The sequence below is a fragment of the Thermoactinomyces sp. CICC 23799 genome, from assembly GCF_016055145.1.
Taxonomy (GTDB): domain Bacteria; phylum Bacillota; class Bacilli; order Thermoactinomycetales; family Thermoactinomycetaceae; genus Thermoactinomyces; species Thermoactinomyces intermedius.
Map to the genome: position 1 here is coordinate 1 of NZ_JAECVV010000010.1, position 115,343 is coordinate 115,343.

General features: G+C 47.7%; 102 protein-coding genes, 1 pseudogene and 1 riboswitch (1 of these 104 running past the window's edge). Of the genes and pseudogenes, 35 read left to right on the forward strand and 68 right to left on the reverse strand.

Features of this window, described 5'->3' with window-relative positions:
* Positions 1–393: 393 nt before the first annotated feature.
* From pstB (I8U21_RS12965) to citZ, 11 genes are all read right to left on the reverse strand, one after another.
* Positions 394–1,149 (reverse strand): phosphate ABC transporter ATP-binding protein PstB, encoded by a 756-nt coding sequence (pstB, locus tag I8U21_RS12965; protein WP_181732456.1) that lies wholly within the window; start codon positions 1,147–1,149, stop codon positions 394–396.
* 15 nt (positions 1,150–1,164) lie between these two features.
* The gene (gene pstB, locus I8U21_RS12970; RefSeq protein ID WP_181732457.1) at positions 1,165–1,986 is read right to left on the reverse strand and encodes a phosphate ABC transporter ATP-binding protein PstB; all 822 of its coding nucleotides are present in this window, start codon (positions 1,984–1,986) and stop codon (positions 1,165–1,167) included.
* Positions 1,987–1,999: 13 nt separating this feature from the next.
* On the reverse strand, positions 2,000–2,890 hold the full coding sequence (pstA, locus tag I8U21_RS12975; RefSeq protein ID WP_181732458.1) for a phosphate ABC transporter permease PstA: 891 nt from the start codon (positions 2,888–2,890) through the stop codon (positions 2,000–2,002).
* A 1-nt stretch (position 2,891) separates the two neighbouring features.
* Positions 2,892–3,830: a phosphate ABC transporter permease subunit PstC gene (pstC, locus tag I8U21_RS12980; RefSeq protein WP_181732459.1), complete on the reverse strand. Its 939-nt coding sequence runs from the start codon at positions 3,828–3,830 to the stop codon at positions 2,892–2,894.
* A 71-nt stretch (positions 3,831–3,901) separates the two neighbouring features.
* On the reverse strand, positions 3,902–4,804 hold the full coding sequence (locus I8U21_RS12985) for a phosphate ABC transporter substrate-binding protein PstS family protein (RefSeq protein WP_198054045.1): 903 nt from the start codon (positions 4,802–4,804) through the stop codon (positions 3,902–3,904).
* A 121-nt stretch (positions 4,805–4,925) separates the two neighbouring features.
* Entirely contained in the window at positions 4,926–6,677 is a 1,752-nt protein-coding gene (pnpS, locus tag I8U21_RS12990; protein WP_181732461.1) for a two-component system histidine kinase PnpS, read from the reverse strand.
* Positions 6,674–7,387 (reverse strand): response regulator transcription factor, encoded by a 714-nt coding sequence (locus tag I8U21_RS12995; RefSeq protein ID WP_181732462.1) that lies wholly within the window; start codon positions 7,385–7,387, stop codon positions 6,674–6,676. Before I8U21_RS12995 ends, pnpS begins: the two co-directional genes overlap by 4 nt.
* 138 nt (positions 7,388–7,525) lie before the next feature.
* Positions 7,526–7,999 carry an FAS1-like dehydratase domain-containing protein gene (locus I8U21_RS13000; RefSeq protein WP_181732463.1) on the reverse strand — a complete coding sequence of 158 codons (474 nt, stop codon included), beginning with the start codon at positions 7,997–7,999 and terminating at the stop codon, positions 7,526–7,528.
* 223 nt (positions 8,000–8,222) lie between these two features.
* A complete protein-coding gene (gene mdh, locus I8U21_RS13005) occupies positions 8,223–9,164 on the reverse strand; it encodes a malate dehydrogenase (RefSeq protein ID WP_181732464.1) in 942 nt (313 codons plus the stop codon).
* Positions 9,165–9,183: 19 nt separating this feature from the next.
* The gene (icd, locus tag I8U21_RS13010; RefSeq protein ID WP_181732465.1) at positions 9,184–10,479 is read right to left on the reverse strand and encodes an NADP-dependent isocitrate dehydrogenase; all 1,296 of its coding nucleotides are present in this window, start codon (positions 10,477–10,479) and stop codon (positions 9,184–9,186) included.
* A 239-nt stretch (positions 10,480–10,718) separates the two neighbouring features.
* Positions 10,719–11,831 (reverse strand): citrate synthase, encoded by a 1,113-nt coding sequence (gene citZ, locus I8U21_RS13015; RefSeq protein WP_181732466.1) that lies wholly within the window; start codon positions 11,829–11,831, stop codon positions 10,719–10,721.
* A 437-nt stretch (positions 11,832–12,268) separates the two neighbouring features.
* Between citZ and ytvI the strand changes: the two genes are divergently transcribed.
* The gene (gene ytvI, locus I8U21_RS13020; protein ID WP_181732467.1) at positions 12,269–13,417 is read left to right on the forward strand and encodes a sporulation integral membrane protein YtvI; all 1,149 of its coding nucleotides are present in this window, start codon (positions 12,269–12,271) and stop codon (positions 13,415–13,417) included.
* 51 nt (positions 13,418–13,468) lie between these two features.
* Here ytvI and I8U21_RS13025 read toward each other — a convergent pair whose 3' ends face one another.
* From I8U21_RS13025 to I8U21_RS13080, 12 genes are all read right to left on the reverse strand, one after another.
* Complete coding sequence (locus I8U21_RS13025) at positions 13,469–13,873, reverse strand: FxsA family protein (protein ID WP_232333883.1); 405 nt, start codon at positions 13,871–13,873, stop codon at positions 13,469–13,471.
* Positions 13,870–14,301, reverse strand: a complete 432-nt coding sequence (locus tag I8U21_RS13030) for an acyl-CoA thioesterase (protein WP_198054046.1) — start codon at positions 14,299–14,301, stop codon at positions 13,870–13,872. The genes I8U21_RS13025 and I8U21_RS13030 overlap by 4 nt, the downstream gene beginning before the upstream one ends.
* A gap of 321 nt (positions 14,302–14,622) precedes the next feature.
* On the reverse strand, positions 14,623–16,377 hold the full coding sequence (gene pyk / locus I8U21_RS13035) for a pyruvate kinase (RefSeq protein WP_198054047.1): 1,755 nt from the start codon (positions 16,375–16,377) through the stop codon (positions 14,623–14,625).
* 21 nt (positions 16,378–16,398) lie between these two features.
* Complete coding sequence (gene pfkA, locus I8U21_RS13040) at positions 16,399–17,358, reverse strand: 6-phosphofructokinase (RefSeq protein WP_181732469.1); 960 nt, start codon at positions 17,356–17,358, stop codon at positions 16,399–16,401.
* A 93-nt stretch (positions 17,359–17,451) separates the two neighbouring features.
* Positions 17,452–18,417 (reverse strand): acetyl-CoA carboxylase carboxyltransferase subunit alpha, encoded by a 966-nt coding sequence (locus I8U21_RS13045; RefSeq protein ID WP_181732470.1) that lies wholly within the window; start codon positions 18,415–18,417, stop codon positions 17,452–17,454.
* Positions 18,417–19,274, reverse strand: a complete 858-nt coding sequence (accD, locus tag I8U21_RS13050) for an acetyl-CoA carboxylase, carboxyltransferase subunit beta (protein WP_198054048.1) — start codon at positions 19,272–19,274, stop codon at positions 18,417–18,419. The genes I8U21_RS13045 and accD overlap by 1 nt, the downstream gene beginning before the upstream one ends.
* A gap of 28 nt (positions 19,275–19,302) precedes the next feature.
* Complete coding sequence (locus tag I8U21_RS13055) at positions 19,303–20,025, reverse strand: FadR/GntR family transcriptional regulator (RefSeq protein WP_232333884.1); 723 nt, start codon at positions 20,023–20,025, stop codon at positions 19,303–19,305.
* A 28-nt stretch (positions 20,026–20,053) separates the two neighbouring features.
* Positions 20,054–21,292 (reverse strand): NADP-dependent malic enzyme, encoded by a 1,239-nt coding sequence (gene ystJ, locus I8U21_RS13060; protein ID WP_304650714.1) that lies wholly within the window; start codon positions 21,290–21,292, stop codon positions 20,054–20,056.
* Between the two features lie 204 nt (positions 21,293–21,496).
* A complete protein-coding gene (locus tag I8U21_RS13065; protein WP_181732473.1) occupies positions 21,497–21,886 on the reverse strand; it encodes a hypothetical protein in 390 nt (129 codons plus the stop codon).
* 159 nt (positions 21,887–22,045) lie between these two features.
* Complete coding sequence (locus I8U21_RS13070) at positions 22,046–22,504, reverse strand: hypothetical protein (RefSeq protein WP_181732474.1); 459 nt, start codon at positions 22,502–22,504, stop codon at positions 22,046–22,048.
* Positions 22,505–22,687: 183 nt separating this feature from the next.
* Complete coding sequence (locus tag I8U21_RS13075; protein WP_181732475.1) at positions 22,688–23,182, reverse strand: phosphatidylglycerophosphatase A family protein; 495 nt, start codon at positions 23,180–23,182, stop codon at positions 22,688–22,690.
* 4 nt (positions 23,183–23,186) lie between these two features.
* Positions 23,187–26,660 (reverse strand): DNA polymerase III subunit alpha, encoded by a 3,474-nt coding sequence (locus I8U21_RS13080; RefSeq protein ID WP_198054049.1) that lies wholly within the window; start codon positions 26,658–26,660, stop codon positions 23,187–23,189.
* Between the two features lie 104 nt (positions 26,661–26,764).
* Between I8U21_RS13080 and I8U21_RS13085 the strand changes: the two genes are divergently transcribed.
* The 3 genes from I8U21_RS13085 to I8U21_RS13095 all read left to right on the forward strand — a co-directional run bounded on the left by I8U21_RS13085 (position 26,765) and on the right by I8U21_RS13095 (position 28,072).
* Positions 26,765–27,094, forward strand: coding sequence for a YtrH family sporulation protein (locus I8U21_RS13085; protein ID WP_037997636.1), 330 nt, complete (start codon positions 26,765–26,767; stop codon positions 27,092–27,094).
* Positions 27,095–27,631 (forward strand): sporulation membrane protein YtrI, encoded by a 537-nt coding sequence (locus I8U21_RS13090; protein ID WP_198054050.1) that lies wholly within the window; start codon positions 27,095–27,097, stop codon positions 27,629–27,631. It abuts the gene before it with no gap.
* 126 nt (positions 27,632–27,757) lie between these two features.
* On the forward strand, positions 27,758–28,072 hold the full coding sequence (locus tag I8U21_RS13095) for a YtpI family protein (RefSeq protein ID WP_181732478.1): 315 nt from the start codon (positions 27,758–27,760) through the stop codon (positions 28,070–28,072).
* Positions 28,073–28,144: 72 nt separating this feature from the next.
* Here the strand turns inward: I8U21_RS13095 and I8U21_RS13100 are convergent, their stop codons facing one another.
* From I8U21_RS13100 to I8U21_RS13110, 3 genes are all read right to left on the reverse strand, one after another.
* Complete coding sequence (locus I8U21_RS13100) at positions 28,145–29,455, reverse strand: DRTGG domain-containing protein (protein ID WP_181732479.1); 1,311 nt, start codon at positions 29,453–29,455, stop codon at positions 28,145–28,147.
* A gap of 139 nt (positions 29,456–29,594) precedes the next feature.
* Positions 29,595–29,861: a hypothetical protein gene (locus tag I8U21_RS13105; RefSeq protein WP_181732480.1), complete on the reverse strand. Its 267-nt coding sequence runs from the start codon at positions 29,859–29,861 to the stop codon at positions 29,595–29,597.
* A gap of 184 nt (positions 29,862–30,045) precedes the next feature.
* A complete protein-coding gene (locus I8U21_RS13110) occupies positions 30,046–30,735 on the reverse strand; it encodes a metal-dependent hydrolase (protein ID WP_198054051.1) in 690 nt (229 codons plus the stop codon).
* Positions 30,736–30,972: 237 nt separating this feature from the next.
* Here I8U21_RS13110 and I8U21_RS13115 point away from each other — a divergent pair, with 237 nt between their 5' ends.
* From I8U21_RS13115 to I8U21_RS13135, 5 genes are read left to right on the forward strand one after another with little or no spacing between them, the layout of a single operon-like run.
* Positions 30,973–32,397 carry a YheC/YheD family endospore coat-associated protein gene (locus tag I8U21_RS13115; RefSeq protein WP_181732482.1) on the forward strand — a complete coding sequence of 475 codons (1,425 nt, stop codon included), beginning with the start codon at positions 30,973–30,975 and terminating at the stop codon, positions 32,395–32,397.
* Positions 32,394–33,494 (forward strand): YheC/YheD family endospore coat-associated protein, encoded by a 1,101-nt coding sequence (locus I8U21_RS13120; protein WP_181732483.1) that lies wholly within the window; start codon positions 32,394–32,396, stop codon positions 33,492–33,494. Before I8U21_RS13115 ends, I8U21_RS13120 begins: the two co-directional genes overlap by 4 nt.
* A 10-nt stretch (positions 33,495–33,504) precedes the next feature.
* Positions 33,505–34,872: a YheC/YheD family endospore coat-associated protein gene (locus tag I8U21_RS13125; protein ID WP_181732484.1), complete on the forward strand. Its 1,368-nt coding sequence runs from the start codon at positions 33,505–33,507 to the stop codon at positions 34,870–34,872.
* A 20-nt stretch (positions 34,873–34,892) separates the two neighbouring features.
* On the forward strand, positions 34,893–36,212 hold the full coding sequence (locus I8U21_RS13130) for a YheC/YheD family endospore coat-associated protein (protein WP_198054052.1): 1,320 nt from the start codon (positions 34,893–34,895) through the stop codon (positions 36,210–36,212).
* Positions 36,209–36,709: a GNAT family N-acetyltransferase gene (locus tag I8U21_RS13135; protein ID WP_198054053.1), complete on the forward strand. Its 501-nt coding sequence runs from the start codon at positions 36,209–36,211 to the stop codon at positions 36,707–36,709. Before I8U21_RS13130 ends, I8U21_RS13135 begins: the two co-directional genes overlap by 4 nt.
* A gap of 109 nt (positions 36,710–36,818) precedes the next feature.
* On the opposite strand, the gene I8U21_RS13140 is transcribed toward I8U21_RS13135, so the two are convergent.
* On the reverse strand, positions 36,819–37,493 hold the full coding sequence (locus tag I8U21_RS13140) for a C40 family peptidase (RefSeq protein ID WP_198054054.1): 675 nt from the start codon (positions 37,491–37,493) through the stop codon (positions 36,819–36,821).
* Between the two features lie 210 nt (positions 37,494–37,703).
* Here I8U21_RS13140 and I8U21_RS13145 point away from each other — a divergent pair, with 210 nt between their 5' ends.
* Positions 37,704–41,372 carry a WIAG-tail domain gene (locus tag I8U21_RS13145; protein ID WP_198054055.1) on the forward strand — a complete coding sequence of 1,223 codons (3,669 nt, stop codon included), beginning with the start codon at positions 37,704–37,706 and terminating at the stop codon, positions 41,370–41,372.
* 42 nt (positions 41,373–41,414) lie between these two features.
* Here the strand turns inward: I8U21_RS13145 and I8U21_RS13150 are convergent, their stop codons facing one another.
* On the reverse strand, positions 41,415–42,821 hold the full coding sequence (locus tag I8U21_RS13150; RefSeq protein ID WP_198054056.1) for a SpoVR family protein: 1,407 nt from the start codon (positions 42,819–42,821) through the stop codon (positions 41,415–41,417).
* A gap of 293 nt (positions 42,822–43,114) precedes the next feature.
* Positions 43,115–43,281: riboswitch (M-box (ykoK) riboswitch) on the forward strand.
* Positions 43,282–43,372: 91 nt separating this feature from the next.
* On the opposite strand from I8U21_RS13150, the gene mgtE reads away from it, so the two are divergent.
* From mgtE to I8U21_RS13180, 6 genes are all read left to right on the forward strand, one after another.
* Entirely contained in the window at positions 43,373–44,725 is a 1,353-nt protein-coding gene (mgtE, locus tag I8U21_RS13155; RefSeq protein WP_037994408.1) for a magnesium transporter, read from the forward strand.
* Positions 44,726–45,000: 275 nt separating this feature from the next.
* Positions 45,001–46,302, forward strand: a complete 1,302-nt coding sequence (locus I8U21_RS13160) for a M14 family metallopeptidase (RefSeq protein ID WP_198054057.1) — start codon at positions 45,001–45,003, stop codon at positions 46,300–46,302.
* Between the two features lie 242 nt (positions 46,303–46,544).
* On the forward strand, positions 46,545–48,098 hold the full coding sequence (locus I8U21_RS13165; protein WP_198054058.1) for a spore germination protein: 1,554 nt from the start codon (positions 46,545–46,547) through the stop codon (positions 48,096–48,098).
* Positions 48,099–48,111: 13 nt separating this feature from the next.
* Positions 48,112–49,215 carry a GerAB/ArcD/ProY family transporter gene (locus tag I8U21_RS13170; protein ID WP_037994401.1) on the forward strand — a complete coding sequence of 368 codons (1,104 nt, stop codon included), beginning with the start codon at positions 48,112–48,114 and terminating at the stop codon, positions 49,213–49,215.
* Between the two features lie 11 nt (positions 49,216–49,226).
* On the forward strand, positions 49,227–50,402 hold the full coding sequence (locus I8U21_RS13175) for a Ger(x)C family spore germination protein (RefSeq protein WP_198054059.1): 1,176 nt from the start codon (positions 49,227–49,229) through the stop codon (positions 50,400–50,402).
* Between the two features lie 62 nt (positions 50,403–50,464).
* Complete coding sequence (locus I8U21_RS13180) at positions 50,465–51,469, forward strand: zinc-dependent alcohol dehydrogenase family protein (protein ID WP_121873937.1); 1,005 nt, start codon at positions 50,465–50,467, stop codon at positions 51,467–51,469.
* 37 nt (positions 51,470–51,506) lie between these two features.
* On the opposite strand, the gene kynB is transcribed toward I8U21_RS13180, so the two are convergent.
* From kynB to I8U21_RS13200, 4 genes are read right to left on the reverse strand one after another with little or no spacing between them, the layout of a single operon-like run.
* Entirely contained in the window at positions 51,507–52,139 is a 633-nt protein-coding gene (kynB, locus tag I8U21_RS13185; protein WP_037994396.1) for an arylformamidase, read from the reverse strand.
* Complete coding sequence (kynU, locus tag I8U21_RS13190) at positions 52,139–53,422, reverse strand: kynureninase (RefSeq protein ID WP_198054060.1); 1,284 nt, start codon at positions 53,420–53,422, stop codon at positions 52,139–52,141. The genes kynB and kynU overlap by 1 nt, the downstream gene beginning before the upstream one ends.
* 5 nt (positions 53,423–53,427) lie before the next feature.
* On the reverse strand, positions 53,428–54,258 hold the full coding sequence (gene kynA / locus I8U21_RS13195) for a tryptophan 2,3-dioxygenase (RefSeq protein WP_198054061.1): 831 nt from the start codon (positions 54,256–54,258) through the stop codon (positions 53,428–53,430).
* A gap of 52 nt (positions 54,259–54,310) precedes the next feature.
* Positions 54,311–54,802, reverse strand: a complete 492-nt coding sequence (locus I8U21_RS13200; RefSeq protein WP_181732496.1) for a hypothetical protein — start codon at positions 54,800–54,802, stop codon at positions 54,311–54,313.
* 168 nt (positions 54,803–54,970) lie between these two features.
* Between I8U21_RS13200 and I8U21_RS13205 the strand changes: the two genes are divergently transcribed.
* The 3 genes from I8U21_RS13205 to I8U21_RS13215 all read left to right on the forward strand — a co-directional run bounded on the left by I8U21_RS13205 (position 54,971) and on the right by I8U21_RS13215 (position 57,716).
* A complete protein-coding gene (locus I8U21_RS13205) occupies positions 54,971–55,270 on the forward strand; it encodes a hypothetical protein (protein ID WP_131470844.1) in 300 nt (99 codons plus the stop codon).
* 86 nt (positions 55,271–55,356) lie between these two features.
* Complete coding sequence (locus I8U21_RS13210) at positions 55,357–57,060, forward strand: pyruvate oxidase (protein ID WP_198054062.1); 1,704 nt, start codon at positions 55,357–55,359, stop codon at positions 57,058–57,060.
* A gap of 104 nt (positions 57,061–57,164) precedes the next feature.
* A complete protein-coding gene (locus I8U21_RS13215) occupies positions 57,165–57,716 on the forward strand; it encodes a flavodoxin family protein (RefSeq protein WP_181732498.1) in 552 nt (183 codons plus the stop codon).
* 340 nt (positions 57,717–58,056) lie between these two features.
* On the opposite strand, the gene I8U21_RS13220 is transcribed toward I8U21_RS13215, so the two are convergent.
* The 9 genes from I8U21_RS13220 to ald all read right to left on the reverse strand — a co-directional run bounded on the left by I8U21_RS13220 (position 58,057) and on the right by ald (position 69,894).
* On the reverse strand, positions 58,057–58,650 hold the full coding sequence (locus I8U21_RS13220; RefSeq protein ID WP_198054063.1) for a GrpB family protein: 594 nt from the start codon (positions 58,648–58,650) through the stop codon (positions 58,057–58,059).
* A 197-nt stretch (positions 58,651–58,847) separates the two neighbouring features.
* Positions 58,848–60,629: an IucA/IucC family protein gene (locus tag I8U21_RS13225; protein WP_198054064.1), complete on the reverse strand. Its 1,782-nt coding sequence runs from the start codon at positions 60,627–60,629 to the stop codon at positions 58,848–58,850.
* 15 nt (positions 60,630–60,644) lie between these two features.
* Positions 60,645–62,015 carry a lysine N(6)-hydroxylase/L-ornithine N(5)-oxygenase family protein gene (locus tag I8U21_RS13230; protein ID WP_198054065.1) on the reverse strand — a complete coding sequence of 457 codons (1,371 nt, stop codon included), beginning with the start codon at positions 62,013–62,015 and terminating at the stop codon, positions 60,645–60,647.
* The gene (locus I8U21_RS13235; protein ID WP_181732500.1) at positions 62,002–62,589 is read right to left on the reverse strand and encodes a GNAT family N-acetyltransferase; all 588 of its coding nucleotides are present in this window, start codon (positions 62,587–62,589) and stop codon (positions 62,002–62,004) included. Before I8U21_RS13235 ends, I8U21_RS13230 begins: the two co-directional genes overlap by 14 nt.
* A complete protein-coding gene (locus tag I8U21_RS13240; protein WP_181732501.1) occupies positions 62,567–64,402 on the reverse strand; it encodes an IucA/IucC family protein in 1,836 nt (611 codons plus the stop codon). The genes I8U21_RS13235 and I8U21_RS13240 overlap by 23 nt, the downstream gene beginning before the upstream one ends.
* Entirely contained in the window at positions 64,392–65,918 is a 1,527-nt protein-coding gene (locus I8U21_RS13245; RefSeq protein ID WP_198054066.1) for a pyridoxal phosphate-dependent decarboxylase family protein, read from the reverse strand. Before I8U21_RS13245 ends, I8U21_RS13240 begins: the two co-directional genes overlap by 11 nt.
* A 12-nt stretch (positions 65,919–65,930) precedes the next feature.
* On the reverse strand, positions 65,931–67,292 hold the full coding sequence (locus I8U21_RS13250) for an aspartate aminotransferase family protein (protein ID WP_198054067.1): 1,362 nt from the start codon (positions 67,290–67,292) through the stop codon (positions 65,931–65,933).
* Positions 67,293–67,405: 113 nt separating this feature from the next.
* Positions 67,406–68,614, reverse strand: coding sequence for an MFS transporter (locus I8U21_RS13255; protein WP_198054068.1), 1,209 nt, complete (start codon positions 68,612–68,614; stop codon positions 67,406–67,408).
* Between the two features lie 164 nt (positions 68,615–68,778).
* A complete protein-coding gene (gene ald / locus I8U21_RS13260; protein ID WP_181732505.1) occupies positions 68,779–69,894 on the reverse strand; it encodes an alanine dehydrogenase in 1,116 nt (371 codons plus the stop codon).
* A 134-nt stretch (positions 69,895–70,028) separates the two neighbouring features.
* On the opposite strand from ald, the gene I8U21_RS13265 reads away from it, so the two are divergent.
* Positions 70,029–71,687, forward strand: coding sequence for a PucR family transcriptional regulator (locus tag I8U21_RS13265; RefSeq protein ID WP_198054069.1), 1,659 nt, complete (start codon positions 70,029–70,031; stop codon positions 71,685–71,687).
* Positions 71,688–71,782: 95 nt separating this feature from the next.
* On the opposite strand, the gene holB is transcribed toward I8U21_RS13265, so the two are convergent.
* Positions 71,783–72,811, reverse strand: coding sequence for a DNA polymerase III subunit delta' (gene holB, locus I8U21_RS13270; protein ID WP_181732507.1), 1,029 nt, complete (start codon positions 72,809–72,811; stop codon positions 71,783–71,785).
* A 425-nt stretch (positions 72,812–73,236) separates the two neighbouring features.
* On the opposite strand from holB, the gene I8U21_RS13275 reads away from it, so the two are divergent.
* Complete coding sequence (locus tag I8U21_RS13275; RefSeq protein ID WP_181732508.1) at positions 73,237–73,584, forward strand: DUF1904 family protein; 348 nt, start codon at positions 73,237–73,239, stop codon at positions 73,582–73,584.
* A 157-nt stretch (positions 73,585–73,741) separates the two neighbouring features.
* A complete protein-coding gene (locus I8U21_RS13280; RefSeq protein ID WP_198054070.1) occupies positions 73,742–74,584 on the forward strand; it encodes a DegV family protein in 843 nt (280 codons plus the stop codon).
* Positions 74,585–74,654: 70 nt separating this feature from the next.
* On the opposite strand, the gene I8U21_RS13285 is transcribed toward I8U21_RS13280, so the two are convergent.
* The gene (locus I8U21_RS13285; RefSeq protein WP_198054071.1) at positions 74,655–76,547 is read right to left on the reverse strand and encodes a terpene cyclase/mutase family protein; all 1,893 of its coding nucleotides are present in this window, start codon (positions 76,545–76,547) and stop codon (positions 74,655–74,657) included.
* A 175-nt stretch (positions 76,548–76,722) separates the two neighbouring features.
* Here I8U21_RS13285 and dnaI point away from each other — a divergent pair, with 175 nt between their 5' ends.
* On the forward strand, positions 76,723–77,646 hold the full coding sequence (gene dnaI / locus I8U21_RS13290) for a primosomal protein DnaI (protein WP_181732511.1): 924 nt from the start codon (positions 76,723–76,725) through the stop codon (positions 77,644–77,646).
* 53 nt (positions 77,647–77,699) lie between these two features.
* On the opposite strand, the gene I8U21_RS13295 is transcribed toward dnaI, so the two are convergent.
* The 3 genes from I8U21_RS13295 to I8U21_RS13305 all read right to left on the reverse strand — a co-directional run bounded on the left by I8U21_RS13295 (position 77,700) and on the right by I8U21_RS13305 (position 80,482).
* Positions 77,700–79,301 carry an asparagine synthase-related protein gene (locus I8U21_RS13295; protein ID WP_181732512.1) on the reverse strand — a complete coding sequence of 534 codons (1,602 nt, stop codon included), beginning with the start codon at positions 79,299–79,301 and terminating at the stop codon, positions 77,700–77,702.
* A complete protein-coding gene (locus I8U21_RS13300; RefSeq protein ID WP_181732513.1) occupies positions 79,298–79,783 on the reverse strand; it encodes a transglutaminase-like domain-containing protein in 486 nt (161 codons plus the stop codon). The genes I8U21_RS13295 and I8U21_RS13300 overlap by 4 nt, the downstream gene beginning before the upstream one ends.
* Before the next feature lie 405 nt (positions 79,784–80,188).
* Positions 80,189–80,482 (reverse strand): hypothetical protein, encoded by a 294-nt coding sequence (locus I8U21_RS13305; protein WP_181732514.1) that lies wholly within the window; start codon positions 80,480–80,482, stop codon positions 80,189–80,191.
* A 267-nt stretch (positions 80,483–80,749) separates the two neighbouring features.
* On the opposite strand from I8U21_RS13305, the gene I8U21_RS13310 reads away from it, so the two are divergent.
* Both I8U21_RS13310 and I8U21_RS13315 read left to right on the forward strand, forming a co-directional pair.
* On the forward strand, positions 80,750–82,069 hold the full coding sequence (locus I8U21_RS13310; protein ID WP_198054072.1) for a helix-turn-helix domain-containing protein: 1,320 nt from the start codon (positions 80,750–80,752) through the stop codon (positions 82,067–82,069).
* A 473-nt stretch (positions 82,070–82,542) separates the two neighbouring features.
* Entirely contained in the window at positions 82,543–83,199 is a 657-nt protein-coding gene (locus tag I8U21_RS13315; RefSeq protein ID WP_198054073.1) for a hypothetical protein, read from the forward strand.
* Between the two features lie 164 nt (positions 83,200–83,363).
* On the opposite strand, the gene I8U21_RS13320 is transcribed toward I8U21_RS13315, so the two are convergent.
* From I8U21_RS13320 to I8U21_RS13335, 5 genes are all read right to left on the reverse strand, one after another.
* On the reverse strand, positions 83,364–84,389 hold the full coding sequence (locus tag I8U21_RS13320) for an NADP-dependent oxidoreductase (protein ID WP_198054074.1): 1,026 nt from the start codon (positions 84,387–84,389) through the stop codon (positions 83,364–83,366).
* A 239-nt stretch (positions 84,390–84,628) separates the two neighbouring features.
* Positions 84,629–85,402 (reverse strand): ABC transporter permease, encoded by a 774-nt coding sequence (locus I8U21_RS13325; RefSeq protein ID WP_198054075.1) that lies wholly within the window; start codon positions 85,400–85,402, stop codon positions 84,629–84,631.
* A complete protein-coding gene (locus I8U21_RS15035) occupies positions 85,374–85,610 on the reverse strand; it encodes a hypothetical protein (RefSeq protein ID WP_232337664.1) in 237 nt (78 codons plus the stop codon). Before I8U21_RS15035 ends, I8U21_RS13325 begins: the two co-directional genes overlap by 29 nt.
* Before the next feature lie 10 nt (positions 85,611–85,620).
* Positions 85,621–86,295, reverse strand: coding sequence for an ABC transporter ATP-binding protein (locus I8U21_RS13330; protein WP_232337666.1), 675 nt, complete (start codon positions 86,293–86,295; stop codon positions 85,621–85,623).
* A 141-nt stretch (positions 86,296–86,436) separates the two neighbouring features.
* Entirely contained in the window at positions 86,437–87,732 is a 1,296-nt protein-coding gene (locus I8U21_RS13335) for a homoserine dehydrogenase (RefSeq protein WP_181732520.1), read from the reverse strand.
* Between the two features lie 284 nt (positions 87,733–88,016).
* On the opposite strand from I8U21_RS13335, the gene I8U21_RS13340 reads away from it, so the two are divergent.
* Positions 88,017–88,847 carry a sporulation protein gene (locus I8U21_RS13340; protein ID WP_181732521.1) on the forward strand — a complete coding sequence of 277 codons (831 nt, stop codon included), beginning with the start codon at positions 88,017–88,019 and terminating at the stop codon, positions 88,845–88,847.
* A gap of 28 nt (positions 88,848–88,875) precedes the next feature.
* Here the strand turns inward: I8U21_RS13340 and I8U21_RS13345 are convergent, their stop codons facing one another.
* From I8U21_RS13345 to I8U21_RS13370, 6 genes are all read right to left on the reverse strand, one after another.
* Positions 88,876–90,204, reverse strand: coding sequence for a hemolysin family protein (locus tag I8U21_RS13345; protein WP_309544816.1), 1,329 nt, complete (start codon positions 90,202–90,204; stop codon positions 88,876–88,878).
* 100 nt (positions 90,205–90,304) lie between these two features.
* On the reverse strand, positions 90,305–91,096 hold the full coding sequence (locus tag I8U21_RS13350) for a M56 family metallopeptidase (RefSeq protein WP_198054076.1): 792 nt from the start codon (positions 91,094–91,096) through the stop codon (positions 90,305–90,307).
* Positions 91,093–91,500: a BlaI/MecI/CopY family transcriptional regulator gene (locus I8U21_RS13355; protein ID WP_232333888.1), complete on the reverse strand. Its 408-nt coding sequence runs from the start codon at positions 91,498–91,500 to the stop codon at positions 91,093–91,095. The genes I8U21_RS13350 and I8U21_RS13355 overlap by 4 nt, the downstream gene beginning before the upstream one ends.
* A 114-nt stretch (positions 91,501–91,614) precedes the next feature.
* Entirely contained in the window at positions 91,615–92,823 is a 1,209-nt protein-coding gene (locus I8U21_RS13360; protein ID WP_232337668.1) for a cell wall-binding repeat-containing protein, read from the reverse strand.
* A 118-nt stretch (positions 92,824–92,941) separates the two neighbouring features.
* The gene (locus I8U21_RS13365) at positions 92,942–93,751 is read right to left on the reverse strand and encodes a serine/threonine-protein kinase (protein WP_198054078.1); all 810 of its coding nucleotides are present in this window, start codon (positions 93,749–93,751) and stop codon (positions 92,942–92,944) included.
* 114 nt (positions 93,752–93,865) lie between these two features.
* The gene (locus tag I8U21_RS13370) at positions 93,866–94,354 is read right to left on the reverse strand and encodes an SRPBCC family protein (protein WP_181732526.1); all 489 of its coding nucleotides are present in this window, start codon (positions 94,352–94,354) and stop codon (positions 93,866–93,868) included.
* 256 nt (positions 94,355–94,610) lie between these two features.
* Between I8U21_RS13370 and I8U21_RS13375 the strand changes: the two genes are divergently transcribed.
* Positions 94,611–95,801, forward strand: a complete 1,191-nt coding sequence (locus I8U21_RS13375; RefSeq protein ID WP_198054079.1) for a glycine C-acetyltransferase — start codon at positions 94,611–94,613, stop codon at positions 95,799–95,801.
* 33 nt (positions 95,802–95,834) lie between these two features.
* Positions 95,835–96,791 carry an L-threonine 3-dehydrogenase gene (locus I8U21_RS13380; protein ID WP_198054080.1) on the forward strand — a complete coding sequence of 319 codons (957 nt, stop codon included), beginning with the start codon at positions 95,835–95,837 and terminating at the stop codon, positions 96,789–96,791.
* A gap of 42 nt (positions 96,792–96,833) precedes the next feature.
* Here the strand turns inward: I8U21_RS13380 and I8U21_RS13385 are convergent, their stop codons facing one another.
* The 3 genes from I8U21_RS13385 to cls form a co-directional block, all read right to left on the reverse strand.
* A complete protein-coding gene (locus I8U21_RS13385; protein WP_198054081.1) occupies positions 96,834–98,189 on the reverse strand; it encodes an alanine/glycine:cation symporter family protein in 1,356 nt (451 codons plus the stop codon).
* Positions 98,190–98,356: 167 nt separating this feature from the next.
* Positions 98,357–99,187, reverse strand: coding sequence for an undecaprenyl-diphosphate phosphatase (locus tag I8U21_RS13390; protein WP_304650715.1), 831 nt, complete (start codon positions 99,185–99,187; stop codon positions 98,357–98,359).
* A gap of 144 nt (positions 99,188–99,331) precedes the next feature.
* Entirely contained in the window at positions 99,332–100,789 is a 1,458-nt protein-coding gene (cls, locus tag I8U21_RS13395; RefSeq protein WP_198054082.1) for a cardiolipin synthase, read from the reverse strand.
* A 214-nt stretch (positions 100,790–101,003) separates the two neighbouring features.
* Here cls and yunB point away from each other — a divergent pair, with 214 nt between their 5' ends.
* From yunB to I8U21_RS15210, 3 genes and pseudogenes are all read left to right on the forward strand, one after another.
* Positions 101,004–101,618: a sporulation protein YunB gene (yunB, locus tag I8U21_RS13400; RefSeq protein WP_198054083.1), complete on the forward strand. Its 615-nt coding sequence runs from the start codon at positions 101,004–101,006 to the stop codon at positions 101,616–101,618.
* Between the two features lie 44 nt (positions 101,619–101,662).
* Positions 101,663–102,587 (forward strand): annotated as a pseudogene (locus I8U21_RS13405) (cation diffusion facilitator family transporter).
* Positions 102,588–102,614: 27 nt separating this feature from the next.
* Complete coding sequence (locus I8U21_RS15210; RefSeq protein ID WP_255516978.1) at positions 102,615–102,737, forward strand: hypothetical protein; 123 nt, start codon at positions 102,615–102,617, stop codon at positions 102,735–102,737.
* Between the two features lie 77 nt (positions 102,738–102,814).
* Here I8U21_RS15210 and I8U21_RS13410 read toward each other — a convergent pair whose 3' ends face one another.
* Positions 102,815–103,192 carry a hypothetical protein gene (locus I8U21_RS13410; protein WP_198054084.1) on the reverse strand — a complete coding sequence of 126 codons (378 nt, stop codon included), beginning with the start codon at positions 103,190–103,192 and terminating at the stop codon, positions 102,815–102,817.
* A gap of 19 nt (positions 103,193–103,211) precedes the next feature.
* Complete coding sequence (locus I8U21_RS13415; RefSeq protein ID WP_198054085.1) at positions 103,212–106,265, reverse strand: DEAD/DEAH box helicase; 3,054 nt, start codon at positions 106,263–106,265, stop codon at positions 103,212–103,214.
* Positions 106,266–106,478: 213 nt separating this feature from the next.
* On the opposite strand from I8U21_RS13415, the gene I8U21_RS13420 reads away from it, so the two are divergent.
* A complete protein-coding gene (locus I8U21_RS13420) occupies positions 106,479–107,432 on the forward strand; it encodes a class I SAM-dependent methyltransferase (protein ID WP_198054086.1) in 954 nt (317 codons plus the stop codon).
* Between the two features lie 51 nt (positions 107,433–107,483).
* Here the strand turns inward: I8U21_RS13420 and I8U21_RS13425 are convergent, their stop codons facing one another.
* The 4 genes from I8U21_RS13425 to I8U21_RS13440 all read right to left on the reverse strand — a co-directional run bounded on the left by I8U21_RS13425 (position 107,484) and on the right by I8U21_RS13440 (position 111,830).
* Complete coding sequence (locus I8U21_RS13425) at positions 107,484–108,284, reverse strand: polysaccharide deacetylase family protein (protein WP_181732534.1); 801 nt, start codon at positions 108,282–108,284, stop codon at positions 107,484–107,486.
* 163 nt (positions 108,285–108,447) lie between these two features.
* Entirely contained in the window at positions 108,448–109,194 is a 747-nt protein-coding gene (locus tag I8U21_RS13430; RefSeq protein ID WP_181732535.1) for a M15 family metallopeptidase, read from the reverse strand.
* 199 nt (positions 109,195–109,393) lie between these two features.
* Positions 109,394–110,209 (reverse strand): hypothetical protein, encoded by an 816-nt coding sequence (locus tag I8U21_RS13435; protein WP_198054087.1) that lies wholly within the window; start codon positions 110,207–110,209, stop codon positions 109,394–109,396.
* A gap of 151 nt (positions 110,210–110,360) precedes the next feature.
* Positions 110,361–111,830, reverse strand: coding sequence for a catalase (locus I8U21_RS13440; protein ID WP_198054088.1), 1,470 nt, complete (start codon positions 111,828–111,830; stop codon positions 110,361–110,363).
* A gap of 330 nt (positions 111,831–112,160) precedes the next feature.
* Here I8U21_RS13440 and I8U21_RS13445 point away from each other — a divergent pair, with 330 nt between their 5' ends.
* Complete coding sequence (locus tag I8U21_RS13445) at positions 112,161–112,769, forward strand: DedA family protein (RefSeq protein ID WP_181732538.1); 609 nt, start codon at positions 112,161–112,163, stop codon at positions 112,767–112,769.
* Between the two features lie 30 nt (positions 112,770–112,799).
* Here the strand turns inward: I8U21_RS13445 and I8U21_RS13450 are convergent, their stop codons facing one another.
* On the reverse strand, positions 112,800–113,660 hold the full coding sequence (locus tag I8U21_RS13450) for a tyrosine-type recombinase/integrase (RefSeq protein ID WP_198054089.1): 861 nt from the start codon (positions 113,658–113,660) through the stop codon (positions 112,800–112,802).
* 111 nt (positions 113,661–113,771) lie between these two features.
* Between I8U21_RS13450 and I8U21_RS13455 the strand changes: the two genes are divergently transcribed.
* A complete protein-coding gene (locus I8U21_RS13455; RefSeq protein ID WP_181732540.1) occupies positions 113,772–114,374 on the forward strand; it encodes a YczE/YyaS/YitT family protein in 603 nt (200 codons plus the stop codon).
* Here I8U21_RS13455 and I8U21_RS13460 read toward each other — a convergent pair.
* Positions 114,309–114,845 carry a hypothetical protein gene (locus I8U21_RS13460; RefSeq protein WP_181732541.1) on the reverse strand — a complete coding sequence of 179 codons (537 nt, stop codon included), beginning with the start codon at positions 114,843–114,845 and terminating at the stop codon, positions 114,309–114,311. The genes I8U21_RS13455 and I8U21_RS13460 overlap by 66 nt on opposite strands.
* 250 nt (positions 114,846–115,095) lie before the next feature.
* On the opposite strand from I8U21_RS13460, the gene I8U21_RS13465 reads away from it, so the two are divergent.
* Positions 115,096–115,343, forward strand: the 5' end (the start) of a protein-coding gene (locus tag I8U21_RS13465; protein WP_198054090.1) for a 6-phospho-beta-glucosidase. Its footprint extends 1,078 nt past the window's final position; 248 of the gene's 1,326 nt are visible here — the first part of the coding sequence; it begins with the start codon at positions 115,096–115,098; its stop codon lies beyond the right edge, outside the window.

The following is a 115,343-nucleotide window of genomic DNA, read 5'->3' on the forward strand; positions in this document are numbered from 1 at the left end:
ATGATCATAAACAAAAGGAGAAACCGAACAAAATGTTTTCCCATACATTCGACGGGTACGAAAATCCGTAACCCCGTTTCCTCCTTTCTTATTTCTTTAGATATATTGTACAAGAAACAATTATTAATTTTAAAAAATATCCGGCTCCTAGACAATTGAATTTCTAACTAATCTTTAACAAATTGCATTTACATTTTTAATTAAAAAAAATAAACCTGCTCTTTTGCAGGTCAAGCAATGTGCTTCAGTTTTTGTGTATATTGAATTTTCAGGTGTTCGAGTTTTTCAAGATCCATATAATCCCAGAAGGAATTAAAGTTAGGTTGGGCACAAGCTTTACTGAAGTGGAATTCTTGATCCAACGGGCGGGCCAAGAAGGACCCTCTCCTTTCCTCAGCCAAACCGGCCTTGAATATATTCTTCCGTCCGGCGATCCCGGGGCCGGGTAAGCAGTTGCCGGGTGTCATTTGCTTCCAACACTTCTCCGTTTAAGAAAAACACGGTTTGATCCGACACCCGGGCGGCTTGTTGCATATTGTGAGTGACCATCACAACGGTGTAATTTTCCTTTAACTGGACAACCAACTCTTCCAAGCGTTCGGTGGAAACCGGATCCAAGGCGGAAGCCGGTTCATCCATCAAAATGATATCCGGCTCCACCGCCAACACGCGGGCAATCACCAAACGCTGTTGCTGTCCTCCCGACAACCCCATGGCCGACCGGTGAAGCCGGTCCTTCACTTCCTCCCATAAATGGGCTTGCGTCAATGTCCGTTCCACAATCTCATCCAGCTTCTTTTTTTCTTTCACCCCGTGAACACGGGGCCCGTACGCCACATTATCGTAAATGGAAACGGGGAAAGGGTTGGGTTGTTGAAAAACCATCCCCACTTTTTTCCGGAGTTGCACCAAGTCCACTTCCGGTTCATAAATGTTTTTCCCGTCGATCAAAATCCGGCCGGAAGTCTTCACCCCCGGAATCATGTCGTTCATCCGGTTGATGCTCCGGAGCAAGGTGGACTTCCCGCACCCGGAGGGACCGATCAATGCTGTGACTTTGTTTTTCCTGATATTGAATTGAATGTTTTTCAACGCCTGCTTCTCCCCATAAAAGAGATTGAATTGTTTAATGGAGATTTTGTCCGCCATTTGACTCCCCTTCCTTCAACCAAATCGTCCGGTCAAATAATCCCCGGTCTCTTTCTTCCCGGGCCGGGTAAACAGCTCTCGGGTCTCATTCCATTCAATCAAACGCCCCATATAAAAATAAGCCGTATAATCGGAAACCCGGACAGCCTGCTGCATGTTGTGGGTCACCATGACAATGGTGAACTCTTCTTTTAATTCCCGGACCAACTCCTCGATTTTGGCCGTGGATACCGGATCCAGCGCGGAAGTGGGCTCATCCAGCAAAAGGATTTTCGGTTTCATGGCAATGGCTCTGGCAATGCACAACCGTTGTTGCTGTCCGCCGGAAAGCGTCAAGGCAGACTGATGCAAACGATCCTTGACTTCCTCCCACAACCCGACTTTCTTCAAGCTGTCCTCAACGAGTCCGTCCAGCTCTTTTTTCTTGGCTCCGTAAATCCGGGGAGCAAAAGCAATGTTTTCATAAATCGATTTGTGAAACGGGTTGGGGCGTTGAAACACCATCCCGATCCGGCGCCGCAAGGCATTGGCATGGATCCCCGAGTCGTTGATGTCAATGCCCTCCACCAAAATTTTTCCTTCCACACGGGCGCCCGGAATCGTGTCATTCATCCGGTTTAAGCATCGCAAAAAGGTGGACTTCCCGCATCCTGAAGGGCCGATCAATGCCGTGACATGATGTTGATGGAAAGGGAGATTCACATCTTTCACCGCATGATTTTCGCCGTAATAAACGTTCAAACCGACGGTTTCCAACTGAACCACCCGGTTTTTCGTTTCCGGTTGCCGGCCCTGTTTTTTCTTTTCCTTCACAGGCAACCCGACCGTTTGTAACATCCCGCATTCCCCCTTATCGACTGGATGTAAGGCGTGCATGAATCCACCGCCCCAACCAACGGGCAAGCAGATTGAAAATCAAAACAGCGATCACCAGCAAAGCAGAAGCCCCGGCAGCCACTTCCTTGGCATCAGGAATGATCCCTTCGGCATTGACTTTCCAAATATGAACCGCCAGCGTTGATGCCGGACGGAACGGATTGATCGGTGAAGCCGGTGAGGTGACATCCCAATGGGTAAAATCCAGCGGAGGCGAAGTCATTCCCGCGGTAAACAACAAAGCGGCGGCTTCCCCAAACACACGGCCCGAGGCCAAAATGGTCCCGGTGATGATCCCCGGCAATGCAGCAGGAAGCAACACTCTGCAAATCGTTTGCCAATGCGTCACTCCGAGAGCCAGACTGGCTTCCTTCTGCTCCCGGGGAACCGAGGCCAAAGACTGTTCCACAATCCGCACCATCAAAGGCAGGTTAAAGACGGACAAAGCCAGCGCCCCCGCCAGAAGCGAATATCCCCATCCGGTGTATTGGACAAACACCAACAAGCCGAAAAGACCGACCACAATCGAAGGAAGGGAAGACAACACTTCGATACTCAGGCGTATGAAACCGGTCAGTTTGCCGGGTTTGGCATACTCCGCCATGTAAATGCCGCCACCCAGCCCCAACGGGATGGTGATCAACATCGTCAACACCAGAAGATAAAAGGAATTGAACAACTGCGGCCCGACACCTCCGCCACCGGTCAAAACCGAACCCGGCGCTTCGGTGATAAACGCCCAATCCACCACTTTCAAACCGCGCATCAATATAAAACCGATCAGTCCGAGCAACATTCCGACGATCAAAACGGCGATCGCATAAAAGATCGCGGTTGCGATCCGGTCGGTAACTTTTGCGTTCATGTCAATCTTCTCTCCTTCGGGAAATAAAACGGATCAAAAAAATAAAAATCAGGGTCATGAGAAGCAAAATCAGTGCCATCGACCACAGCACATCATGTTCGGTTGTTCCTTGGACGGTATTTCCCATGTTTAAAGTGATCACACTGGTCAGGGTGCTGATGGGGGTGGTGAAGCTGACCGGCAAATTGGGGGCATTTCCGATCACCATTTGGACCGCCAAGGCTTCCCCGAACGCCCGGGCCATTCCCAAAACCACTCCGGTCATCAATCCGGGCATCGCCGAACGAACCACCAGCCGGGAAATGGTTTGCCAGCGGGTGGCCCCCAGTGCATAAGAGCCTTCCCGAACCATTTTGGGGACGGCTTGAATGGCATCTGCCCCGACACTGATGATGGTGGGCAAAATCATCACGGCCAAAACCAGCATTCCGGATAACAAGCCGAATCCCAAACCGCCGGCCACGCTGCGTATCCATGGAACAATGACCGTCAGGCCGATGAATCCGTAAACGACAGACGGAATTCCCACCAACATTTCAGTGACCGGCTGCAAAATTTTCCTCCCCCAACCCGGCGCAATTTCCGTCATAAAGATGGCTGCACCGATCCCGAGCGGGGCACTGATGATCACCGCACCCGCGGCAACCGCCAGCGAACCGGCCACAAAAGTAAGCACTCCGTAAAAAGGGCCGCCTTGCTCCGGTGAAATGGCGGGACCCCATTGCAATGAAAAAAATTCAGACAAGGTGATTTCGTTTCGGAAAAACGGGGCAATTCCTTTGGAAGCAATAAACCAGATGAGCGAAAATAAGGTCACGATTAAAATCCACGCACAAAGAAGCGTGATGATTTTTCCTCGTTTTTCAATTCTCAACATTTTCCGTTCGGGCTGAATCAGTTCTTCTTTCAGCGAACGGTTTGCGGAAGCAACTTGTTCCATCTTCCATCTCCTTCCTGTCCAATGAAAGGGACAGAGTTTGCAAACCCCTGTCCCGTCAGGATGCCGGAAATTTATGATTGGATCGGTGTCACCTTGCCTTCAACGTCCCGCTCCACCTTCATTTCGCTGATGGGGATATACCCCAGTTTTTTCACCAATCCGTTTTGCACTTCATCGGACTGGATATATTGGATGAAAGCTTCTTCCAACTCTTTGTTTTTGCCGTTTTTATGGGTGTACATGTGTTCATACGCCCAGATTTTCCATTGATTGGTGTACACATTTTCATTGGTTGGCTCGACACCATCCACTTTCAATGCCCGCACCGAATCATCCACGTAAGAGAAGGCGAGATATCCGATGGCTCCGGGCGTTTCCGAGACGATTTTGCGAACCGTTCCGGATGATTCTTCCTCAATGCCGCCTTCACCGCGGAATTCCTGATTTTCGTTTAATCCGTATTTGGTGAAGGCCGCCCGTGTCCCGGAGCTGGCCGGACGGTTCACCAGGACAATCGGCTGATCTTTTCCGCCAAGCTCTTTCCAGTTTTTGATTTTGCCTGTGAAAATATCAATCAGTTGTTGCCGGGTCACATCACCGACCCCGATATCCGGATGGACAACCGGTGCAATCCCGACAACGAACACTTTATGATCAACGACTTGATTGGGATCGATTTTTTCTTTTTCTTCAGCGAAGACATCGGAATTTCCGATATCGGCCGTATCATTCATGACCGCACTGAATCCCGCTCCGCTTCCACCGCCCTGAACATTGACTTGCACGCCGGGATTCTTGGCGGTAAAGGCATTGCCCGCTTCATCGACGAGCGGTTGCATGGCGGTGGAACCCACCACGGTCAACGTGCCGGACAACTGTCCGTTGCCCTCGCCTTGGCTGTTGCCTCCACAACCGGTCAAAGTTCCGAGGGCGAAAAGCAAAACACCTGCAAGTAAAAATCCTTTTTTCAGCATGGTAAAAGTCCCCCTACCGTCAGGAATGATTCCGTTTAACACTTTGAACTTTAATCTTTTTCTTTTATATACAAATAAAACAGCTGTTAAGATTCTGTTAATCTCTCACAGCTGTTTTGATTCACACGATTTCGTCCTCCTTCAGGTGCAGGGGAAAAGTCAACCGGAATGTCGTGCCTTGTCCCACCTGGCTTTCCACATCAATCTTCCCTTGGTGCACTTCCACCAAATGTTTCACAATGGCCAATCCCAGCCCGGTGCCTCCCGAATCGCGGGATCTGGCTTTGTCCACCCGGTAAAAGCGTTCAAAAATGCGCGGCAAATCTTCGGCCGGAATGCCGATTCCCGTATCGCGAACCACAAGCGTCCATTCTTTGTCATCGCCGGTGGCCCGGACGGTGATGCACCCGCCTCGTGGAGTGTAGTTCATGGCATTGGAAAGCAGATTCAACAAAATTTGCCTGAACCGGTCCTGATCCACTTCCACCTCAAAAGGTTTCGGAATTTCCATGGAAAAGGAAAGCCCTTTGCTGAAGATCCGGTCTTTGACCGTCTTGCTCACATTTTCAAGCAGGTTTTTAACCGGAACCTGCTCCAATTTCAAAATCATCCTTTTTGATTCGATTTGCGTCAATTCCAGCAAATCGCCAATCAGCCGTTCCAACCGCAAACTCTCTCCATGAATAATCCCAAGAAATTCCCGGCATGTTTCCTGATCGGACATCGCTCCATCCAACAATGTTTCGGCAAATCCCCGGATGGAAGTGATCGGTGTTTTCAATTCATGGGACACATTGGCCACAAAATCTTTGCGCAATTGTTCCAGACGCCGGATGGCGGTCAAATCATGAAAAACCACTACCACGCCGACTCCGTTTTTTTCCACCCACATCGGTGCCAGGTTGGCTTCCAGCATCTTTTCTTCCGGATAGTACAAATGGATTTCTTTACGGATTCGCATGTTTTTTTCGGCACATTCGGTAATGAGCGAGCGAATGTCATAAGGATAAGTTAATTGCTTAAAAGAACGGCCGATCAAATCACTTTCGGGAATCCCGAACATCCGCTCAAACGCCCGGTTGGCCAGACTTACTTTGCCGGTAGCATCAATCATGATCAAGCCGCTTTCCATCGATTCGATGATGCTGTTTAACCGGCGTTCGTTTTTCCGGATCATTTCCATCTGTTTTTGCAAACTGTGGGACATCCGGTTGATCGCTTGCCCCAAATGCGCCATCTCATCCCCGCTTTCATGCCGGACCCGGCGATGAAAATTTTTGCGGGCAATGTCGACCGCCACTTGGGTGATTTCTTCCAACGGACGGGTGACTCCGCTGGCAATGCGGGAACTGAAAAAAGCGGCCAAAGCATAAGCAATCAAAAGTCCCAACACCAGGGAAACCCACACTTGGTGCAGTGACTGATTCACAACTTTGATATCCAAAGACAGCCGGATTGCCCCGACCACTTCTTTTCCTTTTTGAACCGGAACGGCAGCATGCAAATAATCATCCCGGATCGCGGTTCGCACACCCCCGTCTTTCCCGCTTGCCAATGCATTTTTCACTTCGGGAAATTGCGGCCCTGTTTTTGAATCCAATGACGCTTTGCCAAGCGGCCTGCCATGGACGTCAAAGAAATCGACGTGCACTCCCAACGTCCGCTCATACAACTCTTTTTGCTTCTTCAATGCTTGCTGATCCGTCCATTGCACGGTTTCAGCCAGCACTTTGCTTTCTTTTTCCAAGCGGTCGGTTAATGAATCCAAATAGGAAGATCGGAGCAGCAAAGCCACAAAAACCCCGGTTCCCAGCACGGAGCACCCGATCAAAATCAAAAAAGACCATGTGATTTTCGCTCTCAGTGATCTCATTTTTCTTTGGGCCCTTCAAATTTATATCCGATTCCGCGAACGGTTTTGATATAGACGGGGTTGCGCGAATCCGCCTCGATCTTGTCGCGCAAATGGCTGACATGAACATCCACGATCCGGGAATCGCCGACATAATCATAATTCCACACCGCATTGAGCAATTGATCCCTTGACAGCACTTTTCCACGGTGGCAGGCCAGGTATAAGAGCAACTCAAATTCTTTCGGGGTTAAATCAATTTCCTGGTTATCCCTTAACACCACATATCCTTCCGGATCGATTTGCAAATTCCCGATCCGCATCACCGACGGGTTCCCGCGTTCCTGCGCTTCCTTTCTCAACACCTCAATCCGGCGGAAAATGGCTTTGACACGTGCCAAAAGCTCCCGCGGGCTGAATGGTTTGGTCATATAATCGTCGGCACCGAGCTCAAGCCCCAGCACTTTATCCAGTTCATCCGTTTTGGCCGTCAGCATCAAAATGGGAATATGCCTTTTCTCCTGCCTGAGCCTGCGGCAGACTTCCAACCCGTCCATTTTGGGCAACATCAAGTCCAACACCACCAGATCCGGATGAAATTGATCCGCCATCTCCAACGCCATTTCCCCGTCATACGCCACCTCAACCTGATACCCTTCTTTCTTCAGATTGAATTGCACCAACTTCACAATGGACGGTTCATCATCCACCACCAGGATTTTTTTGCTCATTACCGTTCACCCCTTTTATTCTCGTCATGAATTATTCCAAATTATTTCATCTTTTATTTACAAAGCAAATCATAACATAACAAAGTTAAGAAAAAGTAAAAAAAGCACCTTCCCATAAGAAGGTGCTTTCGTCCTTTATCAAAAATTATCCAACAGATTGTCCATCATGGGATTTAAGGGTTGCGGCGGCAATACATCGATTTCTCCTTCCGCAATGGTGCGCTCATCGCCGGTGACCCGAACCTGTAAAGTAATGTTCCGGTCCGCCGGATTCTTGTCCTTCACCGTCAGTGAAAAAGAAATTTCATTTTCCGGGTGAAAGGTTTCAGGAAAAGACAAACGCATCTCTTTCACAACGCTTCCGGGACCCGGCAGCTCTGAAGAAATCAATGCGGATATCCAACTGACAATGAGTCCGGACGGAACGATCACCTGGCGGTATCTTATCTGAGCCGCATAACTTTCTTTCAGGTAAATGGGATTGCAGTCGTCTGCCGCTCCCAGATATGCAAAAATATCACGCAAAATCACCTTTTTCTTGACTTGAATCCCGTCGCCCACTTGTATTTCGTTCCAACCTTTTCCTGTGGTCACTAATTTTCCAAAGTCCAAGCGAACCCCTCCCTATGTATCCGCTTTCATTTTAGCATACTTGAATGAAAATTCATAGAAAAGCAAAAAGACTTCAAAAAAGACCTATCCATGCCGGCGGGCAGCTTGATGATCTTGTTTATGCCTAGTTTTCCCTGCCGCACCGTTTTTTCATGCATCCCACCGCCGTTTTTTGGTAAAGAAAATGCCCGGAGCATCGTCCGACTCCGGGCAAAGGCGCTTGTTATTGCTGTAAAACTTTCATCACGCTTTTCACCGATTCCGCCGATTTGTCCAAGGCTTTCTTTTCCTCTTCCGTCAAATCGAGAACGATCACTTTTTCCAAACCGTTTCCGCCCAAAATGGTCGGCACCCCGAGATACAAATCGTTGTAACCGTACTCGCCTTCTAGATAAGCAACCGCCGGCAAAATGCGTTTTTTGTCTTTCAAAATCGCTTCGGCCATTTGGACCAGCGAAGCGGCCGGCGCATAATACGCGCTTCCGTTCCCCAGCAAGTTGACGATTTCCCCGCCGCCTTTGCGTGTCCGTTCCACAATGGCATCCAGACGGTCTTTGGGAATCAGTTTCTCCAACGGGATGCCGCCTGCATAGGAGTAACGCACCAAAGGCACCATGTCGTCCCCGTGGCCTCCCAAAACAAATCCGCTGACGTCTTCCACCGACACGTTCAATTCCCGGGCAACAAAAGTGCGGAAACGTGCCGTGTCCAACACGCCGGATTGTCCGATCACACGATGTTTCGGGAAACCGGAGGTACGGTAAACCTCATAGGTCATTGCATCCACCGGGTTAGTCAACACAATGATGATGCAATCCGGGGAATATTTGACCACTTGTTCCGTCACGGAACGGACGACTCCGGCGTTGATGTTGACCAGGTCATCCCGGCTCATTCCCGGTTTGCGCGCCACTCCGGCCGTGATGATCACCAAGTCCGAATCTTTGGTGTCTTCATAGTTGCTGGTTCCGATGATGTTGGCGTCAAATCCTTGGACAGGACTGGCTTCCAACATGTCCAACGCTTTTCCCTTCGTGGGGTTTTCCGCTTTTGGGATATCCACAAGTACAACGTCACCCAATTCTTTTTGTGCAAGCATTAATGCTGTTGTACTGCCAGTAAATCCCGCACCGATGACAGAAATTTTTCTGCGTCGTATGGCCATTTGGCATCCTCCTCAAATCTTACAAGTTTTGAATCAGGTGGTCTGCAAACTCAGAACATTTGACTTCCGTTGCTCCATCCATTAAGCGGGCAAAGTCATACGTAACGGTTTTGTTGCTGATGGTTTTGCTCATGGATTGGTAAATGAGATCCGCTGCTTCTTGCCATCCCAGATGTTCCAGCATCAAGACGCCGGACAAGATCACCGAACCCGGGTTGACTTTATCCATTCCGGCATATTTGGGAGCCGTGCCGTGTGTCGCTTCGAAAATGGCGTGCCCGGTTTTGTAGTTGATGTTGGCTCCCGGCGCAATTCCGATTCCGCCAACTTGTGCCGCCAATGCGTCGGAAATGTAATCCCCGTTCAGGTTTAAGGTGGCGATGACATCATATTCGGCAGGACGTGTCAGGATTTGTTGCAAGAAGGCATCTGCAATCACATCTTTTACGATGATTTTTCCTTCCGCTTCGGCTTTGGCTTGCGCTTCGTTGGCCGCTTCCGTTCCTTTCTCTTCTTTGATGCGGTCATACTCGGCCCAAGTGAACACCTGATCTTTGTAGTCACGCTCGGCTACTTCATAACCCCAGTTTTTAAAGGCCCCTTCGGTAAACTTCATGATATTTCCTTTATGTACCAAAGTGACACTTTTCCGTCCATGTTCAATGGCATAATCGATGGCCGCTTTCACCAAGCGCTCGGTTCCTTCCGAAGAAACCGGTTTGACCCCGATTCCGGCCGTTTCCGGGAAGCGGATTTTTTTCACGCCCATTTCTTCTTGTAAAAATTGGATGACTTTTTTCACTTCTTCGCTTCCGGCTTCCCACTCGATTCCGGCATAAATATCCTCGGAATTTTCCCGGAAGATGACCATATCCACATCTTGCGGTTTTTTCACGGGAGAAGGAACGCCTTCAAAATAACGAACCGGACGCAAGCATACATACAAATCCAATTCTTGTCGCAAAGCCACGTTCAATGAACGGATTCCGCCACCCACGGGTGTGGTCAACGGGCCTTTAATGGCAACCAAATATTCACGAATGGCCGTCAACGTGTCTTCCGGCAACCACTCTCCCCATTGGTTGTAAGCTTTTTCGCCGGCATACACTTCATACCAGGCAATTTCTTTTTTTCCTTGATATGCTTTTTCAACCGCGGCATCCAAAACCCGTTTGGCCGCCGCCCAGATATCGGGACCGGTTCCGTCACCTTCAATGAAAGGAATAATCGGATTGTCGGGGACTTGAAGCTTTCCGTTTTGTACTTTAATGGGTTCACCTTTCGTTGGCGCTTCTAACTGTTTAAACAATGCCATCTTTCACACTCCTTTACAATAATCCGAAAAGGGACAGGAGAAAATGGCCCGTCCTGCCCGAACATCCCACTGAACAGGTGCTGGCAAGCATCGATTCAGAGAAAAACCGGCCACCCGTCCGCCTTCACCATTTTATTTTAACAAAATTCAGTGGATCTTGCGAGGTGGGGAGGTCCTGCCCCATCCCGCCATCCGCATTCACGGGATGGGGATGATGCCGGAATGAATAGAAATGCCTTTTACCGTTTTTCAACCGGAACATAACGTTGGTTGGTCAGCCCCACATACTCCGCACGGGGACGGATGAGACGGTTATCCCGATATTGCTCCAAGATGTGAGCGGTCCATCCGGTCACGCGGCTCATGGCAAAAATTGGCGTGAAAAGATCCCGCGGAATGCCCAGATAAGTGTAAACCGAAGCGGAATAGAAATCGACATTGGGCTTGAGTCCCTTCTTCTCCGTCACCAGTTTCTCGATGGAGGTGGACATGTCATACCATTTGCTGTCCCCGTGTTGACTGGACAATTGACGGGACATTTCCCGCAAATGTTTGGCGCGCGGATCCCCGTTTTTGTAGACACGATGACCGAAGCCCATGATTTTTTCTTTGCGGTCCAATTTGTCTTGGATCACCGTTTCGATGCGATCCGGACTTCCGATTTCTTCCAACATGGCCATAACCCGTTCATTGGCACCGCCATGCAACGGTCCTTTTAAGGTTCCGATCGCTGTGGTCACCGCCGAATAGATATCAGAAAGCGTTCCCGTGGTCACCCGGGCGGCAAACGTGGAAGCATTCAGCTCATGGTCGGCGTGGAGCACAAGCGCTTTATCAAACGCTTTCACCGATACGTCAGAAGGTTCTTCGCCCGTTAACATATACAGGAAGTTTGCCGCAAAGCTTAATCCTTTTTTGGGAGTAACCGGTTCCAGTCCTTGGCGGATTCTGGCAAAGGCTGTAATAATGGTCGGGATTTTAGCTGTTAATTTGATCGCTTTTCTTTGATTTGCTTCCAGACTATTATCATCGGCTTCCTCATCATACAGGGCCAATGTGGAAACAGCCGTGCGCAACACTCCCATGGGGTGGACATCTTTCGGATACGCTTTCAATTGTTCATAAATGACATCCGGGATCTCTGCATAATCCTCAAAATTTTTCTTTAACTCGTCCAACTCCGACCGTGTCGGAAGATGGCCTTTCCACAATAAGAAAGCCACTTCTTCAAACGTTGCGTTATCGGCCAGGTCATCAATGTTATATCCACGGTATGTTAAAACCCCATCAATAATCGAACTGATCTCGGAAGAACACGCCACGATACCTTCAAGACCTTTTGCAACCGTCATATGATCGCTCCTTTACTCAAAGATCTATGCCATGTGGGACACTACCTTTATTGAAAACGGTTAAAATTTTTTAATGAATGAACCATCATTCTCTTTACTGATTATAAAACATCTTTTTCAATAAAACATCATTTGTTCGTATTTACACAAATTTTGGACTTTTCTATTATCCTTATTTATTAAATAATAATATTTAGCAGAATCATAATAAATATTATTATTTAAATTTATACATTTTATAATTTTGGTAGTGCCCAGCTTTTTATATCGATTTTCATTTTATCATAAATTGAACAATTTATCACATCAGTTATTCACTATTGTTTATAATTGAACAAATTAAACGAATATTTTGCTTTGATTTTCTCCTTGGTTTGTCTTTTTCCATGGTATAATAAAAATGGCAAAGAACGTTGTAACTGGGAGGTCCCCGTCAGATGGTTTATCCTAAATGGATGGGAATCATTCTCCGGTCCCTTCTGGTGGCCGGCATCCTGCTGGGTACATATTTATTGGTTTCGGTCACCATGCCGCTGGTGTATCCCTTTGTGATCGGCTGGTTGATCGCCATGTTCATCGAGCCGATGGTCCGCTGGCTGAACAAAAGGGCCAAAATCCCCCGTTGGGCGGGAGTGACATTGATCCTGCTGTTGCTTCTGAGCCTGTTGTTGACGCTGATTATTTTTTTGGTTGCCGAAATCGTGGTTGAATTAACGAAGTTGGCGGACTTCCTGCCGGTGATTTTCAATAAGATCGGGCAAACTTTTGTTCAGACATTCACGAAAGAAAACACTGATTTTCGCCGGATCATTGATACCGTGCAAACGTATCTGGAAAAAAATCCCGAGCATGAACAACGCATTTCCCAAAGTATCCAGGAAAACATCGGGGTGATTGCCGATAAAGGAAGCGAATTCATCACCGGAATCCTGGTGGCAATCGGCCAGTTTATCAGCAATCTGCCTTATTTAATCACGGTCCTTGTCTTTATCACGCTTGCCGCCCTTTTTATCGGTTGGGATTGGCCGCGCTTACGTAAAAAAATATTATGGGTGATCCCCGTTGACATACAAAAAACAATCCGGTCCATTTTAACGGATTTAAAAAAAGCGTTACTCGGATTTGTCCGTGCACAACTTGCCCTGGTCACCATCACGGCTGTGATCATGTTGGTCGGGCTGACGATATTAAAAATTCCGTATGCCTTTACCATCGCATTTATCATCGGGCTGGTGGACTTGCTGCCTTATCTGGGTGTCGGCGCCGTTTTGGTTCCTTGGATCATTTATCTGTTTTTGACCGGTAACCTCCAATGGGCAATCGGCCTTTCCATCACTTACGGAATCATTATCACCGTCCGTCAATTCCTTGAACCCAAACTCGTGGCAAGCAGCATCGGCATTGATCCGTTGCTCACCCTGATCTCGTTGTTTGTCGGCTTAAAGCTGTTTGGCATCATCGGGCTGATCCTTGGGCCGGTCACGGTTGTGATTTTAATGGCTCTTCACCGGGCACGAGTCTTCCAAGATATTTGGAAATACATCCTCGGTCATGAACCGCCGGTTCTCCGGCAGAAAAAAGATTGAAATGAAAAAATCCCGTCCAAAGCAAACAAGGAGTCCGATTCGGACTCCTTTTCAATATCTCCGGTACCATATGATTTCCCCACGTTCAAATTTTTTCTTCAACCATCGGATGATCCAATGCTTGACTATTGCACGGGTATAAGGAAAGACCAAAAGAAAACCGGCCGCATCCGTAAAAAATCCAGGCGTGATGAGCAAAATGCCTCCGCTCAAAATACAGGCCCCGTCAATCAAAGCTTCGCCGGGCAATTCCCCTTTTTGCATTTGGATCATGGCCAACCGGTACGTATTCCAGCCTTCCCGTCTGGCTAACCAGGCTCCCAGCACTGCACTCAAAAAGACGAGCATGATGGTTGGCAGTGTCCCGATCCAGCCGCCGATTTCAATAAACAACCAGATTTCCAATGCCGGGATGACAATGATCGCAGTGAGAAGAAGCAAAAACAGATTTCTCATTTTCCTTCCCCCGTGAAACGGATGAACCAATCATAAAGCTCCGGAACCGCTTTCTTCAAATTCACCCGCTTCATGTCCCGGTCCACCCATAAATGAGAGGATTCCCCTTTTGCCAGACATTGGCCGGTCTCATGGTTCAGCACTTCATAAGAAAAAATGATTTTCCACTTGTTCCAGTCTTTGATGCTTGTCCGCACAACCACCAAATCATCATATTTTGCCGAATACAGATATTTGCAGTGAATATCCACAACCGGCAGCAAAATACCTTTCTCTTCCAATTTTTTATATGAAAATCCGTGTTCTCTCATGAATTCGGTACGCCCCGACTCAAACCAAACCAGATAATTGGCATGATAGACCACACCCATTTGGTCTGTTTCCTGATAACGGACACGCAGCTTCGTTTCGGACGTCTTTTTCATCATACGGATTCCCCCTTCGAATAGCACCGGTGACTTTTGACATATTGTTTTATTTGTCAACCTTTTTTTATAATAGCCTTAGCATTAACCAAACGGGAGCTTTCTTCACACATAATTTAAATCTTCCTCTCACATAATGTGAGTAACCACCCTCTTCATCCAATCCATATACAAACAAGGAGGGAGATCAATGAGCCGCAAAAAGAAGAAAAAGTTGCGCAGGAAACTTCGCTGGTGGGTCTTTCCGCGTTTGGGCCTGGTTCCATTTTCATTTTAATCATAAACGTTTTAAAGAAAAAGCGCTGGTGGATCCAGCGCTTTTTTCTACAAAACGTTTGCCCTTCCGGAGTAAATTTGTCCGTGTTCCCCGTCGACGGTCACTTCACTTTCGTTTGCCAACAGTTTCACGGCGTCTTGCACTCCCACTACCACCGGGATGCCCAGGCTGACACCGACAACCGCAGCATGCGAAGTCAAACCGCCTTCTTCGGTAATCACGGCCGAAGCCTTTTTAAATGCTTCCATCATGTCTTTGTCCGTACTGTGTGTCACAATGATACCGCCTTTGACCATCTTGCGATTCAACTCATCCGCATTTTTTGCCACGATCACCGGACCGGTCACGACGCGTTTGCCGATTCCCTGTCCTTGCGCCAACACGCCGCCGATCACATGCACTTTCATCAAATTGGTGGTTCCTGATTTTCCGACTGGCACCCCGGCCGTAATGACGACCAGATCTCCTTGTTTCACATATTGGTTTTCCAGTGCCGTGGAAATGGCATAAGTGAACATTTCATCCGTTGTTTCCGCATTGATTCCCTTGATGGGATAAACTCCCCAAACCAGCGATAATTTTCGCAAGGTCGATTCATTGGGTGTCACGGCAATCACGGGAGTTTTCGGGCGGTATTTGGACACCATGCGTGCGGTATATCCGGTTTCGGTCGGGGTCACGATTGCCGAACATTCCAATTTGTAAGAGGTATGCACCACGGCCTGGCTGATGGACTCGGTAATCGTGTGGCTGATCTCTCTGATTTTTTGTTGAAAACGTTCCTGATACCGAAGCGATGATTCCGTGCGAATGGCAATCCGCGCCATGGTACTGACGGATTCCACCGGATATTTCCCGGCCGCCGTTTCCCCGGACAACATGATGGCATCGGTTCCGTCCAAAATCGCATTGGCCACGTCGCTGGCTTCCGCCCGGGTGGGCCTTGGATTGCGTTGCATGGAATCCAGCATTTGCGTCGCCGTGATCACCGGTTTGCCCAGGTGGTTGCATTTTTTGATCATTTCTTTTTGCACAATCGGCACTTCTTCAACGGGAATCTCCACTCCCAAATCGCCACGGGCCACCATCAAGCCGTCACTGACATCCAAGATACTGTCCAGGTTGTAAATTCCTTCCTGGTTTTCAATTTTGGAGATGATTGGGATATGGGCTTGGTGCTCCTCCAAAATTTCCCGGATTTCCAAAACATCCTGGGGCTTTCTCACAAAAGAGGCCGCGATAAAATCGACTCCCTGTTCAATGCCGAAAAGAATATCCTTGGCATCTTTTTCCGTGATGCCCGGAAGATTTATTTTGACCCCCGGAATATTCACCCCTTTGCGGCTTTTTAAAACGCCGCCATTGTCAATGGTGCATTCGATCTCGGAGCCATGGACCCGTTCCACGGTTAAACCGATCAAACCGTCATCAATCAAAATCGTGGCGCCCGGTTGGACATCCTGCGGCAATCCTTGGTAGGAGACGGAAATCCGTTCTTCATTCCCCAAGACCGGTTCTGTTGTCAGTGTGACCTTGTTTCCGGCAACCAATTCAATTTCCGGCTTTTCCAAATCGCCGGTGCGAATTTCCGGACCTTTGGTATCCAGCAAAATCGCAATATTTTTTCCTTCTTCTTTTGCCGCTTGCCGGATATTTTCAATCCGCTGTTTATGTTCTTCATGAGAGCCGTGGGAAAAATTCAAGCGGGCCACATCCATGCCGCTTTGAATCAGCTTTTTTAACACCGGGATCTTTTCACTCGCCGGGCCAATCGTACAGACAATCTTTGTTTTACGAAGCATCCTGCTACTCATCTCCTCATGTTAAATCGATAATATCTTTGCCAAGTCATATAGTTCCATATCGGGTTGATGCTTCATGGAAAAAGCCTCATCAAAGTCAATTCCGACCAATTTATTGTTTTGGATCGCCACCATTTTATCCTTTTCTCCCGCACGCAAAAGATCGACCGCTTTAGCTCCCATCCGGCTGGCTAAAACACGGTCGAAAGCAGTAGGAGACCCTCCGCGTTGCACATGTCCCAACACGGTCACTCTTGTCTCAACGCTGAGTTTTTCTTTGATTTTCTCCGCAAATTCGACGCCGCTGCCCACACCCTCGGCAACAATGATGATGCTGTGTTTTTTCCCGCTTTCCGTTGCTTGTTTCAACCGGCGCACCACATCATCCAGATCATACGGCGATTCCGGAATCAGGATGGATTCGGCCCCGTCGGCCAATCCGGACCAGAGGGCAATGTCCCCCGCATTTCTTCCCATCACTTCGATCACATATGTGCGCTCATGGGAAGTGGCAGTATCCCGGATCTTGTCAATGCAGTCGATGACGGTGTTGACCGCTGTGTCAAACCCGATCGTAAAATCTGTACCCGGAATGTCATTATCAATGGTTCCGGGAACACCCACAGCAGGGAAACCCAATGCCGTCAATTTTTGGGCTCCCCGGAAACTGCCGTCTCCGCCGATAACCACCAATCCGTCGATTTCATGCTTTCTCAATTGCTCAACCGCTTTTTTCCGGCCTTCCTCGGTTTGAAACTCTTTGCAACGAGCACTATATAAAATGGTACCGCCGCGATGAATGATATCCCCGACTGATCTTAAACTCAACGGACGGATATCCCCGTTGATCAAACCGGTATATCCGCGGATCACTCCATACACTTCCAGGCCGTGATAATGTCCGCTGCGCACAACGGCACGAATGGCGGCGTTCATGCCCGGAGCGTCACCGCCACTGGTAAGTACAGCTATACGCTTCATTGTTCAAATCACCTCATCAGATTCAGTATATCCCAGCCCTCAGGGACATAAAACGTCCAACCGGGACAAAAAGAGAAACCGTCAAAACGGCTTCTACTTTGTGACCATCGAAGTAAATTCTCCGATCTTGGAAAATTTTTGATACCGATCCTCAATCAGTTCGTCTCCTGAGAGCAAAAGCAAAGATGTCAGATGTTTATTTATTGCTTGTTTAATATATTTTGATTGTAACATGGGATTATGGTGAGCTCCACCTTTTGGTTCTGAAATAATTTCGTCAATGACTCCTAATTTTTTCAAATCGGCGGAGGTTATCTTCAAAGCTTCGGCTGCTTCCTGGGCTTTTGCCGCATCCCGCCACAAAATGGCTGCGGCCCCTTCCGGCGAAATCACCGAATAATAAGCATGTTCCAGCATCAACAAGCGGTTGCCGACACCGATGCCGAGTGCGCCTCCACTGCCTCCTTCCCCGGTGATGACACAGATGATCGGGACCGAAAAACCGGCCATTTCCCGCAAATTGCGGGCGATCGCTTCACTCTGTCCCCGTTCTTCCGCTTCAATTCCCGGATGGGCCCCTTGTGTATCGATGAAGCAAATGATCGGACGGCCGAACTTATCCGCTTGCTGCATCAAACGAAGCGCTTTTCGGTATCCTTCCGGATGGGGAAGACCGAAATTGCGGGCAATTTTATCTTTTGTGTCCGTGCCCCGTTCATGCCCGATCACCGTCACCGGACGCCCGTCCAACTTGGCAATGCCTCCGACAATCGCCGGATCATCCCCGTAGAGCCGGTCCCCGTGCAATTCCATAAAATCGGTAAAAATGGTCCGGATGTAATGCAAGGTCGTCGGACGGTTCGCATGCCGGGCAATCTGGATCTTTTGCCAGGTTGTCAAATTCCCGTATATCTCATTTTCCAAACGGGCGGCTCTGTCTTGCAACTTTGCAATTTCATCCGACAAATCAAGATTTTTTTCCTGCGAAAAATTCTCCAGTTCCTCAATTCTTTTTCTCAATTCAATCAGTGGTTTTTCAAATGGCAATGCATTTTTCATCAAGCTTCCCTCCTATCCGCGTGAAAATCCAAAATCCGTATCAGGGTTTCACGCATATCTGAACGGGGAACCACTTGATCCAACTGGCCGTGTTTCAACAAAAACTCCGCTGTCTGAAAATCATCCGGCAGTTTTTGGCGAACCGTCTGCTCGATGACCCGGCGCCCTGCAAATCCGATCAAGGCCCCCGGTTCCGCGATGTTGATATCCCCGAGGGAAGCAAAGCTCGCAGAGACTCCGCCCGTGGTCGGATGGGTCAAAACAGAAACAAACAATACATGATTCCGGTGCAATTTTTCCAGAGCCGCACTGGTCTTGGCCATTTGCATCAAGGATAAAATCCCTTCCTGCATCCGTGCCCCTCCGGAAGCACAAAACAGAATAAACGGGTACTTCTTCAGTATCGCTCTTTCCGCCGCACGGGCAATTTTTTCCCCGACGACCGACCCCATGCTCCCCATGCGGAAACGGGAGTCCATCACACCCAACACAACCGGATAGCCTCCCATGTTCCCTTCGCCGGTGACAATGGCTTCATTCAGGTTGCTTTTTTCCATATCTTTTTTCAGTTTCCCCTGATAGCCCGGAAACTCCAAAGGGTCGGCCGACTGCAAATCCGCGTCATATTCGATGAAACATCCGCTGTCCACCAATGACTCAATGCGCTCCCATGCGGTCATGGGAAAATGATAACCGCACGCCTTGCACACTTTCAGTTTTTTTTCCAGCTCTTTTGTAATCAAGATTGTCCGGCATTTCGGGCATTTTTGCATAATCCCTTCGGGAATCTCTTTTTTGACCTGTTCTGAAGGAATGGTTGCGTACTTTTTCTGTTTCCTGAATAAATCTCGTAACACGTTAACACCTTCTCTGAAAGTCTTCTTTTCAATCTGTCAAATCGAGTTCCATTCCACTTGTTGATTCATGATGACTGATTCCGGTCCGAATCGAACGCCAGGCGGCAAAGAGCCGTTCCAAGCAAGAGATGGCGGACCACTCCCGTTTTTCCTTGATTGCATCCACAATTTCCTCGTAGCACACGATCATCTTCGGATAGATCTTCTCCTCATCGCCCTTCTCTTTGCTGATCGCCTTTTCAAAACAAACGACGGGATGCCAAACACGGGTTAACAGATAGTTGTCTGTTAACTTGATCAAATAAGCATGAAAATCCATCATCACTTTTTTTGGATTTTGATGATCATAAACCAGCCTTTTCATTTTTTCCACCAGATATTCCAAATGAGCCGTTTGCTCTTTGGTCACCTGGTGCCTTTGAATGAGACGAACCGCCCCGATCTCCAGGATCATCCGCATTTCCATGACGTCTTTCTTGGCATTTTCGTTTTTTAAAATGAATCCTGCCAACAGATCGACAAATTGATGGGCATAGACAGGCTCCAGGAAAGTTCCTTCCCCTCTCCGGGTACTGATCAATCCCAACAGTTCGAGTGAGCGCAAAACCTCCCGCACCGACGATCGTCCGGCATTCAACCGCTCGGACAATTCTCTCTCAGAAGGGAGGCGGTCACCCGGCCTGAGCCCGTCTTCTTCTATCAGTTGGTGTATTCCTTTAAAGATTGCTTCAAATTTACTGGATCCACTCATCGTTTTCATCCATCACGCCTTATTTCTGTCATGGTACATATACTTTGGTCAATTGCATGGTTTTTTGGCGAATTTCCTCCGGGTCGACTTGAATTCGCGCCTCACCGGTTTCCATCGCCGCTTTGGCAACTTCCATGGCCACTTTCGGGGCCACCCGCGGATCAAAAGGAGCAGGAATCACATAATCCGGACTCAACTCATGCTCCTCAATCAGACTGGCGATTCCATACGCGGCGGCAATTTTCATTTCCTCATTGATCGCTTTGGCCCTCACATCCAGGGATCCCCGAAAAATGCCCGGAAAGGCCAGCACATTGTTCACCTGATTGGGGAAATCGGAACGTCCGGTTCCCACCACTTTGGCCCCGGCTTGTTTCGCTTCTTCCGGCATGATTTCCGGAACGGGATTGGCCATGGCAAAAATAATCGGGTCTTTGTTCATGGATCGTACCATTTCCGGCGTCACCGCACCGGCAACCGAAACACCGATAAACACATCGGCGCCTTTCATCACATCGGCCAATTCCCCGCGAAGCATCCGGTGATTGGTCATTTCAGCCACTTTTTCCTTCACGGGATTCATCCCGTAGGGACGCCCTTTGTAAATGGCGCCTTTGCTGTCACACATCACCACATCGCGGACGCCCATATTGAGCAACATTTGAATAATGGCAATTCCCGCGGCTCCGGCACCATTGGCGACAACCCGGATTTCTTCCATCTTTTTGCCAACCACTTTCAAAGCGTTGATCAACCCGGCCAAGGTGACAATGGCGGTGCCGTGCTGATCATCGTGAAAGACCGGGATGTCCAGTTCTTTTTTCAACCGCTCTTCAATGATGAAACAGTTGGGAGCCGCGATATCCTCCAAGTTAACCCCGCCAAATGTGGGGGACATGAATTTGACCGTCTCTACAATTTTATCGATTTCTGTCGTATCAAGGCAAATCGGAATTGCATCCACCCCTGCAAATGATTTGAACAGGACCGCTTTTCCTTCCATCACCGGCAGGGCGGCTCTGGGACCGATGTTTCCCAACCCCAACACGGCGGTGCCGTCCGTAACGACAGCAACCAGATTCCCTTTCATCGTATAATCATAAATGACACCCGGATCCTTGTGAATTTCCCGGCAAGGTTCGGCAACACCCGGTGAGTAAGCCAAACTGAGATCATACGCCGACTCGACAGGAACCTTTGATTGCATCGTCAGCTTCCCGCGCTTTTCCCGATGCAACCGCAATGCTTCTTCGCGCAAATTAGCCAATACCGACTCGCTCCTTTTCTCCGAATAAGTGGTCTGACCACTAATAAGTCACATTATACCAGAACAGCCGGGGAAGTGAAAATGGCTGTTGTGACTTTGTATAACCCCTCACAAAGCCTGTGCTTGTCTCATCGGATGCACACAGTTATTTTTCTTTATTTTCAGACTTTTATTCATCGTTCCGGATTTTTGCCCCTTAACCCGTTATTTTGTCAGCAAAACCTCCTCTTTTTGTTCGTCCCACCGGATTTCCAGCGTCAACCGGTCCGTTCCCTCCACCGGGGAAGTGTCTTTCAAAACCGAATTCATGACCACCTGGCCATTGCCATCCAAAAACGTTTTCTCCTCGCTTAAAACGTTTTGCCCGGATTTCAACAGATAGTGAACCGGTCCCACAAAAGCCGCTTCCCCGCCGATATACCGGATCATCAGTTTTTCTTCGCTGGTGTCTTCTCTGTGATGGTATTCCACCGACGCTTCCCAGTGTTTCGTTTTTCCGGACAAACGCTCTGTCGTTTCCGGACGGGCACAAGCCGACATCAAAATCAAACCAGCCAAAAGAGAAAGAAAAACCGGAAACCGGATGTTTTTCATCTGCTCTCCACCTTTCTGAACCATCTTTTCTTATGTATCCAATCAGCTTTTCATCCCGCTGACCATTCTCGGTGTTTATGTTTTTATTCATTCGGATAAATAAAATCTATGATCTCCCGCAGAAGAAAAGCCCGCATGCGAGCTTTTCCGTATTTCCTTTCACAGCACCAAACCCATTTCTTTTTTGGCTTCCCGTTGAAACCAGCATTCCCCCTTTGTGATCAATCCCAAAACATATTCCCTCGCTTCCCGGTGCTGCAAAGTCAAAAAGCTTAAATCTTCTCCCATCCACACTTCCCATCCGGGCTCTTCCTTCTGACGGTTCACCCTGATATCCAACCCGTAATTCACATCAAAGAAACGCCAAACTTTTTGGGACGCAAACACATTTTCCAGATAATCATCAATTCCGGATTGAAACCGTTCGTACAAAGGCTCCAGTTTTTGCGCAACCAATTTTTCATTTGTAAAAACTTCTTCTTTTTTTATTTCATTTATAAACGAAACGAAAAAAATCTTTTCTTTTTCAAAATAGATACAGTATTGCTCATGATAAACGGGATCCAACAGTTCACGGGACTCTTGCTGTTTCCACAGCCTGCGGATGGCCTTTTTCATTCACATCCTCCTTGTCAAATATAAAAAAATATTCTAAAAACAATTTGTGAATGATTTCATCTACTTTTATTATAAACAATCAGGGGAATTTTTCATTAAAGAAAGCAAATAAAAAGAAAAACTTGTGAACAAACGGTCAAAAAAAGAAGTGTCCGCCTCCCGGCAAACACTTCTTTGCAAAGATCAAGGTTGATTTTTCATATATGGATTGGTATCGGGATGTTGATGAGCAATCCTGGCGGATGCCGCCGCCGCCACGCCGGCGACAATGTCATCCAAAAACACATGAATCTGTTTCCCGTGGTTATTTAATTTCTCCATGATCCCGACTTTGTTTTTATCCAGATAACCAAAACTGGTCAGGCCGATGGTTCCATAGACATTCGTGATGCTGAGTGCCAGAATTTCATCAATTCCGTACAGCGGTTCGTCCACTTCCATGATGGTTTGAAAAGGCTCGGGCAACTTCTTTTGTTCTGCCAGCATATCCAAGGACACACCCGTGATAATGGCATGTTGCACTTCCCTTTTTTTCAATACGGCTTTCACATTTTCAACGCAGGTTTGAAGCGACAGATCCTTGTTGTACGGCGATTGCAACTGATAAACGATCTCCGCGATTCCTTCGACGGTCACCCCGCGTTCTTCCAGCAGCTTCAAGGAATGTTCATAAAACAAAATCTCACCTTCTCTTAGCGGCTTGTCGCCTGTTTGTGCCTTCCGTCTCTCTTTTGACCCGCAGCCCTTCTTCCCCGACAATCTGTTTCAGTTGGTTGACACACGCCTCTGTCCATGCGATCCCGTATTGATCAACCGGCAACGCACGCACTTGTTTCATCCGCTCATAATAAAGATAAACGGGAATCCGTCCCCGGTTTCGAAGAATGACTGCTTTTAACCGGTTTAATTTTTCCGCTTGTTCCAACTCAGGGGTAATGCGCAAATACACCCCCTGCGGATTATCCGGCCGGTGTGCTTTCACCGCTTTCAAATCCATCAATGCATCCACAACCACTTGAACCCGGTCATCCGGGTCGGTTTGGACGCTTCCTTTGACCAGCACCATCGTCCCGTCTTTCACATCATCCCGGTATCGGGAGAAAGCTTTGGGAAAAAAGATCGTTTCCACTTCGCCGTGCCGGTCGGCAAGCGTCATAAAGCCCATGGGTTCCCCTTTTTTGGTTTGAATGACTTTTAATCTGGTGACTTGCCCGGCAATCCAAACCCGGCTTTTGTCCGGCAGGCACTTTAATTCCGGAATCGTATGAGTGGTGGATTTCCGGATCTCTTCTTGATAAGCATCCAGAGGGTGGCCCGACAAATACAATCCCAAAAGTTCTTTTTCCTTTTCCAACTTTTCTTCCCGCGAGTAAGGGGTCACCCGGCTTTGGGACAGGTGAAATTGAATGTCCTCCCCGTTGGAACCGGAAAATGCAAAGCTTAACTGGTCTTTGTCGGCCAGTTGTTTTTCCAGCATTGCCTGCTCCATAACATCGTCGAGAACGGATAAATTTTGTGCCCGGTGCCCCGGAAACGAATCCGTCGCCCCGCATTCGATCAACGATTCCAAGACACGCCGGTTGCAGATTCTTAAGTCCACACGCCGGCACAAATCCAACAAATCCTTAAACGGCCCTTCTTTCCGCGCTTCAATGATATTGCGGATGGCATGGGCGCCAACGTTTTTGACGGCCAACAGCCCGAACCGGATCGCCCGGCCTTCCACCGTAAACGTCCGTTGGCTCTTTTGAATGTCCGGAGGCAGGACCGGCAAATTCATCCTTTTCGCTTCCTCAATATATTCGGCCATTTTGTCATGATTCCCCATCACGGTGGCCAAAAGCGCCGTCATGAATTCAAGCGGATAATTGGCTTTCAAATAAGCCGTCTGATAAGCAAGCACGCCATAGGCCGCCGAATGGCTCCGGTTAAACCCGTAATCGGCAAACCGGACAATCAAATCATAAATTTGTTCTGCCGTCGATTCATCATAGCCTTGTCCGATGCAACCTTTGACAAACGCCTGCCGCTGTTCCAACAACAAGCTTTTTTCCTTTTTGCTGACGGCCCGTCGCAAGATATCTGCCTGCCCCAGTGAAAAGCCGGCCATTTTGGCGGCGATTTTCATGATTTGCTCCTGATAGACGATAATCCCGTACGTACCTTCCAGGATCTCTTCCAGATCCGGATGCAGATAATCCACCTTCTCCAGCCCGTGTTTGGCGCGGATAAACCGCGGAATCTGTTCCATGGGGCCCGGACGATATAAGGCGAGCACCGCGATCAGATCCTCAAAACGGGTTGGCTTTAATTCTTTGAGCACTTGCCGCATCCCGAAAGACTCCAACTGGAAAACGCCGACGGTCTCGCCACGGGACAACATCCGGTAAGTGGCCGGGTCATCATATTCCATTTGCGAAAAATCCGGTGTCTGTCCGTGGGTTTCTTTGATGAGTCGAAGCGCATTTTCAATAATGGTCAAATTGCGAAGCCCCAAAAAATCCACTTTGAGAAGGCCGATCTTCTCCAAGACCTCCATCGGATATTGCGTCAGCGGAATTCCTTCACTTCCTTCCTGTAACGGAACGAAGCGGGTCAGGGGTTCGCTGGAAATGACCACACCGGCGGCATGCGTGGATACATGTCTCGGCATCCCCTCCACTTTTTCCGCCGCTTTCAGCAATTTACCCACAGCCGGGTCCAAGGTTTGCTGTTTCAACCGTGGTTCAGATTGATAGGCCTTCTTCATGGTCATCCCGGGGCTTGCCGGAATCATTTTTGCCAGCCGGTCCACCTCTGGATAGGGATAATCCATCACACGCCCCAGATCCCGGACCGCCGCCCTGGGGGCCATGGTTCCAAAGGTAATGATGTGCGCAACGTGATCCGCGCCGTATTTTTCGACAACATACCGAATCACTTCATCCCGCCGCTCATAGTTAAAGTCGATATCGATGTCCGGCATGCTGATCCTCTCCGGGTTTAAAAACCGTTCAAACAACAGACCGTACCGGATGGGATCGATCTGGGTGATGTTCAGCAGGTAGGCCACCAGGCTTCCGGCGGCCGAACCGCGTCCGGGACCGACCGCAATCCCGTTTTCATGCGCAAAACGGACAAAATCCCAAACCACCAGAAAATAATCGTTCAGATCCATTTGATCAATGGTTTCCAATTCATAGTGAAGCCGGTTTAATATTTCGTCGGTGATTTTTTCATACCTTTCCTCCGCTCCCTTTAAACATAGTTTTTTCAAGTAATCTCTCGCGCTCATCCCGTCCGGGACAGGGAAGCGGGGAAACCATTTTTGCCCGAGTGGAATCGTCACATGACAACGCTCGGCAATTTTGGCCGTATTTTGGATGGCTTCCGGCACATGCCGAAAACGCTCCTTCATCTCATTTTTCGACTTTAAATAAAATTGATCCGAACCGAAACGAAACCGATGCACATCATCCAATTTACTGCCTGTTCCTATACATAATAAACAATCATGAATTTCATGATCATTTTTTTCCACGTAATGGACATCATTGGTGGCAATGAGTGGAATCTTGAATTCTTCCGCCCACTTGATCAGCACCCGGTTCACCTGCTTTTGTTCCGGCAACCCATGATCCTGCAATTCCAGATAAAAGCAATTTTTCCCAAAAATATCCAAATATTCCCGGATCAAACGACTGGCTTTTTCATATTGGCCGTTTAAAATCGCCTGCGGAATCTCCCCCTTCAGACAAGAACTGGTTGCGATCAAACCGGCAGCGTGTTTTCGAAGCAAGTTCCGGTCAATTCGCGGTTTATGGTGAAATCCCCGCAAATGGGCTTCGGTACATAGGCGGATCAAATTTTGGTATCCTTCATTGGACTCGGCAAGGAGCAGCAAATGGTATGTTTTTTGCTCCTTGAGGGGCGTTTTTTTCGTGTAATCGTCCGTCAAATACATTTCACAACCAATGATGGGTTTGATTCCTTCTTCCAGACAGGCCCGGTAAAAAGGGATCACACCGTACATCACGCCGTGGTCGCTGATGGCCAGCGCCTTCATCCCCAGCTGTTTTGCTTTGGCAACCACCTCTTTGATCCGGGCCGCCCCGTCCAACAAACTGTATTCCGTGTGCAGGTGTAAGTGGACAAATTCATCCGGTTCCACAGCCATCACCTCCCATCTTTCTCCCATTATATCAAAGAAGGTCGTCCTCATATTTTACAAGAAGCGTTCATAGGGTGAATAGAAGAAACCAAATGGAGGACGGTTAAGCGATGGAACAGGAATTTTGGACCACAGCCATTTTGGATTTTCTGATTGCATTAGGCGTCGTGTTGGGCGGAGTCATGTTGGGAGGATTGGGTGCTTTTGTGGCGGATGATTACCCGATGTACAAAATGTTGCGGTTGTCCGAACAGCTGAAAATCTGGGCCATGGTTGCCGCCATCGGGGGAACGTTTGATACCATCAAAAATTTTGAAATCACCATTTTGGGGGGACAATTAAACTTAGCATTCCAACAATTGATTTTTATCGTCAGTGCTTTCTTGGGTGCCCACACAGGAACCATTCTGGTTCGTTGGTTGATCCAAGGTGAATTTTAAATGATAAGTGGCGTTTGGCAAATGCTGAAAAAAAACCGCCGTTCTTTTGTGATGTTCCTGTTGGGCGTTATCACGGGCAGCAGTGTCTTTCTGATTCTCTACGGGCAAAAACTGGACGGTTTGCTTTCCGAGAGAAACACCATCTATTATGCAAACAACCAAAAATACAAAGAGATCCTGAAATTGGAGAAAGAAATTGAGCAACTCACCAAAAAAGGAAACCGGCGGCAAGACGAGGAAGAACGAATCAAAAAAATCGTCGTGGAGGTGGATGCTGAACAGCCTTTTATCTCGGATGCCGTCAAAACGCGGATCGAGAAAAAATTATCTCCCTTTCTGGACAAATCCATGCAATGGATCAGCAATAATCCGGATATCATTGAACTGATCCTTGAAAAAGAACAAGTGACCATTGATGACACCCAACGCACCAAAGTGGAAGTTCACTTAAAATATGTCTCGTTGTACGATGAAACGCTGAAAATCTGGCTGGAAGCCAAAAGCCTCACCAATGACGTGGCAAACACGAACAGTTGATGCAATGCGTTAAGATATACGATATGATGGAAAGGAAACAGGACTTTCAGCCGAAACAAGGCAAAACGCCTTTGTTCCATCTTGAATGTGACCAAACGCCGCATGCGGTTTCAGGAGGTATTATCAGTGGAAGCCCTTGTCATCCTGTTGATTTCATTGATTTGCATCAGCATTTTCGGAACTTTTTTCAACAGCATTTTATCACGTCGCAAACAAGGAATAGCCAAACATCTTCACCGGGCCCGGATGAATATTCATATGGGCGTCATGTTTGTTTCCATTGCCCTTTTGCAATTTGTCACCATCCAAACGACAGCGATTCAGAAAGCGTTCATCGCCATCATTTTTGTGCTTGGCCTGATCAACGGCTATTACGGAATCAAAAACCATCACTATTTCAAACAACAAAGGCAAGAAAATCAAGAAGCCTCACAGTCCTGAAAAAACAAAAGGCTCAAACCTGAAAAGATTTGAGCTTACCATGACGGCATGGGCATGAAGTCCATGCTTTTTTTAACGGTCGATGGCGTGCGCCGTGATGAGCGCTTTGGCCACAACTTGTTGGTCCAAAAGCATTTCCACATCCATTTTCGCCTGTTTCCGCCCCAGATCCAAAATTCTGGGTTGAATTTTTACGTGACTTTCGATTTGAACCGGTTTTAAAAAATACAGGGTCACATTTTGAATGGTGAGATCCCCGCGCCGTTTCCGGCGAAGGGCCCGAATGGCGGCCTCCGTCATCAACGTGGTGCACACCCCCGTGCTTAACATCCCCAAAGAATCCGTCATTTGCGGGGTAATTTGCCCGCTGAACACGGTTTCTCCATTGGTCCCTTCTTCCGAGAATCCGCGAAAACTCAATTCCTGGATCGTTTCGCCGACTTGCGGCTGTTTTTGCATATAGTGCAGCGATTTGATCACATCTTCGCGGCTGATCACCCCGATGATTTTCCGGTAATCATCCACGACCGGCAACAATTCAATGCCTTCCCACACCATTTCATGCGCGGCGGAAGCGAGGGAGGTTTTTAAATTCACCGTGATCGGATTTTTGGTCATCACTTTTTCAATTTTCTCTTCCGGGGGAAATCCCATCACGTCTTTCGCCGTCACCATCCCGACCACGCGGTCTTTGTCATCGGTGACCGGATACCGGCTGTGCGAGGTTTCCCGCAACAACTCGTGAAAACGGGAAATGGTGTCATTCGCCCGTAAATAAACGGGGCGGTTGGATGTTTTGATCACATCCTCCACCATCAAAATCTCTTTTTTGATCAGCCGGTCATAAATGGCCCGGTTGATCATCGTCGCCACCGTAAAGGTGTCATAACTGCTGGAGATCACCGGCAACTCCAGCTTGTCCGCCAACCGCTTCACTTCATCGGTTGTGTCAAACCCGCCCGTAATCAGCACGGCGGATCCTCTTTCCAGCGAAACCCTGTGCACATTGTCCCGATTTCCGACGATCAGAAGGTTCCCCGGTTCCACATAACGCATCATGGCTTCCAATTTCATGGCGCCGATCACCATGCGGTTCAACGTCTTGTGCAAACCGGACCGGCCGCCAAGAACACTTCCGTCCACAATGTTGACCACTTCGGCAAATGTCAATTTTTCTATGTCGGAACGTTGCTTTTTCTCGATGCGCACCGTTCCCACCCGTTCAATGGCATGGACAAGCCCCTTCAACTCTGCGTCTTTAATCGCCCTGTAAGCGGTTCCATCGCTCACATTTAATTCTTTCGCAATTTGCCGGACAGATATTTTATGTCCCACTTCCAAGCTCTCAATGTACTTGAGAATTTGCTCATGCTTTGTCGCCAATTGCCTTCCCTTCCTTCGCCGTTACTGTTACACTTATTATATTACAAAACGGGGGACAGAAAAAATAAAAAGGAGCTTTCCAAGAAAACTCCTTTCTGTTTGCAATAGAAACAGACTTGCCAAATAGAAAGAAACAGATTCAATATCCGGTGATCTGACGGTGTTTTAAAGTTTTCCTCAGTTCCAACATTCTGAAATATTGCCGGATCATTTTTTCTTTGCGTTCTTTTTTCAACAACCGTTTCATCTCCAAAATATTGGCCGTGAGATTCAGGAATAACCCCGCCAACCACATCAGGGAAAAAAATGTTCCTCCCACTCCGTGCAGATCAAAGGGAAGCTCAGGGACGGCGATGATCAAAAGGGAGACACTGATTCCAAGTTCCATCATCCGTTTTCCTTTCAATTCCCTTCCCCCCTCACCATTTACCAACAATATATTCTTTTGTTTTTTTATATAGCACCGGCCTGAAAGCAAACAAAAAAAGAGACGGCTTTAAAACCGTCTCTACCAAAGGGGGTTTTCATCTTCGTCTATTGTAGTGGAAAAAGATTACGAGTCAATTACAGTAAATTTACAAATCGTTATCTTAAAGGGTGAATGTTTCGCCGACGCCCAGCACACTGCCGCCAATGCCTTTGGCATTCAGTTTCTCCACGAAAGCACCGGCATCTTGCCGGATCGGCGGGAACGTGTTGTAGTGCATCGGAATCACATGCTTGGCCCCGATCCATTCCGCCGCAGTCAGCGCATCTTCCGGTCCCATGGTGAAATTGTCCCCGATGGGGAGAAGGGCCAAATCGATTTCTTTGCCTCTTCCGATCAGTTTCATGTCGGAGTAAAGCGCGGTATCCCCCGCATGGTAAATGGTTTTTCCTTCCAGAGTCAACACAAAACCGGATGGCGGTCCCAAATAGATGATTTGTTGTTCTTCATTTTTGACGAATCCGGAACCATGCAGCGCATTCACCATTTTGACATGGCCAAAATCAAACGTATAGCCTCCGCCAATGGACATGCCATGGGCATTCACCCCTTGAAAACCGAGCCAGACGGCCAATTCATGGGGGGCGATCACGGTCGCTTGATTCCGTTTGGCAATGTCCACCGTATCCCCGACGTGGTCATCATGACCGTGCGTCAACAAAATCCAATCGGCTTTGAGCTCTTCCGGTTTCGCTTTTGCCAGCGGATTGCCGCTTAAAAACGGGTCAATGACAATGCGATGTTTCGGGGTTTTAATTTCAAAACAGGAATGTCCGTGATATGTAATGTTCATCCGTCATCCTCCTTCTTTGCGATCCTTTTCATCCACCTGCCTGACCATCCCGGGAAACCGTGACTGTGGAAAAGGTTGTCTTCCAACCTGTCCGGCTTCAGGCTCCCCTCTTTTTCATCCTAACGATTTTCCCGCTTTTTTTCCATCCCTTCCGCCGAAGCCAAGCCTGTTTTATTCACCATGCGGTTGACGCCCACATACCATACATTAGTATTTTACAGGCGGAAGGGGATTGTCATGGGGCTGGCACAAGTACAAATTCAAATCTTGTCACAACATCAGCTTCCTCACCACATTGATCTGGTGATGAGTCAGGCTTTGGCCAAAAAATTGGAGATTAAAACCCCGGTTTTCTCGGTCGCATTTGGTTCAGCCATCGCAAAAGGACGAGTCGCTTTCAGTCGCATGAACCATAAACTGATTTGCATCAGCTCTGATCTTGCCGAGCAATTGAAAATGAACCCTCAGCCATGGATTCGGGCCCATTTTGACGCACATTCTCTCCGCTTGCGTTTTGGACCTGTTTTTGGCATTTTGATCAATGCCCATCCGCAGGAAAAGCGTGCTCAACCTTTTGGACTGATGACCAAATTTCTGGATGAATGCATCACTGCCGGTCAGATGAGAGGAATCCGGGTCGCTGTCATCACGCCGGAACACATCGATTTAAACCGGAATGAAACGACCGTCTGGATCAAACAAAAAAACCGGTGGCAATGTGCAAAATACCCGCTTCCGGATGTGATTTACAACCGCATCAACTCACGCCGCATCGAGCAACAAGAATCATTGCAGATAAAAATGTCTCTGTTGAAAAACCATTTCCGGATCCCCATCTTCAACGAAAGGTTTTTGGATAAGTTACAGGTTTATCAAATCCTGGCCCAAGACGAATCGATCCGTTCGCGATTGCCGGAAACCTATTCATTCCGCGATCCGAGGGCCTTAACCCTGTTCAAACGATATTCCACCGTTTATCTCAAACCGACCAACGGCAGTCTGGGAAGCGGGATCATCAAGATCACCCGATCCAAAAAAAGTTGGATCTATCAACTGTCCACCCCAGGGGGAACGGTTCGCCGAACCTTGAAGAACCATTCCAGCCTGATGAAATTGTTAAAACAAAAAATCAGAAGCCAGCCTTATATCGCCCAACAGGGACTCAGGCTGATGAAATTTGACAACCGGCCGGTCGACTTTCGCATTTTGGCACAAAAAACCAAGGAAGGGGTTTGGAAAATCACTTCTTCTGTTGCGCGGATTGCCAACATTTCACATATTGTATCCAATCTGGCCCGTGGAGGTACGATCCGCAAAGCAAGTGATGTATTGAGGGAATGGTCCTATCCAAACAAACCGTCCATCCACCAGCTGCGGGCCGCCGCACTTGAAATCGCCAAAACGTTTGAACGTTTGGCCGACGGCCATTTCGCCGAACTCGGCATCGATCTGGCCGTCGACGTGCACGGGAAAATCTGGCTGATTGAAATCAATTCCAAACCATCCAAAACCGATGACACCGTGATTAATCCAAACAGCCATTTTCGCCCGTCCGTGTTGCGGTTGATCGACTATGTGCTGTATCTTTCCCAGCAAGGAAAACATGCTCCCCCCCCTTCTCCTTCGACGACTTCCGGGATCATGAGGAGGCAACGGCGATGACCGATCAAAAAAACAGGCTCGGCATTATGGTTTGTTACGGAAACAACCAAAAACACCCTCCGTTTAAAGAGCAATCCTTCTTTGAACAACTGACGCTCGAAGGAAAAAAACAGGGGCTGGAGGTTTTCATATTCAATCCGGGCCGGATTCATTGGAAAACCAGAACGGTTCCGGCTTGGCATTATCACCATCCGCGTTGGAAACAACAGACGGTCCCGCTGCCGCATTTGATCTATGACCGCTGTTATTATGTCAACGCCCGGCATTACATGAAGTATAAACCCCACGTTCAGAAAATCACCCAAGACCCGCAGATCCGATTGCTCGGAAGAGCTTTGGGCGGGAAATACCAAACCTATCTCATCTTGAAAGAGCATCCGGAAATCCGGACTTATCTTCCGGAAACCAAGCGGTTGACCCATGCCCAAGAGCTGTTCTCTTTCCTCCGGAAACATACCCGCGTTTTGATCAAACCCAATGGCGGCAGCCACGGAAGAGGAGTGGTCGCCATCGAACAAATCACCCCCTCCTCTTTCCTGCTGAAAGGGCGGACGAAATTCAACCAGCCTTTTTCCGTTCAATTTCAAACCCCGGTCCGACTCAGCCATTGGGTGGAACAAACCATCCGGGACACCCGTTACATCCTCCAACCTTTTTTGTCACTGAACACACCGGATGGGCGCCCGTTTGATGTCCGGATTCTGGTCCAAAAAAACGGACAAAAACAATGGGAAACAACGGGGCTTGCCATCCGGACCGGCCAACCCGATTCCATCACCTCCAATTTGCACGGCGGTGGGCAGGCTTTACCGTTCCAACCTTTTTTAAAACAGCATTACACCCCGCAAGAAGCAGCCAAAATTTTTTCGACCATCCACTATCTGAGCGAAATCGTGCCCCCGTTTATCGAAAGCCGTCACGGTCCTCTGGTAGAACTGGGAATCGATATCGGCATCGATGAAAACAAAGATGTCTGGATCATTGAAGTCAACTCAAAACCCGGGCGGTCCGTTTTCTTAAAAACCGGAGAACTGGAAGTGCGGCGGCGTGCCATCCAGTTTCCCATTCAATATGCGAATGCTTTATTGAACAGCTAGGAGGGTCAGTATGAAATCAATCCTTTGCCAAATACGAATTCACTCCAAAACTCCGGCCAAAGCCATTGTGATCAGCCAGGCATTAGGGAATTTATGGGGATGCCAAAGCGGGCAATCCATTAAAGTTCAACTTGGAAACAAAACGGTGATCACCCGGGTGATCATCGCTCCACTAACCGGAAACAAGATTTTCCTTTCCCCGGCGGTCGCCAGACAGTTGCTCTTTCCTTACACGGGAACCATCCGGGCCCTGTTTACCGACAAAACGTTGAAGTTCGGACCCGTGATCGGCATCCTCACCACCGGTTTCCGCCACCACCCGGAACAACCTTTCGGCAGCCGGACCCAGTTATTCCGCAGTTTCATTCAAGCCGGTTTTGACGAAAAGCCCTTCATCTATGTCTTTACTCCGGAAATGGTGAATTGGCAGAATCAAACCGTCCGGGGATGGTACTTCATCCAAAATCGTTGGCATCCCTTGCTCTCACCGTTTCCCGATGTCATTTATGAACGGATTCCCAATCGCCGGGCTGAATCCATGGCCCAGGTTCAGTCCTGTTTAAACCGCTTCAAAAAAAGCACCGCTTGCAAAATCTTCAACCAAGGCTTTTTCAACAAATGGTCCATCCATCAGATGCTGAACCACCATCCGGCAACATCCACTTTTATGCCCGAAACTTACATGCCTCCCACCCTGGAGATCATGGAAAGAATGCTGAAGGAACACCGGATGGTCTATTTGAAGCCCAGCGGCGGCAGTTTGGGGCTGGGGATTTTCCGCATCACGTACCACCCGGGGAAAGGTTACTATTGCCGGTTCCACAAAGGAAACAAAAACGTCCTTCACCTGTTCCGGTCATTAAAAGCGTTAATCAGCCATTATTTTGGCAGCATCCACTCTCCCCGGTTCAAAAAATATCTCGTTCAGCAGGGAATCCGGTTGATCCGGAATAACCACCGCCCCGTCGATTTCCGGGTTCACATGCACAAAGACAGTAAAGGACACTGGAAAGTGGTTGCCATCGGCTCCAAAGCGGCCGGATTCGGCTGCGTCACAACGCATGTCAGAACGGGAGGCTCCATCATCCGGACGGATGAACTGCTTCTCAAAACATTTCATCAGCATGCCTCCGATGTGAAAAAAATGATCATCCGCGCCGCTATCACCATTGCCGAAACATTGGAAGAACAGATTGACGGAACCCTGGGAGAGTTGGGGCTGGACATCGGGGTGGACCGCAACGGTCGTGTTTGGCTTTTTGAAGTGAATGCCAAACCGGGCAGGCACATCTTCTTGCATCCGAGTTTGCGCGAAGCCGGGCGCAGGTCTGCAAAATATATAACCGATTATTGTTTAAATCTGACCAACTTCATTTAACAAAGGGGGAGCGCCATCTTATGAAATTACCCAAAGCCGGCTGGCTGTCCATCGTACCGAACAAAAACACCCTGGAGTTTGTTCCGCTCAGACGATATCCGAAAAAACAGTTTCCCGGCATGGTTTCTGCCATTATCGGCCGTCACACGAAAGCGAAAATCAGATTCAACCCCCACGGCAGGCCCAGCCAATCCCATCACACGCCCGCCCGCCTCAGGCATTTGTCCCGCAATCATTATCAAGCCGGCCCGTTTGTCGCCATATTAACCTCGGACAACAAAAAGCCGTTTGGAGGCAATCACCAAAACTTTGCCGACTTGATCCGGACGGGAAGAGAAATGGGGGTCACCGTGTTTGTCCTCACCCCCCAAGGCATCGGCAACCATTCCACCGTCCACGGATATCTGCTGGATCCTCATTCGTTGAAACCGCAGTGGAAAGCAGCCAGGCTTCCCTTCCCGAATGTCGTGTACAACCGCATCCCCAACCGGATGATCGAAAAAACCCCGGAAGTCCGGCAAACCATCCGGCAACTGCAGCAAATGCCAGGCGTTTACCTGTTTAACCCCGGCTTTTTTGACAAATGGACGCTGTACCAACAACTCACTGCTTCTCCCGAATTGCACCGGCTGTTACCGGAAACCGTCCGGCTTCACCACATGGAACAACTGGAGCGCATGGCCGCCAAACATCCGGTTCTTTATTTTAAACCGATTGAAGGAAAAGCCGGCATCAAAATGATGCGCCTTGTCAAAAAGAAACGGCACTATGAACTCTCCTACCAAACCACCAGGGAAAAAAAGAAATACCGGGTTGGGACTTTGAAAGAAGTTTGGGATTTGTACAACCGGTTGAAACAAAAAACCTCCTATATTTTGCAACAAGGCATCCCTTTGGCCACCTTTCAAGGCCATCCGTTTGACATCCGCATTTTGCTCCAGAAAAACGGCTCCGGCCGGTGGGGATTATCGGGAATGGGAGTCCGGGTGGCCGGCGAACGGGCGATTTCCACCCATGTTCCCATGGGAGGGCGCATTGAAAAAATCGACACGGTACTTCAATCCGTGTTTGGCAGCGAAACGAATCGCATCAAAGAGCGGATCAAACGAGTCGGTATCCGGACCGCCCGGTGGATCGAAAACCAACAAAACGCCCTTCTGGGGGAAATGTCAATGGATCTCGGCATTGAAAAAGACGGAACCCTTTGGATCTTTGAGGCCAATTCCAAGCCGATGAAATTTGACGAACCCAACATCCGGAGACGGTCTTTGCGCCGTTTGATTGAATACTCATTGTACCTGAGCGGATTTTCGCATACATCGGAGGGGACGGCCACATGAAAATTCACGCCTTTCCGCCACAATCGCTGGAGCGGATCCGAAAACCCCTGCTCCGCTTTTTGAGGCGGTACGGAGACGGGAGAATCACCCATCAGGCCATGCGGTGGTTCCACCGGTTAACGCCTGAAGAATTGAAGGAAGGAACTTATATCGCCGCTGCTTATGACAAAAAAAAAGTGGCGGGAATCATTGTCTTTGGAAACTACGGAATCGAAGAATCTTTTATCGCAGTCCATCCGGATTACCGCCAAAGAGGGGTGGGAGAACAACTTTTGAAACAAGCGATCCAATCCTTGGGGAAAGTTTATGCCCGGGTCGCTTCCGATAACATCCCCAGTTTAAAACTGTGTTTTTCATGCGGATTAATGGCTTTTTCGCTATGTAAAGGCCCGACCGGAAAAGACACCCTCTGGCTGGGCGGGGGAACTTTCGATCCGGCGGACGTGTTAAACAAAAAATCCGAACCGTCCGTGAGAATCCCGGTTCCGGAAAATTAAACAAATGACTGCTCAGTTCTTGTTTCTGAGCAGTCATTTTCATTCGTTGGAGCGACAACGAATCTTATTTTCAACGGATCTTTTTTTCCGAATTTACCGAATCACACGTTTACTGAATCACACGTTGGGCTTTGACAAACCCTTCTTTCAACCAGCGGTCGGACAAATCGTCATACCGGACACCACCCGGTCCCCAGGTATGCAAGATTTTGTTGTTCCCGGCATAAATACCCACATGGCCGATCCGGCCTGGATTGCTTCTCAGCTCAAAGAACAACAAATCCCCCTTTTGGATCTCACTGAAAGGAACCGTTTGTCCAACCGTTGCTTGTTGACGGGAAGTGCGCGGCAGATCAATGCCGTTTTCTTTAAACACATGTTGAACAAAAGAAGAACAATCAAAGGTTTTGGTTTGTCCTGATTTTGCGCCAAACTGGTAAGGTGTTCCTAAATATTTTTCCCCTGTTGCGATAATCTGGTCTGCTTTGGTTGCAGCCGTTTGTTCTGTACCCGTTTGCCCGTTATCGGACGGTGCTTGTCCAGTTTGGTTTTCAGGAACCGTGGTTTGCCCGGATGGTTCTGAAGCTTCCGGATTTTCAGGCTGTGCATTTGCCTTATTTCCCTTGAACGCCCAACCGAACTGTTTAAAAATCTGGGAAATCAAGGAATGGTTGGCCTTCTCCAAAGTGGCGGCATGCGTGATGCCTGCCGGAAGTCCTGTAGAAATCACAAGAGATGCTGCGACAGTAATTCCCCATTTGATCAATTTTTTACTGTTTTGCATCAAATCCTCCTTTTCCATTTTTGCCGCTCCCAAAGCTAGGTTCATACTAACATAAATTCACGCTCCTTTAATATGTAATAAATGGTTATTCTCGGGAAACCCGATGAATACTGGCGTTTAGCAATTTTGATTTGACATGTTTCCATTTTTTGTTTTGATGCATATACCTAAACAAGAGTGGAAAATGCCCGATAGAAAGGAGTACGACCTTTGAAAAGGAGAAAGTCTCATTCAGCCAAAAAAAGGGAACGTCCCTCTCTTTACATGGCCGATGAACGAATTTTGGAGGAACTCATTCAGTTGGAACAAGCGGAATTGAAAAAGAAACAGAAAACCGGTCTGGTGGAAGACGTGGAAAACACCGTGGAAAACACAGTGGAACAGTCCGATTTATCCAAACTTTTAAATACTTCATCCACCCAGCCCCGGCTTAGCCATTCGCCAATTTACACCAATGACATCGCCGACGCTGCCATCACGGAGGAAAAAATCGCCAACCAGTCGATCAGCGGGAAAAAAATCAAACCGGACAGCATTGGCACCGATCACCTTGAACAGGCGGCAGTAACCGAATCCAAATTGAAAAACGAATCCGTCACCTCACAAAAAATTGCCAAAAATGCAGTCCGCTCCTTCCATCTGGATCAAGATTCCATTGACGGAAACCACATCAAAAAAGATTCCATTCAAGCCAAACACATCAAAGACAATGAAATCCCCGGCAGCAAATTATTGGACGGCAGCATCAATGAAAGCAAACTCAAAGAACGTTCGATCCAAGGCAAACACTTGTCACTGGGCCATATTTTAAATGAACATTTGGCCGATCAGTCCATCAGCGGCGAAAAGTTAAAAAGCGGTTCCATCCGCACCATTCATTTGGAAAATGAAGTCGTGAACCAAGCAAAACTGGCCGATGAATCCGTCTCCGAAAGCAAATTGCAAAACGGCGCTGTCACCAGCGACAAAATCGCGTCTCAATCGATCGAATCCCAACACATTCAACCCGGTTCCATTCAAGGTTCCCACATTCAGGAAAAAGCCATCAGCCCCCACCATTTTGGAGAACAATCCATCCCGGGGGAAAAAATCACCCATCAATCCATCACCGGACAGCAGATCCGAAATCAATCCATCCACAAAGATCATTTGAAGCCCAGCATCATCACCCATGAACATTTGACCCCGGATTCCGTCAAAGAACAACACATCGCCCCAAACAGTGTCCATGCCGAAGCCATTGCCGAAGGTGCCATTCAGGAAAAACATCTTAGCCGGAAAATCATCGGCGAAGAACACTTGCAAGAAAACAGCATCAGCAAACGCCATATCCAAGAAGCAAGCATCAATGATCAACATTTGGCCAATCATTCCATTTCCGGTTCCAAATTGATCGACCATTCGATTTCCACTTCCAAACTGGCTCCGGAATCGGTATCCACCGACAAAATCAACGACTTTGCCATCACTTCGAACAAACTGGCCAACCGATGCGTCACTTCCGAAAAAATCGGACACCACACCATTTTGCGGGAGCATCTGGGAGAACAAATCATCCAGTCCAGACACATTGACCGGGAGCAAATCCAACACAAACATCTGGCGGACGAATCCGTCTACGGGGATAAACTGGCCAATGAAAGCATTCAGGGAAAACACATCGGCCCCGGCGCCGTCAGCGGCCATCACATCGCCCCCTTTTCCGTTCAGTCCACCCACATCGTCGACGGAGCCGTCACCAAAGAAAAACTGGACCACTCCGTCATCGAAAACCAACATATTGCCGATCAGGCCATTGAAAATCATCACATTAAAAACGGGCAAATTCACACACGGCATTTGAAAGATCAAGCGGTGACCGCAGAAAAAATCGGGGAAGGCGAAATCGATTCCCGCCATCTCCACAGCGAATCCGTCACCTCCCGCCACATCCGGGAAAAACAAATCGGTCCGGAGCACATCAAAGACCAGTCCATTTCCAACGAACTGATCCAAAATGAAGCGATCCATGCCCGCAACCTCGGAGAAAAATCGGTCGAATCCCGACACCTTGCCGATGAAGCCGTATCGTCCCGACATATCGGGGAAAAGCAGATCCAAAGCCACCATCTGCAAGACCAATCCATCGGCGAAAATCACCTTGAAGACGGGGCAGTCCACGCAAAACATCTGAAACCCGGCGAAATTCACACGGAACATTTAAAAGACCATGCCATCATCAGCGAAAAAATCGCCAATCACCAGATCAAATCCCGGCATATTCAAGATAAAGCCGTCAACGCTGATCATATTCAGGATAAGCAAATCGGCGCCCGGCACATTCAGGAACAATCCATTTCCGGGGAGCTGCTCTGTGACGAAGCGATTTCGTCCCGGCATTTGGCATCCGACTCCGTATCGTCCCGGCATCTGTCCGCCGCATCCGTTTGGTCTCACCACATCGGGGAACAACAGATCCAAAGCGGGCACCTGGATGAAAACTCGATTTGCGAACATCATCTGAACGAGGAAGCGGTCGGGTCTTTGCACATCTCAGCCGATGCCGTTTTGTCCCGGCACATCGGAAAAGATCAGATCCAGGGCCACCATATTGAAGATTCGGCCGTCTCCGGCCGGCACATCCAGGAAGAGGCCATTCAATCCGGGCACATTCAAGAAAAGCAAATCGAATCGAAGCATATCGCGGAACAATCCATTGCATCCGGACACATCCAGGATGAAGCCATTGCGGCACGTCATCTGGCCCAAAATGCAATCTTGGCCCCACACATCTCAGCCAGTGCCGTTTTGTCCCGGCACATCGGAAAAGAACAAATCCAAGGCCACCATATTGAAGAAACAGCCGTCTCCGGCCGGCACATCCAGGAAGAGTCGATCACCAAAGCCCATCTTCAAGATGACGCAATCGATGCCGACAAACTGGCTTCGCATTCCATCTTGCCGCGCCATATTGCAGATGATTCCGTGCGCTCCTGGCACATCGCCCAGCGGCAAATCCAGGAAATGCACATTGAGCAAGGAGCCATTTCAACCGATCTGCTTCAAGATCAAGCCGTTCATTCCGACAAGTTGGCATCCCAATCCATCTTCCCCCGCCATATCAACGATGATGCGATTTTGTCCTGCCACATCGCCAAAAAACAAATCCAGGGAACACACATCGAATCCGGAGCCATTTCCGCGGAACATCTGACGGACCAAGCCGTCACCACCGAAAAAATCGCGGATCAAAGCATCGGCTTGGAGAAATTGAATTTCCGTCCGCTCCTTGCGGATGAACAACCCGCCACGGCTTCAGGCATTGCCCGTTTCCAACTGGAAGAAAATGTGTCCGGACGGACATTTAAAATCCCTCTGTCCACTCCGATCGAACCGTCCTATGCCGTCACAGCCATCACCAATCAACCGGGATGCTTGGTGACACTGAAAGAAAATCACGCCGACCACTTTGTGATCCAAATTGACCGCATCCATGAATCCACGACCGCCATTGAAGGATTGCTTCACTGGTTCGCACAGCAAACCCCGGCGGATGACATCCCTGCCGCCATCCCGGTTACAGACACGGACGATGTCGCCAATGAAGAGGAAAAACCGGATAACACAAATGCCGACCCACATCCCAAAGCGGTGGAACAGGAAGAAGAAAACGAACCAAACCACAGCCCATTATCCTATGATCCGGTTCAACCCTTCCTCCCGTTAACCATTTCCTCCGCAACGGATATCGCGGACACCGAAACAGCCGTGGAAGAAAAACCGCTGGAGGAAGAAGAAACGGAATCGCCGGGCGAAGAGGAAATGGAAACCCGGAGTGAAGAGGAGCCGGAAACCGGAACCGAAGATGTTCAACAAAAGGAGCCGCATTCCGGTGAATAAACAAAATGTCCGCTTCAATCCCGATTTGAAGCGGACATTTTTTTACATAAAACGCCGTGTGCATTTTTTCCCGTTATAACAAAAAACCACTTTTCTCTCTTCAATCACCGTCTCCAGATAGACCGGGCGGCCCCATAATGCGTAAACATGCGGCAACGTTTTTTCCAGATATTTCGTATCCAACTCGACGCCTTCATACCGATGGAGCAGATACAACCCGCCGTTTTCCGCATAATCCCCGTCTTGCACCACAATGACCGGATGCCCCCCGTTGATCCGGCTCATCACCAGCTCATCCCGGACCGACTCCCAGTTTTTGTCCGTGATTTTCCACTCGTCGCCTTTGCGTTGGAAAACATACAAATCCAGTTCATCCACCAACTCTTCGGTCAGGTAGTTCCGCAAAAAGGAAATATCCGAATCCAACTCCCGGACTTCGAAGATTTTTTTCCGGCCTTGCCCGGGCTTCATCCCCAACTCCCTCTGCTCTTTTTCGGTCGGGTGATCCCACCGGCGTTCAATGTCTTCAAACATCTTCAATCCCAGGTAATACGGATTGATGGATGTTTTGGAAGGCTGCAAAACAGAGGCATTCAAACTGGCAAATTCAATCGCCTCTTCTTCATTCAAATCCAATTCGCGCATGATGCGGATATGCCAGTAGGAGGCCCAACCTTCATTCATGATTTTGGTTTCCAACTGCGGCCAGAAATACAACATTTCGTTGCGCAAAATGGTCAAAATATCCTGATGCCAATCTTCCAGCACCCGGCTGTGTTTCATCAAAAACAGAACCAGGTCTTTTTCCGGTTGTTCAGGGAATCGTTTCTTTTTTGGAGAAGGCTTCGGGGGTTTTTCCGGTTGATCCAATTCCCACAAGTCGTCATATGGAGTGGAAGGTTTGGAAGAGGTTGACGGATTTGCTTTCTTCCGGTTGTCTGCTTTTAAATCCAAAAGGCTCGGATTGATGTGTTCTTGAATGGCGAGGGCATGATCCAAAAATTCCTCCACCACTTCTTTTCCGTACTTCATTTCATATTGGCGGATCCGCTCCGCACTGGCGGCCATCGTCTCCACCATGTCTCTGGAAGTTGCCGAAAAACGGACGTTGTTCTTAAAAAAGTCACAATGTGCCAGGACATGAGCGATGATCATTTTGTTTTGCGTCAAGCTGTTTCCCTTGAGCAAAAAAGCATAACAAGGATTGGAGTTGATGACCAGTTCATAAATTTTGCTCAAATTTAAATCATATTGCAGTTTCATTTTGTGAAAAGCTTTGCCGAAGCTCCAATGGGAAAACCGCGTCGGCATGCCGTAAGCACCAAAAGTATATATAATGTCTGCCGGACAAATTTCGTATCTCATCGGATAAAAATCAAGACCGAAACCCTTGGCTATCTCCGTGATTTCGGCAATCGCCCGTTCCAACGCCTTGTGGTCCACACTCATCTCGCATCTCCTTCCCGAAAAGGAATTCCTTTCTATATCTGATTCAGACCCACACAGAACTGGAACGACTGCTTTCATGAAAGAACGAAATTTATATTAATATATAAGTATATTTTACTAAATTTTCCGTAAAAATTCAATCTTTCCGGTTGAAGGATTGGCACCCTCCCCGCCCTTGTTTCATAAAATATAATCATGTAATGACCTTTACGAAATTTCAACACAAGATCAATTGACAACTCTTTCTGTCAAGCGTTATACTTGACAACGTTCAAAACCTTATATAGTCATGGTTTTATCTCTGTTAGGTGAGGTTCCTGTTCGGAGATACGCTACTGCCCAAAAATGTCGAGAGACGCCAATGGGTCAGCAGAAAAGATCGGAACGAAGGTCTTTTCTAATGTAGCTGGTTGTTACAACCTATGCCGTGCAGTGCCAAAGCTCGATGAGGGAGATAAAGGCCGGCTCATGCTTTCATGGGCTTGTTTTGTTCTGTCTCCCGCTCTCATCGTCAGTGGGAGTTTTTTATTTTATAAAAGGGGGGAAACGAGATGAGTCAAGCAGCTTTCGTCAAGGAAGAGTTGCAAAACCTGTTCTGCTCCGAAAAAAAAGAAACGCGCTTGTTGGAGCTTTTGCGCCAAATGCAACCATACGATTTGGCCGAGATTTTCCGAGATTTGGATGTGGATCTCCAACGGGAACTCATCACCCATTTATCTTTGGCTCATGCCGCGGAAGTTTTGGAATATCTCGAGCCGGAAAGAACCTATGAGTTGCTGAGCCGCATGGACGAAACGGTCACCTCGTTATTGATCAAGCAAATGTCCAGTGACATGGTGGTGGACCTCCTGCTCGCCATCCACCCGCTGCAAGCCGAAAAGTTGCAACGGCTGCTCCCGGCGGATTACCGGAAAAAGATCAAACAGCTAATGACTTATCCGGAGGATACGGCCGGCGGCTTGATGACAGTGGATTATGTATCGGCCCGGGCCTATTGGACGGGGGAACAAACCATCCGGCACATCCGGAAAGTGGGTTATGAAGCGGAGATTGTCTCCTACATCTATGTCACCGACCAACGTGGCAAACTTTTTGGCGTGGCTTCACTCAAAGAAATCATTTTGGCCGATCCGAAAACCCCGCTTTCCGACATCGCCAAAACCGATATCATTTCCGTTCCGGCCGAAACCGGACAGGAAGAGGTCGCATCGGTTTTGTCCCGTTACGGTTTTTATGCCGTACCCGTCGTGGACCGGCAACACCGGTTGATCGGAATCGTCACCTACGATGATGTGGTCGAGGTCATTCAGGAAGAAGCAACCGAAGACATCCAAAAAATCGGAGGAAGCCAACCGTTGACCGAACCTTACTTCAAAACCTCCATCTGGAGTTTATACCGGAAACGGATTGTCTGGCTCTTCATTTTGTTTGTCGGAGGTGCTTATACCGCAACAGTTTTGGAAAGTTACCAGAGCACGCTGGATCAAGTGGTTGCCCTATCCTTTTTTATCCCTTTGTTAATCGGGACAGGCGGAAACACCGGTTCGCAAATTGTCACCACACTGATCCGGGCCCTCGGTGTCGGGGAAGTCAAGTTTCAAGATTTGTTCCGTGTCATCAAAAAAGAACTCCTCACCGGAATGTTTCTCGGCATGTCGCTGGGACTGATCGGCTTTATCCGGGCTTGGATCATGGGCGTCACCTTTGACGTGGCTTATGTGGTCGCGTTGGCTGCGATGTTTATTGTCATCTGGTCGTCCGTGGTTTCCGCAGCATTGCCGCTGATCCTGAGCCGGCTGAAAGCAGACCCGGCGGTCGTTTCCGGACCATTGATCAGCACCTTGGTGGATGGAACCGGATTGATCATTTACATGACGATTGCCAAAATGATATTGGAACTTTAAAATCTGATGAATCGAGGTTGATGAAACTTTGAGTACCGATCAAAGTTCTGATCAGGAGATGAAGGCAGGTGCCTTTGGTTAATCCTCTGTGAAACAACACCAGGACCAAACCAAAAGCACCTGCCTTTTAGTATGCAAGAAAAAAGAATTTCAGAAGGTTTTGATATTTTTACATAGAATTATTCATATGGATAAAGATTGCCTTCTTTTATCAATTGAATAGTTTCAATCTTTATCCAATTCATTATATTTTTGAAAGGAGTGCCTTTGTTCCCATGCTTTCCCGTAAAAAACGGTGGTTTTCCCTGACTGTCTCCCTGATGCTTTTGGCGGCCTTTCCGATGACCGGCTTTGTCAACAGCGCAACAGAATCCTTGGATGAAAACCGTTTTTCCACCACCGGATTCTACCACATCCCTGAAGTCAAAAGCAAAGAACAACGAACCGAAATTGCCCGGACCGGTGCATCCATCGAAGAGGTCGGAGCGGATTATGTGAGAGTGCTTGCAACCGACACGGAACTGAAAAGCCTGAAAGAAAAAGGCTTTCAACCCAAAGCCGAGCCGGTGTTGGGAACCCTCGATTTCCCCGATGCCGACTCCCGCTACCACAACTATGACGAAATGGTAAAAGAGATTGATCAAGCCGTTTCCGATCACGGCGACATCGTCCGCAAATTCAGCATTGGAAAATCATATGAAAACCGTGACCTGTGGGCGGTGAAGATCAGCGACAACGTTCAAGAGGATGAAGACGAGCCGGAAGTTCTCTACGCCTCCCTGCATCATGCCCGCGAACATTTAACCGTTGAAATGGCTCTTTATCTGCTCCACCTGTACACCGACAATTATGCCACCGATCCGAGAATCAAAGAGATTGTCGATTCCCGGGAAATCTACATCCTCTTTAATATGAACCCCGACGGGGGAGAGTACGACATCTCCACCGGCAAATACCAATACTGGCGCAAAAATCGCCAGCCCAACAGCGGATCTTCCTCCATCGGCACCGACTTGAACCGGAACTACGGTTACCAGTGGGGTTGTTGCGGAGGTTCCAGCAGCAATCCGTCCAGTGAAACCTATCGCGGACAAGCTCCTTTTTCCTCACCGGAAACCGCTGCTCTCCGCGATTTCGTCAACAGCCGGGTGATCAACGGGGAACAGCAAATCAAAACGGCCATCAGTTTTCACACCTACAGCGAATTGATCTTGTGGCCCTACGGATACACCTACGAAAACACCCCGGATGACATGAGCGCTGATGATTATCAGGTATTTAAAACCATGGGGGAAGCCATGGCTGAAACCAACGGTTACACCCCCCAACAATCCAGCGACTTGTACATCACGGATGGAGACATGACCGACTGGGCATACGGCGAACATAACATCTTCGCCTTCACGTTTGAAATGTATCCGAAAGGAACCTCCGGCGGAGGCTTTTATCCACCGGATGAAGTCATTGAACGCGAAACGGAACGGAACCGGGAAGCGGCTCTTTATCTGGCGGAACAAGCCAATTGTCCCTATCGGGTCATCGGAAAAGAGGCACAATATTGCCAAGCTAAGGATTAACAATATAAGATTTAAGATCCTTTCTCACAAAATCTGTGACGGCCCATGTCCGGCCGTCTTTTTTTGCGCATGAAAAACAAAACATTGAAACACACTAACCATGAAGGTGATACCATGTGGGAATTTATCGTGGAGCATATTCCGGATAAGAAAATATTCATTTTTGCCATATTGATTCTCGTGATTCCTTGTGCCGTGACCCGCCTCTTTCAATGGATTCGTTCATGAAAGGATGACTGACGTTGATCAAGCGCCATTTCTACCGGAAACGGAAAAAAGACATACATGAAAACAAACAATCAGCCGATACGGATCGTTTGAAAAACAACCTTGAAACCAATGTGAATTATTTCAACAAACTGACAGAACAACATCCGGACTTGACCATCCGTTCCTTTCGAATCGGCGGGACCAACATCCAGGCGGCCTGTTTGTTTATGAAAGAAATGGTGGATGAAAAAATCATCAACGAACAAATTCTTGACCGGTTGATGCACAACTGGGATGAATTTTCCACCCGGGAGACCGGATTCATCCAGTCAGATGAAATCATCCACTTTATCAAAAACCACGTTTTAAGTTTCTATAAGCTCAAAGTAATCCAAAGCTATTCGGAGATTTTCACGCATTTGATCCGGGGATCCACGGCGGTGTTGGTGGACGGATGCGACCAAGCAATTGTAATGGCCACTAGCAAGAAGTTGACAACCAGCTTGGGACCCTCCGAAACCGAAGCAATTGTCCGGGGACCCCAAATCGGTTTCACCAACTCGCTGGAAGTCAATTTGGCGCTGCTCCGGCAAAGTTTGGCCACGCCGAATCTTACTTATAAGTCCTATGTTCTCGGAAGGCGGACACAGCGCAAAGCGTCAGTCGTCTACATCCAGGACCTCGCAGACCCGGAATTGGTCAAAACGGTGGATCAACGCATAAAAGAGATCGACATCGATGAAGTATTGGACACCAGTTATATTGAGCATTTGATCGAAGACAACACCTTTTCTCCATTTCCGCAAGTGCAAGACACCGAACGTCCGGACCGGGTGGCGGGGGCGCTGACAGAAGGACGGGTGGCGATACTTCTGGACGGGACCTCCTTTGCCCTGATTGTACCTGTCACGTTTTGGATGTTTTTGCAATCGCCGGAAGACTACTACACCCGTTGGATTCCGGGGATCCTGCTACGTTACTTGCGGTACATGTCTGCTTTTCTGTCGATTTCCCTGCCGGCTTTCTATATCGCCTTTACCTCCTTCCATCAAGGGCTGATCCCGACAAGGCTGGCGATGAGCATTGCCGCCACCCGGGAAGGTGTGCCTTTCCCGTCGGTTTTGGAGGCGTTGTTTATGGAAGTGGCAATTGAAGTGTTGCGGGAAGCCGGGCTCCGTCTTCCCAAATCGGTCGGCCAGACCGTGGGTATTGTCGGCGGGTTGGTGATCGGGGAATCCGCTGTGCAAGCTGGCATTGTCAGTCCCATCTTGTTGGTGGTGGTTGCGGTGACAGCGATCTCATCCTTTGCCATCCCCCAATATAACGCCGGGATCGCTCTCCGGTATTTGCGCTTTGTGCTCATGTTATTTGCCGCCTTTTTCGGTTTGTACGGGATCATCATCTTTTTCTTGTTAACAATGACTCATCTCGTCCGCTTGGAAAACTTCGGATTCCCTTACTTGGCACCGATTGTCCCCATACGAACCCAAGATTGGAAAGACATTTTGTTCCGGTCGCCGCTGAGTCGCACAAACCGCCGTCCGGTCACCTTAAAACCCCAAGACCCGGTCCGGCAAAAACAATGAAGGATGTGTCGTGATGCTAGACAGCAATCGGAAACAGATCACCACCATTCAAACATCGATATTCATCGCCTCGGTCATTCTGGGAATGGGCGTCCTAACCCTTCCCCGGAATGTCACGGAAGACACACAAGGACAGGACGGTTGGATTTCGGTCATTCTTGCAACCCTGATTCTTCTGTTGATGGGATGGTTGATTATCCGGTTGAACCGGTATTATCCGGATCAAACCTTTTTTCAATACAGCACGCAAATCTTTGGCAAATGGATCGGCAATTTGGCCAATTTGATCTTTCTCTCATATCTTTTTATCACTGCCGGCTATGAATTGAGAGGCATGGCCGAGGTGACACACTTCTATTTGCTTCCCAACACCCCGCCGGCTGTATCCATATCGCTCATGGTGTTTGTCGGGATTTATCTGATGACCGGCGGAATCGTTGCCGTCGCCCGGATGTTTGAAATTTTGCTTCCCATCACTCTCTTCTTTTTCTTTGTCGTATTGGCCACCAGCTTTAAAGTGTTTGAATGGCGAAACATTCTGCCGGTCATGGGAATGGGGGTGGAACCGGTGATCAAAGGGATTCACGGTTCATCCCTGACGTTTTCAGGTTATGAATTCATGTTGGTGTTAAACGCATTCATGCAACGAAAAAAAGAAGCATGGAAAGCGATTTCCGCCGGGATTTTGGTGCCCGCACTCTTTTACGTTGTCATTGTGATTGTCGTGGTGGGCGGATTGGGACCGGATCAGACGATCACCCTCACTTTTCCGACCATTGAATTAATCCGCTCCTACGAACTGACAGGCATATTTTTCGAACGATATGAAGTGTTTTTGCTGGCCGTCTGGATCTTGCAAATCTTCGCCACCTATGTGAGCATGCAATACATCTTTTGTCTGGGGATTTCCCAAATTACCGGAAAAAACATCCGTTTTTTTATCTACGGAGTCTCTCCCTTGATCTTTTTGATCGCATTCCTGCCGGCGGATATCAATGAATTTTTTAACCTGGGCACCATTTTGGTGCACATCGAGCTCTTCGTGGTCTTCATCATTGTGCCGATCGCACTGGTGGTTGCCTGGATCCGCAACCGGCGTTCAAGACACCATAATTAACGGAGGTCAACATGAACGGAAAAAGGCGACTGTTTGTCAGTTTGATTCTCGTAAGCCTGATCATGCTCACAGGCTGTTGGGACTACCGGGATATTGAAGAAACTTCAGCCAATATCGGACTGGCCCTTGATCTGGGTGACACAGAGACCGGTGAAGTCCGGATTGAAGGGGAAAAACCGGTGATCAACGCCACCCTTCAAATTATGGATCCGAAACAACCCTCCAGCGGAGAAGGGACAATCGATTATGAAAATACAACGATCACCGGAAACACCTTAGGCAAGATGGCTGTGGAAGTCGCTTTATTCAACCGGGGTCCGCTCATTGGACAACACCTGAAGATCACGTTGATCGGGGAAGAATTGGCCAAACGCATGAATTTTCGAAACATGCTGGACTATCTGTTTCGAGGCCCGTATGTCCGCTTAAGCAGCACCATCCTGTGCACGAAAGGAAAAGCGGGAGAGTTTCTGCAGAGCGATGATAAAAGCAAAGGCGATAAATTGCCGGCTCTTAAAATTCTCAGTATCGCAGACAACACCAAATATTCGCTTCGGATATTAGAGCCGGTGACGTATGGAAGAGCAGGGAAATTTTTGGCCAGCAACCAAAGCTTTTTGCTCCCCTGCATCGCCAAAAAAAATGATGAAATCGTACTGGAAGATGCCGCTGTCATCAGCGGGAGAAACAAAAAATTGATCGGTTTCATGAATTCCGAAGACATTGCTGGGGTCAACTGGATCACCGGAAAAAAGGGAGGCGGCGTGTTAAACGTTTATGATGAGGATCAAGCCATTTTCGCCGTCAGGATTTTTAACATGTCCAGCAAAATCAAACCCCGTGTGGAAGGTGACAAAATTTCTTTTGATGTCCACGTAAAAACCGGAGGTTATTTGACGGAAGACTGGATTGAAGAAGAAGACGCCACGGATCCGAAATATCTTAAACGCTTGGAAAAAAGGGCAGAAGATAAAATCGTCCATCAAATGCGTTCGGTATTGTATAAAATGCAAAAAATTTATCAGGCCGATGTGGCCGGTTTCGGAGACGCCCTCCGCATCCATGACAACAAATTGTGGCAACGCATCAAGAATGAATGGGAAGTCAAATGGTTTGCCGACGTTCCGATTCGCATTAAAGTCGATCTCAATTTGCGGGACTACGGTGTCAAAGCCAAAGACGGGTGATCCTCCTCCTTCTCACGCCAAAGATATGTTATATTTGTTAAAAAATAAAGGAGGAGAAAACCATGCATGCACAAATCATCCGCCAATTTGGTTCCCCGGATGTGTTTGAACCGGTAACCCTCCAACGTCCGGCGGTGTTGCCCGGCCATGTCCTGATCCGCGTCGCCGCCACCAGTGTCAATCCGATTGATACAAAAATCCGAAGCGGAGCCGTGCCGAATGTTGCCCCCGAACTGCCGGCCGTTTTACACGGCGATGTGGCCGGGGTCATCGAAGAAACCGGGGAAGGGATCACCTCTTTTCAAGTCGGGGATGAGGTTTTTGCCTGTGCCGGAGGCTTTAAAAACACGCATGGCGGGGCTCTGGCTGACTACCTGCTCGTCCGCGAAGAGCTGGTGGCGCCAAAACCCCGCTCGCTCTCCTTCCAAGAAGCGGCCGCCCTTCCCTTGGTGTCGATCACCGCTTGGGAAGCCGTTTTTGAACGGGGACGAATTCAAGAAGGACAAAACGTGTTGGTTCATGCCGGAACCGGGGGCGTCGGCCATATCGCCCTGCAACTGGCCAAACTCACCGGTGCCACGGTACATACCACCGTCTCCACAGACCGGAAAGCAGAAATCGCCAAAAGGTTGGGAGCCGATCACCCCATTTTTTACCGGCAAAGTGAAGTGGATGACTATGTCAAACAATATACCGGCGGCGAAGGCTTTGACGTGGTGATCGACACCGTTGGCGGAGCCAATATCGACCGTTCTCTGCAAGCAGTCAAAATCCACGGCCATGTCGTCACCATCGCGGCCCGTTCCACGCATGATTTATCCCTCATGCACAACAAAGGATTGACCCTGCATGCCGTCTTTATGATCCTCCCGATTCTCACCGGCAAAGGCCTGCAACGCCATGGTGAAATCTTGAGACAAATCAGCCGGTGGGTGGATGAAGGAAAAATCAAGCCCTTGTTGGATGAAAAAACTTACGCTTTTGCAGAAGCGGCTGAAGCCCATCGACGGCTCGAATCGGGCCAGGCGGTTGGAAAAGTCACTCTGGTCAACGAAAACTTCTCCTGAAAAAAGAGGCGGAAATGCTCCGCCTCTTTTTACCGCTTCAAAGGGATTCTGCCACCGGGCGAATCACGGCCCTGACCGGGCTCCCGTCCCCTCCGAGAATGGGAAGCGGCAAAGCGATCAATTCATAAATCCCTTCTTCCACATTGTCCAAAACCGCCCCCTCCAAAATGTGGATGCCTGCATCCCATAAAGCATGGTGTGCCGGCAACGTCTTGCTGTCGATCGGATCCACGGACGGAACATCCAGCCCGATCAGGCGGATCCCCTGTTTTTTCAGATACGGGACCGCATCCGGATCAAGATGACAAATTTCTTCGGGAAACACGTTCCGATCCCGCCACGAATCGGTCCGGATCAGAAGGCGGCTTATCCCGCCCCATTCTTTTTCCATCAGGTCCTCCGCCTTGATTTTTTCTCTTCCCGGCAAATGAATGACCCTGGCTTTGCCGATATAAAGATTCACATCCAATTCGTTCACCTTGCTCCCCGCCTCGTCAAAGTGAAAAGGGGCATCAATATGGGTTCCGGTATGGGTGCTCATTTGCACCTGACCGACATTGACCGATCCGCTTTCTTCTTTGGTGTAAGTGAATTCATATTGAAACGGGGCATCTCCCGGCCAAACCGGGATTCCGGAGTGAAGGGGCTGGGAAATATCAATCCAGGTCATCAAGTCACCTCTTTCGATTCAGTGGGGTAATGTTGATACTTTTTCTCATCCATAATCTGCTTCAATCGTTTCATGGCTTCACAAACATCGATGAACGAGTTGTATAAAGCCACCGGAGCCAATCGTATCACATTGGGAGGGCGAAAGTCAGGGATGACGCCCTCTGCCTTTAATGCCCTGCTGATTTGAAGGGCATCGGGATGTTCCAAAGCAAGATGCCCTCCACGCTGCTTGGGATTCCGCGGGGTTCCGGTTTCAAATCCGTAAGAAGAAAAAATCTGATCCACCATTTTGAAAAGAAAGTCCGTTAACATTAACGATTTTTTGCGTATGGCTTCCATCCCCGCTTCAGCAAAGATGGACAACGATCCAATGAGCGGAGCCATACTGAGCAAATGCGGCGTTCCGATCTGATAAGCCCCGGCGTCGCTTCCGGGGATCATCTCCGGTGCCATTTCAAATTGGCGCTCTTTGTCCGAACCAAACCAACCGGCAAGCCCCGGTTTGGTTCCGTGATGTTTTTTGTGGACATAGAGACCGGCCACCCCACCAGGACCGCTGTTCAAATATTTATACGTGCACCAAGCGGCAAAATCAACCCCCCACTCCGCAAACCGGTGGGGAACCGCCCCGACAGAATGGCATGCATCCCAGCCGATGAGGATGCCGCGCTCATGAGCCGCTTTGGTCAACTTTTCCATATCCAACAATTGTCCGCTTTTGTATAAAACGGCCGGCAACCAGGCCAGCGCCACCTCCTCATTCATCATTGCAATGATTTCATCCTCATCCAAATATCTCCCCGACGGGTCAGACGGCACACAGATCAAGTCTTCTTCCGCAGAATATCCGTGAAGAATCAACTGGCTTTTTAAAGCATAAAGATCGGAGGGAAAATTGAGTACATCCGCCAAGATCTTGCGGCGGGAACCTTGCGGGCGGTAAAAAGTGGCAACCAATTGGTGGATATTCACCGTCGTCGAACCGGTCACCACCACTTCCTCCGGCCGCGCCCCCACCAAAGGCGCCATCTTTTGCCCCAAATCCTCCGCGAAATAAAACCAGGGCCTTTTTCCCTGAACCCAGCCGTCTATCCCGAGTTTTTTCCAACTGTCCAAAACTTCCTTCAAGGCCAGCTCCGAACGTTTGGAAAGCAACCCCAATGAATTCCCGTCCAAGTAGATTTTCCCGTCCGGCAAATAAAATTCCCCGCGATACTTCCCGAGCGGATCGTTTTGATCCAGCTCCCATGCTTCTTCAAAAAAAGAGGAGAAGGACGGCACCGGATTCACCTCGCCTGTAGTTTTGTGCGCACATGCCAAAGCTCCGGAAAAAAGGATTGGTCCAACCCTTTTTTCAAATAAGAAACCCCGGACGAGCCGCCGGTTCCTTTTTTGTAACCGATGATCCGCTCCACGGTTTTCATGTGCCGGAACCGCCACTGCTGAAACCAGTCTTCCAAATCGACCAGCTTCTCTGCCAATTCATACAAATCCCAGTATTTTTCCACGTTTTGATATACCTGAAGCCACGCTTGTTCCACACTTTCCTCATATTGATAAGGCTTTCGGACATCCCGGTTCAATACTTTTTTGTCAATGGAGAAACCGGCCTTATGCAATGCTTCGATGGAAACATCATATATGCTGCGGGCTTCATAAGCTTGCTTCAATTTTTCAAGCAAAACCGGATCGTTTTCATAAATTTTTAAAATGTGTGTACTCTTTTTGCCCAGATAAAATTCAATCATCCGGTATTGATAGGATTGAAAACCGGAAGCATGTCCCAAATAACCGCGAAACTTCATATATTCGGACGGTGTCAACGTGGACAACACATCCCAAGATTGGATGATTTGGGATTGGATTTTGGAAAACCGGGACAGCATTTTAAAAGCGGCCGGCAAATCCCCTGTCCGGATCGACTCCATCGCCGCTTCCAACTCGTGAATCATCAACTTCATCCACAATTCACTCGTCTGATGAATAATCACAAACAACATCTCATCATGATGGCCGGACAACAGTTTTTGGCAATCCAACAGCAAATGTAACCGGAGATAATCCCCGTAAGTCATTTGTTCACGAAAATCGGTATGGATGCCTTCTTCCGGATTCATCTCGGCTCCCCTTTCATGCAGGATGAGAGACGACTTGATTAACAGAAATGATTCATCCTTTTAAACCGCTGTCCAACAAGGTGATTTTCACGCCGGATAAGGGGAAAAGCCGGATTTGCATGGTTTCCCGGTCTTTGAGCGCAACCATGTTTCCGTCATGGGACCAATTGGCCAAATATCCGCGATACGTTTGGCCCTTATACTCCAACTCCACCAGTTCATACGGCTGCAACAGTTCGCTCATGGAAAACGCCTCTTTGTTCAGTTTGGTATCCAATGGAAATTGCAATTGAAACCGGTTTTCATAAACCTGAAAACACCGGGTCAATCCTTCCATGCGGTAAAATTCCTGCGTCACGCAAGAAACGGGAATCTTAAACTTGGGTTCTGATTTCAGGACTTTTTGCACCTGGTCCGACACCGATTCCACGATCAGCTCGATATGGCCGGAACTCTCTTCATAATCATAAATCAATTGCCCGTGCAAAAACGGGATCTCTGTACGGGATATCACAATTTTGCGCAGCAAATAACTTTCTTTCATAACGGCTCTCATTCTCCCTCTTTTCTTAATTTTATTATAAACGAACCGGCTTCGGCTTTTCAGCACCCTCCCGAAAACGGCAAATTCATAACACGAGCGCGACCCATGCAGGGATCATTCCTTCCAAAAGAGAAATCATTGGAAAACCATTCCAAAAAGGAGTATCATATGTCAGTCCGCAGATACCGCTTATTGATCGAAGAAATCAAACGGGATATCGAAGAATGCGAAAAACAAATGTTTTATCATCTGGATGAAATGCAGCGCGCCAAACATCAAGGCAACAAAGAGGTGGAACGCCATCACCGGCTGGAACAATTGAAATGGGAACGCAAGCTTCGCGAAGCCACCCGCGCATTCATGCACACGGAACAAGCCTTGGCCAAGGCGGTGGAAGAAGAACATCTTCACCGTTTTCAGGAAGATCAGGCACGTCGCGAGGGAAAAAGCCGGAACACGTGGCAATGATCCTTCTTTCTCCGTTTCAAAGGATATTTTTATCACCGCTTGCGCACAATAAAAACAACCGAATGAACGAGAAGGAGGATTTTTCGATGTTCCGAAAAAAAGCCGGTGAATACCTGGTTGATCTGCTGATCGATTGGGGAGTGGATCATATATACGGAATGCCCGGGGATTCGATCAACTCTTTGATCGAGCCGATCCGGAAAGCCAAAGACAAAATCAAATTTATACAGGTCCGGCATGAAGAAGCCGGTGCGTTGGCCGCAGCCGCCTACGCCAAATTGACCGGAAAATTGGGCGTTTGCACCGCCATTGCCGGACCGGGGGCCATTCATCTGTTGAACGGATTGTATGACGCCAAGTTGGATCACGCTCCCGTTTTGGCCATAACCGGCCAAGTGGAATCCGATTTGATCGGTATTGACTATTTCCAGGAAGTCAATCTGGATCGCCTGTTTGACGATGTGGCCGTTTATAACCAGCGGATCATGTCGGCCGAACAACTGCCGGCGGTGGTCAATCAGGCCATCCGGACCGCCTATGCCAAAAAAGGGGTTGCCGTTTTAATCATTCCGGACGACATTCCCCGCTATGAAGTGGAACGGGAAGTGCGCACCACCACGTCGTTTTATTGCAAACAGGAAATCCGCCCCGATAAAAGCGATCTTCTCCAGGCCAAAGAAATCCTGTTAAAAGCGAAACGGCCGGTCATCCTGGCCGGAAAAGGAACGAAACATGCAAAAGAAAATCTGATCCGCCTTGCGGAAAAAATGGCCGCGCCCATCATTCTCAGTTTGCCGGCCAAAGGCGTGATCCCCGATGAACATCCCCTTTGTCTCGGCGGTCTGGGGCTGATCGGGACGCGTCCGGCTTATGAAGCCATGCAAAACGCGGACACCCTGATTCTGGCCGGCACGTCGTTCCCGTTTACCGGCTTTTTGCCCCGGGAGGCAAAAACCATTCAAATCGACACGGATTCCACCCAAATCGGAAAACGCATGCCCGTGGATATCGGACTGGCCGGCGACGCCGATTACACATTGGGCTGGCTCATTGACCAAGTTCCTTATCAAACGGACCGCAGCCATTTGGAAACCCATCAAAAAATGATGAAAGACTGGTGGGATCATCTCGCGAAACAGGAAGAAGCCGATGAGGTTCCGATCAAACCGCAACGGGTGCTGAAAGCTTTGCAACAAGTCGCCGATGATGATGCCATTTTATCGGTGGATGTCGGCAATGTGACGGTATGGGTGGCACGTCATTTCCGCATGATCCGCCAACAATTTCTCACCTCCGCATGGCTGGCCACTTTGGGTTGCGGGCTTCCCGGAGCCATTGCATCCAAAATCGCACATCCGGATAAGCAAGTGTTCGCCATCTGTGGGGACGGGGGCTTCGGCATGACGATGAACGACTTTGTCACCGCCGTCAAATATGAGCTTCCCATCGTGGTGGTGGTCTTGAACAACCACAAAATCGCCATGATTAAGTTTGAACAGGAAGTGATGGGCAATGTTGAGTTCGGAACCGATCTGACCAACCCGAATTTTGCCCGCTATGCCGAAATCTGCGGCGGGATCGGCTACCGCGTGGAAACCCCCGATCAACTGCTTCCGGCCTTTGAGCTAGCAGTCAAGCAGAAAAAGCCTTGCATCATCGATGTGGTGGTTGATGCGGACGAAGCACCCATGCCGGCCAAGATCACCTTTGCTCAAGCTGCCGGTTACGCAAAGCACATGGTCAAAGAACTGTTTGCTCAGGGAAAAACCGATGTTCCTCCTCTGGTTTAAGTCCAATGCCATAAAAAATCGAAAAAAGAAGGGACAAGCAGGGGTTTAGTAGAAGATTTTGTAGTTACAACTTACTTTTACGTTGGAGAGGAAGGAAGAAACCCATGAAATGGATGGCCATTCACGGAAGTTCACGTAAAAATGGAAACACGGAAAAACTGACCCACTATGTACTGGAAGATATACCGGCAACGCATCTTTATCTCCGGGAATACTCCATCCGCCCGATTGTGGATCAGCGTCATGACCCCGACGGCTTTGATCCGGTGGATGATGATTATGACCGCCTCATTCAACAAGTCATGGAGCATGACGCCATTGTCTTTTCGACGCCTTTATACTGGTACGGGATGAGCGGGCACATGAAAAATTTCATTGACCGCTGGTCCCAAAGCTTGCGCGATCCCCGGTATGATTTCAAAGAAGCCATGCGCGGAAAACAGGCTTACGTTGTGATCACCGGCGGGGAAAACGCCCGGTTGTTTGCTCTTCCGCTCGTGCAACAGTTTGATTTGATCTTCCGGTTTATGTCCATGGATTTCAAAGGGTATTTGATCGGTTACGGAGGCAAACCCGACGGAATCCTGCATGACGAAAGAGCACTGGAAGAAGCCAAACAACTGAACCGACAACTGAAACAAATCCATGCCGGATAACTTTTTCCTTTCTCCGGCCCCGGTATCCCTGCCGGGGCTTCCTTGTTTTTCACGGCCACAATGGTCGGAAATTCCCTAAGCTTTTGTAAAACCTGCTCAGGGAGCATCCCTTACAAAAACAGAGATTCTCCAATCCGTGCACCAAAAACCCAGCACCCACAAACTCAAGGATGTTCTCTTCTTGAGGCAACTGCTTCCCCGTAATGCCAACGGAAAAGTGAACAAATCAGCGTTGCGCCGGATGTATCAGCAACAAGCCGGCAGCCCTGACAATTAAAACCCCCCCTTCTTCCAAACCGGAAAGGGGGTTTTTTATCAACGCCTCCACCTTTACAGAAAATCAGGTATTTGCATTTGCCCGTTCCATGATTTCCCGGATGATGGACGATTTGGCGTCGGCATAGTTTTGAATATGCCGCCATTTCTTTTTTGCCAGTCTCCGTTTGACTCGGGCATATTTCTTTCGGTCTGCTTCTTGGGAACGCAACCAATCCCGAAACCGCAACATCCGGTCAATTTCTTCCGCGCCCAAACTGAAGACATGCAGATTGATATCTGTATCCGGTCCTTTGAACAGGCGATGCTCAAACCATTCCGGCTCCCGGATCCGCAAGAGATAACCGGCTTTCTCCAACGCCGGGACATAAGCCGATTCATCCGATGAATCTTTCACCACCAGCAGGATGTCGATGACAGGCTTTGCACACAGTCCCGGCACGGAGGTGGATCCGACATGCTCCAAACGCAACACCTTGTCGCCGAGTGCCGAACGGATTCGTTTGGCTTCCCGCTTAAACAACTCCGGCCAACGCGGATCATACTCCTCGAGATGGATGGTTGCATTGTGGGGTTTCAACTTTCCCACGGTAACCTTTTGAAGCTCTTCGTCACTCACGGGTTTAAATTCCCGACCCTGTCCGCTTCCCTCAACCATGGTGATTTTCCTCCTTTTCCAATCATCTTGACACCGGTTACAGGATGAACGTCCTTGACCCCATCAATCCTCTTCTTTGCTAATGATATTCAATTTTTGCCGGGTATCCCATGGTACCACTTATCCCCATCAACCGGCAAGAAACCGTTTTTGAACGTAAAAAATCCCCGGAGCGGCAAACCCCGGGGTTCGTCTTTTTAAGACAAAGCCAGTGCGTTGGTCACTTTTCCGTATTCAGAAGCGTGAGGACGGTCCACATCATCTTCATATCCGTAATCCAGCATCCGGTTGCGGTTGAGGCAGAGTTTGGTGAATTTCGGACGGAGCAAATCGAACAATTGGAAACGTTCTTTGAGTTCGGGGAACCGCTTTTGGTAAGCCAGGATGGTTTCCCGCGCTTTTTTCCAGAATGCTGCCTCCGGATACTGATGATGTTGTTCCAACAAATCCGACAGATAGCGCATATGGCAGATAAACAATCCGGTGAAAATAAATTGGCAAAGCCCTTCCGGCTCTTCACTGCGCAACACCTGTCTCAGGTCTTCCGGCAAATCTTTCAATTCCGGCAAGGGTTCCCGGCTCACGTTGACATCATCAACAAAGTCTTTCATCGCCAGGCGGGACGGAACGGAGTCTTTCAACACCAAAATGGTGTTTTGCCCGTGAGGGGAGAAAACCACCCCGTAGCGATACAAGTAATGGAGCAACGGCGGCAAAATGGCTTCAAACAACCGATCCAGCCATTCATCCAGCCGGAGCCCCGATTTCTCCACCAACCGGGAGACAAACGGTTTGCCTTCCCCGTCCACATGCAACAGAGCCGCCAGGGTGACCGGTTTTTCCCCTTCCTCCATAAAGTTGTAGATGCTTTCCCGCCAAATGCAACCCAACATCTCCAAATATTGATAAGGCGCTCCCTGGAGATTGGCATAATAAGGATGATCGTAGTTGATGCTGGCCACTTCCCCCGGCAAGATCAACCTGCACTCCTTGTGCAAATACGGATCGTTTTTCCATATGTTCCAGATATATTCCGTGATTTTGGGGGCCAACACGGTCCTTTCGCCGGGCAATCCGCGGTAAACCAAGGTGTTTAAAATGCTCATCGGCAACTTGACATGATGCTTCTCTTTGGAACTGGTATTGACAAAGGTGCGGATCGATTGTTGCGGCAGATATTCATCTTCCCCGGTTCCCAGCAGGACGATCCGGTTTTGCGCGAGTTCTTCCGCAAAAAATGGAACAATATAATGATCCCACTGCCAGGGATGCACCGGCATGAAGTAATAATCTTTGTCATCCAATCCGTTTTGCATGAGGACTTGCCGGAAGGATTCCACTTGTTTTTCTCCCAGTTCTTTTTTCACCAGCTCCTCATATTTGACACCGTCGACCGAATGAAAATCGGCTCTTTCTTTATGCACGGCGATCCAGGACAATTTGGCCTTATTTTTCTGTTCCGGGGCATACTTCAGGTAATCTTCATGGCTAAACCCGATTCTCCCCTTGTTGTAAGTGATCCACGGATGTCCTTCCATTTCTCCTTCCAGCTCGGCATAATCCAAATCGGTCAAATCCAGCTGTTGGTTTTTCTTTTTTTCAAGGATATATGCATCCGCCACCAGGGTGTGGGTGTATTCCCGAATCAAATGCCCCGCCGTCATCGAATTCATGCCGATGGTGCTTTGGATGTCCAGCAAAAATTGAATCGGATTGGTGGCTGGCTTCACCTCCCCGTTTTCCTGGCGGTAAATGGTGTCGCCATAGACACGGTAACTGTCAAACAACCGTTTTTTCACTTCGAAAGTGTATGTGACACCGCTTTTCAGCTCCAAACGGCAACGTTGATTCTCCCCGTCTGCCTTTTCCATTTCCGGATGAATGATGTCTTCATACAGAAACTCGGCAATCATCTTGATCAACAAATTCCGGGAAACGTTCTCCCATGTTTCCGGTTGAAAACGTTTCAGTGTATTCATGCTGCATCACTCCCTTTACACCGTTGAACAGGACGTTTGATGTACATCCCCGGTGGTGTTGATTTCCTCTTGGACTCCGAATTGCTGAAAAACATTCCGTTTTTGAACCGGGTAAATTTCCCGTCCGGTCAATGTATTGATAATCACGGAATTCCGGTAAGCCCCGAGTCCCAGATCCGGTGCCCCCACCCCGTGGGTATGAAGCTCTGCATTCTGCACAAAAATCTCGTTTTCGGTTTCTTTGGTCTTTTTGAGCCGGTAATCCAATGACACCTGATAACGTTGCTTTTCATCCCAGGCAATCAGGCCGGACAAATTCTTGACACAGGATGGAATCGGATGCTGGTAACCTGTTGCCAAAACAACCACTTCACTTTCATGCGTGAAAGTTTTGTTTTGCTCGCGGTGGTGACAAGTCAGGCGATACCTTTTTTCTCCCGGCACCGGCTCGATTTTTTGGATTTCCGTTTGAGCCAGCATCCGCACCGGCACGGTTTGATTTCCCACGGTCCGTTCGTAAAGCAGTTCATAAATATCGGCGATGGTGGCGGCACTGATGCCCTTGTACCACAAATCCTGGGTTTTCAGCCGGGCCTCTCTCACCTCCGGCGGCAGGGAATAAAAGTAGTGAATGTAATCCGGCGAAAAATGTTCCAGCCCCAGTTTGGAATACTCCATCGGGAAAAATCCGGTGGAACGGGTCAGCCAATCCAGCCGGTAGCCGTGATTTTTTTGTTCCTGAAGCAAGGTGTAAAAGACTTCCGCCGCACTTTGCCCTGATCCGACCACGGTAATGGATTTGGCTTCTTTGCACCGGTTGAGCCGCTCCAAAAAGTGGGCCGAGTGAAAAATATCTTCTTCCGGCAACCCTTGAAACGCCGGATGAACAGAGGGAACACTGCCGACGCCGAGCACCAGGTGTTTTGCGTGATAAACCGAAGTTTGTCCGGTCGCAGGCGATGTGACTTCCACGCGGAAGTACGTTTCACTCTCTTCGATCCAGTCGATTTTCGTCACTTTTTGCCCGAACCGGCAGGTTTTCAGATTTTGTGACACCCAACGGCAATATTCGTTGTATTCCCGGCGCGGAATCAGAAAGCGCTCCAAAAAGTAGAAATGATAAAGTCTTTGCTGTTCCTTCAGATAATTCAAGAACGTATAGCGGCTGGTCGGATCCGCCATCGTCACCAGATCGGCAAAAAAGGGAACTTGCAAGGTGGTTCCTTCCATTAACAGGCCCGGATGCCAGTCAAAGCGGGGTTTCTGCTCAAAAAACACCGCTTTGACTTCCGTCACGGGATCAAGCAATGCCGCCAGCCCCAAATTGAAGGGACCAAGCCCGACACCGATCAAATCAAACATCTCATTCGACTCATGCTTCACCATGGTTCCATCTCCTTTGAAAAGTGTCCCGGCAGCAAAACATCAAAGCCGCCCGCTTGTCCGGCAAATCAATCTCCCGTTGAAATTCAAATCCGCATTTTTCAAAGATATGGATCATTTTTTTATTTCGGATATCCGGTTCGGCAACGACTTTTTGCGTCGGTTGATGCTGAAATAACCGGTACGTCATGGCCCTTAACAGGGGTAAAGCATATCCTTTCCCCAAAAACGAGCGCGGACCGATCAAAAGATGAATCCCTTGATCTTCGGGGTCATAGTCATAATGTTTTCCGAGAATATCCCCCCGGACCCAATAGGTTTCCCAATAGCTCATGGGCGTGCCGTCAAGGGAACCGATATGAAGGGTTTGGTGTGGATCCGCCAAGAATTTGCGCAAATGTTCACGGTATTGATCATAGGGAATGTTTAAATTCCAAAACGGAATGACATGCGGTTGATGCATCCACTCATGCAGCCTGTCCAAATCTTTTTCCATCTCCACCCGGCGAAATGATATCTCTTTGCCGATGTCAGGATCCTTCATCGCAAACGTTTCAGACATGACTGGGTATTTCATCGCAAACTTTCTCTCCTTGACGCAAGGGATTTTGAATTTGAACATAAACCGACTGGCTTTCCATCGGCCCCACCAGTTCGTCCATATCATGAAGACGGGTGAGCAGATTGGCTTTCCCCGGCAGCCATTCATCTTCAAGAAGGCTTTCGATCAAACGGGAAGGTTTCCGGTTCTTGGGCAACCATTTTCGAAGCGCTCCGGCAAGCTCTTCCAACAGGATCTTTTCGTTTGCCAGGCCACATCCCCCGAAAGCATTGATCAGCCCGAATAAATGATTGATAAAAAAGTAGTAGCGGAAACGCTCATCGGCCACGGCATCGGCACACAGGGTATGGCTTTTTTCATTAACGCCCGGCAGGATTTCTTGCAGCTTGTCAAAGGTGGATTCACAATAGTAATAACCTTGGTTATCCCGGTAGAAGAACTCGCCCGGGTATCCGTCTTTCAGTTTCACCAGACTGTTTTGCTGATGGGCCTCCAGTGCGATGCCGTATTCCATATACAGCCACATCAGCGGTTCAAACGAAATCGACAAGTATTTCTTGAACCAATCCAAGCTCACTTGTCCGGGATCTCTGCCTTCCCTTTCTGCCAGTTCTTTGATCACTGTGGCCAAGCGGGGTTCAAATCCGGGCAGGGCATCTTGACAAAGCCCGGCAAGCAATGTGACGTCTTTTTTACCACCTCCCTGAAACGGGTTTTCCCGCAAAACCACCTCAAACCCCGACTCATCCGCACCCGGAAGCTCAATGGTGATAAAGGCAGGGTCTTTGACCACATGAAATCCGGGATATTTTTGCTGTAATCGGTTCCCGATCTCACTGTCCAACAGGCGGGTCACTTCCACCCCCCTCTCCAACTCCTTATACAGATTTTGCCGGACGGAGTTGGTGATCTTGATCCGGACAGAGAATTTCAACATGAAGGAAGATCCCGGATGGTAGACCGTGCGGATGGATGCGGTCGGATAATAAGCTTTTCCCAGGACCCCCAGATCTTCCAATAACCCTTTGTCCATCAACGACCGGACCCGTTCATCTTCCAACAAATGTTTGGCTTGCAACGGATGGACGGGCAAAAGGGAATATTCATCCTCTTTCAGATACTTTTCTTTAAAGGACGGATCCACTTCCCGGTCGTTCCAAAGCTCTTTTTTGATCCAGTCCGTCGCAGATTCCGGCAAGTTGCTTCCTTCTTTGACAATGGAACGGTGGGCACGGAAATAATGCAGGGAAAAACGTCCCTTCAATTCGGGAGAATAGGTTTTTTGCTCCTGCTCCGGAATGCCTTGCCGGCTTTTGGGCGTCGGATGCAGCAAATGTCCGAAAATGAGGGATTGTTCCGCATCCAAATAATCAAAGTGCGTACGGTACAGTTCTTCTGCATCTTGATATCTCTGCGCCACAAACGTTTCGATTTCATGGCAGCTTTGGATCACGCGCAGAACCAGCTCATCCGGAAAGACATTCAATTTTCGTTCAACGGTCAATTCTTTGGTCAGCATCGTCACCAACGTCACATAATCCAGTTCCCTCAGCTTTCCGCCTTCTCCCATCCGGTAGAAAAACGGGAAGTAAAAGAGATGCCGGCCGGTCAGGGACCAGTATTTCACCGGGGCGATGATCTCCATCTGATGGTGCTTTAAGGAAACAACCAAAAATTCTTTTGCCGGCGAATCGGCCAGTTTTTGGTTGTGAATCCGGTTTTTCTTCCACTCATCCTTGGCATACCGTTTGAATTGCCGGGTTTCTCTGAGGTAACAGTTGAAAAAGGCCAGCATGCTGGCTTGTTCCGCAATTTTTTTAGCCTCCATACGAATCTTTCTCTCTCCTCTCTTCTTCCAGTTCCAATCCGGTTTTCCTGACTTCCTCCAGTATTTCAGTCAAAACGGAAAGCGTGATCCGGGGATTGATGATCGTCAGTTTCAGCGAAGTCAGCCCGTCCACTTTGGTCAAAGCCATCACCGCTTTCCCCCGTTGCAACAACGTTTGGCGAATATCCCGGTTGATCTGATGAAGATCCACCGTTTGATCCCGGGGGACATAACGAAAAACAAGGGCATTCATTTGGGGCGGATCATTGACCAGTTGCAAGTGTCCGGCCCGCCGAATCCAGTCCGCTGCCTTTTTGGTCACCCCGATCGTATGGTCAATCATCCCGGCAAATTGTTTTTTTCCGACCGCTTGCATAGAAACAAACAGTTTTAATGCATCGAACCGGCGGGTGGTTTGAACCGATTTATGAACCAGATGAGGAATTCCCATCCTTTCATCTTCTTCTGAATTTAAATAATCTGCATGCCGCTTGATCAGTTGAAACCGGGACCCGTCTTTTAACAGAAAGGCTCCGCAACTGATCGGCTGATAAAACAGTTTATGAAAATCGACGGACAGGGAATCCGCCCGCCCGATTCCGTCCAGACGGTGCCGGTGTTTTTCGCTCAAGGCCAACGCGCCACCGTAAGCGGCATCGACATGAAACCATGCATTTTCCGCTTCCGCCCTGTCCGCAATCCCCTGCAACGGATCGATGCTGCCAAAATCGGTGGTTCCGGCCGTCGCCACGATCGCAAACAGATGATAACCATCCTTTTTTAATTGACTGATCTTTTCATCCAAATCGGTTAAACTCATCTGATACTTGGTATCCGTTTTCACCGGAACCACCGCATTTTTTCCCAATCCGAGCAAGGCAGCCGATTGTTTGATCGTAAAATGCGCGATGTCCGAACAGAGAACCTTCATTTTTCCGGCCTCCGGCGGTAATCCTTGATGCATCCCGTTTACATTCAGCTTCTGTTTCAAGAAGTGATCCCTTGCCAAAAGAAGTCCCATCAAATTGGACTGGGTTCCGCCGCTGGTAAAGACACCGTCTCCCTGGAGGTTTCCGTAAAAAACGGAACACAGCCAGGAAACCATTTTTTCTTCCAAGATGGTCGCGGCAGGACTCTGATCCCAGGAATCCATCGATTGGTTGGTTGCGCTGATCAAAAGCTCCGCAGCCAGGGCCGGCGTCAGCGGGGGACAATGAAGATGTGCGGAACAAGCGGGATCATGCACCCGCACGGAATGCCGCAAAATGCGGACTCCGACATCCTCCAGCACTTCACCCAGATCCCGTCCCTTTTCCGGACAAACCGGCATGTCTTTGAGTAACGAAACCAGATCGTCAACCCCGGTTCCACTGAACGGTTGGTTCAACGATGCGTAATGTTCATACAAGACCGTTTGTGCTGCCGATATCGCCTGTTGGTATGAAGACCACGCTTCCGGTGAATGCCCCAAAAACAAGTCTTTTACCGGTAACTTTGTCATCATGTTGCTGCTCAATTGCCTTCCCCCTTAAACCAGGCCCCTCGATTGTTCGGCAGCTTGCACTGCTTCCGCAAAGATTTCAACGATGCGTTCGATCTGCTCCGAGGTAATGATCAGCGGAGGCAAGAAACGGACCACACTTCCGTGCCGCCCGCCCAACTCCAAAATGAGTCCGCGGTCAAAACACTCTTTTTGAATGAGCCGGGCCATCGCTTGGTCGGTTGGATAACTTCCCAGATGATCCGGTTCCTGTTGAGGATCCACCACCTCGACACCGATCATCAGGCCGCGGCCGCGCACCTCGCCGATCACATGGGATTCTTTTTGCACCTTTTTCAACCGGCTCATCAATTTTTCTCCCATTTCACGGGCATGTTGTTCGATTTGATTTTGGCGAATATAGCGGATCGTTGCCAGACCGGCGGCCATGGCCAATTGGTTTCCGCGGAACGTGCCCGCATGTGCTCCGGGAGCCCATTGATCCAACGCCTCATCATACACCACCACCGCGAGCGGCAGCGAACCGCCAATCGCTTTGGACAAGGTGATCACATCCGGTATGATTCCCGCATGTTCGAAAGCAAACAGTTTTCCGGTACGTCCGAGACCGGTTTGAATTTCATCCACAATCAACGGAATTCGATGCTCTCTGGTGATGGACCGGATTTCGCGCACCCATTCATCCGGCGCCGGGATCACTCCGCCTTCGCCTTGGATAATTTCCATGATCATCGCCGCCGGGGCAGGAATGCCGCTTTCCGGATCTTCCAGTGTCCTCCGGATAAACTGACTGCCAATTGAAGCTCCTTTTTCCCCGCCTTGTCCAAACGGGCAACGATAAGAGTACGGATAAGGCAAAAAGTGAACATCCGGCATCAATCCCGGAATCGGATCTTTCGGTCCTTTATTCCCCATCAGACTGAGCGCCCCGTGGGTCATGCCGTGGTAACCGCCTTGAAATGCCAGAACACTGCGCCTTCCGGTGGCGGTTTTCACAATCTTGAGCGCCGCTTCCACCGCATCGGCACCGGCCGGACCGCAAAACTGAATTTTCGCTCTTTCCCTGAACTCGCGGGGCAAGCTGTCAAACAGCTCCTCCACAAACTCATCTTTTACCGGAGTGGTCAGGTCCAATGTATGTAAAGGCAACCGGTCTTTGAGCGTCTGCTCAATAGCTTCGGTCACAACCGGGTGATTGTGCCCCAATGCCAACGTCCCGGCTCCCGCCAGACAGTCAACGTATTTTTTTCCCTCTACATCAGTGACAAAGATTCCGTATGCTTCCCGGATGGCAATCGGGATTCTCCGGGGATAAGAACGCGCATTGGATTCCGTTTGTTCCTGATGCGCAAGATAATACCGATTGGTTTGTGCATGTGTGATGCTCATTGGTGATCCCCCTTGGGCTCAGCTTATTATTGATAATGATTATCATTATCATTTATCCATCGACTATATTAACATGAAGTTTGTTTTTCTGTAAACGAATTTCCGTAAATTTTTTATCTTTTATGAAAGACAGGTTCCGTGTACTCCTTGGTTTGCGGTTTGATCAGACAAGCCATCACAATCATTCCCGACAAGACCCACAGGCAACATTCAAAAGGCACAACCGGATGAACTTCATATAAAAACGATCCGGCAACGGGACCGGCCATCGCCCCGATGCCATTGGCGACCCCGCTCAATCCGGCCGCCGCCCCTTGCGACTCCTCCCCTGCGTTTAATGAAATGGCACTCAGGCACCCGGGCAGCATCAGGCTTACCCCCAATCCGATTCCCGCAAAGGAAAGAACCATGCCGGACAAAGACACACTTTGCAAAAAACCAAAAAACCCCAAAAACATGACCGGCGCTCCCAGTCGAAGCAACCAGGTATATGAAGGGTTCCATAAACGTACAATCACCATTTGTCCCAAAAACGCCGCCGTTCCCATGGCAAACATGGAAAGACTGATCCATTGAGCAGCTGTTTTCACACTGACACCCAACTGGTCCGTGAAATACAAACCTGCAGTGACTTGCAAGATGACAATGACCAAATGGACCAAAACCGTCATGAACAAATAAGGAAAAATTCTGCGGTCAAACAAGCTGAGTTTTTCTGAATGCGGACGGTATTCTTTTCTTCTGACAGGTTCGTCAGGTCCCTTTCTCATCCATATCCATCCCATGACCAGAGGGAAAAGCGCGGCAAAATAAACCGGAACCGTCCAATCCCACAAAACAAGGATACTTGCAAATGCCGGGCCCAATATCATCCCCAACCCATTGGCAGCTCCGAGAAGCGCCATTCCGGAAGTTCTTTCTTTTACATGGGTCAGATCGGCCATCAATGCCTGGGCCCCGGTTAAAACCGCACCAAAAACCACACCGCCATACAACCGGATCAACAAGAGAAACGCAAACAAAAGCGAAAAGGAAATCCAGTTTGCAAACCCCAGTTGAATGACAAACGCAAACAGCAGATAAGCAAAGGAAAAATGAAAAATGCCATGTACCAAAAGCTTTCTCCGTCCGTGTTTTTCACAATAATCCCCCCACACCAGGCTGGATACAAACAAAGACACCGCAGCAATGGCAAAAACCATGCTGATCTGTGTCTCATCCAAACGCAATTCCCTCAACATGGGAGCAATAAGGGGATTGACCATCGATAAACCAAAATATGTACTAAACAGTGTGAAAAATAATAAATAATGATGTCTCATGGTTTACCACCTTAATAACCGTAATCGTGACATTGATAATGATAATGATAATTATTATCATTATAGTTTGCCTCAAAGCATGCGTCAATGCGCTCCATCCCTCTTTCCTCCATCAAAAAAAGCTGTGCAGATCCTCTGCACAGCTTTTTTCACTCTTTTTTACTTTATTTCAATAAATTCATCACATCAACATACTCATAGCCGAGATCACGGGCCACCGGAAGGCAGGTGACTTTTCCTTCCAACGTGTTCAATCCTTTGGCCAGTGCCGGGTTGTCCAAAGCCGCCTGGCGATATCCTTTATCCGCAATTTGCAATCCGTAATTGACGGTGACATTGGACAAAGCCATGGTGGCGGTACGTGGCACCGATCCCGGAATATTGGGCACGGCATAATGAAGCACTCCGTGTTTGACATACGTGGGCTCATCATGGCTGGTGGTACGGTCCACGGTTTCAATCGATCCGCCTTGGTCCACGGCAACGTCCACAATGACCGACCCCGGTTTCATTTGTTTCACCATTTCTTCGGTCACCAAGCGCGGTGCGCGGGCTCCCGGAATGAGAACCGCTCCGATCAGCAGGTCTGCTTTTTTCACTGCTTCGGCAATGTTGTACGGGTTGGACATCAGGGTGTTCACTTTGCCTTGGAACAGATCATCCAATTCCCGCAAACGGTTGGCATTGATGTCCAGCAATGTCACATTGGCTCCCATGCCCACCGCCATTTTGGCTGCGTTGGTTCCGACCACGCCGCCGCCGATAATGACCACTTCGCCGGGCAATACGCCAGGAACCCCTCCCAAAAGAATTCCTTTTCCGCCTTTTACTTTTTCAAGGTATTGCGCTCCGATTTGAACGGACATTCTTCCCGCCACTTCACTCATCGGGGTTAACAAAGGCAGGGAACGGTTTTCCAATTGGATGGTTTCGTAAGCGATGGCCACGACTTTGTTTTTCACCAATGCTTCCGTCAGTTCGGGAGCTGCGGCCAGATGCAAATAAGTGTACAAAATTAATCCTTCTCTGAAATATTGGTACTCTTCCGGCAATGGTTCTTTTACTTTCACAACCATGTCTGCCGCCCATGCCTCTTTGGCGGAGGCAACGATTTTGGCGCCGGCATCCAGATAATCCTGGTCCGTGAATCCGCTTCCTTCACCGGCCGTGGTTTCTATCAACACTTCATGCCCGTGATTGATATAAGAAGCAACCGCCGCAGGGGTCAAACCCACCCGGTTTTCATTATTTTTTATTTCCTTGGGTACACCGATAATCATGAATATCACCTTTAATTTCCGTTGTAATTCGTACGCCTCCAGTATAATCTATTAATTAAAGCGGTTCCAATAGACACCATGTCATAAATCTGCCTGTCCTTTTCTTACACTCTATCCACAGAAGGTGAATCACATTGGCATCACTCATTTTACAAGATATCCTGAAACGTCCGACGTTTGCCGAGGCCAAGGTGGTTGCAGGCCATAACGGGTTGAACCGTCGGGTCCGGTGGGTTCATATTTTGGAAGTTTCCGAGTTTGACACGTTGATCAACGGCGAAGAAATGATCCTGGCCACAGGCATCCATTTTCAATCTTCTTCGGCTTCTCCCGCCCGTTACCTGGAAAAATTGATCCGGCTCAATGCTTCCTGTTTATGCCTGGAACTGGGATACTACTTTCACACGATACCGGATGACCTGATTGAAATCGCCAACCGGCATGACTTTCCGTTGATCGTGTTTCCCAACGACATCCGCTTTGTGGATATCACACAAGATTTGCACTCCGTTCTCATCAACAAACATTTTCAAATCCTGAAAAACCTGGAAGCCTTGTCCCGTGAATTTCACCGCTTGAGCCTCGAACCCAACGGCACCAACAAAATATTAAAAATGCTTTATCACAAAACCCATTCACCCATTCTCTATCTGCCTTATAAGGATCAGCCTTCTGTATTTCCAAAAATGGAACCGGAAAAAGAAACCGAACTCATTCAGTTTTTAAATGATAAACGGACGGCCCCCGGCATGGAAGCATCAGAACACCGGACCGCCCGGTATTGGTCGTTTCAAAACCAATATATTCTGCTGCAACCGGTGAGTGCCATGGGTCAAACCTGGGCACACATCGGCATGCTTCTGAAACAAAAGCCAACCCGTTATGAATTTTTGATTTTGGATTGGACCTCCTTGGCGATTGCCCAAGATCTTTTGCGCAAACGGTATATGGAAGAAAGACGGTTGCACTCCGAAAATGTATGGGTGGATGATCTGCTTCACAACCGGCTGGACGAATCCCAAATCCACCATCATTTGGGTGCCGATTTTTACGAGTTGAACCATAAAAAAAGTTTTGTCTGCCTGATCGAGTGGCTTCCGCGTGCCGAAACCAAACAAGAACGGCAGGAAGTGGAGGAATATCTGCAATACGATTTCCCGATCATCATCCGCGCCATTTTTGAGCAACATCACTTTTATCCGCTGATCACCCGGAGCAACCAGGAGATCGCGATCATTGCATTCGATCTGGAATCGGATTCCTCATGGAAGTCGCGTGCTTCAAAGCTGTTGAAACAATTAAAAAAGCAGTCCGGTTTTCTGTTCAAAGCCGGGGTGGGACAACGTTACAACGGGTTTGCTTCCATCAGCCAAAGTTATCAAGAAGCCCGCCAGGTTTTGGATTTGAATACCCGCCAAAGCAATGAATTCACCTTTTATGATGAATTGGGCGTCTTCCAGCTGATCATGAATCTAAAAGATAAAGACCAGCAATTAAAAAACTTTATCCACCAACATTTGGGCCCGGTCATCGAACATGACCAGAAAAAAAACAGCCATTTGCTCTACACACTCAAAGTTTATCTGGATCACAACGGTTCCAAAAAAGCAGCCGCCGACCATCTGTACATCGCCCGCCAATCGCTCTATTACCGGTTGGAAAAACTTCAAGAATTATTGGGTGACGGCTTTTTGACCACAGAGAATCAGCTGACGCTGCAAACCGCCTTGAAAGCATGCCAGTTGATCTATCCGGAATTATTGACGGGCCGTGGCGAAAACCCGAAAAAATAGATTTCCAAAAACAACCGGACGCGTCCTTTGGTCCCCTGTGCGGATCCAAAAAACGCGTCCGTTTTTCTTACAATGTCCGAAACGCTTGTCCGAGATTAAACTTTGGACAACGGAATGAGTTCCCAGCCGTTTTTCATACTCAACCGTTCCTCGGACACGGCCACGATCATTTGTTCAAAGATGCCCTGCCAGTTCAACTGCGGTCTGACCAAAAGGCGGCGGGCAATCAGGACATTATCCATCGCCAGCATGATTTTCCCGGTGGAATGCCTCATGCTCAATCGTTCAATCCCGGAATCACGAAAAATTTCCGTCTTACCTTTCAACGAAACCATCAACAAATCCCGGTAAAACAAAAGCAACACATCCAACAAAAACCAAGCCCGTTCTTCCTTCACTTCATCCAACAGCCACGATTCCGAAAGGGTGAGCAATGCGTCGGGACTGCCGGACAAGATCCGGGTCCCCCACTCTTTCACCTGATGCACCACGGATTCATAGTGTTTGATTTTCCCGCCCGCATCCGCTTCACCATCCGTTTCCAATGAACCGGAAAGATGCGCAAAGACGGCGGCAAGTTCCTCCGGGATCCCCTTTTTTAAAAACTGTTCTTTTTTGGCCGATGGCGGGATCTCGGAAAAACGGACCAATTGGCAACGGGATTTGATGGTTGGAATCACATCGGACAAATGCTCGGTGATGAGAATGACCACCATGGCAGATTGCGGTTCTTCAAGAAATTTCAACAAGCTGTTGGCGGCTTCATCCCTCATTTTTTCGGCTTCCTCAATGATGGCGAACCGGATCACTCCTTCCGGGGCGCTGTAACGGAAACGCGATTGCAACTGTCTCAACTGCGCAATTTTGATCACATTTCCCTCCGGAAGAATTTTCATCACTTCCGGATGATTGCCCTGCGCAATTTGGATGCAAGAAGGGCACCGGTCGCAGGCATCCGCTTCATTCCGTTCGCAATTGGCGGCTTTGGCCAGTTCCAAAGCCATTTCTCTTTTCCCCGTGTTTTTGGGTCCGTAAAAAATATATGCATGTGCCAACCGGTTGCGTTGGACCGCGTTTTTCAGCACCTCTGCCAGATGAGGTTGCAGGGAATTTTCAAAAGACATGGCAACGCCTCCCCGCGCGAACATTCTCTTCCTTCATCTTTGCATTTTCCGGGCTGAAAAATCAAGCGATCATGAAAAAGATCCGCCCATGGCCCCGGGAGACAACCATCCATTGAACCCGCCCCGTCCACCGGATCGGCAAAACCCTTTGGCAATCTGTTTTGTTGGCATAATTCTATTTGTTTCCGATATAAACCAAGCACTTTTTTGTTTTATATAGATAAATTTTAGAAAACCGAAATATTATCACTTGAGCCGGAACCAGCGGAGCAAAGAAAGCTTGATTCACGGAAAAGACGACCGGTACAATTTAATTAGCGGCTCTGCAATCTGGATTTCTCCCAAAATAAACCGAAACAATCCATGCAAATTTATGATAAAACTACAATGGGACCTGATTAAACAACTTAGAAAGGAAATGAATTATGCCTTTTTTACGTTTTAAAGGTTTTCCGAAGGAAACCCTGAAGCAATTGGCCCCGCAAATTGTCACCGACTTTGCCAAAATGGCACAAGTCCCCGAAGAAAAGGTAAAAATTGAATTGCTTCAGGTCGAACCGATTATCCAGTCACCGCGTTCACTGGAAATCCTGATGTTTCCCCGGGAAAAAAAAGTGCATGACCAATTGGTTGCCAAACTCCATCAATTATTGGAAGAAAAAGGTTTTTCAAATACACACATTTTTTTCATTCTCCTCTCTCCCTCCCTCTATTACAAGAACGGACAACCTCTGGAGAACCTTTCTTCTCCCCCTTTCCTGCATTCATACTGAGCCATTTGATCCGGTCAGCTCGCCTGTTTTCAGGTGAGCTGATTTTTTGCCTTTATTTTTATATAAAATATAAATTTCTTTTTATATCTAATATTATTTTTCTTGCAAACAGAAAGCCGAACCCCGTATACTGAAAGTACTTTAAGGAGGTTATTGAATGAAAATAGCACTGGTCACAGACAGCACCTGTGATTTGCCCCGTGAAACGGCTGAAAAATTCAACATTCACGTTGTCCCGCTTCGCATCCATTATTCCGGCGGTGAATTCCGCGACGGAATCGACATCACTTCCCGGGAAATCATGAATCGCCTCGAACACGAAGTTCCCAAAACATCCATGCCTTCCCCTGAAGAGATCACCCGGATCTATCACTCTTTACAAGAGCAGGGATATACCCACTGCATCGTTTTGACGGTCTCCGCTTCCCTCAGTGGCACCCACAACACTTTCCGTTTGTGTGCACAAGAGATTTCCGGCATGAAGATTGATGTCATTGATTCCAAAGGGGTATCCTGGATACTGGGATTTTTGGTGCTGGAAACGGCCCGGCTGATCCGGAAAACGGGAAATTATGAAGAAATCATCCGGAAGATTCACGAAACCAAAGAAAAAATCAAGGCCTATTTTATCCTGGACACGCTCCAATACGTGCAAAAAGGCGGCCGAATCGGGAAAGTGGCGAAGTCTCTCGGATCCATGCTTCATATCAAACCCGTCATCACTTTTGATTCGAAAGGAAAACTGCACACGCATTCGGTAGCACGCGGAAAAAAACAAGCCCTCAAAAAGTTGATGGCCCCCGTTTACGAGCATCTGTCTTCCACACGCGCCCGGATTGCCGTGTTGCACACCCAGGCCGAAAAGGAAGCCGAAGCGCTGTTGAATCAATTGAAAAACGCCGGAAATGTTTCCGAAACTTATCTGGGGTGGATCGGCCCGACTCTCGCTGTCCACGCCGGTCCCGGTTTGCTGGGCATCGTCATCCATCCCCAAGATTGATATGACCTCATCCACTTTCTGTGTTTTCAGGAGTGGATGTTTTTTGCACAAAAAAAGGGCGGGTTCCCTCTCATCCGTATTTTTGCAGATAATGCGTCATCGCCATTAAAGGCCACACATACGGATAGCTGTGGTAATACACATAAAACTGCCCGGAAAGGCCCGTTCCCGCCGGATAAGACCATTCTTTCCCGCGTTTTTCCATCATTTTCAACAAACAAGCCATCCCCTTTTCAATCGCCGGTGTCGGATGGTCATGGTAGGCGATCAAAGCATCCAGTGCCCAAGCCGTTTGCACCGGAGTCGAAAACGAAAGGGGAACAAACCGGTCCTCCACGTCACTGTAACAAGATTCTCCCCATCCTCCGTCCGGACGTTGTTTGGAGAGTAAAAACCGGATCCCTTTTTGCACGGAAACATGGGTTTCGGGCACTCCCACCGCAGCCAAACCTTTCAGAGCCGCCCAGGTTCCATATATATGGGAAACACCCCACCGGCCAAACCAGGAACCGTCGGAATTTTGGTGGTGATAAAGCCAACTCCATGCCCGCCTGACTTCGGGACGGTCAATGGTCCAGCCAAGCTCCGATCCCAAAAAATACATCACGCGTCCGGTCAGATCCGCAGTCGACGGATCGCCCCAAACTCTTTTTTCATTGCGGGTGGGCAACAATTTGAGCCACATCTTGTTCGTGTTTCGTTCAAAAGCAGGCCATCCTCCATCCCGGTTTTGCATGCTCAACAACCATTGCAATCCGCGTTTCCATTCATCCTGCGCCCATCCTCCCCGGACGGCCGGAGCAATCGCATGCAAACATTGAACCGTATCATCCACATCCGGATTGATCGTGTTGGTGTCGGAAAATCCCCATCCGCCTGGAATCGCATAACGATTCTTCAAACACCAATCTCCCCACGATGTATGCTGTTTGCGCAAAAGATAATTTCTTCCTTTCTGTATCACGCCATGCCCCGGCGAAAGGCCCGCTTTTTGCAATGCAGTCATCACCAGGGAAGTGTCCCAAACCGTCGAAGCAGCTTCCTGCAAATGAGCGCCTTCCGAAAGAGGGAAAATCATCCGGTCCAATCCTTCCATTGCCTTTTGGATCAACGGATGATCCGGCGGATATTTGAGGGACAACAAAGCAAAAATCATCAAAAAAGTGCTGGTCATATAACTGTACAACGTCCCGTCTTCTTCAATGCGGGAAAGCAAAAAGTTCTCCCCCCAGTAAAGAGCCCGTTGATGGACATTTTTCTTAAAAAACGGGGAATAAGCCGTTGTTTCCACCGCAGGAAGCAAATCCTCTTTGGTCCAAAAGTAATCCGGTTGCATGCGTTCCATATACGTCCGATAAGAAGAAGGCATCCAGTCTTCCACTTCCCGGTAACCTTTGAGATGAATGTAAAAATCCTGATCGGACGCCAGCATGACGGGGGCGATGTGAACACGCGCATATCCCACGAAATCAAAAAAATTGACAGGGCTGGCGGCTGGCAGCAGAAAAAACTCAACCGGCAGTTTGGTGATGCGCGACCAGCTCCGGTGACCCAATAAAGCCAAAACCACTTGCGTCAGGGAGCCTGCTTTCGTTTCCATGCCGCGGGAAAGCAGGAAGTCGCGCGCTCTTTTGAGCGAAGGATCATCGGTCGTTTTCACCCCGGAATACAGCAAGGCAAGGGAGGCATCCAGGGTGGCGGAAACATTCCCTTCCTTCTCATCGGGAAACACTTTCCAAGTTCCGGCGCCGGTTTGCCTGGCCAAGATGCGTTCCAAAACCGGCGCCAAAGTGCCGGGATCCGGACGCTTTAACACTTGATGCAACAGGACATAGTACGCGTCGGTCGCAATTCCGTTTTCAAAGCAAAACGGCCACGTTCCATCCGGGTTCTGTTTTTGGATCAACTCTTTTTTCAACCGGTGAATCATCGCTTGAACACGAAGAATCCATTGACTTTGCATCGCACTGCTCCTTCATTCCTGCTAGTTAAAACATATTCAGGGGGCGATGACAAATGACTAAAATTTGAGATTGGAATTTTCCATGACATTTTCCTGATTTTAGAGTAAAAATCTATTCGGTTTCCTGATAGAATAGAGATTACGATCAACATCGATTGCAGGAGGAAGGTTCGTGATGAAACGGATCAACAATGTGATGGTTCCGGTGGGCAAAAACTTAAAAGCGGTTGACAAAGAACGGCAGTTAAAGCTCCTGCTTCAATTTCCGCTGGTCGAAGAATTCAGGAAGCAACATCCTGAACTTCCGACAGAAGTTTATCAGCGTTCTTTCTCCTTCCTTCAGCAATTTGTGATGGAACGTTCCAATTGCCAACAATGTCCGGGACTGGACCGATGCCCCAACATGATGAAAGGACATTACCCGGAATTGGATGAATATGGAGGTTATCTGGACCTGACCATGCATGAATGCAGCAAATGGAAAGCGGAAAAACAAAAATCGCTGATTCAAAGCCATTACATCTCCAAAGAAATTCAACAATCGACGTTTGAGCGGATTGACTACGACCACCCGGAACGGAACAAAGCCATTTTGACCGCCATGGATTACTGCATCAGCTTCAAAGAATCCCCTCTTTCTTACGGCCTTTATTTATACGGGGCGTTTGGAGTGGGCAAAAGCTATATCGCCGGCGCGATCACCAATGAATTGGCCAAGCACAACATCTCTTCGATCATGGTTCATTTCCCCGCCTTGGTTGAAGAATTGAAAGCATCCATCGCCGATAATCAAATCAGCCGCAAAATCGAGGCATTAAAAACCACACAAGTCCTGATCCTGGACGATATCGGCGCCGAATCTTTGACTCCCTGGCTGAGGGACGAAGTGCTTTCCGTCATTTTACAAAGACGGATGACGGACCAACGACCGACCATCTATACATCCAACATGACATTGGATGAGCTGGAAGAACACTTCAGCTATACGGCAAAAGGCGGATGGGAAATTTTAAAAGCCAAGCGGTTGATGGAACGAATTCGTCCTTTTGTGCAACCGGTGTTGGTTCAAGGACGAAACCGGCGCTATCCCGCTGAATGAAAAACCTTCATCAAAAAACCCCCTTCCCGCGAGAAGGAGCTTTCTGATGAAGGTCATAACAAAGAACGGAGCCATATTTCCGTCATGAATGCCCAAATCAGCCCTTTGGTCGACATCATCAACAACCGCTGGTGTTCCAGGCATTCTTTCAGCCGTTCACAATGGATGATTCCCCAATCCGCCAAAATCGAATCTTCATCCAGCAATTCTTTGACTTGTTCACGGTGTTTCAGCAAAAAACGGGCCTCCATCGGCAACACCCGGTACTGCCGGGGCACATAGGCAATCACCTCGCCCGGCAGCCAATCAAAAAACGCCTGCCTCAAAACCGGTTTTTCGATCCATTGCCCCCCGCGAAACAGCACTTTCATCTCAGAAGGCAGGGAAATTGCGATTTCCATCAGCTTCCTGCTGACAAAGGGAAACAACATGTTCATTTGATGCGGGGACAATTGATGCAACTGAATGAGGGATTCCTTGTCCCGGTTTAATGAATACCCCATCGCTTGCCGGGCACTGGTTTTTTCTTTCAGCGAGCCCAGATAATTTTTGGCTTCTTTTGCCGCCTTGTCGGTAAAAAAAAGCGGAATCGGAATGTTTTCCGGATGATCGGCCCACGTCGGGCGAAGCATTCCCAGCTTCTCCATCAACCGTCTGGATAACGTTTTGTTCCATATCCGCTTGGAAAAACGTCCGGTTCCGTCATACCCGAAAATATAGTCTCCAAAATACCCGGAAGCAAGCAGGTTGATCCCGTCCTTTTGGCTTTGCCTGCGGGCTTCTTTGATCATCAGGTAATCCAGGCCTGGATACGGCAAATAAAATTGGTTGGCGTCTTTTGTTAACGCCTTCAAATCCCCCGGTTCAAGGATGATGAGCGGGACATTCGCCAAGCGGGTCACCTTTTCCGCACTGATCCGGACCTTGGACTTTTCCCCGCGCCATCCCCAATGATAAGCAACGACCGGGATCTGGCAGGATTTCAACAACATGAGAATCGCCGCGGAATCAATGCCTCCACTCAGCAAAACCCCCACCCGGTCGGCCGGTTCGACCCGGTCCTGAATCGTTTGGGTCAGGATTTCGATCACCAAATCCGCCGCTTTGTCCCATTTTAACTTGGCATAATCCGGCCGGGGACGCAATTGGTCAAACAGGGTCATCTCTTCATTCTCCCGGTGAACGCGGATCATGTACCCGGCCGGTAGCTTTTTGATGTCCCGAAAATAAGTCTGGGATGGCTCCTGGCCTTCCGCAAAACAGGACCCCACCAATTCTTCCTTTTTCACTTTGGACAAATGGGGGCGATCTTCTCCCAACACCTGTTCAATCCGGGTGGACCAAAAAATCTGCCGCTTGGTCCGGCGCAGATAAAGGGAATATTTACACAACAAACTGCGGTAAATCAATCCGGCTTTTTCTTTCCTTTCAAAATAAACGACTATAAAAGCGCCGTCGATTTGTTTTAAAAAACCGGTCCCTTCTTTCAACAATGTTTTGAACTCTTTTTTGGCCTCATGCCAGTTGTTGTTTTGAATCAGCTTCATCAAAGGTTCCAACTTGGGCGGATAACCCCAGACCTCACCGTAAAATTGGAAAAAACTCTGAAAAAAACCGAAATCAATGAACCCCTGGATCGGATCAAATTTTCTCAATGGACGTCAAACCTTTCCGGAATACGCTTAATTTCTCGAAAATGCCATTCAACTTCCCATGATTCATTCAGGGGAACGTGCCGGAGCTCAACCCAGACATGCAAATTTTCAATCACATGGTCGTCATTTTTTTCCCCCAACACCATTTGTGCCGGAATCCCCAACTTTTTAAGGGATGCACACAACGACAGGGAACGGAGGAAAGAATCAATTTTCCCTGCATTCAACAGGGACACCACAAATTGCGACCAGACCATCACCCGCCGGGCGTACAAAAATTCCGACAACGGGTTTTTAATGCGCACGGGATCTTTGCACCGGATCGACTTGAGCCGGTCCATGGCTTTGTTTAAACCGTAAATCCGGTAAATCAAAAGCATCCAAACCGAAGTCACAATCACCCGGAGCAACCGCCTGAACGGTAACGGAGGAACTTTGGCTGCCCGGTCCTTGGCAAATAAAAGAACAAAATACAGATTCACCCAAAAAAGCCTCCAATCCATAAAAAAAGCACAGTATTCCCGAACCTCTACTGTACTTTGTCTCTCATTTATCACGATATCTGTCAACGGTTTGGCATGATTGAGCCATCACGAAAAATCCCCCGGCTAATTCCATTCTAATGCAAATTTTTACATCTTTCAATAAATAACTCCTCTTGGCGGACACTTGCGGCCATGGATGTTCAAAGTGTCCGGAAAAATGAAAGCGTCGCCTCCGGGAGGACGTGGAAGTCCTTTCCAGGGCAACGCTTCAGCTTTGTTGAGGTGTAAACAGGTTCTCTCTCATTTTTTCCGCCGCGCATCCTTGTCTTTGATGGTTCTATGAAATGACGTGCCATCGCACAAGCACGAGAACTTTTACAGTCCAAGCATATGATAAAATCATTACGTGCCAAAAATGTCAAAGGAGCGTCCGGTAATGATTTTTTTGCCGTCTTCCATTTCCACTTGAATGACATCCATTAACGGAAGTTGAATTTCCAGCCCGTCCCCCGTCGACAATTTCACCATTTTGATGCGGTGCTCCGGCTTGTGCTCCACGTAACAAATCACACGGATTTCTTCTTTTTCCTGGAAATTGGTTTCATCTCGCAAATATTCGATTTGCGAACGTTGTCTCAATTCCGACAAAAAAGGTCCGACCTTTTCCTTTTGGCCTTCAACCTGCACCTTCAACATAAGCAACTCCTCCCAAAATTTTGCGGTGTTTCAACCACTGAAACCAATCGGCATCTTTCTGACTATAGTTTATAAATCTATTTCATACATTGCAAATCGATACAAAATTACTAATAAAAGAAGGAATTTTGCAGATTTGTGCCAAACTAGATAAATAAATAAAAATAGAGCAAAAATGTTCACCCGGATTTTGCATATTTGCATGAAAAGCAACAAAAAAACAACCGAAAATAAACAAAAATTTTTTTATTTGCGGAGGTGAGTTCGTTGCTCCCTCTTGACCATGAGAATGCGGGGCGTGTCATTCGGAAAAGGCGGAAGGATTTGGGGCTCAGGCAAAGTGATTTGGTGGATAACATGATCAAACTCCATACCATCCGCAAAGTCGAAAAAGGCGAAGTGGTGAATGAGGATATATATCTGCATATATGCAACAAGCTGGATTTGGACATCAAACAGTTATCCAAGTCTTATGATGACGAGAAGGAACGCGAAGAACAATTGAAATTCAAATTATTCGCGATCGAGCATGACATTGACATGGCGGGTCCGGACAAAGGTTTGAAAGAACTCAGGAAAACCGAGATCGACAAAAACTCCCCCTTTCTTCCCACATACCTCTTTTTAAAAGGAAAATGCATTGCCCGAAAAAAACATTGGAAAAAGGCACAGGCACAATTTTTGAAAACATTGAGCACGCTGAAACAGTATCCCGATTGGAAATCAACCAACGTGCAAGCCGCAACCTACAATGAACTGGGCCGTTGTTGTTATTATTTGAACAATATTGAACAAGCCCTCCATTATATTGAAAAAGGTTTGGAATCCTACGATCCCTCCGGTGACCGCGAATATGTCGTATACCATTTAAAAATGAGCAAAGTGATCTACCTTGAAAAATTAAACCGGAATGAAGATGCTTTCCGTACTTTGGAAGATATGTGGAAAGAAGTCGACAAAATCGAGAGCATCGAGATCCGCAGCAGTATGTATGAGGTGCACGCCACCTTGCTCAGCAAACAGGAACTGCATGAAAAGGCGATCGAATATGCCACCAAAGGCCTGCATCTGGCCCGTGTGGACCAAAACGTGGACCGCGCGTTTGAGCTCTGGACGGCACTCGGGGATTGCTATCAAAACATGGGGGATTATTACAAAGCAGAAGTTGCATTTCGCACAGCATTAAAATTAGAAAAAAAAATCGGAAAAAAAAATATGTTGGTATCTACCTATACCAAACTAGGTATGCTATACTTAAAAACAAAAAAAATCCCCTTCGCACAAAAAGCTTTGCAGAATGCCGTACAAACGGGACAAAAAACGAACGATGCTTTAAAATACTGCAATGCTCTCATCGCTTTGGGCGATTGCTACATGCGCCAAAACAAAAACGGCGATGCACGCAAATGCCTGCAAAAAGCACTCACGATCTCCGAAAAACACGCACTCAAAATCCTGGAACCGGAAATACTCGTCAAACTTGCAAAATGTTGCGAAGAGGAAGACCCTGTCACTTATGAAAAATATAAAAACAGATTTTTTCAAACTTACTGCCAATTACTTGAAAAAGGCGAGGGAAAATTGTAACCCCTTTCCCTTCCCTTGTCTTGGAAAGGAGGGATCCGGATGAAACGCCTTTTCGGCGGAGAACCGCCTGCTGTTTGATCGTACTTTTCCAATCCAATCTTAATGAAGGGAGTTTACACTATGACTTTTCTCTTTGACGGAGAACCGCCTGCCGTTTAATTCCAAACCAAGCCATCTTTTCTTTTTGCCTGAATGATCATAAAATTCGTGCAGCCATTTTGGGGGAATGGCTGCTTTTTTTATTTGATCTTTATAGAAAGTTTATATTAATTTTACAGAATTGTCAATGTTCCCTGCCCTTTCCAAGACCGGATTGGAAAAGCATCGTTCATAATATTATTCGTAACCCGTTTCTGTTTTGTATCCCTTCTCTTCCACTTTTTTGAGAAATTTGCCATAGTCTTTTCGATTGAATTCACCACAGGCATTCAGTATGATAAAATCATTGCTTGATCATAGGGAAGGGAAGTACCATGTTGAAAAAAACACTGCTGATTGTTTGCACACTCCTTCTGGCATCCGGTTGTTCAGTCATCACCGATTACCAGCTTTCACACCAACTGGTTGAATCGATCGAACAGTTGGTTGTGAAACACAATGACACTGAACATACGCGGAACAAGATGGAAACGTATTATAAAAACATGGAAAAAAGCATGAACCAATTTCAACGCAGCATTCAAGAAACGGGAAAAGCGGACCCCAATGAGTTAAAAGCGCTCTTAAGCGATATGGACCAAGTGATTGCTGAACTTCACAACTATCAGACAGAAGAAGAAAAAGTCCTGAAACAACTGGACCAATTGATGAAAAAAGCGGAAGAAATATCCGGTGACAATGGTCCGTTGGCAAAGGAAACCTTAAATCTGTTTCAACAGCTGGTTCAGCGTGAATCCAGACTGGCCGAAGTGAATATCGGGATTTTGACGGCGAATAAAAATTACTACACCGCCATCGCCAAGAAAAAAACGCCTCCCAAAGACCAATTTGAATCATTAAATCAGGAAAGAAAGAAATTGGAGAAAGAAACGGAAACACTCATTCAGAAGTTTAATCAGTCTTGGGGCCGCTTCAGCGAAGAAGTTACGGGCCAGCCTTTGAATAAAAGCAACAGCAAACCATCCTTATAAGCCGTTTTGCCTGCCTTTTCTCTCCACGATGCAGAGAAAAGGCTTTTTTTGTATGCGGGTGGGTATCCTTTTGTCATCGGTCCTCCCTTTTTGACACAGCAAAAAGGGACCGGTCGGCTGTGACGGTCCCTTTCCCCTTTCAACCCTTGCATGCAACCAGGTTTTTAAACCTTGACAATCTGTTTTCCCAGGTTCTCTCCGCGAAACAGTCCCAAAAAGGCATCGACGGTGTTTTCAAATCCTTCCACGATGTTTTCTTTATATTTCAACCGGCCGGCATTTACCCATTCCGCCAACTGCTTTAACGCTTCATCAAATTTGTCGGCGTAATCGGAAACGATAAATCCTTTCATCAAAGCGCTTTTAATCAGCAATTGCGGCTGGATTCTCGGCCCGATGTCCGGTTTTTCGAGATTATACAGGGAGATTTGTCCACAGAGCGGAATCCGGGCCTGATGATTCAATAATAAAAGGACTGCATCGGAAATGCTTCCGCCCACGTTGTCAAAATAGATGTCCACCCCGTCGGGACAAGCTTTTGTCAGTTCTTCCCGGATGGAGTCCGTCTTTTTATAATTAATCGCGGCATCAAAACCCAACTCGTTCTTCAAAAATTCCACTTTCGCCTCGGAACCGGCGATCCCGACCACCCGGCAACCTTTGATCTTGGCAATTTGCCCCACGGTCATACCGACGGCTCCAGCGGCACCGGAGACCACAACCGTTTCCCCTTCCTTGGGCTGCCCGATTTCCATCAGTCCAACATAAGCGGTGAGCCCCGGCATGCCCAAAACACCGAGAGCGGTGGAAACCGGAGCCAGATCAGGATTCACCTTGGTCAATTCATCTTCCCCGGCCACGGCAAATTTCTGCCAACCGTAATTGCCGAGGACAATCTCTCCTTCATCAAACAGTTTGGATTCCGATGCAATCACCTCACCGACCACCCCGCCGGTAATCACTTCATTGAGCCGGTAAGGAGGAACATATGATTTTTGATCGTTCATTCTCCCGCGCATGTAAGGATCGACGGACAGATATAACGTCTTGACCAGAACCTCACCACTTGACGGTTGAGGAATCTCTTCTTCCACCCATTCAAAATCTTCAGGCACCGGCATTCCTTGTGGACGTCTGGCCAGCAAAATTTTTTGGTTTCTCTCTTTCCCCACGGATAACTCCCCCTTCATTCGACATTCAATAACGATATTATTCCCGCAACCTGTTTCATTCAAACGGATTTTCAAATAAAATGAACATGAGAAGGGATGTGATGGCCGCAATGAAGCCGATTCGTTGTCTTGAGTGCTACAAACAGCGTCCGGGCGGGCGTTGTGACTTTTGCCCGCTGCACCGGAAAAACCGCGACAAGTATCAAGCATTGGGAAACGGGTGGTATTTGCTGAAAGAAGAGAAGCAACCGGTTGAATCAGATCACCTCTCTTCTCGCAAATCCCCACCAAGCCAAGAAAACAAACAAGACATAGTGAACCGCAAGCATCGCCAATGAGAAGCCCAAAGTCATCCCGTCAAACGCCGGGAATCCCCCAAAAAGATAAGTCGCCAAATCCAGATTCGCAAAGAGCAGATACTTTCCCCATTGGACATCAAATTCGCGGAGCAATTCCACCCAAAAATACCCGGTGAAATAAAGAAACAGGGTGAATCCGATGGACAGCGAATTTTTGACGGTCAAAGCCGAAATCGCAAAAGCCATGGTCACCATCATCACCATTTCCACCCATTTGCATCCGTAGATCACCAGGGCACGCGCCAAAAGCATCCCCGAATCTTCCCGGACAGGCGAACCGAAAAAAACCCATCCATACAAGGCGGAAGTCCCCGCCAGCACCAAAACCCCTGCCAGCAATAAAAGCAAAACCGAGGCATACTTGGACAACAAGATTTTTAAGCGGGAGACCGGACGAATCCAAAGATACGTGATCGTCCCCCAGGTATATTCACTGCTGACAGCATCCGCGGCAATGATCAAAGCAAACAGTTCCACCACCGGCAAAAGAACCGTGTTCGTCAGAAAGAATCCCCAGACATCTTCCTTGATGCCGCTTACGGATTGCAAAAACAAACAGACATACGCCATGACAAATCCGGCAAGCAAAAGAATCATAAAGAAAACCGATGTGCGGGTCCTCAGAAAAATTTTCATCAACTCATTATGTACAAGCCGGTTCCAGTGGACCATCCGTTTCACCTTCAATCATTTCCAAATCCTGATCTTCCATGGTCTGATGAACCACCCCGATTCCGTAAACTTGGACTCCTTGTTTCATTAATTCGGCGTTGAACTCCGGAATTTGTCCTTTTTTTAACATGATTTCAAATCCCTTGGGAAGAGGCACAAACTCCTTGTCCCAATTCAATGCTTTTAAGGCGGTTTTCACGTTTTCCAACGAGTCCACTTCAAAACGGACCCAACCTGCCTCCGCTGACCACCACACATTTTCCCGCATTTATCACCGCAAACCGGTCACACATCATCTGCATTTCCGGCAACAAGTGGCCGGATATGAGCACCGCCGTTTTTTGTTCCTTTGCCAACTTGCCCAAGAAATCGCGCAATTGGCGGATTCCTTGGGAATCAAGCCCGTTGGCCGGCTCATCCAAAATCAACAAGCGGGGCTTGGAAAGAATCGCCTGTGCCAGTCCCAAACGTTGTTGCATGCCCGGGGAACAGGTGTGTACCGGATCATGAATAAAATCGCCAAGATCCAGGAAAGCGGTTACTTCATCGATCCGCTCTTTATCCACATCCGGCATCATCCGCGCAAAAAGGCGCAGATTTTGATACCCGGTTAAAAAGGGATAAAACTTCGGACGTTCCACAATGGCGCCGACCGGCCGGATCGCCTTTTGAAATTGGGTGCGGACCGAATACCCGTCAATGAACACATCTCCCTGATCCAACTTCATCAAACCGACAATCAACCGGATCAACGTGGTTTTTCCCGCACCGTTTCTGCCAAGCAGGCCGAACACCTCACCAGGGTAAACGTCAAAAGAAACCTGGTCAATCACCTTTTGTTTTGCAATCGATTTGGATATATTTTTGATCTCAAGTATCGGCTGCCGGTCCATTTTTCTCTCTCCTTCATCCAACGGCCTTGTCTTTCAAATTGTAACAAAACCGCACAAGGTGACAAGGAAACGTTTGATGAACGAACCAAACAAAAACACCGCTCCCAAAGGAACGGTGCCGGATGAAAAAAATTTGCCCGCTTATCTTTCCAACACCGGGTAACAGCTTTTCAACTCAGAAATGCCATCCTGTTGATGGATGGAGGCAAGTACCCGGTTTAAATCGGCTTTGACCGCTTCATGCGTCACCAAAATAATTTCCGCACGGTAACCTCCGTTATAAGGTTTTTGGATCACTTGCTCCATGGAAATGTGGTTTTCCGCAAACAGTTGAGTCAGCCGGGCAAGCACTCCCCGCTCATCGGCCACCACCAACCGCAAGAAATATTTGGATCCTTTCTCCCGGTCGGTTTTTAAACGTTTGGTTTCATACGGCGCCACCATTCTTTGCCCGTTAACGCCCAGTTTCATATTCCGGATAATCGTCACAAGATCGGACACCACGGATGTCGCCGTCGGCAAAGAACCTGCCCCGGGACCGTAAAACATGGTTTCCCCGACCGCTTCCCCTTCAATCAAAATGGCATTATTCACCCCGTCGATGGAAGCAAGCGGATGTTTTCGGGACAAGAATGTCGGTTGAACGCTCACTTCGACCTTCTCGTCGTCCCGTTTGGCCAAACCCAGCAGTTTTAATTCATAACCCAGATCTTTGCCCAACTCGATATCCTCCATGGTGACTTGCGTAATCCCACGCACATCCACTTCGTCCGGATGGACGGCGATGTGGAAACCCAACGTGGACAAGATGGACATTTTATATGCCGCATCCCACCCGTTCACGTCGGAGGAAGGATCGGCTTCCGCATACCCCAGCTTTTGCGCCTCGGAGAGGGTGTTCTCAAAATTTGCTTTGTTTTGGCTCATCTTGGATAAAATGTAATTGGTCGTCCCGTTGACCACGCCCATGATCTTGTGGATCCGGTCGGAGGAAAAGCTGTCCATCAACGCCCGCAAAATGGGAATCCCGCCGGCCACACTGGCCTCGTAATATACATCGCACTGATTTTCCTGTGCCACCCGCAAAATCTCCGCCCCGTACAGAGCCATCAAATCCTTGTTCGCGGTAACCACATGTTTTTTCCTTTTCAGAGCCGTCAAAATATATTCCTTTGCCGGTTCAATGCCCCCCATCACTTCAATCACCACATCAATTTCCGGATTTTCAATCACTTCCTCCGGATGAAGGGTTATTTGATCCGGATTAACTTCCGTTTCCCTTTTTTTATGAAGGTCTTGCACAAGGACTTTATCAATTTCCACATGCAGTCCGGTTTCTTTATACAGATCCTGCTGATGATCCGAAATAATCCGCACAACCCCTTGTCCGACAGTACCCAGCCCCAAAAGACCCACTTTGACGGCTTGTCTTACCATATTCTCCCTCCCGCTTGATGAAAACAATGGACAAAAGACGTTTTTGTCTATTGCAGAAAGACATATGTTTTCTGTATGAAGACAGTATAACGAATTCCAAAAAAATTGGCAACCGATATGAAAAAGAAAAAAACAGAAGATGATGGTTTCTTTCTTAATATTGTCATTTTTTTCTCTTATAAATTTGATAAGATTACTATATACAAGATCATGAAAGCGTTTTTTCGGCATAAAGAGAGAACCGGCGAAGTCCTTGTCTATTTCCATAAGGAGGTTTTTCGCTTATGATGTTTAAAACCTTATTGGCCAAAATGGGGAAGGGCGGAGCACAGATGGACTTAATTCTGGAGAAGGATCAAGTCCATTTGGGAGATCAGGTAAAGGGAAAATTATTGATTCGCGGAGGCATCATCGATCAAGAAATTCACCAGATCGCGACCGATCTGATGATTCATATCCGGATGGAACAACAAGTGCATTCTTATTCCATTGCGACATTCCCGTTTCATTCTCCATGCTCTGTTCGTCCCTCGGAAGAAATCACGTTTCCTTTTTCTTTCCGACTGCCTTCAAACTTGCTCGTTTCCGGTTATACCGTCTCCTATCAGTTTGTCACCCGGCTGGAAGTGGGGACCGGTGAGAAACACACAAAAACCGATCCGGTCATCATCACCCCGCCCCGTTCCTTTCAACCTTTGTTAAATGCTTTGGAGCAATTGGGGTTCCATGAAAAATACGGCTCCCGCAGCTATGACGGAAAAATGCAAACGTTTGAATTCAACCCCACTTCTTTTTTGAAAAAGAAAGTACGAGAATTGGAAATGGCTGTTGCCATCGGAAAAGAAACTGTTTATATGTTGGTGCAACTGCCATCTTTGAAGGCTTGCCGGGAAATCAAGTTGAAACGCGAATGGTTCAATCAACCGGAGCGGCTGAAAAACTTTTTGCAGGCATCGTTATGGGAAATGGTGTATTATCCGGAGCAATGTCCACACAGCAAAGAAATGTTTTATAAAAAATACTGTTCACTCCCCGGGTCCATTGGCGCTTTTGCCGGAGAGTGGTCGGACCATTATGAACACCCGGATTGGGTTTTCAATCAAAAAAAGGCTTGACGAATCCATCGTCAAGCCTTTTTTGCAATCACGATTGCAACGGAGCTTCCTCCGCTTGATCTTCTTCATCCGGTTCCTTTTCATCCAGCGGAGAAACAATAATCCGGGATATGCGCAACTGATCCATCTCTTTGACGGTAAACACCCACTTGTCAAACGATACCTGATCCCCTTCCTCCGGCACTTTATCCAGTTCGGAGAAAAGCCAACCGCCGATGGTGTCATTATCCGGATCCTCGATTGAGATGTTGAAATGTTCATTGACATCCTCGATCAACAAGCTGGCATCAATCAATGTGTCTTCTCCGACTTTTTGGATCAGCGGCAGTTCGTTGTCAAATTCATCCTGGATTTCCCCAAAGATCTCTTCAATGATATCTTCGGTTGTCAACAATCCTGAGGTTCCGCCGTATTCATCCACAACAATCGCCATTTCCACGCGATTTTTTTGCAAGTTATGGAAAATATCCTTTAACTCCATGGTTTCCGGCACCACCACCACCGGGCGGATGATTTGGGAAATATCCGGTTTTTCCCCTTCTGCGATGTATTTATAAATATCACGGATGTGCACAATTCCTTTGATATCGTCTTTATCCTGACCGCAAACCGGGAAGCGGGTATGATGGGCCTCTTTAATGATTTCAAAATTTTCTTCAAACGAATTCCCTTCAAAAAGGCAAACCATTTTCACCCTTGGTACCATGACTTCCCTGGCGATTCTTTCCGTAAAGTCAAAAACGTTGTCAAACAACGTCAATTCAGTTTGGTCGATCACTCCGCTTTTATGGCTTTGCGCGATCAGCATCCGAATTTCTTCTTCCGTGTGCGCCTGCTGATCCGCTTTTCCGTCGACACCGATTATTTTCAAAGCCAAATTGGCTGAAGAGTTCAAAATAAAGATAAAAGGCTTAAACAAATTGTAAAACCAATTGAGCGGTGTTGCCGTCCATAAGGTTGTCTTCTCCGACATGCGGATGGCCAGGGATTTTGGAGCCATTTCACCCAAAACAATATGCATAAAGGTGATAATCAAAAATCCGATCACCGCGGCAATGGTATGAATGACCCAGCCGGGCATGCCGAAGTAAGCAAGCACCGGTTCAATCATTTTTGCAATGGCTGGCTCACCGACCCATCCCAATCCAAGCGAAGCCAGGGTGATTCCCAACTGCGTTCCTGACAAGTATGCATCCAAGTTCTTTACAACTTTTTTGGCTACCTGAGCACGGCGTCCTTTCATATTGGCAAGTTGCGTCGTCCGTACCTTGACAATGGCAAATTCTGCAGCAACAAAAAAGCCGTTTAAAAATACGAGAAAAAGCACCAGGATTAATTTCAATATAATACTTATCACTTCGTCCAAATCTTTTTCCCCCTATTAAACACCGCGAAAAATCATTGAAGTAAAAAGAAATCAAATCTTATTATAACGCATTTTTTCTCTTGGGCGTTGATCATTTGATGAAATCATAAACCGGGCAAATCGTCAAGATCAAAAGTGCCAGCAAGGTCAGGCAGTAGTCCCGTTTCTGCCGTTTCATCACCGGTGTCTTTTTCATTAAACCGTTGATCCTGACCTCCATCCATGCAGAGGAAAAGCCGGCCGACCCATGGATGGAAGACACGGGAGAAGATGGTTCCAAGATCTTCAAAAGCGCGGAAGCCAACGGTTTTAAACCGCATTGCCCGATGGCATGCTGGTCGGCAGCCAGTTCCTTTTCTAAATCATATTGTTTTGACCAGGTTCTGATTAATGGAAAATAAAAAAATGCGGCGGATGCACTTTTGGCAAACCATATTTTTAACGGATCCTTTTGTCTGCAGTGATAAACTTCATGTTCCAACACGGCTTTCAGCTCTTCCTCACGGAGTGCTTCCATCATGCCTTCGCTCACCACAACCTGCGGACGGAACCATCCGTACGCAAAGGCGAAAGGACGGGGATGTTTCACCACCTTAAACGGGACCGAGGTCTCCCTTTGCATCCGGTGAACCAGCGGGAAAAAGGCATCGGACTGCCATTTTAACAATTGGTTGATCTTGTGTTTTGTCCGGATCAGAATCGTTGCCGAACGAACGGAAAAAATCATCAGACTGAGGAAGAAAATCCCCTGCACCAGATCATGATGGATCCACCGGGACTCTCCAAAGAGCATGTCACAACAGCGATCCATCCAACCGGCCGCAAACCCGCTGAAGACGCTCCATCCCACGGTAAAGGCAAAAAGCTTTTGGAACGAACTCATTTTCGTTCCCCTTCCTCTAATTCGTTTAACAACTGTTTCAATTTTTTCAGTCCGTCCGGTGCGTTGCCCACCGCATCGACAAATTGGGCAATCGCAATATCCCCGAAATCATCCAAGATGCCCCGGATCGTATGGGAAGAAAAATGACGGATCAACTCTTCCGGCTGATGTCGCGCTTTGTAAAGATATCTCTTTCCCTTTTTCTTCCGGATCAACACGCTTTTTTGGTGAAGGCGGTTCATCACCGTCATAATGGTTGTATAAGCATATTGCTTTTGTGCCGGCAACTGATCCAACACCTCTTGCACGGTTTGCCAATCTTTTTGCCAAATAATTTTCAGGACTTCGAGTTCCAAAGGACCGAATAATTTGCTTAACATCTTGTGTTGTTCTTCTGTCATCATTGTCGTTTTCTCTCCTTCTTTCTTCATTGTAGCAGCCACGGCCCTTCCGGTGGAGAAATTCCATTAAAAAAAGAACTCCGTCCAACCGGAGTTCTTTTCTTTCAACCATTTCTGTCAATGATGCCCCATATGTTCGCCGTGCCCGGTGTTTTCCGGCATGGGCATATGCCCATCATGTCCGGACCCGCCGTTTTCGGGCACAATTTCCAGCAAACGGTCGATTTTCCCTTGAACCGCAAACGGAACAGATTTTTCGGAACCGATCAGATAGGCGTGATTGTAAGGTCCTTCGGTCGGTTCCTTCTCATACTTGGGCTGAAGCGATGTTAAATATTGTTGCAGTGCCGCGGATAAATCGTTCCCCTCCAAAACAAGCATGGGGGCATGTTTTCCAAGATGGGCAAACGAAGCCGAAGCAATGGCGGTGTCCAATGAACCGCTCTTGACAAAGGTCAAGCCATGCCCGGGTTCGGTCACTCCCCAGCCAAATCCGGTTTTTTCATCTTTGAATTTGGCAAAGGCAATCGCATTTTCTTCCGGAACATCTCCTGCAATCCGGACCACTTCCCCATAGGACTGCAATTCTTTTTCCACTTTGGGGGAAATCACTTGTTCCGGCCCCAGCAAATATATTTTTGCTTGCCCCTTCCGTTGTTGAAGTGCCTGCCGGGTGGCTTCCGGAACCGCATCTTTGCTGACATAAAGCAACGGCTCGGGCATATGGGCGATCCAGCCGGCTGCCGGCAAAGTGTAGTCAAGCCGGTCGACCGAACCGACAATCACGTTTTTAGGATACTCTCCCCCGTTTACTTTTGCATAGTAAGCGTCCAGCTGCCGGACCATTTCAGCAGGATCTTCCCCGTGAATGACATCCACTTTGTACCCTGCATCCGTGATTTGTTTTTTGGCCTTGGGAGCAAAAGAACCGATCATGATCACTTGGGTTCCCTGATTCATCGAACTTCCGGCCGGCTGAAGCCGCTTGATTTCATCCAGCGTCTCTTGCGGGATCTGATCTTTTTTGGCATACAACAGCGGCCCGTTATTCGGATGATGCACCAGAGTGACCGACGGCAAATTGAGTTTGGTTTTGCCGGCTTCTGCAATCAATACCGTTCCCGGCCGGTTTTGCGCATCCGTGGACGGCCAAATCATCCGGGAAATCAGAACCGCAGCCTTGACCGGATCATCCTCATTCACCCGCGTCACATTCTTGGTTTGCAGCACCCATTGTCCGGCGCCTTCCGGCCGGTCCGGTTCCTGCCCCCGGGAACCGCAACCGGCCATCAGCATCGCCACGGCCAGGATCGCCATCCATACCATCCGTCTTCTCCTCATTTTCTCTCCCCTTTTTACAGTCGAAACATTTTATACTACATCATTGTAGTAGTTTGACGGGGATGATTCAACAAAAAAGACGCCCCCTTCGGGACATCTTCGGTCAGGAACTGGAAAACGAAAAATATTTTTTATATTTGCGATGGCGGTAACGGTCCGATGATGAAAAAAACGGAGACGAATAACGGCGACGGCGCGGATATGAACTTGAATACTTGTGGTGGCGCGGGTAAGAACTCGAATACTTGTAACGGCGCGGGTAAGAGCTGGAATATTTACGCCGGCGGCGGTGCTTGTGCCGGGATGAGGAAAAGAGGCTGCCGAACAATCCGCAGTGATATTGCAAGCATTCCAGTTCCTCCGCGATGCGGGACCGGTAAGCCTCTTTGTCCCCGGCAAAAAAGAAACGCCCTGTATCAATCACCCGGATCCGGTTGGTATCCATGTCCAACATCAAATTGTTCAGATGGAGGTCAGACGGGATGATACCTTCGTCATAACAATCCTCCACAATTTCCTCGATCTGCGCGTAAGTCCGGCTGTCCAGCTTTTCTCCGGACCGGACGGCTTCCGCCAGTGTGAATCCGTCCACTTTCTCCACCACCATCCACCGCTTTCCATGATCGATGTAATGAAATGCCGGGAATGCGGGATGACCGTTTAAACCGCTCAATGTTTTGTAATCATCATTCTCGCTGTAATTTTCTTTATACACTTTGACTGCAAATCCGTCATAATCATATACTTTTCCGCTCAGCCCTTCTCCAAGCAGGGGATACTCCCCGATCTTTCCGCTTTCAATCAACGCCGCCAAATATCGGATGGTTCCTTCATCCGTTGCAAAATGCTGTTTCCGGGTCACCAACATTTCCTCCTCCGTGTTTTCTACCTGAGTATTTCTCGTTTCTTCCACGAAATAAACCTCTTTCGCCCCTTAAATATGAACAAACGATGAACACAAGCAGTTGCCAAACAAAAGCGTTCACCGGAAAACTTCCCTTAATGAAAGGGGTCTCCGGCGAACGCTTCAGGAGAATAAATGCCGCTCTTGAAATTCTTTTTCAATTTCTACCGCCAACCGCTTCCAATAATGATTTACTTTTTGATCCATTCTTCTTTTGAATAAGGTATAAAGAATGCCATTCAACCAATTCCGTTTCTTGGTTCTTTGAGTAATGACCGTGAGCCGGGTTCCTGCTTCCACCCGTTTGAGGCGGTAGGTATGGGTCAGGTCTTCCTCTTCCGTGGAAACAGTTGTCTCTAATAAAGAAGGAGGAGCATATTCGGTAATTTTCATTTGGATGGTTTCCGGTCCGGCCGGTTTTTCGTAAGTGATCCTGAACACTCCCCCCACTTCCGGCTCCATCTCCACCTCCAACACATCCTGATGGGCCCGGCGGCGGATTCTTTCATTCGTTAACTTGGAAAAGCAAAACTCCGGCGGTGCCTGAACATAAAAAACGGACACATGTTCAACGTTGATGGTATCTTTATATCTTTGTTTCAGTGGTTTCATGATGTTTCCCCTTATTCCTGATCTAATCTTATTTTACTGGAATTTTTCCGCTGTCGATGGAGAAAAATATGTTTGATTTCCGTCCGCTTCACTCTGCCTGTTTTTGTCCACTGTGAGTAAACATTTTTGTGAAAATATGATAAATTAGTATCAGAAACATTGATATAAAAAGACCGACGCACCCTGATATGTCCTTGTCATGCGGACATATGTGTTCGTGCTCAAGAAAACACGGATGGCGCAAGGAGGAGTTGCCATGGCAAGCAAAACATTAGACCAGTTTTTACATGACAACTTGGAGGATTTAAAAAGCCGGGGTCTTTACAACGTGATTGATCCGCTGGAAAGCCCCAACGGACCCGTGATCGAAATCGACGGCCGGGAATTGATCAATCTTTCTTCCAACAACTATTTGGGTTTGGCGACAGACGAACGCCTGAAAGAAGCGGCATTGGAAGCGGTTCAAAAATACGGCGTCGGCGCCGGTGCCGTTCGTACCATCAACGGAACCCTGAGTCTTCATGTTCAGTTGGAAGAAAAACTTGCTGAATTTAAGAATACAGAAGCGGCAATCGCTTATCAATCCGGCTTTAATTGCAATATGGCCGCAATTTCTGCCGTGATGGATAAAAATGATGCCATCTTGTCCGACGAACTGAACCATGCATCCATTATCGACGGTTGCCGCCTTTCCAAAGCAAAAATCATCCGCTTCAATCACTCCGACATGGATGATTTGTATGCCAAAGCCAAAGAAGCCAAAGAGTCGGGACAATACAAAAAAATCATGGTCATTACGGACGGCGTTTTCTCCATGGACGGCGATATCGCCAAACTTCCGGAGATTGTGGAAATCGCCAACCGTTTTGACCTGATCACCTATGTCGACGATGCACACGGCTCGGGCGTTCTGGGAAAAGGGGCCGGCACGGTGAAACATTTCGGACTGTCCGATCAAGTGGATTTCCAAATCGGAACCTTGTCCAAGGCAATCGGTGTCGTCGGCGGTTATGTCGCGGGCAAAAAGCTTTTGATTGACTGGTTAAAAGTCCGCAGCCGTCCGTTCTTGTTCTCCACCGCACTGCCACCGGCCGATGTGGCGGCATGTATCAAAGCCATCGAGATTTTGATGAGCAGTACGGAACTGCATGACAAATTGTGGAGCAACGGGCGCTATCTGAAAAAAGGCTTGAAGGAACTGGGCTTTGATATCGGCGAAAGCGAAACCCCGATCACCCCTTGCATCATCGGGGATGAAGTGCTCACCCAGAAGTTCAGCCGGCGCTTGAATGAAGAAGGCGTTTATGCCAAAGCCATCGTTTTCCCCACGGTTCCAAGAGGAACCGGACGTGTCCGGAACATGCCGACGGCAGCCCATACCCAAGAGATGCTGGATCGCGTGCTCTCGATTTATGAAAAAGTGGGGAAAGAAATGGGCGTCATTTAATTTGACGAGTTGTGACAGCAGGAGGCGTTTTGCATGAAAAAAATACTGGTTACCGGTGCTTTGGGACAAATCGGTTCGGAACTGGTGATGAAGTTAAGGGAAATCTACGGAGAACAAAATGTCATCGCCACGGATATCCGGCAAACCGACAGTCCGGTCGTCCATTCCGGACCGTTTGAGATTTTGGATGTGACCGATGGCAAAGCCATGTATGAGATTTCCAAAAAATACCAAATAGACACTCTGATCCATTTGGCGGCATTATTGTCCGCCACTGCGGAAAACCGTCCGCTCATGGCCTGGAATCTCAATATGGGCGGACTGATCAACGCACTGGAGGTGGCACGGGAACTTCGTTGCCAATTTTTCACTCCGAGTTCCATCGGCGCTTTCGGCCCGTCCACTCCCAAGAAACAAACTCCGCAAGATACAATCCAGCGCCCCACCACCATGTACGGGGTAAACAAAGTTTCCGGGGAGTTGCTGTGTGATTATTACTATCACAAGTTTGGCGTGGACACACGGAGTGTGCGTTTTCCGGGGTTGATTTCGTATGTGGCTCCCCCCGGAGGCGGAACCACAGATTACGCCGTCGAAATTTACTATGAAGCACTGAAAAAGAAAGCATATACATCCTATATTGCCCCGGGCACTTACATGGACATGATGTATATGCCCGATGCCTTAAATGCCATCATCACGCTCATGGAAGCGGACGCAGCCAAATTGAAACACCGCAATGCTTTCAATGTGACTGCCATGAGCTTCGAACCGGAAGAAATCGCGGCAGAGATTCGCAAACATATTCCGGAATTTCAACTGGATTATCAGGTGGATCCGGTCCGGCAAGCCATCGCCGACAGTTGGCCCGACTCCATCGATGCCACTGCCGCCAAAGAAGAATGGGGCTTTCATGCCGAATATGACTTGGAAAAAATGACCCAAGACATGCTCACCCGTCTGCAAGAAAAATTTACGGTGTTGTCGTAAAAAAAGCCGTCTTCCCATTGATTCCGGGGAAGACGGCTTTTGTCATTCTTTTGCAGACCGGGCTTTTTCTTGCCGGATGATTTGGGTGAACGCTTTGGACTCCGCCACCACGACGCCGGACAAACCGATGAGGCCGATCAAGTTGGGAATGGCCATCAATCCGTTGAAAATATCCGCAATGGACCACACCAGCGCCAAATTCAGTCCCGAGCCCAACAACACCGAACAAGTGAAGACCACCCGGTAACCCGTGACCGATCGGGAACCAAACAAATATTCAAAACACTTCTCGCCGTAATAGGACCATCCCAGCACGGTGGAATAAGCAAAGAAAATCAAGCCGATCGTAACAATCCATCCGCCCGGGCCCGGCAACAACCGGTTAAACGTTTCGGTCGTCAATGCCGCCCCCGTCAAGTCGGTGCCGATATAGTAACCGCCCATCACCAGGCCGATTCCCGTGATGGAACAAACAACAATGGTGTCCAAAAAGGTTCCCGTCATCGACACCAGCGCTTGCCGTCCCGGATGGTCCGTCCTGGCCGCGGCTGCCGCAATCGGAGCGGATCCCATCCCGGCTTCATTCGAGAAAACCCCCCGGGCCACCCCATAGCGGATCACCGTTCCGATCGCTCCGCCGGCAACCGCTTGTCCCGTAAACGCATCCGTAAAAATCAAGGCAAGAGTGGACGGCAATTGATCCACATGAAGCAAAATGATGACAAGTCCCCCCAAAACATAGAAAATGGCCATAAACGGAACCAAAAAGCTGGTCACCCGGCCGATCGATTTAATTCCCCCGATAATCACCAATCCGGTGATCACCGTCAAGACGACACCGGTGATCCAGGGATTCACACCAAAACTGGCCTGCATCGATTCTGCAACAGAGTTGGATTGCACCATACTGCCAATGCCGAACGCGGCAATCGATCCAAACAAGGCAAACAGAACAGCGAGCCATTTCCAACCCAGACCCCGTTCAATGTAATACATCGGTCCGCCGGCCATCTCGTTCCGATCGCCGACCACCCGGTACTTCACGGCCAAAATCGCCTCTGCGTACTTTGTCGCCATGCCAAAAATAGCGGTAATCCACATCCAGAACACCGCCCCCGGTCCCCCGGCAACCACGGCCGTGGCGACTCCCGCAATATTCCCGGTCCCAATCGTCGCCGAAAGGGCGGTCATCAACGATTGAAAATGGGAAATATCCCCTTGCGACTCATGATCCTGCTTCAAGGAAAAGGCCGTTTTCAAAGCGTAAGGAAGTTGAGAAAATTGCAAAAATGACAAACGAATCGATAAATAAATGCCTGTCCCCACCAATAAGACCAGCAAGGGAGGACCCCAAACCACATTCGAAATTTGATCCAACCATTGAGTAAATGATTCCATACCGTTTTCTCCTTTTCGTCCAACACATATCGATTGAATTTTTTTATAATTTTATTTAAAAAGATAATATCACGGCCCTTCCACTTTTTCAATAGATGTTCACAATTTGGCAAACCCACAAAATATAAAAAGCCGCCCCACCGGGCAGCTTCCCTTCAAAAAATGGATCAAAATACCAAGAAATAAATGATTAGCGCCAAAACAATCCGGTATACGGCAAACGGCACCAATTTGATTTTGTTAATCAGTTTCAAAAAGTAGCGAATTGACAACAATGCAAAAAGAAAAGCACTGATGAAACCGGCGATAAAGAAAGGCAGGGCATCCGCCGTAAAATACTCCCAGTTTTTAATCAACGACAGACTACTCGCCCCGGCCATGATGGGAACGGCCATGATAAAGGTAAAATCAGAAGCCGTCCGGTGGCTCAAACCGATCAACACCCCGCCGGAAATGGTGGAACCGGAACGGGAGAAACCGGGCCACAAGGCAATACATTGAAACAATCCGACGAGAAATGCGTCTTTGTAACTAATTTGATCCAACGTCTCCACTCGCGGTCTGGCCGGACGGAACCAGTCTGCGGCAATCATCAGGATTGCCCCGGCGACCAAACCGACGAGTACCGTGGACATGCCAAAGAGATGTTCATCGATCAAGTCCTCAAACAAAAAGCCCAACACGGCAGCCGGCAGCAACCCGACAAAGATTTGCCCCAAGGTCAGGCGGTCCTTCTTTTCGCCTTCTTCGGATCCTTTTCTTTTCAAACCCAACAAATCCAGAATCCGGTCTTTAAAGACGATCACCACCGCCAAAATCGAGCCCAACTGGATGCACACTTTGAATGTATTGGCAACCGGCTCGGAAAAAATCTCTTTCGTTTTAAAAAGAAGGTCATCAACCAAGATCATGTGCCCTGTTGAAGAAACAGGAGCAAATTCGGTCAATCCCTCGACCATCCCCAGGATGATCCCGACAAAAATTTCCCACAAGTTCAATGCGCTCACCTTTTCCTTCAGACTTAGTGATGTATTTCCTGTGAAGACTTCGGAAAAAGAAAATCCATCTCCTATAATGGCACAATTCCTTTTTTCTTGACAATGAAAAGTCCAACAGATTTTTTAAATGTTCATAACTATTTTTTATAAAATCGGAGAGAGCAACCGGGAAATCGATTCTTTAAACCGGATCCAGTTGGAACGCCGGCCATACATCTCTTTCGTCAACTCCCGCGAGTTTTTGAGATCTTGCTCAAAAATGGATTGCAGACGTCCGGCCACCTGAACATCAAATAAAAAGGCATTCACCTCAAAGTTTAATTTAAAACTGCGCATATCAAAATTCGCCGTTCCCACCGATGCAATTTTGCCGTCGACCACAATGGTTTTGGCATGGATAAATCCTTTTTCATAGATGAAGCATTTCACGCCCACTTTCAACAGTTCCCCGATGTAGGAATACGTCGCCCAGTAAACAAACATGTGATCCGGTTGGTTCGGGATCATCAGGCGGATTTCCACCCCGGACAGCGCGGCTATCTTTAAGGCATGCATCAAACTGTCGTCGGGAACGAAATAAGGCGTTTGAATATCAATACGTTCCTTGGCGGAATAAATCATTTTAATCATCCCGTTTTTGATTTGTTCCCACTCGGAATCCGGGCCGCTGGACACAATCTGAAGCGCCGAATTCCCATGGGATGATTTTTCCGGAAAGTAACGTTTTTCATAATGCAGCTCTTTTTCCGAAGCATTGTTCCAATCCAGGAAAAACCGGGATTGCAAAGCATCCACGGAACTTCCCTTGATCCGGAGATGCGTGTCCCGCCAATAACCAAACTTCGGGCTTAATCCCAAATACTCGTCGCCGATGTTAAACCCGCCGACATAGCCGATTTTCCCGTCAATAACAACAACTTTTCGGTGATTCCGGTAATTCACCCGGAAATTTAAATACGGAATCCATTTGGAGGGAAAAAAGGCAGCCACCTCTCCCCCCGCTTCGATGAGGGGTTTAAAAAAGCGGGGCGGCAGCCAGGCCGAGCCCATATCATCATACAGTACACGCACCTTGACACCCTCTTTGGCTTTTCGGGTCAAAGCTTGCACAATCCGATTGCCGATCCCGTCATTTTTAATGATGAAATAAAGCAGATGAATATGATCTTTGGCCTGATCAATGTCGTCCAAAAGGGCATGAAATTTTTCCTTCCCGTCTGTAAAAATCTTCACTTCGTTGTCCTGGGTGAGCAGTCCGTATCCGCTGACCAGATTCATGTAAATGATGGGCTGGTATTGTTCAATCTCCGGATCCCGGAAATGAAACCGGCGCTCCTCCAACTCCTTGGCTTGTGCGGATAATTTACGGACAAACTCTTCGGTGTGCTCGGCATTAAGCCGGAAGATTTTCCGTTTGCTCAGGTTTTGTCCAAAAATAATGTACAGCATAAAGCCGACGACAGGCAGAAACAGCAGAATCAAAATCCAGGCCCAGGTTGCGGCCACGTTCCGCCTCTCTAAAAATATAATGACGATCGCCAACAGAATATTCACCATGGTTAACAATGAAAGTGAATGTACACCCAAGTCCACGAAATTCATCCCACTTCCTCCGCTTTTCCCGGATTTTTCATAAACTCTCCAAACCAGCCATATAAAACATATGAAAAGGAGAGAAATAGCCATGTCATTCGGTCCCCGTTTTTCCCGACGCATTCGTTTGTTTGTGAGAAGACGCTTTAAAACACACAAAAGAAGACCGAGGTTTACCCGCTCGTCATTCAGAACTTCCCGTACGTTTTTAAAGCCATCCTCAATGATCTTTCTGATCTTTCTCGGTTTCACTGTATTGGCCGGTTACCTTGGTTATACCTTTGTGAACCACCAATTGAAACCCGTATTGGCCGCTCTCGCTGAAGAAGAAGCCAAAAAAACGGCACAAAAAGCATTTTTAAAAGGCATTGAAGAAATGCAGCAAAAGGTGAACCCGGTGGCCACCTTGCAAGTCGACAAACAAAACCGGATCACCGGGGTCCAGTTCAACAGCCAGATGGAAGCCAAAGCCTATCAGGTGGTGACGCACCGGATTTTGAAAGAACTGAGTAAAGAAGAAAACCGGATCAAACACATTTCTTTCGGGAAAATCTTGCAAAGCAGCATATTTGCCGACTTGGGCCCCGACATCCCGGTCCATATCTGGGTCGAAGGAACCCCGCATGTCACCTTTACATCCAGTATCGAAGGGAAAGGAATTAATACCACCCTGATTACCGTAAACCTGCAGGCCGTCATCGAAATGCAGTCGTTATTGCCTTTAACCAAAGAACATTATACCCTAAAATTCAACCAGCCCATTGCCCGGCAAGTGATCGTGGGGGAAGTGCCGGATTTTTATCCTTTTGACCTGAATTCAATCCCCCAAAATGATTAGACTGTTATAATGAAAGAAACAGCTTTTTTCCGCCTGCACCCTTCATGACAGGAGGATTGTTTATGCATTCTGATCACCATCATCATACCCCTGCCACCCGTAACCGCCAAAGCCTGACCATGGCGCTTGCAATCACTGCAAGCATAATGGTTTTGGAGTTTGCAGGCGGATTATGGACAAAAAGTCTGGCTTTGGTATCGGAACTCCGGGCACATGTTCAGCGATTGCATCTCACTCGCCCTGAGCCTGGCGGCCTTATGGTTTGCCGCCCGGCCGCCGTCAGCCCGCAAAACATACGGCTATTACCGGTTTGAAATTTTGGCGGCGCTTTTTAACGGCGTCACCTTGTTCATCATCGCCGGGTTCATCGTGTGGGAAGCCATCCGACGTTTTTTGGACCCGCCCGAGATCCAAGGGAACATGATGATGGCCATTGCAGCCGTCGGACTGTTTGCCAATGTGATGAGTGCCTGGATTCTCTTTAAAAAAGGGGATGTGAAAGAAAATCTGAATGTCAAAAGCGCCTACCTGCATGTATTGGGCGACGCCCTGGGTTCACTGGGTGCCATCCTCGCCGGCTTCATGATCAGTCTGTTTTCGTTTTACCCGGCCGATCCGCTTCTCAGCATCATTGTTGCCGTCATCATCCTGAAAAATGCATGGGGAGTGATCACCCATTCGGTCCATATCTTGATGGAAGGCACCCCCGTCACGGTGGATCGCGAGAAAGTGGAACAAGCATTAAAACAGATTCCCGGCGTTATCAATGTCCATGATCTTCACATCTGGACCATCACGTCGGGTATCGATTCCTTATCCTGTCATTTGTTGGTGGAAAAAGATACAGACCCGCAACACATCTTAAAAACCGCCATCGAGGTGATCGGACAACAATTTGCCATCCAACACACCACCATTCAAATCGAAACCACCGATTTTCAACATCAAGCCGGACACCTTCTTCACTGACGGATTGCACAGAAAGGAGCATTCATGATGCAAAACGAAGAACACAAAGAAAACCCGAAACAAGAGAAAAAAATATTGTTCACCATCGTTTCCTCCGCCTTTTTGATTGCACTTCTCATCTTGATTTTTGCCATTTCCATCACTTCATAACAAAAGCCCCGGCCAAAAAGCCGGGGATCTTAGTTTGATATTTTAAATAGTTTATTTTAAGGTTCAATGCCACAACTTTAACCTTTAATTTTCTCTAAAATACTGACTGCTGTATTGATTAACTGACAAACCGCTTCACTTCCCGCCAGCAACCCGCTAAGATTTTGTAACTTTGTATTTAAAATAGAGAGAAAATTGGTAGACATTTGATCAGCAGACACCTTACTTGACGCTTCTTCAAGATCATAAAGCGCCTCTTCTTTTTTCTCAGGTGGTAAAGATTCCGTTTTCTCTAATTCTTTTACTATTTTTTCAAGCACTTCCACCAACTGACGTTTCGGATCTTCCTCATCAAGCTTCCCAAGATTAACGGTTTGCGATATGTTTTGTGGCCCTCCATGGCTGATATTAATTTGTCCATTATTCTCACTAATGTTTAATTCATTTTTACTCATAGGTAACTCCTCCCGAAATTTATTTTTTGTTTACCACTTGTGAGACCTGCATTTTCCCATCTTTAGCAATATTTATCTGACCTTGATTCCGGTGAATAATTATTTGTTGAATAATCGTTTGCTTTCCACTATTCTTCTTACCACTTTTACGAGCAATTCTTTCAAACAAACGATCAACATGGGTTTGCTCTTCCCGTGTCCGTTCAAATAATTTGTCCTCATGAGAAATATATTGTTTTAATTTACCTGATGGAAATTGCCTCACATTGCCAAACTTATTCCAATCAGTAAATACAAGAAAACTTTCGCGTGCGCGGGATACTGCAACATTCAACATATTAATCCCTTGATCATAAAAAGGACGATTTGACTCATGATCCACTGGCGAAAACAAAATAATATCCCTTTCTGCTCCTTGCAATTCATGAACAGTACCTACCGTGATATTTTTGACGCCAAGTTCTTTTAAAAATTCTTGTATCAAAGTACGCTGGTACCTGAAAGGAGTAACCACTCCCACCAAATCCTTCAACTCTGACTTTTTATTTTCCGTTTTTTGAGCTTGTCTGAGAATTGAATGTTTATTTTCTGCAATCCATTCAGCCACTGCAGCGGCTTCCATCAAATTGAACTTACTACCGCCAATCTCTTCGGTCTCCCCTTCAATATGAGCATATCCTAAATACGGAATATCATGATATTTCATTGAATAACCTCTAAGAGGCATAAGATTTCCATTATAAGCCAAGTCGTTGCAATACTGGATGATATCATCCACACAACGCCGGTGCTCATTAAGGAACATTCCGCCATACATCTCTTCCTTTTGATATTTACTGCGGCGCTGTGCAATTCTCATTACACTACCGCGATGGGTAATTCCTGTTTTTTCAATTTCAGAAAACTGATCCCACCGTTTAATTATATTAGCCCCCAAAAGATTTCCAATATCTATAGATAAGTTGAGGTTGCTGATCGGCTCAATTTGCATGGTATCCCCAACGATTAGAGCTTTTTTGGCCAATGAAAAAACCGGCGCCGCCAAAGGAGGAGTCACTTGACCCGCTTCATCAATAATAAGTAAATCAACAAATTCATAAAGGTAATTTGGATCTCTGTCATTTGCAAAAGATTTTTTTCCCCACTTGTTATCCAATTTTAAATGGCGGGCAATCATATAAAATGTTGCAACAAAGCATGGAGCCAGCATGGCATAACGTCGCAAACAATTGGCTTTTTTCTCTTTTGATTCCAATTTGCTTTCAGTATCATTTTCAACTTCCAAAAGCCAGCGTGCTTCCCAATAATGGGTTGCCAACTGAAACAAGAGATAACGAAGACTGACATCCAACTCCTCCATCATCTCACTAAAGCTGTCAGGAATTTGTTCAGGTTCTTCACCAATCCCGTATTTTTTTCGCCAATTTATCAAGTCAGCTTCTGCATCCTTATATTTCTCTAACCGCGAATAACAATTATCTAATTGCTGTTGGATATGCATTTTAGAAAACAGAGTCACTTCGAAGGGGAGATCATCTTTCCATTTCAAAATAAAATTTTCATTTCTTCGTTCCTGTTTTTCTTTAATAGCTGGGATAAACGACAACAAGGACCAATGAAACGGCTCTTTACTACAATGTTGATTCCACTCTGTCTTCAACATTTTAAGTTGCTTAATTTGTTTATCAAGTTGTTCTTTATGTATAACTCGCGAATCTTCTAACTCAGAAGAAAAATAACCGCGACCGTTTTTTTTCAATTCCTCTTGGTACGCCACCCAGCTTTTGATGTATTGAATCCCCTCCTGCAACACCTGATGCCACTTGTTCAACTCCTCATGCAACCATTTACAAGCTTCCTTGAGATGATGAAATTTTTGCCCCGCCGCTTTCCCACAGTGATTCAAAAAAGCTTTTTTCAATACGGGCATATTCATCTTTTCCATGTCTTTCATAAAATTCATACCGTTTTGTGTGACGATTTGGTAATCATTTACTTTGTTTTTGTTATTATCCAGCCATTTCGAAGAAGGAAAATAAAGCCCGTAACTCTTTAGCGGCTGAATCCAACGACCTTGTAATAATTCAGCCAATTCCCCCCATTTTCGATTTGAATTGGTTTTTCCCTGATTCATTTTCCCAAATGAATCAATAACATTAATAATCGCCTGATTATTAGTCGATGTTGCGAAAATAACAGGAGGTTCACTGCCTTCTATCGCCTTTTCAACCCACAATGAAGCTACAACATTTTGAATCAATGTGGTTTTACCGGTTCCCGGGGGCCCATTGACTGCAAGAATCTCTCCTTTTTTTAAAGAAAATAAGTGTTGTAGCGATTCTCTTTGCCGTTGAGACAATGGATATTGAGAATTCATCTGCCCCAAATGAGATTCAGCACCGTCCTTTTCATGCTGAATCGGCTCTTTTTCCTTTTCGTCCAATGACAAAAATTCTTGTAAAAGCTTTGGATATTTTTTTAACTTAATTACATCTTCATATAGAGATAAAATATCCCTTGATTTATTCTCTAATTCCTTGGGAATGATACACACTTGATTACTTACCCGATAACCTGGCAACTTTAGCGATCGGAAATTTTTTCCTGTCACATGTTGAAACATATTTTCAGCATATTTCCAAGCTGCTATCCAGTTTTCTTCCACCAAATAAGGGTGTTTCTCCACATAATCATCATTCTTTTCAATTGTACCAATCGTTATCTCATTGTCTTTGGATGACGGTTCCAAATATTGACGGACAAAATATGGTGGTCGCTGTGAAATAGGCACCAATCTCTGTTCATTCAATTTGGCAATGATAAAAAAGGGCAATATAACTGATTGACTGTCTGATTCAGAAAGGATAACCGGACAAATGTGGTATTCTAATTCTCCTTTTGATTTTATATTTGATGATTTTTTCTTAATCAATTCCAGTGATTCTTCAGTCAGTTTTCCACTCTTTACTTCATCCAGGGAAAGATTTACACCATGATTCATATTTAGTGAACTGTGATCACTATCAATATGACTTCGCAAAAAATAACGTAATAACTTTTTGTCGGAATCCATTTTTCCACTCCTCTCCCATATTCATATTCTTCTGCAAACAAAACAAGATCCCTACCGCAATAATTAAATTTTTATAAATCCTTTAAATAGATAAAAAATAGACTTAATCACAATTGCATTAACAGTATGACGGGCATTCTTAAAATTTGATTCAATGATTTCAAGAATACAAATCAATATACATTTTAATAAAGGTGACAGGGAGCGACGTAAATGAATGAAAAAATCAATATCCGGCAATTCAAGCGTGCCAGTAAAACGGCCGAGTTTGCCGCTTTGTTCCGCACATTGGAATATACTTTTCCCAAAGAACGGCGTTTGGTGGAAGATCCATTTGCATATCATTTTTTAAGCCGGCCACTGAAATTCATTGCGGCACTGGCTCGTGTTCCGGTTGCCGGCTGGTGGATACTCGGACTGATTGATCATGTTGAACCCGGAGCAAGGGCTTCCGGCGTGGCCCGAACCCGGCTCATTGATGACCATTTGATCTATGCTTTGTCCCGGGAAATATCACAAGTGGTGATCCTCGGTTCCGGATACGATTCCCGCCCTTACCGCATCCCGGAATGCCGGAAAACCCGGGTGTTTGAAGTGGATCAAGCAGGCATTTTGCGTTTGAAAAGGACAAAACTGGATCGCCTTCTTCACCGGTTCCCTGGGAATGTCTCTTTTGTTAAAACCGATCTGAACATTGAAAAGATCAACGAAACATTGCGGCAACACGGGTTCAACAAAAACAAGCCCGCTTTTTTTATCTGGGAAGGTGTCACCCAATATCTGACCCGCCGCGCAGTGGACCAAACCATGGATTTTATCAGCGGGACGGCACCCGGCAGCTTTCTGCTTTTCACCTATGTCCATAAAAAAGCGATTGACCAATGGCTGAACGGGCCGAAAGCTAACTGGATCCGCCGTTGGGTCAAGCAAATGGGGGAACCGTGGATCTTTGGTTTTGATCCCAAAGAACTCCCGGATTACTTGAACCGTTACGGGCTGGAATTGGTGGAAGACGTGGACTCCAAAACGTTCCGGCAGCGTTATATGAATCCCAGAAGTCCCCACATCGAAGAATACCGGTTTTACCGGGCGGCTCTGGCCCGCGTCAAAAGCGAAGAACAACCCCGGATCCGATTCTTTCGATCTTTTTTTCGCCAAATGGAATAAAAAAAGAAACCAATGCCTACAATGATATTTAAAGAGGCACTGGTTTCCCGCTTAATCCTGATGGTACGCAGGAATATCCAAAAGTTCATTCACGGTGACAAACTGGTAGCCTTCTTTCTTTAACTGTTGAATCAGCCGGGGGAGGGCTTGAACCGTTGCCGAACGATTGCCTCCCCCGCTGTGCTGAAGGACAATGCTGCCGGGTAATGCATGTTGGACCACATTTTGATAAATCCGGTCCGGTGTCTGTCCCGGTTTCCAGTCCAGTGTGTCGATATCCCATTGAATGACGGAAATCCCCATTTGATGGATCAATTTTTCTTTTCCTTTGACAGCCCCGTATGGCGGTCGCAGCATCGCCATTTTTTTGCCTGTCAGCTTTTCCACGATTTGATAGGTTTTGGTGATTTCCTGCCGTACTTTCGCATCATTCTCCTTCACCAAATTTGGATGGCTCCAGGTATGACTGGCAATCACATGCCCTTCATTCACAATCCTTTTGACCACTTCCGGATGGCGCGGCACTTGATTGCCGATCACGAAAAATGTGGCAGACACCTGCTGTTGCTTTAAAATGTCCAGAACCTGACCGGTATATGTAGCATCCGGTCCGTCATCAAAAGTGAGCGCAATTTTTTTCTCTTTGGTCGGGCTCTGGTAATAAGTGGCAGCCGGTTTCGCGCGATAATAAAAAGAAGGGACAGGTGCCCTCTCCGCAAGTTGATCCGGCATGGCAAGCGTTTTTTCGTTCAATGCATCCGGCTGTTCTTCCGGATTTGCAGCAAACAAAGTCGTGCCTGCACAACCGCTAAGCAAAATAAAACTTGACAATACAAAGATTAACTTTCTCATCGATGAACTTCCTACTCTATTTTTCTATATAGTAAGCGATCCTATAATTAAATCTATGCTATCTGTGAATCTAAATTCAAGCGATGATCCATGGAAATATTTGATGATCATGTGAACCTTTCGCATTACAGCGACACCATACTTACGATCGTTGATCCTTATGTCATTTCAAAGAAAAATATTCCTCCATGACCAGTCCTTTTTCATTCAACTCTTTGGCCAATTCTTTGCCCACATACCGAATGTGCCACGGTTCATAAGCATAACCGGTCACGTCTTCTTTTCCTTTGGGATACCGGATGATAAAGCCGTGCTCCGCTGCATGATCGGCAAGCCAGCGACCAGCCTTGGTTTCTCCGAATGATTCAATCAACTGGTAATTGACAATGGAACTGGAAACGTCCATCGCCAGTCCGGTCTGATGTTCACTGTGTCCCGGCCGGGCATTATACTTCGACGTATTGGCCATTCCCTTGCGTTGCAAAGCAGACTGATATGTCGCTTGTTGTCGCTCATAAGAACGGTAACCGGATACGGCAACCAAATCAACCCCGTCTTTTTCAGCCGCCTTGAACAATTCCGCCAAGGCTTCTGCCGCTTCTTTTCGCATCAGTTTCTTTTCAGCAGTGCCTTCAAAAGAAAAGGTCACATCCGGTTCAACCAAATCCGGGGGAACATAATCCGCCGGAAGTTCTCTCTTTTTATTCACCACCACCGTGAGCGAATCCGGCGAGTCAATATCCCATTTTTCCTGCGGCGGCACCGGTTTGGGTTTTACCTGTGTCACCTTTTCCTGTTTGGGTTCTATATTTTTGGCATCAGCCGGCACGTCTGTCTGCGTACAGCCGGCCAATAGCACAGTGCCTGCAATCAGTGGAATCGAAATGGATTTGAAAAACATTTTTTTCATTGGTCCTGCCTCCAGTGTACTATCCGTCCAAGCGGACGCGTCAACGGATAAACCATTGAACTTCTTCCTATCATTATATCGTTAATCCGGTTGTATGTGCGAGAATCTCTTCGTTGTTCGAAAAAATATCAGCCTTTTTTGCCATTATTTAACACCGGTTCAAGTTGCAACCGGTATCCTGCTTCATTGTTGCTATGTATTATGAATTGAAAAAACCTCCTGCAAACAACACGATGGTATCCAGGATATTGAGCCCGATCAAGATCCAAGCCCCGGTCTTCTTCTTTTTCAATATCAGCGATATAATGGCCCACAAACAGGAAGCAATGCCGAAAGGCACCCAAAGAAACATAAAAAGGAGAGCCACCGTGATCCCCGAACTGAGATCAGGCATCAAAAGAATCATATTGTACGTCACCACACATTTGGCAAAAAGCATCATGGCTGACATCACGTTGTACCCGTTGATTTTTTTCAATGTTTTTTTCCACTTGCGGCCCTCTTCTTCCGGGAGGGGGTCTTCTTCCGGGACTTCATCTCCTGACTCCTCTTGATTGATCAGATACTGCAGATAGAAAACCCCCAGAAAAAAGGCCAACAGATAGGTGGCGATTTGATTGGTCAGATCGGTGTCTTTCCCCTCATGCTCCAAAAACATCCCCCGCAAATAAACGGGGATGATCCGGTTGATAACAAACAAAATACAGAGAATCGTCCAAGCCAGTTCAAGATAAAGCATTGAAAATTCATAGGAAAACTCAAATCCTGTCAACCCCAGGAGCAACCAGCCAAAGCTCATCGCAAAATCAAGCAACGCGGCAATCCATATATACCACAACGGAAAACGCTTTTGGGTGTTTAGATGCTGAATCGCTTTTTTTCTGCTCAAATACCAGTAATAACCATAAAACCACCGTGTCACCACTTGCAAAAGAATCATTGCCACAACCGGCATTTTTTTAAATCCGGCTGCCCGGTATATTTTTTTCAGTCCGGCATGTTCAATGGCTTCCAAATTAAAATCTCCTTTCCAGAATTTATAATTCTATTCATTTATCTTATCATAAAACTGTTTCACAAGAATTATCGCAATCCCCGGAATAAAACATTAAAAAAGGCTGTTGACTTTTAATCAGCCAACAGCCTTTCAGCCTGCTCATACGGGATTATGATTGAAACTTCCCGAGGACGTCATTGATATTGACTCCCAACGCATCCGCCAAACGTGTGCCGTATTCTTCATCCGCACGATAGAAGTTGTAGATCGCCCGTTGTTTCGTCTCTTCATGCACTTCTTTCAAATCATTGGTCAGGTTTTTGATCAAATTGTCCTGCTCTTCTTTTGTAAATGAACGGTAGCGTTCGCCTGCCTGCTTATAGTCGAGGGTTTTATAGATTTTATTCCGTCCGGCGTTTCCTTCCAGCGGGGTTTCGCTTTCCAGGTATGCCGGATCTTCTTTCGGACGGTCGTCATAGCGGTTGGGTTCATAGTTAACGGTCGGGACATCTTTCTTCATTTGCATGGGTCCATCCGTTTGATAGTTATTCACCGGAGCAATCGGCCGGTTGATCGGGAGATGCAGGTAGTTGGCCCCCAAACGGTGACGTTGCGTGTCCGGATAAGAAAACAACCGTCCTTGCAACAATTTGTCTTCTGACGGTTCAATTCCCGGAACCAGCGCACTCGGGGAAAAGGCCGCTTGCTCGACTTCGGCAAAGAAGTTTTGCGGGTTGCGGTTCAAAGTCATACGGCCGACCAATTGCCACGGATACTCGTCTTCCGGCCAGATTTTGGTTGCATCCAGCGGATCGAAATAGAATTTATCCATGTCTTCCGGCGGCATGATTTGAACATAAAGATCCCATTCGGGATAGTTTCCTTTTGCAATATTTTCAAACAGATCGCGTGTGGCATGGTTTGCGTCTTTTCCTTGGATTTCCATTGCTTCTTCCGCGGTCAAATTTTTGACACCCTGGAGGGGTTTCCAGTAATATTTAACATATACGACTTTACCTTCTTGATTTACCCATTTAAACGCATGTACACTAAACCCTTCCATTTGCCGGTAGTTCGCGGGAGTTCCGTAATCGGAAAACAGCCATGTCATCATATGTGTGGATTCCGGACTCAGTGTCATGAAATCCCAATACCGGTCCGGCGACTGGATATTGGTATCGGGAGCCGGTTTCAGCGAATGAACCATATCCGGGAATTTGATGGCATCGCGAATAAAGAATACCGGCAAATGGTTCCCCACCAAATCATAGTTTCCTTCCTCAGTATAAAACTTCGTTGCAAAACCGCGCGGATCCCGGGCCGTTTCCGGCGAACCTTTGGAATTGATCACGGTTGAGAAACGGACAAACACCGGTGTTTCTTTCCCCACTTCTTGCAAGAAAGCCGCCTTCGTATATTCTTTCATGCTGTTGATCACACGAAACACGCCGTGTGCGCCGGCGCCTCTCGGGTGAACCACCCTTTCCGGAATGCGTTCACGGTCAAAGTGCGCCAGTTTTTCGATCAAATGATAATCTTCCAACAGGGTGGGACCACGCCGGCCTGCGGTGCGGGAATTTTGGTTGTCGCCAACCGGAGCCCCCTGGTTCGTGGTTAAACGTTTTTTGAATTGATCCATCTGTTTATCGACCCCTTTTTCAAGGTGATTATTATTATCATTCTTTATTAAGAATAATTATAATCTAGAAAAAATGCAATGGGTTCCCCGGAAAAAGATTTGACAGAAAAAAAACGATCCCGTCAGGGATCGCTTTCATGAATCCGGGGAACATCTCTTCTTTCTCTCTGATAATAATATTCGCAAACCGGCCTCCGTTTACGGTCTCCGAAACAAAAAAATCATGAATCTGTTTCATTTCTTTTAATAATCAGCTATAAAAATAGCAATGAACACGCTATACTTATGTGGGAATAATCATGGAAATGGATGAGGAGTTGAAACACGCAAATGGAAAACTGGATTATTGAATTCATGGAAAAATTCGGATATTTTGGCGTCTTTTTAATGATTGCTTTGGAAAATATTTTCCCTCCCATCCCTTCTGAAGTGGTTCTCACCTTTGGCGGGTTTATGACCACCAAATCGGATTTAACCGTTTTCGGCGTGGTGGTTGCAGCCACACTGGGAGCCGTTGTCGGGGCCGTCATTTTGTATTTAATCGGTTTATTGTTGAACGTGAACCAACTGGAAAAGATCATTGACCGTTGGGGACATATCCTGAAAATTAAGAAAGAAGACATCCATAAGGCGGATCGTTGGTTTGAACGTTATGGCGTATGGACCGTCTTCTTTTGCCGCATGGTCCCGATTGTGCGCAGCCTGATCTCCGTTCCGGCCGGCATGGCCCGCATGAACATGGTTTTATTTTTGATTTTCACCACCATCGGAACCCTGATCTGGAACACCATTCTGGTCAGCTTGGGAGCCGCCTTCGGTGAAGCCTGGACCACGGTGTTGGATTATATGAGCGTTTACTCCAACGTTTTCTACGTCATTTTCGCCGTTTTGTTCGTTTTGGTGATCGCTTGGTACGTCAAAAAACGCAAAGCTTATTAAACAAACAAAAGGTAGGGAAAAGGATCTTCCCTACTTTTTGTTTGTTGCCAAATATCTTTTGGTCGTCTCCATGCTCTGGTGCCCGGCCAAACGGCAAACGGTTTTCAGATCGGCTCCGGCTTCGATTAACCGGCGGCAAAAGGTGTGCCTTAAGGTATGGGGCGAATATGCTTTTAACCCGATCTCCTTCAGATATTTTTTCACCAGGTAATGAACCCCCTGCCTGGACATTTTTGCCCCGCTTTGGGTGCAAACCACCGGCCCTTTGTTTCCCCCTTCTTTCCGCCAGTCATTCAACGCCCGGTAAAGACGTTGCGTGACCGGAATCCTTCGTTTTCCCTGTTCGTTTTTCACTAAAATTTCGTGATCTTCCCACAATATTTGGTCCCAATCCATCCGGATCAGCTCAGAAACCGTGCAACCTGCATCCAGCATCAACAACAACAGGCACCGGTTCCTTGATCGTTTCCAATCATTTTTCTCCATCTCCACCTGAATAAGCAACCGCTTCTCTTCCTCTTTGTCCAACCAGGAGTGGGGAGGCAAAACGGTTGGGGAAGAAGGCGTTTTCCAATCAATCTCCAGTAACGGATTGGTTCCCGCCAGGTTTTTTTCGATCAAGAAGTCCCAAAAAGATTTTAATGAAGCCATATATTTATGAACCGTGGCGATCGAAAGCTTTCTTTGCGTTAACAATTCCTGTTGAAAAGCGATGATATGAGAGCTCAACACTTGGGTGGGCAAGGCCAATGAAGGATATTTTTGCTGAAACCACGCCGCGAACATCAACACCGTCATCACATATTCATCAATCGTCCGCTGCCTTCTTCCCGTGTCAACCAACCACTTCACAAACTCATCCACAAAATCTGAAAAACTGCTGAAATCCACAAAATCACACCTCCCTTGGTGTCTCCCATTATAAGGCATCCGGATCGGTTGGCAAATTGTTGGAAGTTAAAACATATAAATAAGCAAAAACGGACAAGGTTGGTTTCGCTGATGTACAAGTTTATCATGCGCACACTTTGCTACCCTGCCGGTTTAATCATCAAATCGCTGGGCATCACGCTGATGATCGGTTCCCGGGCGGGGACGGATGCCTGGAACGGATTATATGTGGGAATGAGTGATCAGTTTGGATTCACTGTCGGAACATGGGTGATTCTCATCGGAATGCTGATCATTTTGCTGAATGCCGGTTTAAAAAAGGGAAAGCCGGACCTCTTTTCATTGCTGACGGTGCTCATCCTCGGAACCTGCATCGATTTTTGGTTGAACATCCTTTCCTTTTATCCGGTCAATCGCTTGGAGCAAATGCTCACGTTTTGGGCCGGACTGATTTGCACCTGTTTTGGCATTTCGGTCTATGTACAAGGAAAATTTGCGCTGACCCCGTGTGACGATCTGATGTACGTTCTGTGCCGGCGGTTCGGGCTGAGCCTGGCTGTATCCAAAACCCTCACGGATGGCTGCGCGCTCGTTTTCGCATTGATGCTTCACGGGCCGATTTCGGTCGGAACCGTCATCTTCACCTTTTTAAGCGGCCCTTTGGTGCAGTTTTTTGCCCCCAAAATCGATGGATTGTTGAAACAGGTAAAATAATCCACCCTGCGATGCCCGGGATGGATCATTGTCCGGAGGTGCCAACGCTTTGATCTCCAGTTTTTTTCCGACCCGGAATACCAGGCGGGTCCCATCCGGATATTGGCTCAATTGTTCTTGGATCCAGTTTTCCACCACCCGGTTGTTGTCACTGGGAACATAATCCACATACGAACCGGCTCCGCCCTCCTTGCAGACATGAAGCGGCCACTCCACCCGGTCATAACCATCTTTTACGGGATGGTTTTTAAAAGCGGCTTCCCTCCGGGCTTCGGCATTGGCCCGGTCGAGGGTGCAAACATGGATCTTGGTAGTCCGGAAAGCATTCCGGAAAAACCTGGCCCTCTCAGCAAACGTCTTGTCCAAATAAAAAACGGCCCCTTTGCTGAAATCAGCACTCTGGTTTTCCCCGCTTGCCGAACATCCCGTAACCAGCCAAATCAAACTGAACATCACACTCCAAAAGCGCATCGGTTTCCTCCTTTATGGCAAAACAATTTCCGGAATTAACACATGTTTTCCATTTTTAATATGGACGGATCCCTCCCTTTTTATAAGCGCCATTTGCCAAGCGAAAGTTGGTATGCCCGCCATCAAAGCCTGACCAATATCTTTGCCATCCGGATCACTCTTTTGGTTCCCGACCTTCAGATCCTATATAATGAATAATAGGAATGTTTTTATAAATATCCAACCGACTTCATCCGGAGGTGTCGTTTCCATGACCCGAAAACATGGATTAAAAATTGTCGCCATCGGCGGCGGGTCCAGCTATACGCCGGAACTGGTCGAAGGATTCATCAAAAGATACGACCATCTGCCTGTCCGGGAATTGTGGCTGGTCGATATTCCCGAGGGAGAAGAGAAATTAAACATTGTCGGGAATCTGGCCAAACGCATGGTGAACAAAGCCGGACTGCCCATCCGCATTCATCTCACGTTAGACCGGCAGCAAGCGCTTCAAGGTGC

Excerpts from the sequence above, each read along its gene's own strand:
- pstB (WP_181732456.1), bottom strand. The coding sequence starts at position 1,149 with ATGGCGGACAAAATCTCCATTAAACAATTCAATCTCTTTTATGGGGAG.
- pstB (WP_181732457.1), bottom strand. The coding sequence starts at position 1,986 with ATGTTACAAACGGTCGGGTTGCCTGTGAAGGAAAAGAAAAAACAGGGC.
- pstA (WP_181732458.1), bottom strand. The coding sequence starts at position 2,890 with ATGAACGCAAAAGTTACCGACCGGATCGCAACCGCGATCTTTTATGCG.
- pstC (WP_181732459.1), bottom strand. The coding sequence starts at position 3,830 with ATGGAACAAGTTGCTTCCGCAAACCGTTCGCTGAAAGAAGAACTGATT.
- I8U21_RS12985 (WP_198054045.1), bottom strand. The coding sequence starts at position 4,804 with ATGCTGAAAAAAGGATTTTTACTTGCAGGTGTTTTGCTTTTCGCCCTC.
- pnpS (WP_181732461.1), bottom strand. The coding sequence starts at position 6,677 with ATGAGATCACTGAGAGCGAAAATCACATGGTCTTTTTTGATTTTGATC.
- I8U21_RS12995 (WP_181732462.1), bottom strand. The coding sequence starts at position 7,387 with ATGAGCAAAAAAATCCTGGTGGTGGATGATGAACCGTCCATTGTGAAG.
- mdh (WP_181732464.1), bottom strand. The coding sequence starts at position 9,164 with ATGGCCATACGACGCAGAAAAATTTCTGTCATCGGTGCGGGATTTACT.
- icd (WP_181732465.1), bottom strand. The coding sequence starts at position 10,479 with ATGGCATTGTTTAAACAGTTAGAAGCGCCAACGAAAGGTGAACCCATT.
- citZ (WP_181732466.1), bottom strand. The coding sequence starts at position 11,831 with ATGACGGTTGCAAAAGGTCTTGAAGGTATCGTGGCGTGTTCTTCCGAG.
- ytvI (WP_181732467.1), top strand. The coding sequence starts at position 12,269 with ATGGTTTATCCTAAATGGATGGGAATCATTCTCCGGTCCCTTCTGGTG.
- I8U21_RS13025 (WP_232333883.1), bottom strand. The coding sequence starts at position 13,873 with ATGAGAAATCTGTTTTTGCTTCTTCTCACTGCGATCATTGTCATCCCG.
- I8U21_RS13030 (WP_198054046.1), bottom strand. The coding sequence starts at position 14,301 with ATGATGAAAAAGACGTCCGAAACGAAGCTGCGTGTCCGTTATCAGGAA.
- pyk (WP_198054047.1), bottom strand. The coding sequence starts at position 16,377 with ATGCTTCGTAAAACAAAGATTGTCTGTACGATTGGCCCGGCGAGTGAA.
- pfkA (WP_181732469.1), bottom strand. The coding sequence starts at position 17,358 with ATGAAGCGTATAGCTGTACTTACCAGTGGCGGTGACGCTCCGGGCATG.
- I8U21_RS13045 (WP_181732470.1), bottom strand. The coding sequence starts at position 18,417 with ATGAAAAATGCATTGCCATTTGAAAAACCACTGATTGAATTGAGAAAA.
- I8U21_RS13055 (WP_232333884.1), bottom strand. The coding sequence starts at position 20,025 with ATGAGTGGATCCAGTAAATTTGAAGCAATCTTTAAAGGAATACACCAA.
- I8U21_RS13065 (WP_181732473.1), bottom strand. The coding sequence starts at position 21,886 with ATGAAAAACATCCGGTTTCCGGTTTTTCTTTCTCTTTTGGCTGGTTTG.
- I8U21_RS13070 (WP_181732474.1), bottom strand. The coding sequence starts at position 22,504 with ATGAAAAAGGCCATCCGCAGGCTGTGGAAACAGCAAGAGTCCCGTGAA.
- I8U21_RS13080 (WP_198054049.1), bottom strand. The coding sequence starts at position 26,660 with ATGGCTGTGGAACCGGATGAATTTGTCCACTTACACCTGCACACGGAA.
- I8U21_RS13085 (WP_037997636.1), top strand. The coding sequence starts at position 26,765 with ATGGAACAGGAATTTTGGACCACAGCCATTTTGGATTTTCTGATTGCA.
- I8U21_RS13090 (WP_198054050.1), top strand. The coding sequence starts at position 27,095 with ATGATAAGTGGCGTTTGGCAAATGCTGAAAAAAAACCGCCGTTCTTTT.
- I8U21_RS13110 (WP_198054051.1), bottom strand. The coding sequence starts at position 30,735 with ATGAACATTACATATCACGGACATTCCTGTTTTGAAATTAAAACCCCG.
- I8U21_RS13115 (WP_181732482.1), top strand. The coding sequence starts at position 30,973 with ATGGGGCTGGCACAAGTACAAATTCAAATCTTGTCACAACATCAGCTT.
- I8U21_RS13120 (WP_181732483.1), top strand. The coding sequence starts at position 32,394 with ATGACCGATCAAAAAAACAGGCTCGGCATTATGGTTTGTTACGGAAAC.
- I8U21_RS13125 (WP_181732484.1), top strand. The coding sequence starts at position 33,505 with ATGAAATCAATCCTTTGCCAAATACGAATTCACTCCAAAACTCCGGCC.
- I8U21_RS13130 (WP_198054052.1), top strand. The coding sequence starts at position 34,893 with ATGAAATTACCCAAAGCCGGCTGGCTGTCCATCGTACCGAACAAAAAC.
- I8U21_RS13135 (WP_198054053.1), top strand. The coding sequence starts at position 36,209 with ATGAAAATTCACGCCTTTCCGCCACAATCGCTGGAGCGGATCCGAAAA.
- I8U21_RS13140 (WP_198054054.1), bottom strand. The coding sequence starts at position 37,493 with ATGCAAAACAGTAAAAAATTGATCAAATGGGGAATTACTGTCGCAGCA.
- I8U21_RS13150 (WP_198054056.1), bottom strand. The coding sequence starts at position 42,821 with ATGAGTGTGGACCACAAGGCGTTGGAACGGGCGATTGCCGAAATCACG.
- mgtE (WP_037994408.1), top strand. The coding sequence starts at position 43,373 with ATGAGTCAAGCAGCTTTCGTCAAGGAAGAGTTGCAAAACCTGTTCTGC.
- I8U21_RS13160 (WP_198054057.1), top strand. The coding sequence starts at position 45,001 with ATGCTTTCCCGTAAAAAACGGTGGTTTTCCCTGACTGTCTCCCTGATG.
- I8U21_RS13170 (WP_037994401.1), top strand. The coding sequence starts at position 48,112 with ATGCTAGACAGCAATCGGAAACAGATCACCACCATTCAAACATCGATA.
- I8U21_RS13175 (WP_198054059.1), top strand. The coding sequence starts at position 49,227 with ATGAACGGAAAAAGGCGACTGTTTGTCAGTTTGATTCTCGTAAGCCTG.
- I8U21_RS13180 (WP_121873937.1), top strand. The coding sequence starts at position 50,465 with ATGCATGCACAAATCATCCGCCAATTTGGTTCCCCGGATGTGTTTGAA.
- kynB (WP_037994396.1), bottom strand. The coding sequence starts at position 52,139 with ATGACCTGGATTGATATTTCCCAGCCCCTTCACTCCGGAATCCCGGTT.
- kynA (WP_198054061.1), bottom strand. The coding sequence starts at position 54,258 with ATGAATCCGGAAGAAGGCATCCATACCGATTTTCGTGAACAAATGACT.
- I8U21_RS13200 (WP_181732496.1), bottom strand. The coding sequence starts at position 54,802 with ATGAAAGAAAGTTATTTGCTGCGCAAAATTGTGATATCCCGTACAGAG.
- I8U21_RS13205 (WP_131470844.1), top strand. The coding sequence starts at position 54,971 with ATGTCAGTCCGCAGATACCGCTTATTGATCGAAGAAATCAAACGGGAT.
- I8U21_RS13210 (WP_198054062.1), top strand. The coding sequence starts at position 55,357 with ATGTTCCGAAAAAAAGCCGGTGAATACCTGGTTGATCTGCTGATCGAT.
- I8U21_RS13215 (WP_181732498.1), top strand. The coding sequence starts at position 57,165 with ATGAAATGGATGGCCATTCACGGAAGTTCACGTAAAAATGGAAACACG.
- I8U21_RS13220 (WP_198054063.1), bottom strand. The coding sequence starts at position 58,650 with ATGGTTGAGGGAAGCGGACAGGGTCGGGAATTTAAACCCGTGAGTGAC.
- I8U21_RS13225 (WP_198054064.1), bottom strand. The coding sequence starts at position 60,629 with ATGAATACACTGAAACGTTTTCAACCGGAAACATGGGAGAACGTTTCC.
- I8U21_RS13230 (WP_198054065.1), bottom strand. The coding sequence starts at position 62,015 with ATGGTGAAGCATGAGTCGAATGAGATGTTTGATTTGATCGGTGTCGGG.
- I8U21_RS13235 (WP_181732500.1), bottom strand. The coding sequence starts at position 62,589 with ATGAAATACCCAGTCATGTCTGAAACGTTTGCGATGAAGGATCCTGAC.
- I8U21_RS13240 (WP_181732501.1), bottom strand. The coding sequence starts at position 64,402 with ATGGAGGCTAAAAAAATTGCGGAACAAGCCAGCATGCTGGCCTTTTTC.
- I8U21_RS13250 (WP_198054067.1), bottom strand. The coding sequence starts at position 67,292 with ATGAGCATCACACATGCACAAACCAATCGGTATTATCTTGCGCATCAG.
- I8U21_RS13255 (WP_198054068.1), bottom strand. The coding sequence starts at position 68,614 with ATGAGACATCATTATTTATTATTTTTCACACTGTTTAGTACATATTTT.
- ald (WP_181732505.1), bottom strand. The coding sequence starts at position 69,894 with ATGATTATCGGTGTACCCAAGGAAATAAAAAATAATGAAAACCGGGTG.
- holB (WP_181732507.1), bottom strand. The coding sequence starts at position 72,811 with ATGTCTTTTGAAAATTCCCTGCAACCTCATCTGGCAGAGGTGCTGAAA.
- I8U21_RS13275 (WP_181732508.1), top strand. The coding sequence starts at position 73,237 with ATGCCTTTTTTACGTTTTAAAGGTTTTCCGAAGGAAACCCTGAAGCAA.
- I8U21_RS13280 (WP_198054070.1), top strand. The coding sequence starts at position 73,742 with ATGAAAATAGCACTGGTCACAGACAGCACCTGTGATTTGCCCCGTGAA.
- I8U21_RS13285 (WP_198054071.1), bottom strand. The coding sequence starts at position 76,547 with ATGCAAAGTCAATGGATTCTTCGTGTTCAAGCGATGATTCACCGGTTG.
- dnaI (WP_181732511.1), top strand. The coding sequence starts at position 76,723 with ATGAAACGGATCAACAATGTGATGGTTCCGGTGGGCAAAAACTTAAAA.
- I8U21_RS13305 (WP_181732514.1), bottom strand. The coding sequence starts at position 80,482 with ATGTTGAAGGTGCAGGTTGAAGGCCAAAAGGAAAAGGTCGGACCTTTT.
- I8U21_RS13315 (WP_198054073.1), top strand. The coding sequence starts at position 82,543 with ATGTTGAAAAAAACACTGCTGATTGTTTGCACACTCCTTCTGGCATCC.
- I8U21_RS13320 (WP_198054074.1), bottom strand. The coding sequence starts at position 84,389 with ATGAAGGGGGAGTTATCCGTGGGGAAAGAGAGAAACCAAAAAATTTTG.
- I8U21_RS13325 (WP_198054075.1), bottom strand. The coding sequence starts at position 85,402 with ATGGTCCACTGGAACCGGCTTGTACATAATGAGTTGATGAAAATTTTT.
- I8U21_RS13330 (WP_232337666.1), bottom strand. The coding sequence starts at position 86,295 with ATGGACCGGCAGCCGATACTTGAGATCAAAAATATATCCAAATCGATT.
- I8U21_RS13335 (WP_181732520.1), bottom strand. The coding sequence starts at position 87,732 with ATGGTAAGACAAGCCGTCAAAGTGGGTCTTTTGGGGCTGGGTACTGTC.
- I8U21_RS13340 (WP_181732521.1), top strand. The coding sequence starts at position 88,017 with ATGATGTTTAAAACCTTATTGGCCAAAATGGGGAAGGGCGGAGCACAG.
- I8U21_RS13350 (WP_198054076.1), bottom strand. The coding sequence starts at position 91,096 with ATGAGTTCGTTCCAAAAGCTTTTTGCCTTTACCGTGGGATGGAGCGTC.
- I8U21_RS13355 (WP_232333888.1), bottom strand. The coding sequence starts at position 91,500 with ATGATGACAGAAGAACAACACAAGATGTTAAGCAAATTATTCGGTCCT.
- I8U21_RS13360 (WP_232337668.1), bottom strand. The coding sequence starts at position 92,823 with ATGGTATGGATGGCGATCCTGGCCGTGGCGATGCTGATGGCCGGTTGC.
- I8U21_RS13370 (WP_181732526.1), bottom strand. The coding sequence starts at position 94,354 with ATGAAACCACTGAAACAAAGATATAAAGATACCATCAACGTTGAACAT.
- I8U21_RS13375 (WP_198054079.1), top strand. The coding sequence starts at position 94,611 with ATGGCAAGCAAAACATTAGACCAGTTTTTACATGACAACTTGGAGGAT.
- I8U21_RS13380 (WP_198054080.1), top strand. The coding sequence starts at position 95,835 with ATGAAAAAAATACTGGTTACCGGTGCTTTGGGACAAATCGGTTCGGAA.
- I8U21_RS13385 (WP_198054081.1), bottom strand. The coding sequence starts at position 98,189 with ATGGAATCATTTACTCAATGGTTGGATCAAATTTCGAATGTGGTTTGG.
- cls (WP_198054082.1), bottom strand. The coding sequence starts at position 100,789 with ATGAATTTCGTGGACTTGGGTGTACATTCACTTTCATTGTTAACCATG.
- yunB (WP_198054083.1), top strand. The coding sequence starts at position 101,004 with ATGATCTTTCTGATCTTTCTCGGTTTCACTGTATTGGCCGGTTACCTT.
- I8U21_RS15210 (WP_255516978.1), top strand. The coding sequence starts at position 102,615 with ATGCAAAACGAAGAACACAAAGAAAACCCGAAACAAGAGAAAAAAATA.
- I8U21_RS13410 (WP_198054084.1), bottom strand. The coding sequence starts at position 103,192 with ATGAGTAAAAATGAATTAAACATTAGTGAGAATAATGGACAAATTAAT.
- I8U21_RS13415 (WP_198054085.1), bottom strand. The coding sequence starts at position 106,265 with ATGGATTCCGACAAAAAGTTATTACGTTATTTTTTGCGAAGTCATATT.
- I8U21_RS13420 (WP_198054086.1), top strand. The coding sequence starts at position 106,479 with ATGAATGAAAAAATCAATATCCGGCAATTCAAGCGTGCCAGTAAAACG.
- I8U21_RS13425 (WP_181732534.1), bottom strand. The coding sequence starts at position 108,284 with ATGAGAAAGTTAATCTTTGTATTGTCAAGTTTTATTTTGCTTAGCGGT.
- I8U21_RS13430 (WP_181732535.1), bottom strand. The coding sequence starts at position 109,194 with ATGAAAAAAATGTTTTTCAAATCCATTTCGATTCCACTGATTGCAGGC.
- I8U21_RS13440 (WP_198054088.1), bottom strand. The coding sequence starts at position 111,830 with ATGGATCAATTCAAAAAACGTTTAACCACGAACCAGGGGGCTCCGGTT.
- I8U21_RS13445 (WP_181732538.1), top strand. The coding sequence starts at position 112,161 with ATGGAAAACTGGATTATTGAATTCATGGAAAAATTCGGATATTTTGGC.
- I8U21_RS13455 (WP_181732540.1), top strand. The coding sequence starts at position 113,772 with ATGTACAAGTTTATCATGCGCACACTTTGCTACCCTGCCGGTTTAATC.
- I8U21_RS13460 (WP_181732541.1), bottom strand. The coding sequence starts at position 114,845 with ATGCGCTTTTGGAGTGTGATGTTCAGTTTGATTTGGCTGGTTACGGGA.